Annotated in this window: 101 protein-coding genes and 3 tRNA genes (2 of these 104 running past the window's edge); 55 read left to right on the top strand and 49 right to left on the bottom strand. The window is 67.7% G+C overall.

Annotated elements, in window-relative coordinates; translation table 11 throughout:
• From ACM2ZB_RS07335 to grxD, 7 genes are all read right to left on the bottom strand, one after another.
• Positions 1-366, bottom strand: the 5' end (the start) of a protein-coding gene (locus ACM2ZB_RS07335; RefSeq protein WP_416058522.1) for a PilW family protein. 747 nt of this gene lie to the left of the window's left edge; only the first 366 of its 1113 coding nucleotides appear in the window; its start codon is at positions 364-366; its stop codon lies off the left edge, out of view.
• Positions 367-416: 50 nt separating this feature from the next.
• Entirely contained in the window at positions 417-893 is a 477-nt protein-coding gene (pilV, locus tag ACM2ZB_RS07340) for a type IV pilus modification protein PilV (protein ID WP_313438512.1), read from the bottom strand.
• Positions 890-1405 carry a GspH/FimT family pseudopilin gene (locus ACM2ZB_RS07345; RefSeq protein ID WP_416057992.1) on the bottom strand — a complete coding sequence of 172 codons (516 nt, stop codon included), beginning with the start codon at positions 1403-1405 and terminating at the stop codon, positions 890-892. The genes pilV and ACM2ZB_RS07345 overlap by 4 nt, the downstream gene beginning before the upstream one ends.
• A gap of 197 nt (positions 1406-1602) precedes the next feature.
• The gene (ppnN, locus tag ACM2ZB_RS07350) at positions 1603-2991 is read right to left on the bottom strand and encodes a nucleotide 5'-monophosphate nucleosidase PpnN (protein ID WP_416058523.1); all 1389 of its coding nucleotides are present in this window, start codon (positions 2989-2991) and stop codon (positions 1603-1605) included.
• 252 nt (positions 2992-3243) lie between these two features.
• The gene (locus ACM2ZB_RS07355) at positions 3244-6486 is read right to left on the bottom strand and encodes a carboxypeptidase regulatory-like domain-containing protein (RefSeq protein ID WP_313438517.1); all 3243 of its coding nucleotides are present in this window, start codon (positions 6484-6486) and stop codon (positions 3244-3246) included.
• Between the two features lie 229 nt (positions 6487-6715).
• A complete protein-coding gene (locus tag ACM2ZB_RS07360; protein WP_416057993.1) occupies positions 6716-7492 on the bottom strand; it encodes an SDR family NAD(P)-dependent oxidoreductase in 777 nt (258 codons plus the stop codon).
• On the bottom strand, positions 7489-7809 hold the full coding sequence (grxD, locus tag ACM2ZB_RS07365; protein WP_313438523.1) for a Grx4 family monothiol glutaredoxin: 321 nt from the start codon (positions 7807-7809) through the stop codon (positions 7489-7491). Before grxD ends, ACM2ZB_RS07360 begins: the two co-directional genes overlap by 4 nt.
• Positions 7810-7929: 120 nt before the next feature.
• Here grxD and ACM2ZB_RS07370 point away from each other — a divergent pair, with 120 nt between their 5' ends.
• The gene (locus ACM2ZB_RS07370; protein ID WP_416057994.1) at positions 7930-8508 is read left to right on the top strand and encodes a superoxide dismutase; all 579 of its coding nucleotides are present in this window, start codon (positions 7930-7932) and stop codon (positions 8506-8508) included.
• A gap of 34 nt (positions 8509-8542) precedes the next feature.
• On the opposite strand, the gene ACM2ZB_RS07375 is transcribed toward ACM2ZB_RS07370, so the two are convergent.
• Both ACM2ZB_RS07375 and purE read right to left on the bottom strand, forming a co-directional pair.
• A complete protein-coding gene (locus ACM2ZB_RS07375) occupies positions 8543-9691 on the bottom strand; it encodes a 5-(carboxyamino)imidazole ribonucleotide synthase (RefSeq protein ID WP_416057995.1) in 1149 nt (382 codons plus the stop codon).
• Entirely contained in the window at positions 9688-10191 is a 504-nt protein-coding gene (gene purE / locus ACM2ZB_RS07380) for a 5-(carboxyamino)imidazole ribonucleotide mutase (RefSeq protein ID WP_079221357.1), read from the bottom strand. The genes ACM2ZB_RS07375 and purE overlap by 4 nt, the downstream gene beginning before the upstream one ends.
• A gap of 58 nt (positions 10192-10249) precedes the next feature.
• On the opposite strand from purE, the gene ACM2ZB_RS07385 reads away from it, so the two are divergent.
• The 4 genes from ACM2ZB_RS07385 to ACM2ZB_RS07400 all read left to right on the top strand — a co-directional run bounded on the left by ACM2ZB_RS07385 (position 10250) and on the right by ACM2ZB_RS07400 (position 12944).
• The gene (locus ACM2ZB_RS07385; RefSeq protein WP_108746345.1) at positions 10250-10519 is read left to right on the top strand and encodes a Trm112 family protein; all 270 of its coding nucleotides are present in this window, start codon (positions 10250-10252) and stop codon (positions 10517-10519) included.
• Positions 10516-11367: a carboxylating nicotinate-nucleotide diphosphorylase gene (nadC, locus tag ACM2ZB_RS07390; protein WP_416057996.1), complete on the top strand. Its 852-nt coding sequence runs from the start codon at positions 10516-10518 to the stop codon at positions 11365-11367. The genes ACM2ZB_RS07385 and nadC overlap by 4 nt, the downstream gene beginning before the upstream one ends.
• Positions 11368-11548: 181 nt before the next feature.
• Entirely contained in the window at positions 11549-12526 is a 978-nt protein-coding gene (locus ACM2ZB_RS07395) for a DUF2272 domain-containing protein (RefSeq protein WP_416057997.1), read from the top strand.
• Between the two features lie 67 nt (positions 12527-12593).
• The gene (locus ACM2ZB_RS07400) at positions 12594-12944 is read left to right on the top strand and encodes a DUF3301 domain-containing protein (RefSeq protein ID WP_303638571.1); all 351 of its coding nucleotides are present in this window, start codon (positions 12594-12596) and stop codon (positions 12942-12944) included.
• 71 nt (positions 12945-13015) lie between these two features.
• On the opposite strand, the gene ACM2ZB_RS07405 is transcribed toward ACM2ZB_RS07400, so the two are convergent.
• The 7 genes from ACM2ZB_RS07405 to ACM2ZB_RS07435 all read right to left on the bottom strand — a co-directional run bounded on the left by ACM2ZB_RS07405 (position 13016) and on the right by ACM2ZB_RS07435 (position 19129).
• The gene (locus ACM2ZB_RS07405; protein WP_313438538.1) at positions 13016-13483 is read right to left on the bottom strand and encodes a ClpXP protease specificity-enhancing factor; all 468 of its coding nucleotides are present in this window, start codon (positions 13481-13483) and stop codon (positions 13016-13018) included.
• 85 nt (positions 13484-13568) lie between these two features.
• The gene (locus ACM2ZB_RS07410; protein WP_108759619.1) at positions 13569-14204 is read right to left on the bottom strand and encodes a glutathione S-transferase N-terminal domain-containing protein; all 636 of its coding nucleotides are present in this window, start codon (positions 14202-14204) and stop codon (positions 13569-13571) included.
• Between the two features lie 134 nt (positions 14205-14338).
• On the bottom strand, positions 14339-15088 hold the full coding sequence (locus ACM2ZB_RS07415; protein WP_416057998.1) for a cytochrome c1: 750 nt from the start codon (positions 15086-15088) through the stop codon (positions 14339-14341).
• Positions 15081-16340: a cytochrome bc complex cytochrome b subunit gene (locus tag ACM2ZB_RS07420; RefSeq protein WP_313438544.1), complete on the bottom strand. Its 1260-nt coding sequence runs from the start codon at positions 16338-16340 to the stop codon at positions 15081-15083. Before ACM2ZB_RS07420 ends, ACM2ZB_RS07415 begins: the two co-directional genes overlap by 8 nt.
• Positions 16340-16960, bottom strand: coding sequence for a ubiquinol-cytochrome c reductase iron-sulfur subunit (gene petA, locus ACM2ZB_RS07425; RefSeq protein ID WP_004151998.1), 621 nt, complete (start codon positions 16958-16960; stop codon positions 16340-16342). Before petA ends, ACM2ZB_RS07420 begins: the two co-directional genes overlap by 1 nt.
• Before the next feature lie 203 nt (positions 16961-17163).
• The gene (locus tag ACM2ZB_RS07430) at positions 17164-18114 is read right to left on the bottom strand and encodes a lytic transglycosylase domain-containing protein (RefSeq protein ID WP_416057999.1); all 951 of its coding nucleotides are present in this window, start codon (positions 18112-18114) and stop codon (positions 17164-17166) included.
• Positions 18115-18160: 46 nt separating this feature from the next.
• Positions 18161-19129: a helix-turn-helix transcriptional regulator gene (locus ACM2ZB_RS07435; RefSeq protein ID WP_416058000.1), complete on the bottom strand. Its 969-nt coding sequence runs from the start codon at positions 19127-19129 to the stop codon at positions 18161-18163.
• 82 nt (positions 19130-19211) lie between these two features.
• Between ACM2ZB_RS07435 and ACM2ZB_RS07440 the strand changes: the two genes are divergently transcribed.
• On the top strand, positions 19212-19832 hold the full coding sequence (locus ACM2ZB_RS07440) for a glutathione S-transferase family protein (protein ID WP_416058001.1): 621 nt from the start codon (positions 19212-19214) through the stop codon (positions 19830-19832).
• A gap of 399 nt (positions 19833-20231) precedes the next feature.
• A complete protein-coding gene (gene miaB, locus ACM2ZB_RS07445) occupies positions 20232-21650 on the top strand; it encodes a tRNA (N6-isopentenyl adenosine(37)-C2)-methylthiotransferase MiaB (protein WP_416058002.1) in 1419 nt (472 codons plus the stop codon).
• Positions 21651-21690: 40 nt separating this feature from the next.
• Here miaB and ACM2ZB_RS07450 read toward each other — a convergent pair whose 3' ends face one another.
• Genes ACM2ZB_RS07450 through ACM2ZB_RS07460 form a run of 3 tightly spaced genes read right to left on the bottom strand, consistent with a single transcriptional unit; the run spans position 21691 to position 24700 of the window.
• Complete coding sequence (locus ACM2ZB_RS07450) at positions 21691-22803, bottom strand: ABC transporter permease (RefSeq protein WP_416058003.1); 1113 nt, start codon at positions 22801-22803, stop codon at positions 21691-21693.
• Entirely contained in the window at positions 22800-23723 is a 924-nt protein-coding gene (locus ACM2ZB_RS07455; protein WP_416058004.1) for an ATP-binding cassette domain-containing protein, read from the bottom strand. The genes ACM2ZB_RS07450 and ACM2ZB_RS07455 overlap by 4 nt, the downstream gene beginning before the upstream one ends.
• A gap of 20 nt (positions 23724-23743) precedes the next feature.
• Positions 23744-24700 (bottom strand): HlyD family secretion protein, encoded by a 957-nt coding sequence (locus ACM2ZB_RS07460; RefSeq protein ID WP_416058005.1) that lies wholly within the window; start codon positions 24698-24700, stop codon positions 23744-23746.
• A gap of 365 nt (positions 24701-25065) precedes the next feature.
• Here ACM2ZB_RS07460 and ACM2ZB_RS07465 point away from each other — a divergent pair, with 365 nt between their 5' ends.
• The 9 genes from ACM2ZB_RS07465 (at position 25066) to ACM2ZB_RS07505 (ending at position 32648) form a co-directional block, all read left to right on the top strand.
• Positions 25066-26049 carry a PhoH family protein gene (locus tag ACM2ZB_RS07465; protein WP_313438566.1) on the top strand — a complete coding sequence of 328 codons (984 nt, stop codon included), beginning with the start codon at positions 25066-25068 and terminating at the stop codon, positions 26047-26049.
• Between the two features lie 45 nt (positions 26050-26094).
• Positions 26095-26973: a hypothetical protein gene (locus ACM2ZB_RS07470; RefSeq protein ID WP_416058006.1), complete on the top strand. Its 879-nt coding sequence runs from the start codon at positions 26095-26097 to the stop codon at positions 26971-26973.
• Positions 26974-27025: 52 nt separating this feature from the next.
• Positions 27026-27511: an rRNA maturation RNase YbeY gene (gene ybeY, locus ACM2ZB_RS07475; protein WP_416058007.1), complete on the top strand. Its 486-nt coding sequence runs from the start codon at positions 27026-27028 to the stop codon at positions 27509-27511.
• A 71-nt stretch (positions 27512-27582) separates the two neighbouring features.
• Entirely contained in the window at positions 27583-28167 is a 585-nt protein-coding gene (locus ACM2ZB_RS07480; protein WP_416058008.1) for a hypothetical protein, read from the top strand.
• A gap of 20 nt (positions 28168-28187) precedes the next feature.
• A complete protein-coding gene (locus tag ACM2ZB_RS07485; protein ID WP_416058009.1) occupies positions 28188-28799 on the top strand; it encodes a hypothetical protein in 612 nt (203 codons plus the stop codon).
• A 42-nt stretch (positions 28800-28841) separates the two neighbouring features.
• Complete coding sequence (locus tag ACM2ZB_RS07490; protein ID WP_313438584.1) at positions 28842-29417, top strand: hypothetical protein; 576 nt, start codon at positions 28842-28844, stop codon at positions 29415-29417.
• Between the two features lie 64 nt (positions 29418-29481).
• Entirely contained in the window at positions 29482-30363 is an 882-nt protein-coding gene (locus ACM2ZB_RS07495) for an HlyC/CorC family transporter (RefSeq protein WP_416058010.1), read from the top strand.
• A gap of 23 nt (positions 30364-30386) precedes the next feature.
• Positions 30387-31619: a DUF4105 domain-containing protein gene (locus ACM2ZB_RS07500; RefSeq protein ID WP_416058524.1), complete on the top strand. Its 1233-nt coding sequence runs from the start codon at positions 30387-30389 to the stop codon at positions 31617-31619.
• A gap of 6 nt (positions 31620-31625) precedes the next feature.
• Complete coding sequence (locus ACM2ZB_RS07505) at positions 31626-32648, top strand: magnesium and cobalt transport protein CorA (protein ID WP_416058011.1); 1023 nt, start codon at positions 31626-31628, stop codon at positions 32646-32648.
• Between the two features lie 159 nt (positions 32649-32807).
• Here ACM2ZB_RS07505 and ACM2ZB_RS07510 read toward each other — a convergent pair whose 3' ends face one another.
• From ACM2ZB_RS07510 to ACM2ZB_RS07555, 10 genes are all read right to left on the bottom strand, one after another.
• On the bottom strand, positions 32808-34172 hold the full coding sequence (locus ACM2ZB_RS07510; protein ID WP_416058012.1) for an NAD-dependent succinate-semialdehyde dehydrogenase: 1365 nt from the start codon (positions 34170-34172) through the stop codon (positions 32808-32810).
• Between the two features lie 87 nt (positions 34173-34259).
• The gene (locus tag ACM2ZB_RS07515) at positions 34260-35102 is read right to left on the bottom strand and encodes an ABC transporter permease subunit (protein WP_313438598.1); all 843 of its coding nucleotides are present in this window, start codon (positions 35100-35102) and stop codon (positions 34260-34262) included.
• Complete coding sequence (locus ACM2ZB_RS07520) at positions 35099-36031, bottom strand: ABC transporter permease subunit (protein ID WP_416058013.1); 933 nt, start codon at positions 36029-36031, stop codon at positions 35099-35101. The genes ACM2ZB_RS07515 and ACM2ZB_RS07520 overlap by 4 nt, the downstream gene beginning before the upstream one ends.
• Positions 36028-37164: an ABC transporter ATP-binding protein gene (locus ACM2ZB_RS07525; protein ID WP_416058014.1), complete on the bottom strand. Its 1137-nt coding sequence runs from the start codon at positions 37162-37164 to the stop codon at positions 36028-36030. The genes ACM2ZB_RS07520 and ACM2ZB_RS07525 overlap by 4 nt, the downstream gene beginning before the upstream one ends.
• 198 nt (positions 37165-37362) lie before the next feature.
• Entirely contained in the window at positions 37363-38823 is a 1461-nt protein-coding gene (locus ACM2ZB_RS07530) for an efflux transporter outer membrane subunit (protein WP_416058525.1), read from the bottom strand.
• A gap of 80 nt (positions 38824-38903) precedes the next feature.
• A complete protein-coding gene (locus tag ACM2ZB_RS07535) occupies positions 38904-40460 on the bottom strand; it encodes a DHA2 family efflux MFS transporter permease subunit (RefSeq protein ID WP_416058015.1) in 1557 nt (518 codons plus the stop codon).
• Entirely contained in the window at positions 40457-41626 is a 1170-nt protein-coding gene (locus ACM2ZB_RS07540; RefSeq protein WP_416058016.1) for an HlyD family secretion protein, read from the bottom strand. Before ACM2ZB_RS07540 ends, ACM2ZB_RS07535 begins: the two co-directional genes overlap by 4 nt.
• Before the next feature lie 334 nt (positions 41627-41960).
• Positions 41961-43070 carry a polyamine ABC transporter substrate-binding protein gene (locus ACM2ZB_RS07545; protein ID WP_313438609.1) on the bottom strand — a complete coding sequence of 370 codons (1110 nt, stop codon included), beginning with the start codon at positions 43068-43070 and terminating at the stop codon, positions 41961-41963.
• A gap of 93 nt (positions 43071-43163) precedes the next feature.
• Positions 43164-44561, bottom strand: coding sequence for a glutamine synthetase family protein (locus ACM2ZB_RS07550; RefSeq protein WP_313438612.1), 1398 nt, complete (start codon positions 44559-44561; stop codon positions 43164-43166).
• Complete coding sequence (locus tag ACM2ZB_RS07555; protein ID WP_416058017.1) at positions 44558-45319, bottom strand: gamma-glutamyl-gamma-aminobutyrate hydrolase family protein; 762 nt, start codon at positions 45317-45319, stop codon at positions 44558-44560. The genes ACM2ZB_RS07550 and ACM2ZB_RS07555 overlap by 4 nt, the downstream gene beginning before the upstream one ends.
• A gap of 161 nt (positions 45320-45480) precedes the next feature.
• On the opposite strand from ACM2ZB_RS07555, the gene ACM2ZB_RS07560 reads away from it, so the two are divergent.
• Positions 45481-46758: an NAD(P)/FAD-dependent oxidoreductase gene (locus ACM2ZB_RS07560; protein ID WP_416058018.1), complete on the top strand. Its 1278-nt coding sequence runs from the start codon at positions 45481-45483 to the stop codon at positions 46756-46758.
• A gap of 181 nt (positions 46759-46939) precedes the next feature.
• Entirely contained in the window at positions 46940-48544 is a 1605-nt protein-coding gene (locus ACM2ZB_RS07565; RefSeq protein WP_416058019.1) for an MASE1 domain-containing protein, read from the top strand.
• 97 nt (positions 48545-48641) lie between these two features.
• Here the strand turns inward: ACM2ZB_RS07565 and ACM2ZB_RS07570 are convergent, their stop codons facing one another.
• Positions 48642-49151 (bottom strand): hypothetical protein, encoded by a 510-nt coding sequence (locus ACM2ZB_RS07570; RefSeq protein ID WP_313438622.1) that lies wholly within the window; start codon positions 49149-49151, stop codon positions 48642-48644.
• A gap of 146 nt (positions 49152-49297) precedes the next feature.
• On the opposite strand from ACM2ZB_RS07570, the gene ACM2ZB_RS07575 reads away from it, so the two are divergent.
• The 3 genes from ACM2ZB_RS07575 (at position 49298) to ACM2ZB_RS07585 (ending at position 52839) form a co-directional block, all read left to right on the top strand.
• Positions 49298-50860 carry an MASE1 domain-containing protein gene (locus tag ACM2ZB_RS07575; protein ID WP_416058020.1) on the top strand — a complete coding sequence of 521 codons (1563 nt, stop codon included), beginning with the start codon at positions 49298-49300 and terminating at the stop codon, positions 50858-50860.
• 94 nt (positions 50861-50954) lie between these two features.
• On the top strand, positions 50955-52307 hold the full coding sequence (locus ACM2ZB_RS07580) for a diguanylate cyclase (protein ID WP_416058021.1): 1353 nt from the start codon (positions 50955-50957) through the stop codon (positions 52305-52307).
• Between the two features lie 70 nt (positions 52308-52377).
• Positions 52378-52839, top strand: a complete 462-nt coding sequence (locus ACM2ZB_RS07585) for a bacteriohemerythrin (protein ID WP_416058022.1) — start codon at positions 52378-52380, stop codon at positions 52837-52839.
• Here the strand turns inward: ACM2ZB_RS07585 and ACM2ZB_RS07590 are convergent.
• Positions 52820-54118: an MFS transporter gene (locus ACM2ZB_RS07590; RefSeq protein WP_416058023.1), complete on the bottom strand. Its 1299-nt coding sequence runs from the start codon at positions 54116-54118 to the stop codon at positions 52820-52822. The genes ACM2ZB_RS07585 and ACM2ZB_RS07590 overlap by 20 nt on opposite strands.
• Before the next feature lie 146 nt (positions 54119-54264).
• On the opposite strand from ACM2ZB_RS07590, the gene ACM2ZB_RS07595 reads away from it, so the two are divergent.
• A complete protein-coding gene (locus tag ACM2ZB_RS07595; RefSeq protein ID WP_416058024.1) occupies positions 54265-54912 on the top strand; it encodes a hypothetical protein in 648 nt (215 codons plus the stop codon).
• Positions 54913-55213: 301 nt separating this feature from the next.
• Here ACM2ZB_RS07595 and ACM2ZB_RS07600 read toward each other — a convergent pair whose 3' ends face one another.
• A complete protein-coding gene (locus ACM2ZB_RS07600; RefSeq protein WP_416058025.1) occupies positions 55214-56710 on the bottom strand; it encodes an aldehyde dehydrogenase in 1497 nt (498 codons plus the stop codon).
• Between the two features lie 138 nt (positions 56711-56848).
• Here ACM2ZB_RS07600 and ACM2ZB_RS07605 point away from each other — a divergent pair, with 138 nt between their 5' ends.
• From ACM2ZB_RS07605 to ACM2ZB_RS07640, 8 genes are all read left to right on the top strand, one after another.
• Positions 56849-58201 carry an aspartate aminotransferase family protein gene (locus ACM2ZB_RS07605; RefSeq protein WP_416058026.1) on the top strand — a complete coding sequence of 451 codons (1353 nt, stop codon included), beginning with the start codon at positions 56849-56851 and terminating at the stop codon, positions 58199-58201.
• Between the two features lie 64 nt (positions 58202-58265).
• On the top strand, positions 58266-59144 hold the full coding sequence (locus tag ACM2ZB_RS07610; protein ID WP_416058027.1) for a plasmid replication/partition related protein: 879 nt from the start codon (positions 58266-58268) through the stop codon (positions 59142-59144).
• Between the two features lie 110 nt (positions 59145-59254).
• Positions 59255-60541 carry a DUF445 domain-containing protein gene (locus ACM2ZB_RS07615; RefSeq protein WP_416058028.1) on the top strand — a complete coding sequence of 429 codons (1287 nt, stop codon included), beginning with the start codon at positions 59255-59257 and terminating at the stop codon, positions 60539-60541.
• Positions 60542-60885: 344 nt separating this feature from the next.
• Positions 60886-61287, top strand: coding sequence for a DUF4124 domain-containing protein (locus tag ACM2ZB_RS07620; protein ID WP_416058029.1), 402 nt, complete (start codon positions 60886-60888; stop codon positions 61285-61287).
• A 269-nt stretch (positions 61288-61556) separates the two neighbouring features.
• Entirely contained in the window at positions 61557-63758 is a 2202-nt protein-coding gene (locus ACM2ZB_RS07625) for a TonB-dependent siderophore receptor (RefSeq protein WP_416058030.1), read from the top strand.
• A gap of 107 nt (positions 63759-63865) precedes the next feature.
• A complete protein-coding gene (locus tag ACM2ZB_RS07630) occupies positions 63866-64186 on the top strand; it encodes a DUF3649 domain-containing protein (protein WP_416058031.1) in 321 nt (106 codons plus the stop codon).
• Positions 64183-65817, top strand: coding sequence for a PepSY-associated TM helix domain-containing protein (locus tag ACM2ZB_RS07635; protein ID WP_416058032.1), 1635 nt, complete (start codon positions 64183-64185; stop codon positions 65815-65817). The genes ACM2ZB_RS07630 and ACM2ZB_RS07635 overlap by 4 nt, the downstream gene beginning before the upstream one ends.
• Positions 65814-66143, top strand: coding sequence for a DUF3325 domain-containing protein (locus tag ACM2ZB_RS07640; RefSeq protein WP_313438662.1), 330 nt, complete (start codon positions 65814-65816; stop codon positions 66141-66143). The genes ACM2ZB_RS07635 and ACM2ZB_RS07640 overlap by 4 nt, the downstream gene beginning before the upstream one ends.
• A gap of 594 nt (positions 66144-66737) precedes the next feature.
• On the opposite strand, the gene rlmKL is transcribed toward ACM2ZB_RS07640, so the two are convergent.
• Entirely contained in the window at positions 66738-68876 is a 2139-nt protein-coding gene (rlmKL, locus tag ACM2ZB_RS07645; RefSeq protein ID WP_416058033.1) for a bifunctional 23S rRNA (guanine(2069)-N(7))-methyltransferase RlmK/23S rRNA (guanine(2445)-N(2))-methyltransferase RlmL, read from the bottom strand.
• Between the two features lie 145 nt (positions 68877-69021).
• A complete protein-coding gene (locus tag ACM2ZB_RS07650; protein WP_416058034.1) occupies positions 69022-69549 on the bottom strand; it encodes a hypothetical protein in 528 nt (175 codons plus the stop codon).
• 72 nt (positions 69550-69621) lie between these two features.
• On the opposite strand from ACM2ZB_RS07650, the gene ACM2ZB_RS07655 reads away from it, so the two are divergent.
• Positions 69622-70188 (top strand): N-acetylmuramoyl-L-alanine amidase, encoded by a 567-nt coding sequence (locus tag ACM2ZB_RS07655; RefSeq protein WP_416058035.1) that lies wholly within the window; start codon positions 69622-69624, stop codon positions 70186-70188.
• Between the two features lie 239 nt (positions 70189-70427).
• Here the strand turns inward: ACM2ZB_RS07655 and ACM2ZB_RS07660 are convergent, their stop codons facing one another.
• From ACM2ZB_RS07660 to ACM2ZB_RS07670, 3 genes are all read right to left on the bottom strand, one after another.
• Positions 70428-71330 (bottom strand): sulfurtransferase, encoded by a 903-nt coding sequence (locus tag ACM2ZB_RS07660; protein ID WP_416058036.1) that lies wholly within the window; start codon positions 71328-71330, stop codon positions 70428-70430.
• The gene (locus ACM2ZB_RS07665) at positions 71327-72130 is read right to left on the bottom strand and encodes a CoA pyrophosphatase (protein WP_416058037.1); all 804 of its coding nucleotides are present in this window, start codon (positions 72128-72130) and stop codon (positions 71327-71329) included. Before ACM2ZB_RS07665 ends, ACM2ZB_RS07660 begins: the two co-directional genes overlap by 4 nt.
• 159 nt (positions 72131-72289) lie before the next feature.
• Positions 72290-72991 carry an FKBP-type peptidyl-prolyl cis-trans isomerase N-terminal domain-containing protein gene (locus ACM2ZB_RS07670; RefSeq protein ID WP_108768346.1) on the bottom strand — a complete coding sequence of 234 codons (702 nt, stop codon included), beginning with the start codon at positions 72989-72991 and terminating at the stop codon, positions 72290-72292.
• A 193-nt stretch (positions 72992-73184) separates the two neighbouring features.
• On the opposite strand from ACM2ZB_RS07670, the gene ACM2ZB_RS07675 reads away from it, so the two are divergent.
• From ACM2ZB_RS07675 to rnt, 15 genes are all read left to right on the top strand, one after another.
• The gene (locus tag ACM2ZB_RS07675) at positions 73185-73952 is read left to right on the top strand and encodes an enoyl-CoA hydratase/isomerase family protein (protein ID WP_416058526.1); all 768 of its coding nucleotides are present in this window, start codon (positions 73185-73187) and stop codon (positions 73950-73952) included.
• Positions 73953-73956: 4 nt separating this feature from the next.
• Complete coding sequence (locus tag ACM2ZB_RS07680) at positions 73957-74310, top strand: hypothetical protein (RefSeq protein ID WP_416058038.1); 354 nt, start codon at positions 73957-73959, stop codon at positions 74308-74310.
• Positions 74310-74996 (top strand): endonuclease III, encoded by a 687-nt coding sequence (nth, locus tag ACM2ZB_RS07685; protein ID WP_416058039.1) that lies wholly within the window; start codon positions 74310-74312, stop codon positions 74994-74996. Before ACM2ZB_RS07680 ends, nth begins: the two co-directional genes overlap by 1 nt.
• Positions 74997-75246: 250 nt before the next feature.
• Positions 75247-76458 (top strand): OprO/OprP family phosphate-selective porin, encoded by a 1212-nt coding sequence (locus ACM2ZB_RS07690; protein WP_416058040.1) that lies wholly within the window; start codon positions 75247-75249, stop codon positions 76456-76458.
• A gap of 368 nt (positions 76459-76826) precedes the next feature.
• Entirely contained in the window at positions 76827-77846 is a 1020-nt protein-coding gene (gene pstS / locus ACM2ZB_RS07695; protein WP_313438692.1) for a phosphate ABC transporter substrate-binding protein PstS, read from the top strand.
• A gap of 433 nt (positions 77847-78279) precedes the next feature.
• Entirely contained in the window at positions 78280-79368 is a 1089-nt protein-coding gene (gene pstS, locus ACM2ZB_RS07700; protein WP_416058041.1) for a phosphate ABC transporter substrate-binding protein PstS, read from the top strand.
• A gap of 79 nt (positions 79369-79447) precedes the next feature.
• Positions 79448-80416, top strand: coding sequence for a phosphate ABC transporter permease subunit PstC (gene pstC / locus ACM2ZB_RS07705; protein WP_313438698.1), 969 nt, complete (start codon positions 79448-79450; stop codon positions 80414-80416).
• Positions 80416-81279: a phosphate ABC transporter permease PstA gene (gene pstA, locus ACM2ZB_RS07710; protein ID WP_416058042.1), complete on the top strand. Its 864-nt coding sequence runs from the start codon at positions 80416-80418 to the stop codon at positions 81277-81279. The genes pstC and pstA overlap by 1 nt, the downstream gene beginning before the upstream one ends.
• A 19-nt stretch (positions 81280-81298) precedes the next feature.
• Positions 81299-82129, top strand: coding sequence for a phosphate ABC transporter ATP-binding protein PstB (gene pstB, locus ACM2ZB_RS07715; protein ID WP_313438704.1), 831 nt, complete (start codon positions 81299-81301; stop codon positions 82127-82129).
• Positions 82130-82205: 76 nt separating this feature from the next.
• Entirely contained in the window at positions 82206-82913 is a 708-nt protein-coding gene (gene phoU / locus ACM2ZB_RS07720) for a phosphate signaling complex protein PhoU (protein WP_313438708.1), read from the top strand.
• A gap of 1025 nt (positions 82914-83938) precedes the next feature.
• Positions 83939-84292, top strand: a complete 354-nt coding sequence (locus ACM2ZB_RS07725; protein WP_416058043.1) for a hypothetical protein — start codon at positions 83939-83941, stop codon at positions 84290-84292.
• Complete coding sequence (locus ACM2ZB_RS07730) at positions 84279-85154, top strand: DUF692 domain-containing protein (protein ID WP_416058044.1); 876 nt, start codon at positions 84279-84281, stop codon at positions 85152-85154. Before ACM2ZB_RS07725 ends, ACM2ZB_RS07730 begins: the two co-directional genes overlap by 14 nt.
• Positions 85147-85902 (top strand): DUF2063 domain-containing protein, encoded by a 756-nt coding sequence (locus ACM2ZB_RS07735; protein ID WP_416058045.1) that lies wholly within the window; start codon positions 85147-85149, stop codon positions 85900-85902. The genes ACM2ZB_RS07730 and ACM2ZB_RS07735 overlap by 8 nt, the downstream gene beginning before the upstream one ends.
• Before the next feature lie 22 nt (positions 85903-85924).
• Positions 85925-86437: a DoxX family protein gene (locus ACM2ZB_RS07740; protein ID WP_416058046.1), complete on the top strand. Its 513-nt coding sequence runs from the start codon at positions 85925-85927 to the stop codon at positions 86435-86437.
• Between the two features lie 9 nt (positions 86438-86446).
• Positions 86447-87097, top strand: a complete 651-nt coding sequence (rnt, locus tag ACM2ZB_RS07745; protein ID WP_416058047.1) for a ribonuclease T — start codon at positions 86447-86449, stop codon at positions 87095-87097.
• Between the two features lie 121 nt (positions 87098-87218).
• On the opposite strand, the gene ACM2ZB_RS07750 is transcribed toward rnt, so the two are convergent.
• The 3 genes from ACM2ZB_RS07750 to ACM2ZB_RS07760 form a co-directional block, all read right to left on the bottom strand.
• Positions 87219-90242, bottom strand: coding sequence for a two-component regulator propeller domain-containing protein (locus ACM2ZB_RS07750; RefSeq protein ID WP_416058048.1), 3024 nt, complete (start codon positions 90240-90242; stop codon positions 87219-87221).
• Between the two features lie 270 nt (positions 90243-90512).
• Positions 90513-91910: an ATP-binding protein gene (locus ACM2ZB_RS07755; protein WP_313438725.1), complete on the bottom strand. Its 1398-nt coding sequence runs from the start codon at positions 91908-91910 to the stop codon at positions 90513-90515.
• A 6-nt stretch (positions 91911-91916) separates the two neighbouring features.
• A complete protein-coding gene (locus ACM2ZB_RS07760; RefSeq protein ID WP_416058049.1) occupies positions 91917-92645 on the bottom strand; it encodes a response regulator in 729 nt (242 codons plus the stop codon).
• 248 nt (positions 92646-92893) lie between these two features.
• Between ACM2ZB_RS07760 and ACM2ZB_RS07765 the strand changes: the two genes are divergently transcribed.
• Genes ACM2ZB_RS07765 through ACM2ZB_RS07775 form a run of 3 tightly spaced genes read left to right on the top strand, consistent with a single transcriptional unit; the run spans position 92894 to position 97481 of the window.
• Positions 92894-94090 carry an efflux RND transporter periplasmic adaptor subunit gene (locus ACM2ZB_RS07765; protein ID WP_416058527.1) on the top strand — a complete coding sequence of 399 codons (1197 nt, stop codon included), beginning with the start codon at positions 92894-92896 and terminating at the stop codon, positions 94088-94090.
• Positions 94087-96045, top strand: coding sequence for a MacB family efflux pump subunit (locus tag ACM2ZB_RS07770; protein WP_313438731.1), 1959 nt, complete (start codon positions 94087-94089; stop codon positions 96043-96045). The genes ACM2ZB_RS07765 and ACM2ZB_RS07770 overlap by 4 nt, the downstream gene beginning before the upstream one ends.
• Positions 96042-97481, top strand: a complete 1440-nt coding sequence (locus ACM2ZB_RS07775; RefSeq protein WP_416058050.1) for an efflux transporter outer membrane subunit — start codon at positions 96042-96044, stop codon at positions 97479-97481. The genes ACM2ZB_RS07770 and ACM2ZB_RS07775 overlap by 4 nt, the downstream gene beginning before the upstream one ends.
• Positions 97482-97699: 218 nt before the next feature.
• On the opposite strand, the gene rlmB is transcribed toward ACM2ZB_RS07775, so the two are convergent.
• From rlmB to rnr, 3 genes are all read right to left on the bottom strand, one after another.
• Complete coding sequence (gene rlmB, locus ACM2ZB_RS07780; protein WP_313438737.1) at positions 97700-98443, bottom strand: 23S rRNA (guanosine(2251)-2'-O)-methyltransferase RlmB; 744 nt, start codon at positions 98441-98443, stop codon at positions 97700-97702.
• 93 nt (positions 98444-98536) lie between these two features.
• A complete protein-coding gene (locus ACM2ZB_RS07785; RefSeq protein ID WP_313438739.1) occupies positions 98537-99019 on the bottom strand; it encodes a GFA family protein in 483 nt (160 codons plus the stop codon).
• 98 nt (positions 99020-99117) lie between these two features.
• Positions 99118-101583 (bottom strand): ribonuclease R, encoded by a 2466-nt coding sequence (gene rnr / locus ACM2ZB_RS07790; RefSeq protein ID WP_416058051.1) that lies wholly within the window; start codon positions 101581-101583, stop codon positions 99118-99120.
• 129 nt (positions 101584-101712) lie between these two features.
• On the opposite strand from rnr, the gene ACM2ZB_RS07795 reads away from it, so the two are divergent.
• Positions 101713-101797, top strand: a tRNA-Leu gene (locus ACM2ZB_RS07795).
• A 207-nt stretch (positions 101798-102004) separates the two neighbouring features.
• A tRNA-Leu gene (locus ACM2ZB_RS07800) sits at positions 102005-102091 on the top strand.
• A 126-nt stretch (positions 102092-102217) separates the two neighbouring features.
• Here ACM2ZB_RS07800 and ACM2ZB_RS07805 read toward each other — a convergent pair.
• A complete protein-coding gene (locus tag ACM2ZB_RS07805; RefSeq protein WP_416058052.1) occupies positions 102218-102964 on the bottom strand; it encodes a sulfite exporter TauE/SafE family protein in 747 nt (248 codons plus the stop codon).
• 96 nt (positions 102965-103060) lie between these two features.
• Between ACM2ZB_RS07805 and ACM2ZB_RS07810 the strand changes: the two genes are divergently transcribed.
• Positions 103061-103960 (top strand): LysR family transcriptional regulator, encoded by a 900-nt coding sequence (locus tag ACM2ZB_RS07810; protein ID WP_416058053.1) that lies wholly within the window; start codon positions 103061-103063, stop codon positions 103958-103960.
• A gap of 50 nt (positions 103961-104010) precedes the next feature.
• Positions 104011-104097, top strand: a tRNA-Leu gene (locus ACM2ZB_RS07815).
• A gap of 204 nt (positions 104098-104301) precedes the next feature.
• Here ACM2ZB_RS07815 and emrB read toward each other — a convergent pair.
• Genes emrB through ACM2ZB_RS07835 form a run of 4 tightly spaced genes read right to left on the bottom strand, consistent with a single transcriptional unit; the run spans position 104302 to position 109013 of the window.
• Positions 104302-105888 carry a multidrug efflux MFS transporter permease subunit EmrB gene (gene emrB, locus ACM2ZB_RS07820; protein ID WP_416058054.1) on the bottom strand — a complete coding sequence of 529 codons (1587 nt, stop codon included), beginning with the start codon at positions 105886-105888 and terminating at the stop codon, positions 104302-104304.
• A gap of 7 nt (positions 105889-105895) precedes the next feature.
• A complete protein-coding gene (gene emrA / locus ACM2ZB_RS07825) occupies positions 105896-107068 on the bottom strand; it encodes a multidrug efflux MFS transporter periplasmic adaptor subunit EmrA (RefSeq protein ID WP_416058055.1) in 1173 nt (390 codons plus the stop codon).
• An 11-nt stretch (positions 107069-107079) separates the two neighbouring features.
• Positions 107080-108573 (bottom strand): multidrug efflux transporter outer membrane subunit EmrC, encoded by a 1494-nt coding sequence (gene emrC, locus ACM2ZB_RS07830; RefSeq protein WP_416058056.1) that lies wholly within the window; start codon positions 108571-108573, stop codon positions 107080-107082.
• The gene (locus ACM2ZB_RS07835) at positions 108570-109013 is read right to left on the bottom strand and encodes a MarR family transcriptional regulator (protein ID WP_313438755.1); all 444 of its coding nucleotides are present in this window, start codon (positions 109011-109013) and stop codon (positions 108570-108572) included. The genes emrC and ACM2ZB_RS07835 overlap by 4 nt, the downstream gene beginning before the upstream one ends.
• A gap of 145 nt (positions 109014-109158) precedes the next feature.
• On the opposite strand from ACM2ZB_RS07835, the gene ACM2ZB_RS07840 reads away from it, so the two are divergent.
• Together ACM2ZB_RS07840 and parC are read left to right on the top strand one after the other, a co-directional pair.
• Positions 109159-110067 carry a helix-turn-helix domain-containing protein gene (locus tag ACM2ZB_RS07840; protein ID WP_416058057.1) on the top strand — a complete coding sequence of 303 codons (909 nt, stop codon included), beginning with the start codon at positions 109159-109161 and terminating at the stop codon, positions 110065-110067.
• A 59-nt stretch (positions 110068-110126) separates the two neighbouring features.
• Positions 110127-112370 carry a DNA topoisomerase IV subunit A gene (parC, locus tag ACM2ZB_RS07845; protein ID WP_416058058.1) on the top strand — a complete coding sequence of 748 codons (2244 nt, stop codon included), beginning with the start codon at positions 110127-110129 and terminating at the stop codon, positions 112368-112370.
• 324 nt (positions 112371-112694) lie between these two features.
• Here the strand turns inward: parC and bfr are convergent, their stop codons facing one another.
• Positions 112695-113140, bottom strand: the 3' portion of a protein-coding gene (bfr, locus tag ACM2ZB_RS07850; protein ID WP_416058059.1) for a bacterioferritin. The gene runs 43 nt beyond the window's last position; only the last 446 of its 489 coding nucleotides appear in the window; its start codon lies beyond the right edge, outside the window; the stop codon is at positions 112695-112697.

A 113140-nucleotide genomic window follows, 5' to 3' on the forward strand; every position in this document is an offset into this window, starting at 1 on the left:
GATCGAGGCAGGCAGCCCGGTCGGTGCCTCCCAGGTCCCGCCCAGGGTCAGGTTGGTGCCTGGGCCGGTGCTGGGCGCCTCATAGGCCTGGATGCTGACACTGAAATCCAGCGGGTGCCCGGAGCCGGTGGCCGCACCGGTATCGATGGTCGGATCGCCTTCGCCACGGACAAAATGGGCCTGGTCGTTCACGCAGCCGAAATGGCCGGCCATGCGGATATCGCGCTGCAGGAACTCCAGCGCGAAGCGCCCGTTCTCCTGCGCGCGCGCACTGCCTTCGGCCAGACGCGAGGCCGTGCGCGAGGCCATGAATACCTGCACGACGCCCAGCATCAGCATCACGCCGATGACCAGGGCCACCATCATTTCGATCAGCGACAGGCCGGCGGCCTGGCGGCGGGAAGAAAGACGCGCGCTCACAGCTGCGTTACCAGGGTGAAGGTGGTCTGCGCATTGGGACTCTGCGGGTCCCAGCGCTGGTCACCCCAGGTGATGCCCACGGTCACCCGCCCATTGGCGTTCTGCACGGTGGCGCTGGCGCCCTCGCCCAGCGCCTGCACCACTTGGCACTGCCAGCGGGTGATGTTGCTGGCCACGCCCTGGTCGGCACCCAGCACGCGGGTGCAGGAGCTGGACTTGATCGAATTGGCGGCGAACGAGGCGTTGCTGTACCAGCCCGCCTGGAAGCGGTTGCTGCGCATCTGGTCCAGCAGGTCGTAGGCCAGGTTGGTGGCCTGCGTGCGGTAATTGGAGCTCTGCACGAAGCGTACGTTCATGGTCTGCAGCAGGGCGAAGCCCAGCAGCCCGAAGGCCAGCACCAGCATGGCGATCAGCACTTCGAGCAGGCTGAAGCCGGTCTGCCGCTGCGGAAAGGAAGGAAGACGACGGCTCATTTGCAGGCGGCCTTGGTGGAGGTGATCTGGCCGGCCGCGTTCACGGTCAGCGTACGGCGCAGTGCGTCGGAACCGCACTTGACCGGCTGGATGACGATTTCCTGGGTGGCGGCCGCGCGGCGGCGCCCGCGGTTGTCGAAGGCCACCACTGCCGCCGGGCCGGTGGCGGCCACCGAATCCGGGGTGATGGCGACGAAGCGCAGCACGGCCTCGCCGGCGCCCATGTTGCCGTCACCGTTCACATCGGCCCAGGCCAACATGCCTGAGGACCAGGCGCCATCGCAGCTGGTACCGCTGGCACTGCCACAGACGCCGCCGCCGCGCTTGTTGCGCACCGCCTCGCTGCGGGCCAACGACAGCAGGCCGGTGACCTCGTTGCCGGCCATGGCGATCCGGTTGGAGCGGATCGTGCCCTGGAAATTTGGAAACGCAATGACAGCCAAGAGGGCGACCACCGCAATGGTGACCATCAACTCGACCAGCGTGAAGCCGTTGGACCGGCGCAGTGACATTGGACGCTCCCCAGCGTGTTGGTGGCCACGATGGCGCACCCGGCTGCCGCCGGCAAGCGGCGGCAGGATGAACGGTCAGAACGGGGCGACGGGCGTCAAAGGGTTGACACGCCCTGCCCGGCTGGCAAGCCAGGAAAGGGGTCGGAGCCCCGCTGGGGATCCGACCCTGGGGCGGCCGGTCAGGCCGCCCCGGCCGGTCAGGCCAGCACCTGGTAGCAGGGCTGGTATTCGCCGGAGATCTTCATCCGGCGCTGCTCGACGAAGGCGCGCAGCAGGGCATCCAGGGCCTGCATCATGTCGGCGTCGCCGTGGATCTGGAACGGCCCGAACTCTTCGATGCGGCGCATGCCGTCTTCCTTCACGTTGCCGGCGACGATGCCGGAGAACGCCCGGCGCAGGTCGGCCGCCAACGCGTGCGGCGCACGCCCGTGGTGCAGGTCCAGCGCGGCCATCGCCTTATGGGTCGGCACGAAGGGCTGCTGGTACTCCCACGGGATCTCGATGGACCAGTTGAAGAAGAACGAATCCTTCTGCGCCAGGCGATGCTCGCGCACCTGCTTGATGCCACTGGCCATCTTGCGGGCCACCGCCACCGGGTCACCGATGATGATCTCGTAGCGCTCGGCGGCGGCATCGCCCAGGGTCAGGCGGATGAAGCGGTCGATCTGCTCGAAGTACGGCGCGGCCACGGTCGGGCCGGTCAGGATCAGCGGGAACGGCAGGTCCTTGTTCTCCTCGCGCAGCAGGATGCCGAGCAGGTACAGGATCTCTTCGGCGGTACCGACGCCACCGGCGAACACGATGATGCCGTGGCCGATGCGGACGAAGGCCTCCAGGCGCTTCTCGATGTCCGGCATGATCACCAGGTGGTTGACGATCGGGTTCGGCGACTCGGCGGCGATGATGCCCGGCTCGGTCAGGCCGATGTAGCGGGTGACCGTCCTGCGCTGCTTGGCATGGGCAATGGTGGCGCCCTTCATCGGGCCCTTCATCGCGCCCGGGCCGCAGCCGGTGCAGATGTCCAGGCCACGCAGGCCCAGCTCGTAACCGACCTGCTTGGTGTACAGGTATTCGTCGCGGCCGATCGAGTGGCCGCCCCAGCAGACCACCAGGTTCGGGTCGCCCGGGTTGAGGATGCGCGCATTGCGCAGCAGGCCGAACACCGCGTTGGTGATGCCTTCGGAGGACTCCAGCTCGGCAGCGTAGGCCGGGCCCATTTCGATGGCCATGTAGGCCAGGTCGCGGACCACCGCGAACAGCAGCTCGGCCACGCCGCGGATGATCTCGCCATCGACGAAGGCCATCGCCGGGGCATTGACCAGGTCGATGCGCACGCCACGGTCCTGCTGCGCCACCTGGATGTCGAAATCGGGGTAGAGATCACGCGCGGCGCGCGGATCGTCCGAAGCACTGCCACTGGTCAGCACGGCCAGCGCGCAGCGGCGCAGCAGCTCGTGCATGCCACCACCGGACGCGTCACGCAGGCGCGCGACCTCGGCCCGCGACAGCACATCCAGACCACCGCGCGGGTAGATCCGCGCATCCTGCACCGGCAGCGCGCGGGCTGCTTTTTCGTTCGTCGTCATATCCAACTTTTCGCTTCCTTCAAGGTTTCCGACTGTACTGCCGCCCCCTTAAAAAGCAAAACGGCCGGGAAGCCCGACCGTTGGATGTGTGCCGCCCGCGTTCGCCATTCCGGGTCCGCTTCGGCGGCCGTTGCACCGCGCACGTGTCGGGATGCTACGCCCCTGCCCGCACACCTGCAAGGACTTTCGCCTGAACGGAAAACGGCCGGGTTTCCCCGGCCGTTTCCTTTTACCGCTTCAAGCGCTGAAGGATCAGAACTTGTACTTCAGGGTCAGCTGCATCGACCAGCGCGACACGCCGGTGTTGCCCTTGTCGTTGTTGTTTTCCTGGATCTGCGCGTTGTCCGTTGCACCGGTGAACGAGTACACGTACTTGCCGGTGGCCGGATCGATACCGCCGTAGTTGGCAACGCGGCGGGTCGAGTAGAAGCCGTAATCGTCGATCAGGCCCCACTTCTTGTTGATCAGGTTGCCGACATTCATGATGTCCAGCGCGATCTCACCCTTGTGGCTCTTCACGAAGCCCGGGAATTCCTGGCTGATGCGGACGTCGAAGGAGTTGATCCACTTGGCGCGGTGCTGGTTGGCCGGGACCACGCTGCCACGATAGGCATCCAGTTCCGGGTTCTTCGCCAGCCAGTCGAAGAAGCTCTTCTCCATGGCGGCATCCTGCACGAAGCGACCACCGATCACCTTGCCGAACAGCACGTCACCCGGGCCGCTCGGCACGTAGAACAGGTCGTTGGTGGCTGCACCGTCGCCGTTGGCATCGTTGTAGAAGATGTAGCTGTACGGACGGCCCGAGCGACCTTCGTAGAACAGGCCGACGCGGGTAGCGTTGTCACCGAAGAAGTTGTGCTTCCACTCCAGGGTGCCGGTGATGCGGTCCTTGATCGCGTAGCGAGAGTTGTAATCAACATTCTCGTTGGCGTTGAAGATCAGCGTGTTGTTCCAGTTCGAGGTGTTCTGCGAGCTGGACAGCGGGCTGACTTCCTTGGACTGGGTGTAGGTGTAACCCAGCGACCAGCCCCAGTTCTCGGTCAGCGGCTTGGCCAGCGAGAAGGTTGCCTGGCTGCCACGACCCTTGTCGGTGTTGCGCAGGACCAGCACATCGCCCATGTCGCTCGGACGGTTGGCGCGGTCAACCGCACTGCCCGTACCGGTGGTGATGCCCAGGTTCTGGCCATTGCTCATGCGGCCGTTGTTCGGGTTGCGACCAGCGGCGTTCCAGTAGATCGCACGACCATCCGGGCCGACCGTGGTCGGCGCGCCGACGTCCAGGCGGTCGAAGTAGATGCCGTCCTTGACCTTGGTCAGCAGCAGTTCGGCCGACGCCACGATGCCGTACCACGGCAGCTCATGGTCGAAGGCCAGGTTGGCCTTCCACACCGACGGCAGGCGGGTGCCCGGCGCGATGATGTCCACGTTCTGACGGGCCGAAGCCGGGCCACCGGCCGGGATGTACGGGTTGCTGCCGTCCGGGGTGAAGGCACCGGCCGGAATGCTGCGCTCGTCGTACTCGATGTAGTTCAGGCCGGTGTTCTGGTAGGCACCTGCCAGCCACACGTTCGGGGCAGCGCCGCCGAACAGGCCCACGCCGCCGCGCAGCTGGGTCGGACGCTCGCTGTCGAAGGTGTAGTTGAAGCCGACACGCGGCTGCACCAGGTTCTTGTCGACCAGCTTGGTGTTGTTGAAGCCGTACAGCTGCTCGATGCGCGGGTTGTACAGGCGCTGGGTGCTGAAGTCAGGCATGTCGACGCGGACGCCGAACATCAGGCTCAGGTTGTAGTTGATCGCCCAGGTATCCTGCACGAACACGCCGGTGTTCTTCAGGGTGAAGTCAGCCGGGATGTCCGCACGGGTGCCATCGGCACGCGGGGTACGCAGCTGGTAGCGCGAGGCGTTGCCGTTCAGGAAATCGTTGACGCTGTTGAACTCGTACACGCCGTTGAGGTTACGGCCGTAGAAGTTCATCAGGTCGTTCTTCGAGTAATCGAAGCCGAACTTGACGGTGTGGTCACCGACGTACCAGGTACCGGCACCAAAGGCGCTCAGTTCCTTCGACTCGACGATGTTGACGTGGGTGTTCTGCTCGGTACCCACGTACAGCGAATCATTGCCCGACTTGATGCGGATCTGCGGCATGTCGACCAGCGGAACGCGGTTGGCCGAGTAATCCTTATGCGAGACCTTGAATTCGGTCGAGAAGTTGTCCGACCAGTCGCTGAACAGTTCACCCATCCAGGTTTCGTACTGGGTCGGCTGCTGGTACCAGAAGTTGCTCAGCGAGATGGCGCTGCTGCTGACCTGCGGGAAGCGAACGACGTTCTGCTCCATCTTGTTGTAGCGCAGGGCCGCACGGTGGTTCTCGTTGATGTTCCAGTCCAGCTTGACCGCGTACTCTTCGATCTCGGTCTTGCTGTTCGGTGCCGACAGGCTGCCCGGGTCATAGCCCAGCTTGCCCAGATAGTTCTGGACATCGCTGATCTGCTGCTGGGTGATGGTGCCACGGCCGATCGGGGTGTCGCTCAGGCTGATGCCGGCGGCCGAACGCTCGTACTTTTCATAGTTGGTGAAGAAGAACAGCTTGTCCTTGACGATCGGGCCGCCGAAGGTCATGCCGTAGGTCTTCTCGTCCTCGAAGCCGTTGAAGTCCTGCTTGTCACCTTCCAGGCGCGAGCGGACCATGTCCTTGTCGCGGTAGGAACCGTAGACGGTGCCGTGGAATTCATTGGTACCCGACTTGGTCACGGCGTTGATCACCGCACCGGTACCGCCGGCGATGGTCGTGTCGTAGTTGGCCAGGTCGATGTTGATTTCCTGGATGGCGTCCATCGACACCGGCTGACGCTCGGTCGGCAGGTTGTTGGAGCCCAGGCCGAACGGATCGGAGGCGCTGATGCCGTCGATGCGGATGGCGTTGTAACGGGTGTTCTGGCCACCGGCCGAGATCGCGCCGTCAGCCTTGCTGACCTGCGAGATGCGCGGGTCCAGACGGACGTAGTCCTGGATGTTGCGGTTGGCCGACGGCAGGGCGTCCATCGTTTCGCGGGTAACGTTGCTGCCGGTACCCATCTTGGTGGCGCTGAAGATGTCCAGGCCGCCACCGGTGGCGACGACATTGACGGCGTCCAGATTGGTGGCAGCCACGTCGCCCGCCAGGTTGGCGTTGACGGTGTTGACCTGGTTCAGGTTCAGGTAGACACCTTCTTCAGTCTTGGTGCCTTCACCCGGCTTGTTGATGGTGATGGTGTACGGACCACCCACGCGCAGACCGCGCGCGTTGTAACGACCCGACGCATCGGTGGTGGCACGCGAAACGGTGCCCGACTCGGTGTGGGTGATGGTTACTTCAGCACCGGCGACAGGCTGGCCTGCAGCGGACACGACCTGGCCGCCGACACCGGCGGAGGTGCTCTGGGCGAAGGCGGGGGCGGCGGCGAGTGCAGCCACGAGACCAAGGGTAAGCTTGGACATCCGGAGTGGGTGGGTCATTTTTCGGTAGCCTCGATGCGAGTTGGCGATGGCGGAAAAAAAGCGCATCCAAGCAGCCTTGCGGGCGGCTGACTGGACATTTATCTGGGGTTCCCTACCGTGAACGGCAGCTGCCGCAACGGTTAACACTAGATTAACACGCTACGCCTTCAATGTGACGGTTGTGCGACAAACGGCACGGGATCGCAACGCGATCGTGACGGAACCTTCATTCCGCCTTATCGTCCGGTTAACCGGAGACAGTATTGTGACTGGCGTCAAGTACCTGGCCGCGCCAGGCGTCGCCGGACGCAGACAGCAGCGCAACGGCCGCAGCGGCGGCCCTTTCCGGGCCCTGGGCGGCCGGATCCTGGTCGACTGAATAGGCGCGGGCCCGCAAGGCGGTACGCAACGGACCCGGATACAGGCCGCTGACCCGCACCGGGCTGCGGCCCAGTTCATCGTGCAGGCTGGTGATCAAGCCACGCAGCCCGTGCTGTGCCACGCCATAGCCACCCCAGTACGCCTGCCCTACCCGCTCGGGTGCATCGACGGCGAACACCAGGGCCGCGTCCTCACGCTGGCGCAGCAGCGGCAGGCAGGCCTGGGCCAGCCAGGCCGGGGCCGTCAGGGTGATGTGCACGGCGCGGGCGAAACTGGCCGGGTCGGCCAGCTCGAAAGGGGTCAGGCCGGGGAAGTGCGCGGCACAGACCAGCAGCCCATCCAGCCGCCCCAGCTCGCGCTGCAGGGCCTGGGCCAGTTCGGCGTAGTCATCGGGGCCGGCGCCTTCCATGTCCAGCGGGTACAACAAGGGCTCCGGCCCGGCGGCCTGCACCTGTGCGTAGACCCGGTCCAGCCGGCGCGGCTTGCGCCCCAGCAGCACCACGGTGGCACCGGCGGATGCGGCGGCCACGGCAGCAGCGCTGCCCAGCCCACCACCGGCCCCGGCCACCAGGATCACCCGGTCCTGCAATGGACGGCCATCGAGCGCCGCGTCGGTCGCTGACGTCGATGGCCAGGCACTCATCCCTGGGTCGCCTCTTCGACGATGCGCTTGAGCTCGCCGGATTCGAACAGTTCCATGATGATGTCGCAGCCGCCGATCAACTCCCCGTTGATGAACAGCTGCGGGAAGGTCGGCAGATTGGAGAAGCGCGGCAGGTTGGCGCGGATTTCCGGCTCCTCCAGCACGTTGACCGTGCGCAGGGCAACGGCGCCGGCGGCCATCAACGCCTGCACGGCGCGGCTGGAAAAACCGCACGTCGGGTACTGCGGGGTGCCTTTCATGAACAGCACGAGCGGGTAACGATCCACCTCGGCCTGGATTTGCTGCATTACCGCCACACCTCACTCCTTGCTTCGCCGGACAAACCGACCGCAGTGGTCGGCTAGACTGCCCACGGTAGCCGCCATTGTAAGCCGATGGAACCGGCTGCCGCCGTCCTCCTGGCCACGAACCTGTCCATGCCCGTCGAATTGCCTGCCCTGCCCTACCTGCCCGGCTCCCTGCAGCCGCACCTGTCCGCGCAGACCGTGGAACTGCACCACGGCCACCACCACCGTGCCTACGTGGATGCGGTCAATGCCGCCATCGTCGGCACCGAGTGGGAAGAAGCGACACTGGAGGACATCGTCCGCCAGAGCCAGGGCAAGCTGTTCGACGCGGCCGCGCAGGCCTGGAACCATGGCTTCTACTGGCAGTGCCTGCGCCCGCGTGGCGGCGGCGAGCCGCAGGGGCGGCTGGGCGAGCTGATCAAGCGCCAGTTCGGCGATGTCCAGCGCCTGCGCGAGGAATTCAACCGCACTGCGCTGGCCCTGTTCGGCTCGGGCTGGGTCTGGCTGGTGCAGCACCCCGGCGGCCAGCTCGGCATCCAGGCCACCCGCAATGCCGGCACCCCGCTGACCGGCAACAGCACCCCGCTGCTGTGCTGCGACGTGTGGGAACACGCCTACTACACCGACTACCAGAACGAGCGCGCACGCTATCTGGACGCGTTCTGGCAGATGGTCAATTGGGAATTCGCCGAGAGCCAGCTGGGCTGAGGGCTTTGCCGGCCAGCGGCCGGCACTACCGGAATCAGCGGTTGCGCAACGCGTGCACGGCCGGCGCCACCTGGGCCTGGCGGTCCAGCTCCAGGCCGACCTGCTCCAGCGCATCGGCCAGCGCAATGGCATCATCGTCACGCAGGGTGGCGTGGCCGACCTTGCGGCCCTCGCGCGCCTGCTTGCCGTAGTCATGCCAGTGGCCGCTGGCCTGGCCCAGCACCGGTGCCGGGTCCGGCATCGCGCCCAGCCAGTTCAGCATGCAGGCATGGCCGAGCATGCGGGTGCTGCCCAGCGGCAGGCCCAGCACGGCGCGCAGGTGGTTCTCGAACTGCGACGTCTCGCTGCCTTCAATGGTCCAGTGGCCGGAGTTGTGCACGCGCGGCGCCATCTCATTGGCCAGCAGCTCGCCATCGCGGCAGAACAGCTCCAGCGCGAACACGCCCACATAGCCCAGGTGCTCGGCCACGCGGCGCGCGTAACCGATCGCCGCCTCCTGCTCGGCCGCCGACAGCACCGCCGGGGCCACGCTGGCCGACAGCACGCCATCGACATGCCAGTTGCCGGTGACCGGCCACGCCTGGAAGCTGCCATCGCGGCCGCGCACGGCAACCACGCTCACTTCACGCTGGAAGGCGACGAAACCCTCCAGGATCAGCCCGGTGCGCTCGACCTGGGCGCCCAGCGCCTCCCACGCCGCATCGATGTCGGCTTCGGTGCGCAGGCGGAACTGGCCCTTGCCGTCGTAGCCCAGCCGGCGGGTCTTGAGGATGCAGGGCAGGCCGAACTCGGTGGCTTTCGCAGCCAGTTCGTCGCGGCTGCGGATATCGGCGAAGGCCGGCAGCGGAATGCCCAGCTGCTGGAACAGCGTCTTCTCGCTCAACCGGTCCTGGGCCACGGCCAGCGCAGCCGGCGGCGGGTAGACCGGCACGCGGTCAGCCAGGAACTGCGCACTGTCGGCCGGCACATTCTCGAAATCGAAGGTGACCACATCGACCTTGGCCGCGAAGTCCGCCAGCGCCTGGCGGTCATCGAAGGCGCCGACCGTGAGCGGCGCCAACGGGCCGCTGCAGGCGTCGGCCGCCGGGTCGTACAGTTCGAAGCGCAGTCCCAGCGGCGCACCGGCCAGGACCATCATGCGGGCGAGCTGGCCGCCGCCGAGGATGCCGACAGTCTGGCTCATTGGCGCGGATCGTCGTGGGCCATCACGTCTTCGGTCTGGCGCGTACGGAACGCTTCCAGGGCCTGGCCGATGGCCGGCTGGTCGCTGGCCAGCATCGCCGCGGCGAACAGTGCCGCATTGGATGCACCGGCGTTGCCGATGGCGAAGGTGGCGACCGGAATGCCGGCCGGCATCTGCACGATCGACAGCAGCGAATCCATGCCGTTGAGGGCCTTGGACTGCACCGGCACGCCCAGCACCGGCACGGCGGTCTTGGCGGCGATCATGCCCGGCAGGTGCGCAGCCCCGCCGGCACCGGCGATGATCGCGCGCAGGCCGCGCGGGCCCGCTTCTTCCGCATAGCTGAACAACACGTCCGGGGTGCGGTGGGCGGACACCACCTTCACTTCGAACGGAACACCCAGGGCTTCAAGCTTCTGGGCGGCGTGCTGCATGGTTTCCCAGTCGGAGCGGGAACCCATGACGATGCCGACAAGCGGCGCGATCGGGTTGGGGGTCATTGGCCGTCACCTGCCTTAAAGACGTATTCTAGCCGTCTTCCACGCAAGACGAAGAACCATGGATCGCAAGCTGCTTGACCTGCTGGTGTCGCCGGACACCCGCCAGCCCCTGTCCCTGCTGGATGGCAAGGGCCTGGAAGCCCTCAACAAGGCCATTTCCGCCGGCTCGGTGAACAAGGCCGATGGCAACCCGCTGGCCCAGCCGCTGCGCGAGGCGCTGGTCACCCGCGACCGCAAGCAGGTGTTCCGCGTCGACGACGGCATTCCGGTGCTGCTGGCCGAAGAGGCCATCCCGACCGCGCAGATCGCCGACTTCCCGGCCGCATGACGACCCTGCCGGCGCCGGATGCGGCCCTCGTTGCGGCCGATGTCGCCCGCGCGTTGGCCGAGGACCTCGGCAGCGGCGACGTCACCGCCGCCCTGCTGCCTGACCAGGCCGACAGCGCCTACCTGCTGTGCAAGCAGGATGCGGTGATCGCCGGCCGCCCCTGGTTCGACGCCACCCACCGCGCGCTGGACCCGGAGGTGCGCATCGAATGGCGCGTGGCCGAGGGCGACCGCGTCGCCGCCGGCACCGTGCTGGCCCTGCTGCACGGCCGCAGCCGCAGCCTGGTCAGCGCCGAGCGCACCTCGCTGAACTTCCTGCAGACCCTGTCCGGCACCGCCACCACCACTGCCCGCTACGTGGCTGCGGTGGACGGTACCGGCACGCGTATCCTGGACACCCGCAAGACCCTGCCCGGCCTGCGCTTGGCGCAGAAGTACGCGGTGCGCTGCGGTGGGGGCGACAACCATCGCTTCGGCCTGTACGACACGGTGATGCTGAAGGAAAACCACATCCGTGCCGCCGGCTCGCTGCCGGCCGCCGTCGCCGCCGCGCGCCGGCAATGGCAGGACCTGCCGCTGGTGGTGGAAGTGGAGGACCTGGAGCAGCTGCAGCAGGCGCTGGATGCCGGCTGCGAACGGATCCTGCTGGACGACTTCAGCCCGCAGCTGCGCCGCGAAGCGGTGCGCATCACCGCCGGCCGCATTCCGCTGGAAGTGTCCGGCAGTGTCGGCCTGGAAGGACTGCGCGCGATCGCCGAGGACGGCGTGGACTGCATTTCCATCGGCGGCCTGACCAAGCACGTGCAGGCCATTGACCTGTCGCTGAAGCTGGGGCCGCCGCCGGGTTGAGGCCCGCAGGACCCTGTAGAACCGAGCCCACGCCCGGCTGCCTCTCGATCTGCAGCGCGACCCGCACGCGCTGCGCGCGATGAGCCGAGCATAGGCTCGGCTCTACGGGATCCGGCTCGCCTTCACGATTCGGCTACGCCTGCCTCTGCGACGCTGCGGCCATCCCCCACAGGAGCCGCGCATGCGCCGGATGCTCTTGCCTGCCTACCTGCTGCTGGCCGCCGCGCCGCTGTGCGCGGCCGCCGCCGAAGCCTGCGATGTGCCGCCTCGGTTCGGCCTGAGCCCGTTGGCCGTCTCCATCCGCAATGCCGCCTGCAACGAACACCGGCTGTGGTACCGCCCCTTCATCGACCGCGACGGCCGCGCGGCCAGCCTCAGCGTGACCGAAGCTGAAAGCGAGCACCTGGCCGACAACGGTCTGATCGCCTGGCAGCGCGTGGCCAGCTACTGGCGCGACAGCGGCACGCTCAATGCCATGGGCAGCATCCCCGGTGCCAGCAGCTGCCTGGCACCGTTGGGCACACGCTACACCGACAGCGACTGCCGCGCCTTCCTGGTCGACAACCCGTGGTCGGCCGCCTTCATTTCCTGGGTGATGACCCGCGCCGGCGTGCCCGGCTTCAACACCTCGCCGCGCCACATCGACTACATCCGCGCCGCCTACCAGGCCGGGCCGTCCGGCGTACCGTACCGGCTGGTGGACCCGGCCACGGCCAAGCCCGCGCCGGGCGACATGCTGTGCTTCCTGCGCGACCGCAGCAGCACGCTCAGCTACAGCGGCCTGGTGCAGGCACTGGGCAACGGCTCGGTGGGGCACTGGAAGTCGCACTGCGAAGTGGTGGTGGCCGCCAACCTGGGCGGCGACCAGACCCTGTATCTGGTGGGCGGCAACGTGATGAACACCGTGGCCATGCGTCTGCTGACGCTGGAGCGCACCGGCCTGATCAAGCTGCCGCCCGCGCGCGATCGCAACAACACCGGCATCGACCCCAGCTGCACGCCGGGGCGCGAAGACGAATGCAGCTTCAACCGGCAGGACTGGGCCGCGCTGCTGCAGCTGACCGCGACGGCGCCGCTGTCGGCACCCGCCCCGCCCGCTCAAGCCATCCCGCCACCGCCAGGCACACCGGCCGCGGTGGCAGTACCGGTCGAACGCTGAGCGCATGGCTTGATCCGCAGGGCGTTCGCCGCCATCTTTGCGGCATCACCTACTGACGCGCCACGCCATGCCCACTCTGTTGTTGCTGCTGATCGCCGGCGGCATCGTGTACTTCTTCTGGAACGCCGCGCGTTCGGCTGCCGAACGTGCAGTTGAACTGGGCCGCAACGCCTGCCGTGCGGCCGATGTGCAATGGCTGGACCAGGCGGTGCACGCCACCGGCCTGCGCCTGTCGCGCGGCGAGGATGGCCGGCTCGGCTTCGAGCGCACCTTCAAGTTCGAATATTCCTACGATGGCATCGACCGCCACGTGGGGCGCATGGTGCTGCGCGGCGACCAGCTGGTTTCCTTCACTGGCCCCGGCGCGGCGCGGATCAGCCAGATCCGCGCGGATGTGGACGACGCAGAGGACGTCTAGTCGCTAGCGCCGGGCCATGCCCGGGGAGCGCAGCGGCAGGAGCGCGCCGACCAACGGCCGGCACCTACCCGTTACTTGACTACGCGCAGCGTCGGGCGACCCTTCGGCGGCGGACTGGTCGGCGGACGGTCGTCCGGTGGCGTGTCGTCCGACGGCGCCTCGCCGTCGTGCAGCAGTTCATCGCTGGTCGGCGCCGGTTCGGTACCGGGAATGTCATCCGGCAGCGCCATGCCCTGCCCAGTCTCGCGCGCATACACGGCCAGCACGGCGCTGATCGGCACCTGCACCGGGTAGCTGGTGCCGGAGAAGCGCGCCGAGAAGCTCACCATCTCGTTGTCGATCATCAGCCGCACCACCGCCCGTTCGGCGATGTTGAGCACCACCCGGCCATCCTTCACCGCCGAAGGCGGTACCTGCACGCCGGGAACGCCGGCGTCGACCAGGATGTGCGGGGTCAGCTGGTTGTCGTTGATCCATTCCACCAGTGCCCGCAGCAGGTACGGGCGGTGGCTGGTCATGTGGAAGAAGTCGTCGGTCATGCGTGAAGTGTACGCGCACGACGCCCCCACGGGGGCGGATCGCCTGCACACCGGCAGGCATGCAGACGGGTGGCCCTGCCCCGATTCAGCCCGGCAGGTCGCGCAGCTTCTTTTCCTGGTCGGTCAGGCTGCGGACAAAACCCGGATGGCGGAAGATGCGGTTGCCGTAGTCCTCGATGGCCTTGCCATCCTTCGGCAGCGGCACATCCAGCGACTGCAGGCGCCAGATGATCGGGGCCATGGCGCAGTCGGCCAGGCTCATTTCCGGATTGAGGAAGAACTTGCTGGCCTTGAACAGCGGCAGCGAGGCGGTCAGCAGCTCTTTCAGACGCTTGCGGCCGGCTTCGGCCTGGGTCTTGTTGCCCAGCTGGATGGCCTGTACCTGCGGCACCCAGTCGTGTTCGATGCGCAGCATCGCCAAGCGGATGCGCGCACGGGACAACGGATCGACCGGCATCAGCGGCGGATGCGGGTAGCGCTCGTCCAGATATTCACTGACCACCGAAGCGGCGTACAGCACCAGCTCGCGTTCGACCAGGGTCGGCACCGAGTGATAGGGATTGAGGTCGATCAGATCTTCAGGCGGGTTCTGCGGGTCGACTGGAACGAAGTCATAGCTGACCCCTTTGGCCGCCAGGACCAGGCGGACCCGGTGACACAGCACATCATCGTTCGAGGAAAACAGCGTCAGTGTATTGCGCATGCGTACGCTCGCCGCCATCAAAGGCTCTCCTACGACAGGAGACCGCCTGCCGCATCGGCGCCGCCAGCACCGTGCTGGCGGTCGACTCCTCCCCGAGTGTGCAACCGACCATCACAAAAGCCAATAGGCCGAGCGGATGGCCGGGCACAGAATCAGTGAACGTCCTTCCAGTATTCCTTCTTCAACAGGTACAGCAGGAAGGTCAGCAAGGCCAGGAACAGGATCACCCAGACGCCCAGCTGCTGGCGCTTCAGCGCCGCCGGTTCACCTGCATATTCGAGGAAGTTGGTGATGTCACGCACCGCCTGGTCGTACTGCCCTGCATCGACGTTGCCCGGTGTTTCGATGCGCAGGCCGGTCACCGGCGGATCCATGCCCGGCGCTTCGGGTTTGCCGTGCACCGCGTGCTGCAGCCCCTGCATTTCCCACAGCGGGTTGGGCATGGAGGCGTTGGCGAACAGCGCGTTGTTCCAGCCCAGCGGGCGGCTGCTGTCCAGGTAGAACGACTTGAGGTAGGTGTAGACCCAGTCGCTGCCACGCACGCGCGCGATCAGGCTGAGGTCGGGCGGCATCTTGCCGAACCACTTCTCCGCGTTCTCCTTGGGCATCGCCACCGGGATCGGATCGCCGATGGCCGAGCCGGTGAAGTTGAGGTTGTTCATCACCTCTTCCTCGCTCAGCCCCAGGTCCTGCGCCATGCGCGAATAGCGCAGGTACTTCAGCGCGTGGCAGCCGGAACAGTAGTTCATGTACAGCTGCGCACCGCGCTGCAGCGACGCGCGGTCACCCAGGTCGTTGCCGGCCTGCAGCAGCTTGGTGCCGCCTTCAGCGGCGGAGGCCAGGAAACTGCCCAGCATCAGGGTGGCCGCCAGGGCCAACCGGGCCATCCAGCGCTCAGTCATGGGTGGTCACCCTTTCCGGTACCGGCCGGGTCCTGTCCAACCTTGTCCATAGCGGCATGGTGATGAAGAACGCGAAGTAGAGGAAGGTCAGCACCCGCCCGACGTAGGTCTCGTGCGCGTCGGTGCCGGGGCCCGAGCCGATCACGCCCAGCCAGACGAAGCACACCGCGAACACGCCCAGCAGCACCCGCGACAGCACGCCGCGGTAGCGGTAGGACTTGACCTTCGCGCGGTCCAGCCACGGCACCAGGAAGAGGATGGCGATGGCCGAGAACATCACCAGCACGCCGCCCAGCTTGTTGGGCACCACCCGCAACATCGCGTAGTACGGGGTGTAGTACCAGACCGGCTTGATGTGTTCCGGCGTGACCAGGCGGTTGGCCTCGGTGAAGTTGTCGTGTTCCAGGAACAGGCCACCGAAGGCCGGCGCGAAGAAGATGATGAAGGCGGCAATGATCAGGAGGAAGCCGGCACCGACACCGTCCTTGAGCGTGTAGTACGGATGGAACGGAATGCCATCGGCCGGCGCGTTCGGTGACCAGCGGTTGCCCTTGGGCCCCTTCTTGATCTCCACGCCATCGGGGTTGTTCGAACCCACTTCGTGCAGCGCGCCCAGGTGCAGCACCACCAGCAGCAGCAGCACCAGCGGCAGGGCGATGACGTGCAGGGCGAAGAAGCGGTTGAGCGTGGCGTCACTGGGCAGGTAGTCGCCCATGATCCATTCGGTCAGGCCATTGCCGATGACCGGTATCGCGCCGAACAGCGAGATGATGACCTTCGCACCCCAGAACGACATCTGGCCCCAGGGCAGCACGTAGCCCATGAAGGCTTCGGCCATCAGCACCAGGTAGATCAGCATGCCCAGGATCCACACCAGTTCGCGCGGCTTCTGGTAACTGCCGTACAGCAGGCCGCGGAACATGTGCAGGTAGACCACGATGAAGAACAGCGAGGCCCCGGTGGAATGCATGTAGCGGATCAGCCAGCCCCACTCCACATCACGCATGATGTATTCGATGGAACCGAACGCCTCGGCGGCGTTGGTCTTGTAGTGCATCGTCAGGAAGATGCCGGTGACGATCTGGTTGACCAGCACCAGCAGCGCCAGCGAACCGAAGTAGTACCAGATGTTGAAGTTCTTCGGCGCGTAGTACTCGCTGACATGCTTGCGGTACACCGGCATGAGGCCGGGCGCGCGGGCGTTGACCCAGTCGGCCACGCCGCTGGCGGTACGGGCGAGGATATTGGCCATCAGGCAGCCCCCTGCGGATCGACACCGATGATGATGGTGTTGTCGTCCTGGTAGTGGTGCGCGGGCACCTTCAGGTTGATGGGCGCCGGCACATCCTTGAAGACGCGGCCGGACATGTCGAAGCGCGACTTGTGGCAGGGGCAGAAATAGCCGCCCTTCCACTGCGGGTCATAGGGCTCGGGCCGGATCTCGGCCACCATTTCCGGTGAGCAGCCCAGGTGCGTGCACAGGCCGACCAGCACGGAGATATCCGGCTTGATCGAACGCAGCTCGGGGTTCTGCTTCAGCACGTAGTCCGGCTGCTGGTCCTTCTCGCCGGACTCGGGGTCCTTGAGACGGCCATCCAGCCCATGCAGCGCATCGAGGATGGCCTTGGACCGTTTGACGATCCAGATCGGCTGGCCACGCCATTCCACGATCAGGCGTTGGCCTTCCTGCAGGGCGCTGATGTCGGCCACCACCGGTGCGCCGGCAAGCTTGGCGCGGGCACTGGGGTTCCAGGATTTGATGAAAGGAACTGCGGTGAATCCGACGCCGACGGCGCCCACCACGGCTGTGGTGGCAGAAAGAAAACGCCGACGTCCGGTGTTGACTGGATCGTGTACCCCATCGTTGGCCATCCGGCACTCCGATATTGATTAGGTAGCTTTAAGGCTGCCAGCGGATCCGGTGGGGGCCAGAGCCGCATTGAATCATGGCCGAGTGTAGCGGAACCGTCGCGCGCCACACAACGCATTGCAACAACATTGAATTACGGGGTTGCCGGCCAGCGGCCGGTCGGTACCGGCTGCTTGCCGCTTCGCTCGCCAGGCATGGCCTGGCGCTACTGCTTGGTCAGCGCGGTGCGGTAGCGATCGGCCAGCTGGCCGACGCGGCGCACGTAGTACTGGGTTTCGCTGTAGGGCGGCACGCCACCATGGCGGTCGACCGCACCTTCGCCGGCGTTGTAGCCCGCCGCAGCCAGGGTCAGGTCGCCATTGAAGCGCTTCAACAACCACGCAAGGTACTGCACGCCGCCGCGGATGTTCTGGCTGGCGTCGTAGGAATCACTCACCCCGAAGCGGGCGGCGGTGGGCGGCATCAGCTGCATCAGGCCCTGCGCGCCGGCGCGGCTGAGCGCAGTCGGGTTGTAGGCCGATTCGGCATGGATGATCGCGCGCACGATCGCTTCTTCCACGCCGAACTCGCGCGCGGCCGAGGCGATCTCGGTCTGGAAGGAGGTGGTGTTGAGGCGCACGCTGCCGAAGTCCACGCGCGGGTTGACCCCGCAGGCGTAGCAGCGCTCCATGAAGCTGTAACGGATGGTGCGCACCGGGCCGAGGTTGGCCACCTGGGCGGGGCGCGCGCTGGTGTAGTGGCGCACGCCGTCCTGCATGTAGGAATAGACCTGGCCACTGACCATGCGACCGCCGCGCGGCGCGCTGGCGACCGGCATGCTGGCGACCGGCTTGGGGGCGGCGGTGGCAGCAACGGCCGGGCTGGCGGCACTGGCGGCCACCGCGACCGGGTTGCGTTCGGCGCTGGCCACGGCCGTTGGCACCGGATTGGCGCTGGCGGTCTGCACCGGCGCTGCCGGCGGGGTGGCGCGCGGTGCGACCGGGCGGCGGGTATCGCGGGTGTAGCTGATGGTGCTGCAGCGGGCCCCGGCCACACGCTTGCTGACATAGCTGGTGACGCCATCGGCGCCGACACACTTGTACAGGGTGCCGGCGCTGGCCGGCGCAGCGGTCAGCGCAGCGATGATGATCGCCGTTGTCCCCAGTCTCCCCTTCATGGCGGCGAGTGTCCCAGCTTCGCTACGGCTTGCCAAGCCGTGGGCCTCAGTCCGTGACCGGCGGCACAGCCAGCAGCTGCCCCAGGCCGGCCAGGCGCTGGGCCAGTTCGTCGCGCAGGCCGCCGGGCGTGGTCCAAAGCGCCACTGGCAGCCGGTCCAGGCTGAGGATCTGGGCCAGCATCATGCCGCAGCTTTCCGCGCCCATCCGCAGCAGGCAATGGTCGCTGCCGTCTGCTTCCAGCACGCCGCACCAGGGCGGAATGCGACCTTCCAGCTCGGCCAGGCTGCCCTGCAGGCGCAGGATGGCCTGCAGGGCGAACGGCGCCTGGCTGACCGCCTGGCGCACCATCACATCCGGTGGCGCGGGCGTGCGCCGGTGCAGGCCGGGCTCGGGCTGGGCCTGCACCGCGCCCATCCGGTCCACGCGCAGGGTCCGCCAGTCCTGGCGGACCAGGTCCCAGGCCAGCAGATACCAGCGCCGCCCGTAATTGACCAGGTGCTGGGCCTCGACCTGGCGCTGGGTCACCACGTCCTGTGCGCTGCGGTATTCAAAGGCCAGCCGTGCCGCCTGCCGGCAATGCTGGGCCAAGCGCCCCAGCAGGCGCGCGTCGGTGGCCGGCAGGTCGGACAGGGTGGCGGTGGCCGCATGCACTTCGCCGGCCTGCTGCCGGCGCCGCGCCGGCACCAGCGGATCCAACTTGGACAGCAGGCCGCGGGCGGTGTCGTCGATGCCGGAGACGGTGGCCGAGGCCGCCCGCAGGGCAATGGCCAGGGTGGTCGCCTCCTCTTCATCCAGCAGCATGGGCAGCACCGGCGCGCCGGCACCCAGCCGGTAGCCGCCGCCGACGCCCGCCGAGGCCTGGACCGGATAACCCAGCTCGCGCAGGCGCTCGATGTCGCGGCGGATGCTGCGCCGGTCCACCCCCATGCGTTCGGCCAGTTCGGCGCCGGACCAGTGCCGGCGGGCCTGCAGCAGGGCGATCAGGCGCAGCAGTCGATGGGCGGTATGGCGCATGAAGGATCGCGGACAGAAGTCGTCCGCGATTGTGCCCCAGGATGGCCTCCCACTACACCACCCCGTCGCAAGGAGCACTACCATGAATGCACGCCGGATCACCCTCTACCACGCCGCCCGTTCACGCTCGAGCGGGGCCGTCGCCCTGCTGGAGGCACTGGGCGCCGACTACCACCTGCACGTGCTGGACCTGAAGGCCGGTGCCAACCTGGCCCCGACCTACCTGGCGATCAACCCGATGGGCAAGGTGCCGGCGATCGTGCACGACGGCGCCCTGGTGACCGAGCAGGTGGCCATCTATCTGTACCTGGCCGACCTGTACCCGGAAGCCGGGCTGGCGCCGCCGATCGGCGATGCCCTGCGTGGCCCCTACCTGCGCTGGATGGCCTTCTACGGGGCCTGCTTCGAACCGGCGATGATCGACCGCGCGATGCACCGCGACCCGCCGCCGCACGCGTTCTCGCCCTACAACGACGCCGACACCGTGCTGCAGGTGATCGAGGCCCAGCTGGCGCAGGGGCCGTACCTGCTGGGTGACACCATGAGCGCCGCCGATGTGCTGTGGGGCAACGCGCTGCAGTGGACCACCGCATTCGGCCTGGTGAAGCCGGCGCCGGCCACGGCCGCGTTCATCGCTCGCATGGCGGAACTGACCGCGTTTGATCGCTCGCGGCAGATCGACGCGGAGCTGGTGGCGGCCTGACGGGGGGTAGACCCACGCCATGCGTGGATGCCCCGCCCCCCGCGCCTGCGGGATGGAATGCAGCCAGGCATGGCCTGGCTCTACTGGGACGGCGCGCCCGGGGTGCGGTAGATCCACGCCATGCGTGGATGCCCCGCCCCCCGCGCCTGCAGGATGGAATGCAGCCAAGCATGGCCTGGCTCTACTGGGACGGCGCGCCCGGGGTGCGGTAGATCCACGCCATGCGTGGATGCCCCGCCCGCCCCGCCTGCGGGACTGAATGCAGCCAGGCATGGCCTGGCTCTACTGGGACGGCGGGCGGCGTGGAACGTGGGTCGCGGCGCATCCGGCATTCCGGCGGGCGGTGCGGGATACGGGTAGAATTGCCGGCTTTCCCGCCACCCGAATGGATTAAGCGCCATGACCGGGACGCCAGACGTCTTTCCGCCCGCCGCACCGGGCGGTACCCCGCTCGTTGCCCTGCCCGCTGGTCCGCGCAAGCCCGACCAGGTCAAGGGCAAGCTGTACATCAAGACCCACGGTTGCCAGATGAACGAGTACGACTCGGCCAAGATGGCCGACGTGCTTGCCGCCAGCGATGGCCTGGAACTGACCGACAGCCCGGACGACGCCGACGTCATCCTGGTCAACACCTGCTCGATCCGCGAAAAGGCGCAGGAAAAGGTGTTCAGTCAGCTGGGCGTGTGGAAGGGCCTGAAGAACAAGGGGCGCGAGGTCATCATCGGCGTGGGCGGCTGCGTCGCGTCGCAGGAAGGCGAAGCGATCATCAAGCGAGCGCCCTTCGTGGACCTGGTGTTCGGCCCGCAGACCCTGCACCGCCTGCCGGAACTGATCCGCGCCCGCCGCGAGCAGAAGCGCCCGCAGGTGGACATCAGCTTTCCGGAGATCGAGAAGTTCGACCGCCTGCCGGAACCGCGCGCCGATGGCGCCTCGGCCTTCGTGTCGATCATGGAGGGCTGCTCCAAGTACTGCTCGTTCTGCGTGGTGCCCTACACCCGCGGCACCGAAGTCAGCCGCCCGTTCGAGGACGTGGTGGTGGAAGTGGCGCAGTTGGCCGCGCAGGGCGTGCGTGAGATCAACCTGCTCGGCCAGAACGTCAACGCCTACCGGGGCCCCTACGGCGACGGCGAGTTCGCCGACCTGGGCCTGTTGATCCGCACCATCGCCGAGATCGACGGCGTCGGCCGCATCCGCTTCACCACCTCGCACCCGCTGGAGTTCAGCGACTCGCTCATCGACGCGTTCCGCGACGTGCCGCAGCTGGCCAACTTCCTGCACCTGCCGGTGCAGGCGGGCAGCGACCGCGTGCTGTCGGCGATGAAGCGCGGCTACACCGCGCTGGAATTCAAATCGAAGATCCGCAAGCTGCGCGCGGTGCGCCCGGACATCTCGATCAGTTCGGACTTCATCGTCGGCTTCCCCGGCGAGACCGACGCCGATTTCGAGAAGACCATGAAGCTGATCGAGGACATCGGTTTCGACCAAAGTTTCTCCTTCATCTATTCGCGCCGCCCAGGTACCCCGGCGGCCGACCTGGAAGACACGATCAGCGATGCGGAAAAGCACGCTCGCCTGTCGCGCCTGCAGGAGCGCATCAACGCGCACGCCGCCAGCATTTCCGAAAAGATGGTCGGCACCGTGCAGACCGTGCTGGTGGACGGGCCGTCGCGCAAGAACCCGAACGAACTGACCGGCAAGACCGAGAACATGCGCTCGGTGAACTTCCCGGCACCCGCACGCCTGATCGGCCAGTTCGTGGACGTGGTGATCACCGAGGCGCTGACCAATTCGCTGCGCGCACGGGTGGTCTCCGCGTAAGCTGTGCCGGCCGGCGGCCGGCACGACCGGAACGCAGGCGTCAATCCAGGCGCTTGCGGAAGCGCAGGATGGCCAGGGTCATCATCACCACGATGAAGGCCAGCAGTGCCAGCGCATCGGGCCACAGTTCCCACAGCGAGGCACCGCGCAGCATGATGCCGCGCACGAGGCGCAGGAAGTGGGTCAGCGGCAGTACCTCGGCCAGCCACTGCACCAGCCGCGGCATGCCCGCGAACGGGAACATGAAGCCTGACAGCAGGATCGACGGCAGGAACAGGAACAGCGTCATCTGCATGGCTTGGAACTGCGAACGCGCGCGCGTGGAGATCAGCAGACCCAGCGCCAGGTTGGCCAGCACCAGCAGCACTGCGGCCAGGTATACATCCAGCAGGCTGCCGCGGATCGGCACCTGGAACATCCAGGTGCCCAGCATCAGCACCAGCGTGGTCTGCAGCAGGCCGATGGCCGCATAGGGCAGCACCTTGCCGACCATCAGTTCGCTGCGCGACACCGGTGTGGCGATCAGCAGTTCCATGTTGCCGCGCTCGCGTTCGCGCACCACCGCCACGGCGGTGAACATCACCAGGGTCATGGTCAGGATCACCCCGATCAGGCCGGGCACGATGTTGACGGCCGAACGCCGCTGCGGATTGTAGAAACTGACCACGCTGACCTGCCCGCCGGCGATGCTGCCCTCGCGCAGCGGCCGGGTATTGCGGGTGGGGCCCGTATCCAGCGGCACCTGTGCCAGCTGGATCGCCGCGCTCTGCACCACGGTATCGCTGCCGTCGACCAGCACCTGCACCGCCTCGCGTCCTTCGAAGCGCCGCCGTTCGAAGTCCGCCGGCAACACCACGCCCACACTGATTTCGCCCCGGCGCAGCGCCTGCATCAGCTGGTCCGGCGTATAGGCCTGCGCGCGCGGCGCGATCACGCCGGTGGCGACCATGTCCTGTACCAGCGCGCGCGAGGCGGCGCTGTTGGCCTGGTCGGCAATGCCCGCATCGAGATGGCGCAGGTTGAGGTTGATCGCGTAGCCGAACAGCAGCAGCTGCATCACCGGAATACCGACGATCATGGCCAGGGTGATGCGGTCGCGGCGCAGCTGCCGCAGTTCCTTGAGCATGATCGCCCACAGCCGGCGCAGGTTCATGCCGCCGGCTCCCGGCCACGGCCGCGGGTGGCGGCCACGAACACGTCTTCCAGGTTGGGCGCCACCGGCGCGATGCGTGCCTGCGGATCCGCTTCGGCCAGCGCGTGGGCCAGGGTGCCGTGGTCGCTGGCGCCTTCGTCGCACAACACGCGCAGCTGGGTGCCGATCTGCGCCACGCTCAGCACGCCCGGCAACCCGGCCAGCGCGCGGCTGGCCTGGCGCGGCTGCGCGGCGTCGACCTGCAGGGTGCGGCCCTGCAGCCGGCCGCAGAGTTCGGCCGGCGTGCCATCGGCCACCAGCGCGCCACGGTCCAGGATTGCCAGCCGATGGCAGCGCTCGGCCTCATCCATGTAGTGGGTGGATACCAGCACGGTGGTGCCGGCATCGGCCAGCTCGAACAGCGCTTCCCAGAAATCACGGCGCGATTCGGGATCGACGGCACTGGTGGGCTCATCCAGGAACAGCAGCTCCGGGCCGTGCACTACCGCGCCAGCCAAGGCCAGCCGTTGCTTCTGGCCACCGCTGAGCGTGCCGGCCAGCTGTGCCTGCCGGTCCTGCAGCCGGTACTGCTGCAGCAGCGATTCCACCCGCGGCCGCGCCTGCGCGCGCGGCAGGTCCTGGATGGCGGCGAGGAACTCCAGGTTCTCGCGCACCGACAGGTCTTCATACAAGGAAAAACGCTGGGTCATGTAACCGATGTGCCGGCGCAGCGCTTCGGCCTGTGCCGGCACCGCCAGGCCCAGCACTTCGATCTGCCCCGCACTGGGCTCCAGCAGGCCGCATAGCATGCGGATGGTGGTGGACTTGCCGGAGCCGTTCGGCCCGAGGAACCCATAGACCTGCCCGCGCGGCACGGTCAGGTCGACGTTGTCCACGGCCAGCAGATCGCCGAAGCGGCGGCTCAGGCCGCGCGCATGCACCGCAATGTCGCCATCGGTGTTCAGAAGCGCACCCGCACCGGCAGCCCGGCCGGCAGCGCCTGCATGTCGGCCGCCTCGTCCACTTCGATCTCGGCCAGGTAGCTCAGGCGCGCAACGTCGTCACCGGTCAGCGCGTAGTAAGGGGTGAAGGAAGGCTCGCTGCGGATCGAACGCACATGACCCTTCAGCACCCGGCTGTCGCCCTCCAGCTGGACCTGCGCGGCCTGGCCGACCTTCACCTGCAGGCGCAGCGGCTGCGGCAGATAAACCCGTGCATACGGGCGCGGGCCCACCAGCAGCACGACCAGCGGCGCGCCGATGGGCGCCTGGTCACCCTGCCGGTACGGCAGGGCATCGACCACGCCATCGCGTGGTGCACGCAGCTGCAGCTTGTCCACGTTCACCGCCTGCACGGCCTGCAGCGCCTGTGCCGCTCCAGCGGCGGCCTGGCCTTGGGCGATGTCCTGCGCGCGGCTGCCGTGCACCAGCTCCAGCCAGGCCTGTTCGGCCGCCCGTACGCTGGCCTCAGCATTGCCTGCTGCGGCACGCGCGCGGTCCAGGTCGGCTGCCGGGACCAGGCGCTGGCGGGCCAGCGGCTGCACCCGGCGGTAGTACGCACTGGCCTCTGCGGCCTGGGCGCGCAACGCCGCCAGCTGCGCCTGCGCCTGCGCGATCTGCTCCTGGCGCGGGCCGATCTCCAGTTCTTCCAGTTGCGCTTGGGCGCGGGCGCTGTCCGCCTGCGCCGCCGCCAGCTGCGCATCGCCACGCGCGGGATCCAGCTGCATCAGCCGCGTGCCGGCCTTCACCGGCTGGCCTTCGCGCACGTCGACCACGGCGATCACTTCGGCCGCCGGAGCCGGCACGGTGATCCGGTCCCATTCCAGCGTGCCCAGCGCTGCCGGTGGCGCCTGGCCACAGCCTGCCAGCAGACCGATGCCGGCCATTCCTGCCCCGCGTGCCCAGCTGCCGATGCCCATGCGTGCACCTCCTGCGTTGGCGCCACGGTGCCATGCGCCCGGTGGCCCCGCAATGATCCGGATCAGCGCTGGCGGTTTTTTCACCATGCCGGCGCAGGGCCACTGCCACAACGCTCCGCGATGCCTATCCACAGGTTCATCGCGATCCGGTCCACACCGCATGTGGAAAACCGGCCGCGATGTGGTGGAAATTTCACCGCCGCTTCACATCCCTTGCCGCGCAGGCCCCGCACGTACTTGTCCACAGCTTTCTTCGGCGCCGATCCACACCCGGTGTGGAGAACTGTCGCCCCGCCCGTCCGCGCGCTACCCTTGTCATCCCTGAGTCCATCGCGGTGGACGGCGACCCCGCCCCACCCCACGCAATGAAAAGCATCGAGCATCGAGACTTCACCCTGTCGCCCGAAGACAACGAGCGGCTGGCCAACCTGTCCGGCCCGTTCGACGGCCACCTGCGCCAGATCGAGCTGAAACTCGGCGTGGAAATCGCCAACCGCGGCTTCGTGTTCCGCATCAGCGGCCCGAACGAAGCCATCGTCGAGGCACAGAAGCTGATCGAAGCGCTGTATGCCGAAGCCGGCGAGACCACCTTCGACAACCACGCCATCCACCTGCGCCTGACCCAGGCCAATGTCGAGCAGGTCGCCGAACGGTCCTATGAAGCACAGGACGTGGCGATCAAGGTCAAGCGCGGTACGGTGCGCGGCCGCGGTGCCAACCAGGGCCGCTACCTGCACCAGATCGCGACCCACGACATCAACTTCGGCATTGGTCCGGCCGGCACCGGCAAGACCTTCCTGGCCGTGGCCAGTGCGGTGGAGGCATTGAACGAATCGCGCGTGCAGCGGTTGATCCTGGTGCGCCCGGCGGTGGAAGCCGGCGAGAAGCTGGGCTTCCTGCCCGGCGATCTGAGCCAGAAGGTCGACCCCTACCTGCGGCCGCTGTACGACGCCCTGTACGAAATGATGGGCGTGGAAAAAGTGGTCAAGCTGCTGGAAAAGAACGTCATCGAGATCGCGCCGCTGGCCTACATGCGCGGGCGCACCCTCAACGATGCGTTCGTGATCCTGGACGAAGCGCAGAACACCACCATCGAACAGATGAAGATGTTCCTGACCCGCCTGGGTTACGGCTCCACCGCGGTGGTCACCGGCGACCTGACCCAGACCGACCTGCCCAAGCACGTGAAGTCGGGCCTGCGCGATGCCATCGACGTGCTGCGCGATGTGGAAGGCGTGACGTTCACCTTCTTCGAAGCGCGCGACGTGGTGCGCCACCCGCTTGTGGCACGCATCGTCAATGCCTACGACCGCCGCGACCTGCACCAGCTCAAGCCGGGCGCCGAATAGCCGTACACTGCCGTCGCGATCCCGCACAGGAGGTGCCATGTTTCGTTGCTCCCTGATCATCGCGGCGGCACTGGCGGCGCTGCCACCGGCCGCATCGGCAGCCGAGCCCCCCCCCCTGCGCCGGCAGCCACGCCAGCGCCAGCGCGGCAGTTCATTGAATCCAGCGACATCGCCGCGCCGCGCCAGATCGGCCCGTGGCGGCTGGTCAATCGCAGCTACGACCCGGGCAACAAGCGGGCCGGGGCAGGATTCTCATACGCCCATCCGGACCACGAGGGATTGATTGCCAGCGTCTACGTCTACCCGGCGGGCCGGATGGACAACGACGCGGCGCTTGAGCGCGGGCTGGCCGACTTCCGCAGCGACCTGCAGGCAGCGGTCAGGGCCGGGGTCTATGCCGGCCTGCAGGAGCGCGGCCGCAGCACGTTCACGGTGCCGCAGACCGATGGCCATGCCAGCAGCGATCGCGACGACGCCGTACTCGCCGCGATGGCCGCGCGCGTGGACGGCAACACCCTGGCCGGGCGGAAGCTGCAGCTGCGGATGGACCTGACCTCCAACAACCGCAAGCCGGGCGAGCTGCCGGTACGTTCCAACGGCTATCTGTTCTACAAGCAGCTGTACTACTTCAAGGTACGCGTGTCCGGCGCGGAAGCGCTGATGGACGAGGCCGACTTCCAGATCCTGGCCGACGCCGCCGCGCGCGCGCTGGTGCCCGCCATCGACGTCGCCAGCGTGGGGGCCTGCGCCAACTTCAACATCGACATCGCCGAAGACCAGGATCCGGAAAAGATGGCGGCGGCGGCCAGCCAGCAGCTTGCCGTACAGATGCGCTACAACTGCCGCGAGGCCGCCAAGGCCCCGGCGGAGGGTACCGAAGTGGTGCGGATCGACTACGACGCGGGCGACTGGACGTCGCGGTAAGCCGCCACACGCGCGATACTGTCGCCTCTCAGATCTGAATGCCGGAATTGTCATGACCAAGGGCCCCGTCCGCCTCGATGTCGCCATCAGCTATGCCCTGCCCCGTGCCGGGCTGCCGGCGGCGGTGAGCTTCCGCAAATGGGTGGCCGTGGCCCTGAAGGGCCGCATCCGCGAGGCCGACCTGGCCATCCGTGTGGTCGATGCCAAGGAAGGGCAGTCGCTGAACCGCCACTACCGTGGCAAGGATTACGCGACCAACGTGCTCAGCTTCCCGGCCGAGGTGCCCGAAGGCCTGCCCAAGGGGGTGAAATTCCCGCTGCTGGGCGACCTGGTGATCTGCGCGCCGGTGGTGGCCCGCGAGGCCGATGAGCAGGGCAAGGCCTTGAACGCCCACTACGCGCACCTGACCGTGCATGGCGTGCTGCACCTGCTGGGCTGGGACCACGAGGACGACAAGGAAGCCGAGGCGATGGAACAGCTCGAGCGCGAGATCCTGGCTGAGCTCGGTATCGAAGATCCCTACGCCGGCGAGCGCTGAGCCGCGTACGGCGCTATCCTGCAGCTGCAACCTCCCCGGAGACACGGATGATGATGGGTGACATGGGGCCAATGCTGGCCAAAACGGCGATCTTCGCCCTGCTGCTGGTCGTGGCCGCCAACCTGCTGCACCGCCTCAGCGCCCGCCACCCTGATGGCCGGCATTGGCTGCTGCGCACGCTGGCCGTGGTGTCGCCGTCCAGCCTGCTGGCCGCCTTGGCGGTAGGCGTAGTCGGCCCGCACCTGCTGGAGGGCCCTGGGCCGGTGAGCACCAACGGCACCCTGTGGATGACTTCGATGGTGCTGGTCCTGATCGGCGCGTTCTCCGCGCCGGTATGCTGGCGCGTGGTCCTGCAGAAGCGCCTGGGCCGCGCCAGCAGCAGCCTGCCGTTCTTCCATGCAAGCCGTGCGCAGCTGTGGGCGCTGTTCGTACTTGCCGTGGTGTACGTGAGCGTCATCCCCCGTTCGGTCGCTGATGTGCCGGACTGGCTGCTGGAGTCGGGCCCCCTGCAGCTTGCATTCCGTGCGGTGCTGCAATTGGTGCACATGGCACTGCTCTCGGCGATGCTGACCCTGCCGGTGATGGCGCTGCGCGCCGTGGCCCGCCGTTCGCTGGAGCGCATGCGGACCCTGTTGCGCCGCACCTCGCAGGGCTGAGCCTGCCGCGAGAATCGCTGATGCCCCCGCTGCCCGGCCTGCTGCTCGCCACCCTGCTGCAGGCCACCGTGGTCTACGACCCGGACCTGGAACGCCCATCGCCGGTGCCGGCCAGCGATTCGGCCGCGGACGTCGCGGCCAAGGTGGCCGAGCTGAAGGCGTTCTTCGGCGGCGATGAAGCCCTGCTGCGGGAAGCTGTGGCGACCGCCCAGCAGGGCGATCTGATCGAACGCCTGCGGGCGCGCCATGGCGCGCGCCTGGCCGGGGTATGGGTCGACAACGACCCGGGCTGGCACATCATCGTGCGGCTGACCGGCACCACCCCGCAGGCCGACGAGCAGTATCCCGGGCCGCTGGGGCCACAGCATGTCCATTACCACACCGGAGCGCCGCTGACCGAAGCGGAGATGCGGCGCCGGCTGGCCACCCAGCGAAGCGGGCTGATCGAGCTGTTCCCGGACATGTTCGGCTTCGGCCTGGACGTGCGCACCGGCGAGATGAACCTGACCCTGAAGGACACACCGGCCCACCGCGCAACCGCGGCCGCCGCGATCGAGCACCTGCAGCTGAAGCTTGGGTTCCCGGTCAGGATCCAGTGGTTGTCCCAGGATTCGCGGCAGTTCCCGCCCTGAACCAAGCCGCCCCGTTCGCCGGATGCCGCGACCGCCGTTACCATGGTCCGGCGTCTTTCCACTGCGGACCCTCTGCCTGTGCTGCTGCGTACTGCCCTGCCCCTGCTGCTTGCCTCCACCGCCGGGGCCGCTCCGCTGGACCTGCCGGCCCTGATCGAATGCCGCCAGGGCGTAGCCGAACACGCCGCGCTGGCGCCGCTGCTGGCCGATCCGCTGAAGGCCGTGGCCCAGGGCCTGCAGCCGCTGCCGCAGGGCAACCCGTTCATGAGCGAGTACCGCCTGGCCACGCCGATCACCGTGTTCGGCCAGCCAACCGAACGGATTGCCATTGCCGGCGCCAGCGTGATGGCCGTGCTGGACCAGGCCGACCCTCGCCCGCTGGCCAAGCGGCTGGCGCTGGAGACCGGCTACGACCAGGACGGCAAGTTCATGGCCGGGCGTGAGCTCGTCAGCCGCGATGTGACCGACCCCGGTACCGGCGAGGCCCAGATCGAGTCGATCATCCTCAGCGTGTCCACCGTGGCCACCCACCCGGGCAAGACCCTGGCCGGCTGCACCTACAGCCTGGACCTGCCGGCCGAGGGGGAAGCCCCGGCCCCGACGCCAGACAGTCACTGACAGGCCCTCACATCCTGCTAGACTTGGGCCAACGCCCGGCTTGCCGGGTGCCCTTTTTCCAGAGATGTCTGAAGACGACAGTAGTAGCTCCCCGCAGGAGCCCAGCGAAAAGAAGCGCGGCTGGCTTGAACGCCTGACCTCCGCCTTCTCCGGCGAACCCCACACCCGCGACGAGCTGGTCGCCCTGCTGCACACCGCGCAGGAAGAGGGTCTGATCGCCGCCGATACCCTGAAGATGATGGAAGGCGCCATTTCGGTGGCCGAGCTGACCGTGGGCGACGTGATGATCTCACGCTCGCAGATGGTCTCGCTGCCGGTCGAGGCGCCCTTCCTGGACCTGATGAAACAGGTCGTCGAATCGGGCCACTCACGCTTCCCGGTGCACGGCGAGAACAAGGACGACATCCTTGGCATCCTGCTGGCCAAGGACCTGCTGCGCGGCGTGGTCGCCGACAACGGGCCGGCCAACGTGCGCGAGCTGCTGCGCCCGGCGGTGCTGATCCCGGAGGCGAAGAAGCTCAACGTGCTGTTGAAGGAATTCCGCCTGTCGCGCAACCACATGGCCATCGTGGTGGACGAGTACGGCGGTGTCGCCGGCCTGGTCACCATCGAGGACGTGCTGGAGCAGATCGTCGGCGACATCGACGACGAGCACGACGAGGCCGAGGATCAATCGGCGCAGATCGCGATCCAGGCCGACGGCCGCTACGTGGTCGATGCGCTGACCGCCATCGGCGACTTCAACGAGCGCTTCGGTGCCACTTTCTCCGACGAGGACTACGACACCATCGGCGGCCTGGTGACCGAAGCGGTCGGCCATCTGCCGGAAGTGGGCGACGAACTGGCACTGGACCGTTTCATGTTCCGCGTCGCCCGCGCCGATGCGCGCCGGGTGCAGGCCTTCCATGTGACGGTGCTGCCGCCGGACGCGCAGGACGACGCTTGAAGCGCTCGGGCCTGCGTCTGGCAATGCGCCTGACCGTGTGGCTGGCGCTGTGCGTGCTGTCCTCGGCCCTGCCGCTGGCCGCGTTCGCGCAGCCGGCGGCGGCGCCTGCATCCACCACCGACAGCACGCAGGCGCCTGCCCCGCGCATCGGCGTGGTGACCATGCAGCCGGGCACGGTGTTCTTCGAGCGCTTCGGCCACGACGCCATCGTCGTGCTCGATCCGGTAAGCGGCGAAGCGATCTCCTACAACTTCGGCTACTTCGATCCATCCGAAGATGATTTCATCAGCCGCTTCGCACGCGGCGACATGATGTATTACCTGGTGGCACTGCCGCTGCAGCAGGATCTGTCGTACTACGACGAGACCGGCCGCGGCGCCAGCGTGCAGTGGCTGGACCTGCGCCCGGACCAGGCCCGTGCCCTGGCCGCCGGCCTGGCCGAACGGGCCAAGCCGGAAAACGCGCGCTACCACTACGACTACTACACCGCCAACTGCGCCACGATGGTGCGCGACACCCTCGACCAGGCACTGGATGGCGGCCTGCATGCGCAGCTGTCCGGGCGCTCGCGCGGCAATACCTACCGCAGCGAATCGGTGCGCCTGGCCTCGCCGGCACCGTGGATGTGGCTGGGCTTCGACGTCGGCCTGGGGCCGTTCGCCGACCAGCCGCTGTCGCGCTGGCAGGAAGCCTTCGTGCCGATGCGCCTGGCCGATGCGCTGCGCCAGGTGCGCAACAGCGATGGCCGCCCGCTGGTGCAGAGCGAGCAGGAACTGCTGCCGCATCGCATCGCGGCCGAACCGAAGGAATTCGCCCGGCGCTGGTGGCCGTGGCTGCTGTGCGGCCTGGTGATCGCCGCCGGCGTGCTGGCGCTGCGCAACCGCCCGCGCCTGCTGGCCGGCCTGGCCCTGCCGCTGTGGCTGCTGTGCGCCCTGCTGGGCGGCGTGCTGGTGTTCCTGTGGGGCTTCAGCATCCACTACGCCGCCTGGGCCAACCGCAACCTGCTGCTGCTCTCGCCGCTGGCGGTGCTGCTGCTGCCGGGCGCCATCGCCCTGCTGCGCCGGCGCGTGCCGGGGCGCCTGTTCCGCATCGTGCTGTGGGTGCTGGCCGTGCAGTCGGTGGCGGCACTGGTGCTGCACTGGCTCAGCCTGCAGGCACAGTACAACGTGCAGTGGATCGTGCTGCTGCTGCCGGCCCACGTCGCCCTGGCCTGGGTGCTGGGGCGCCGTCCTCACTTGTCCGAAACACCCCGCTGACGCAGGATGGCGGGCATGTCATTGCCCGCCTCTGCTTCCGCACCCGCTTCCCACAACCCCGCCTGCGTCATCAACTGCGTCCATTACGATGACCAGGGCAAGCGCCACGACATCAGCCTGGATGCCATCAGCGATGTGATCGCCAGTGGCAATGGTTTTGTCTGGGTCGGCCTGTTCGACCCCAACGATGACGTGCTGCTGAAACTGCAGGACGAGTTCTGCCTGCACGACCTGGCCATCGAGGATGCGCGCAACGCGCACCAGCGGCCGAAGGCCGAGGCCTACGGCAATTCGCTGTTCGTGGTGATGACCACCGCGCAGATGGTCGACGAGCGCATCCAGTACGGCGAAACCCACGCTTTCCTCGGCCCGCGCTTCCTGGTGACCGTGCGCCATGGCGCATCGTTGTCCTACGCGCCGGTACGCGCGCGGGTGGAACGCGAGCCGCAGCTGCTGAAGATGGGCGCGTCGTACTGCCTGTACGCGGTGGCCGATTTCGTGGTGGACAACTACCTGCCGATCACCACCCGCTTCCGCGACACGCTGGACCTGCTGGAGAAGGACATCTTCGCCGAGACCTACAAGCGCAGCACGGTGACGCGCCTGTACGAGCTCAAGCGCGAACTGAACAAGATGCGCATGGCGGTGGCACCGCTGCAGGACGTGCTGGCGCAGCTGCGCCGCTACCAGGGCGACCTGATCCCCGACGAGGTGAAGCTGTACGTGCGCGACGTGCACGACCATGCCGCGCGCATCAGCGATGTAATCGACACCCTGCGCGAGATGCTGGGCACGGCGCTGAGCGTGAACCTGTCGCTGGTGACGCTGGCGCAGGGCGAGACGGTGAAACGGCTGGGTGCGTGGGCGGCGCTGCTGGCCGCGCCGACCCTGATCACCAGCTGGTATGGCATGAATTTCAGCCACATGCCCGAGCTCAACCAGCCGTGGTCCTACCCGTTGATGATCGTCGGCGTGGCCGCGGTGTGCGTAGGGCTGTACCGGTTGTTCAAGCGCGCGAAGTGGTTGTAGCGCGTTTTCTGTAGAGTCGAGCCATCCTCGACTGCTGTACTGCCAGAGCAGTCGAGCATGGCTCGACTCTACAATGGCGCAGAGCAGTCGAGCATGGGCTCGGCTCTACAACGGCGCAGAGCAGCCGAGCATGGGCTCGGCTCTACAGAAGCGGGTGCATCAGGCCACGTAGACGGTCTTGATGTTCATGAACTCATGAATGCCGTGATCGGCCAGCTCACGGCCGAAACCCGACTGCTTGCTGCCACCAAACGGCAGCCGCGCATCGCTCTTTACGATGGCGTTGACGAACGCCGCGCCGCATTCCATTCGCTGGGCGAAGCGCTCGCCGCGCACCGGGTCGCCGGTCCACACGCTGCCGCCCAGGCCGAAGCGGGTGTCGTTGGCCACGCGCAGGGCCTCGGCTTCGTCCTTGACCCGGATCACCGCGGCCACCGGCCCGAACAGTTCTTCGTCGTAAGCCGGCATGCCCGGCCCCACCTGGTCGAGCACGGTGGCCGGGTAACCGGCGTGGGTGCCGGCAATCGGTTCGCCGCCCACCCGCACGCGCGCGCCCTGGGCCACGCTGGCCTGCACCTGCTTGTGCAGCTCATCGCGCAGGTCGGCACGGGCCATCGGCGCCAGGGTGGTGGCCCGCTCATTCGGATCACCGTACTGGCGCTGGCCGGCGGCTTCGACAAAGCGCCGGGTGAACTCCTCGGCCACGGCCTCGACCACGATGAAGCGCTTGGCCGCGATGCAGGTCTGGCCGCTGTTGTCGAAGCGCGATTTCACCGCCGCAGCCACGGTCTTGTCCAGGTCGGCATCATCGAGCACCACGAAGGCGTCGCTGCCGCCCAGCTCCATCACCGATTTCTTCAGCTGGCTGCCGGCATTGGAGGCGATAGAACGCCCTGCCCGCTCGCTGCCGGTCAGCGTCACCGCCTTCACCCGCGCGTCGCGCAGCACTTCGGCGGCCTGGTCGTTGTCGATGTGCAGCACGTCGAACACGCCTTCCGGAAGGCCCGCGTCACGGCAGACCGCCAGGATCAGGTCAGCACACTGCGGTACGTTGCTGGCGTGCTTGAGCAGGGCCACGTTGCCCGCCATGAAGGCCGGGGCGAGAAAGCGGAATACCTGCCAGATGGGGAAATTCCACGGCATCACCGCGAACACGCAGCCGATCGGCTCGTAGCGCACGTAGCTGCGCTGGGCCTCGGTGTCGATCAGCTGTGGCTTGAGATAGTCGGCGGCGTGTTCGGCGTAGTACTCGCAGGCCACTGCGCACTTGTCGACCTCGGCCAGCGCCTCGGCCTTCAGCTTGCCCATCTCGGTGGTCATCGCCTGCTGCAGGTCATCGCGGCGTGCGCGCAACTGCGCAGCGATCTGCTTGAGCACGGCACCGCGATCCTGCAGCGAACGCTCGGCCCACTGCGGGAAGGCGTCGGCGGCGGCCTGCAGGCGCTGCTCGATATCGGCCGCGCCCATCAATTCGTGGCGGTAGGCCACCAGGCCAGTGGTCGGGTTCACGGTTTCGACGGTCATGGGGGATCTCCATCAGGCAGATCCCCATTGTGCGCCGGCCGCCGTGAGCCCGATGTTGCCGCAGGCAGGCCGGTGCGTGACGCCGCCTCAGCCGTTGTCCTGGCGGGCCAGCTGCAGGTCGCGTTGGCGCCGCTTCTCGGCACGGGCGTTGATGTACCAGCCGATCACCGCAGCGATCGACACGGCAGACACCAGCAGGGTGGCCAGCGCGTTGATCTTCGGGCTGATGCCCATGCGCACCGAGGCGAACACCTTCATCGGCAGCGTGGTCGAGCCCGGCGTGGCGACGAAGCTGGCCACCACCACGTCATCCAGCGACAGGGTGAAGGCCAGCAACCAGCCAGCCACCAGGGCCGGGGCGATGATCGGCAGGGTGATGCGGCCGAACACGGTCAGGCGGCTGGCGCCCAGGTCCATCGCCGCTTCTTCCAGCGACAGGTCCATTTCCTGCAGGCGCGAAGACACCACCACGGTGACGAAGCACAGGGTGAAGGTGACGTGGGCGATCCAGATGGTGGTCAGGCCGCGCGCCGGGAAGCCGGGAATGGCGCCCATCGAGGCCAGCAGGGCCATCAGCGAGAAGCCGAGGATCACATCGGGCATCACCAGCGGTGCAGTAACCAGCGCGCCGAATACCTGCTTGCCGCGGAAGCGCCGGAAGCGGGTCATCACCATCGCCGCCAGCGTGCCGAGCACGGTGGCGGTGCAGGCGGTCCAGAACGCCACCACCAGGCTGGTCCACATCGCCTCCATCAGCGCGCGGTCGGCGAACAGGTCGCTGTAGGCGCGGGTGGAGAACCCGGCCCAGACCATCGCCAGCCGCGAGCTGTTGAACGAGTAGAACATCAACAGCAGGATCGGCAGGTACAGGAAGGCGAAGCCGACCAGCAGCACGCCCAGGCCCAGGCCCTTTGCGGTACGCGGGCTCATGCCTGCTTCCCTTCCAGCAGGCGCTGCTGGGAACGGTTGAACAGCAGGATGGGCACCAGCAGCAACAGGATCATCGCCACCGCCATGGCCGAAGCACCCGGCCAGTTGCGGTTGTTGAAGAACTCATTCCACAGCTGGCGGCCGACCATCAGCGTTTCCGAGCCACCCAGCATTTCCGGAATCACGAATTCGCCCACCGCCGGGATCATCACCAGCATGCAGCCGGCGATGATGCCGGCCTTGGACAACGGCAGGGTAATGCGCAGGAAGGCCTGCCACGGCTTGGCACCGAGGTCGTAGGCCGCTTCCAGCAGGCGGTGGTCATGCTTGACCAGGTTGGCGTACAGCGGCAGCACCATGAAGGGCAGATAGCAGTAGACGATGCCGATGTAGGCCGCGGTGGGCGTGTCTATCAGCTGCAGCTTGGGCAGGCCCATGCTGGTCATCAGCGACTGCAGGCCGGTGAACTGCAGGAACTGGTCCAGCAGGCCGTTGCGGTCCAGGATCGCTTTCCAGGCATACACGCGGATCAGGAACGAGGTCCACGACGGCAGCACCACCAGCATCATCGCCACATTGCGCGCGGCGGGCGACAGGCGGGCGATGGCGTAGGCCATCGGGTAGCCGATCAGCAGGGTGAGGAACGTCGAGATCGCCGCGATCCTGATCGAGCTCAGGAACGCCTGGGCGTAGATCGAATCGCGGAACAGCGCCAGGTAGTTTTCCAGGTTCAGCTTCAGCGAGAAGGCACCGTCCACGTACTGCAGCAGCCAGGTATACGGCGGGGAGCCGACCCGGCTGTGCGAGAAGCTGATCATCAGCACGATCAGGAACGGCACCGCGAAGAACAGCAGCAGCCACAGGTAGGGAATGCCGATGACCGTGGCACGCGTGCCCGGCAGCCAGCGCTTCAGGCCTGCCGCGCTCATGAGGTCAGCACCACGCCGTCGTTGTCGCGCCAGTGCACCCACACTTCATCGCCCCAGGTCAGGCCATCGCTGGCCCAGCGCTGCGAATTGGCGAAGTTGGCCAGCACCTTGGCGCCGCTGGGCAGGCGCACGTGGTAGACCGAATGGCTGCCGAAATAGGCGATGTCCTCGATCACGCCCTGTGCCTTGTTGGTATGCCCTTCCGGTTCGTGCTTGCCGATCATCACCTTTTCCGGACGCAGCGCGAACGCGACCGGCTGCCCTTCGTAGCAGGTGATGCCGTGGGCGATGTAGACCGGCGCCGGGAACAGCGGCGAACGCACGGTCACGTACTCGGGCAGGTCCTCGTCGATCACCCCATCGAACAGGTTGACCGAGCCGATGAAGCCGGCCACGAAACGGTTGGCCGGCTGCTCGTAGACCTCGTCGGGCTTGCCGACCTGCTGGATCCAGCCGGCGTCCATCACCGCGATGCGGGTGGCCATGGTCATGGCCTCTTCCTGGTCGTGGGTGACCATCACGCAGGTCACGCCCGACGATTCGATGATGCTGACCAGTTCCAGCTGCATCTGCGAGCGCAGCTTCTTGTCCAGCGCGCCCATCGGTTCGTCCAGCAGCAGCAGCTTGGGCCCCTTGGCCAGCGACCGCGCCAGCGCCACGCGCTGCTGCTGGCCGCCGGAGAGCTGGTGCGGCTTGCGCTTGCCCAGGTGGGCCATCTGCACCAGGTCGAGCATCTCGCCCACGCGCTTGCCGATCACGTCCTTGGCCAGGCCGTCCTGCTTCAGGCCGAAGGCGATGTTCTGCTCGACCGTCATGTGCGGGAACAGGGCGTAGGACTGGAACATCATGTTGACCGGCCGCTGGTACGGCGGCAGCGCGTCCAGGCGCTGGCCATCGAGGGTGATGCTGCCCTTGGTGGGCGTCTCGAAGCCGCCCAGGCAGCGCAGCAGGGTCGATTTGCCGCTGCCCGAGCCGCCCAGCAGGGCGAATATCTCGCCCTTGCGCACGTCCAGGTTGACGTCGTCGACGGCGACGAAGCCATCGAATTCCTTGCGCAGGTCACGAATGGAGAGATAGCCGGGCGCACCGTTCGCATCGACGACGGCGGCTTCCGGCTGGGCTTCAACGGGCATGGGGGCTCCGGGAGCGGGCGGTGGACAGCGGTGGCCATTCTACCGGCCGGGGGGCTGGAAATGCGTGGCGACCAGCGGTCGGCACCTACCAGACCGGGGGGCCGCCGGGCATGGCCCGGCGCTGCCGGGGTGCGCGGCGACGTCAACGCGGCCGACGGGCGTCGATTGGTAGCGCCGGGCCATGCCCGGCGGAAAGCATCACCGTGCGGCGACCGGCGGGGCCTCCTGCCAGCCCAGGCCCAGGCTCTTCTGCAGGGCCACATAGCGCACCAGCAGCTGCAGACGCGCCTGGGCGGCGGCATCCTGGGCCTGCAGGCGCTGGCGCTGCACGTCCAGCAGGTCGATCTGCGAGGTGGCTCCGGCCTGCCGGCGCTGCTGCATCAGCGCCAGCGAGCGGTCCGTCGAGGCCTCGGCGCGCAGGCTGGCCTGCAGCTGCTGGCGGGCGGCACCGAACCGGGCCAGCGCCGTGTTGGCATCCTGCAGCGCAGCCAGCACCGTGCCCTCGTAGGCCGCCAGCCGCGCCTCGTTGCCCGCCCGGGCCTGCGCAACGCGCGCCTTGTTCACCCCGAAATCAAACAACGACCAGCGCAGGAACGGGGCGACGATGGTCGCTGCCGAATCCGGCCCGAGGTCTGAAATCGAGGTGGCACCGGCACCGATGCTGCCCAGCAGGGTCACCTGTGGAAAGTAGGCCGAGATCGCCTGGCCGATCTGCGCCGAGGAGGCCGCCAGCTCGCGCTCGGCCTTGCGCACATCCGGCCGGCGCTGGATCAGCGCGCCTGCATCATCTACCGGCACGCTGGCCGGCAGCGCCGGCAACGGCTGGTCGGCGGCCAACCGCGCGTCCAGCGCACCGGGCTCGCGGCCGACCATCAGCGCCAGCACGTCACGCGCCTCGTCCGCCTGTGCCTGCAGGGGCGGCAGAGCGGTCTGCTGCTGCTCACGCTGGGCCTGCGCGCGTTCGACCTGCAGGTCCGAATCGGCACCGCGCTCGCGGCGTTGTCGGGTCAGCTGAAGGCTGTCATCGGCGGCGCGCAGATTGACCTCGGCCAGGGCGATGCGTTCGCGGCTGCTGCGGTAGCCCAGGTAGACCTGCGCCAGCTCGGCCGCCAGCTGCACCTGCGCATCGGCCAGCGCCGCGGCATTGGCCTCGGCTTCGGCGGCCGCCTGCTCGGCCGCGCGACGGCGGCGGCCGAACAGGTCCAGTTCCCAGCTCGCATCAAAGCCGGCCACGTACAGCTCGGTGTCCAGGTCGATGTCCGCGAACTGCTGGCGGAGCTGCGCCGCCTCCTGCGGGCGGCCATTGGCCTCGGCCACCCCGGCGATGTTCTCGCCGAGGCCACGCACGCTGTTTTCCAGGGAATCAGGCGCGTTGACGTTCGCATAGCCCGCTGCCGCTCCCACGCTGGGCAGCTGTTCGGCGCGCCGCTGGCGCTGCAGCGCGCGCGAGGCCAGCAGCTTGGCCTGGGCGGCACGCAGGTTGGGGCTGTTGCGCAGCGCCTCGTCCACCAGCTGGTCCAGCAGCGGATCATTCAGCGCGCGCCACCACTGGCTGGGCGGCGTGGCCGGCTGCACGTCGGCCTGCGCGGCACGCGGCAGCCGTGCCTGCGCGGTGGCGCCGCTGGCCACCTCCGGCTTCACGTAATCCGGGCCCAGCATGCAGCCGGCCAGCAGCAGCGGCAGGGTGGCCGGCCACAGACGGTGCGGGCGAAGGGAGGTGGTGAGGGTCGTCAAAGTCATCAATGCATCGCCAATGGAACGCCCTTGGGCAGGGGCTTGAGCAGGAACACCAGCGGCAGGGTCGCCACCACGATCAGGCCGAAGATCCAGAACAGGTCGTTGTAGGCCATCACCATCGCCTGCATCTGCACCGTCTGCGCCAACACCGCCATCGCCTGCGTGGCATCACCGAGCTGCTGGCCATAGGCATGCAGCGCGTCCTGGGCGATGGCCGAATTTGCGGTGACGCTGCTGCCGATCGCATCGATGTGCAGGGTGGCGCGGCGTTCCTGGAAGGTGGAGATGATCGCCAGGCCGATCGAGCCGCCAAGGTTGCGCGCGGCGTTGAAGAGACCCGAGGCATCACTGGTGTATTCGCGCGGCACCGAGGTGATCGCCGCCTGGTTCAGCGCCATCATCGCCAGCGCCAGGCCGCAGCCCTGCAGCAGCTGGCCGATGACGAAATGCGGGCCGATGCTGTCCGGCGTCAGCCCCAGGTTGACGAAGCAGGCGGCGGCGAAGCACAGCATGCCGCCGAACACCATGATGCGCACATCCACCGTTTCCAGCATCTTCGGCATCAACGGCATCAGCAGGATGGTGGGCAGGCCTGCCAGCAGCAGCACGTAGCCGGCCTGCTCGGTGTTGTAGCCGGCGATGATCGCCAGGAACTGCGGAATCATGTACATGACCCCGAACAGGATCATGCCCACCGCCATCACCATCACGAACACCGCGCCGAAACTGCGCTGGAACAGGATGTTCAGGCGGATGACCGGCGCCTTGCTGGTGAACTGCGAAAGCGCGAGCAGGGCGAACCCCAGCAGCGAAACGAGGCTGAGCACCACGATCATCGTCGATTCGAACCAGCGCTCGCGCTGACCGTCTTCCAGCACCACCGTGAGCGCGGACAAGCCGGCAGTCATGCCGATGATGCCCAGCCAATCGGCACGCAGCAGCCCGCCCCAGTTCGATTTCTCATGCGGCAGGCCGAGCAGCAGCAGGGCAACCAGGCCCGCACAGATCGGCACGTTGATGAAGAACGCGTAGTGCCAGCTGACGTTCTCGGTCAGCCAGCCGCCCAGCAGCGGGCCGATCACCGGGCCGAGGATGACGGTCATGCCGAACAGCGCGGTGCCCAGCGGCTGCTGCTTCGGCGGCAGGCGTGTGCCGACGATGGTCAGCGCGGTGGGGATCAGCGCACCGCCGGCAAAGCCCTGCCCTACCCGGCCGGCGATCATCATCGGCAACGAATCGGCCAGGCCACACATCACCGAGAACGCGGTGAACAGCGTGGCGCAGATCAGCAGGAAGGTGCGCAGGCCCAGCGTGCGCACGAACCAGCCGGTCAACGGAATCATCACGATTTCCGAGACCAGGAAGGCGGTGGAGATCCAGGTGCCTTCGGTACCGCTGGCGCCGACCTCGCCCTGGATGGTGGGCAGCGCCGCATTGACGATGGAGATGTCCAACGTGGCCATGAACGAGCCGATGGTGCCGGCCGCCACGGCCAGCCACGCGCCGGCATCGGCCTTGCCTTCGGCGGCGGGCGCTGCGGGGGCGGTGGTGGCGTTCATCGCGCCGGTGTGGCCATCGCCTCGGCCTCGTCCCGGGTGCGCTCGCGAGCATCCTTGGCATTGCGCGTATCGACGGTCACTTCCACAGACATGCCCGGCACCAGCACCTTGCGCGCCTCGGCTCCGGCATCGACACGGATGCGTACCGGCACGCGCTGCACGACTTTGGTGAAGTTGCCGGTGGCGTTCTGCGGCGGCAGCAGCGCGAACTGCGAGCCGGTGCCGGGCGAGATGCTTTCCACGGTGCCATGCAGGGTGGTGTTCGGCAGCGCATCGACCTTGATTTCGGCCGGTTGCCCGGCGCGCATCAGGCCTACCTGGGTTTCCTTGAAGTTGGCGCTGAGGTACAGCGAGGCGACCGGCACGATGGTCATGGTGCGGGTACCGGCAGCGACGAACTGGCCGACCTGCACGGTCTTGTTGCCGACGCGGCCATCGATGCGCGCGCGCAGCTCGGTGTCCTCGAAGGCGACGCGGGCCTGCGCGGCATCGGCCTGGGCCTGCTTCAGGCCGGCCTGGGCCTGTTCCAGCTGTGCCTGGCTGGCCTCGATCTGGCTCTGCGCGCCCTGGATCTGTGCCTTGGCCGCGTCGTACTGGGCCTGGGCGCGTTCGACGTCGTGGCGCAGGCTTTCCACATGCTCGTGGGTGTCGGCGCCACTGGCGGCAAGTGGGGTGAAGCGGGCCAGCTCGGCCTTGCCGAAACGCAGCGAAGCGGTGGCGGCGGTGAGCTGGGTGCGTGCCTGCAGCAGGCTGGACTGCTGGCCCTGCACGCCGGCGGCGGCGGCAGCGATGTCGGCTTCGCGCACGGCAATGACCGCCTCGGCCTGGTCCAGGGTGGCGCGGTAGGTGCGCGGGTCGATGCGCAGCAGCGGTTCGCCGGCCTCGACCCATTGATTGTCCTGCACCAGCACTTCGGTGACGTAGCCGTTGATGCGCGGGGCGACGGCCACGGCGTCGGCCTGCAGGTAGGCGTTGTTGGTGTCCTGCAGGTAGCGGCCGACCAGCAGGTGGTAAATGAGCCAGGCGACCAGGGCGATGACCACGCCGGCACCGATGATAGCCAGGGTCCAGCGGACCTTGGGGTTCTTCAGCGGCGAAGGCTTGTCCTCGTGGGTGGAGGGGGCTTCGTCGGTGGGGGCGTCGGTGCGCGGGGGGTGGTCGGTCATTGTCTCGTCGTGGCGGTGGTCGGTGCCATACGGGACGGTAGGGGAAGGGGTGAGGAGGTGAGGTGAAAGCGTTTGTCGCGTGAGCCAGGTGTTCGTTTGTTGCAGCGGGTGGGGCCGAGGGCTGAGGCAGGACACGCCGTAAACCCGTCCATGGGGGCTCGTAGGCGCCATCCATGGCGCCTGCGGTCCTGCCTCAGCCCTCGGCCCCACCCGCTGCCCCACCGTTCCGTGCTCACGGACAGGAGGTCAACGGCAGAGCAGAAGCAAAAAAAAACGGAGGCCGTTGGCCTCCGTTTTTCTGCCTGGTGGAGGCCGACCGTTGGTCGGCCCTCACTTACTTGCCGGTCTTCACCTCGGTCCACAGCCGGGTGTAGAGCTTGTCTGTCTCCGGCGTGTTGATCGAATAGGTGAACATCTTCTCGGCCACATCGGCCGGCGGGTAGATGGTCGGATCGGTACGGATCGCTTCGTCCACCAGCGGGGTCGCGGTCGGCACCGGGTTGGCGTAGTGGATGAAGTTGGTGTTGGCCGCGGCGACCTTCGGTTCCAGCAGGTAGTTGATGAATTTGTAGGCCGCTTCCGGGTGCTTGGCGTCCTTCGGGATGGCCAGCATGTCGAACCACTGCGGCGCACCTTCCTTCGGGATGGAATAGGCCACGTGCACGCCGTTGCTGGCTTCCTCGGCGCGGTCGCGGGCCTGGATGATGTCACCCGACCAGCCCACCACCAGGCAGGTACCGCCGTTGGCCAGCGAACCCACGTACTGCGAGGAGTGGAAGTTCTGCACGTACGGGCGGATCGACTTCAGCAGGTCGGCGGCCTTCTGCAGTTCGGCCGGGTCGCCGCTGTGCGGGTCCAGGCCCAGGTAGTGCAGCGCGATCGGGATCATGTCCGCCGGCGTGTCCAGGATGGTCACGCCGCAGTCCTTCATCTTGCTGATGTTTTCCGGCTTGAACACCAGGTCCCAGCTGCTGGCGATATCGGCGCTGCCGCCGAAGCGCTCCTTCAGCATGTCCACGTTGTAGCCGATGCCGGTGGTGCCGATCATGTACGGCACGCCGTACTTGTTGTCCGGATCCTGGGTGGCGATGCGCTTCATCACCGACGGGTCCAGGTTGGCCAGGTTCGGAATCCTGCTCTTGTCCAGCGGCAGGAACACGCCGGCCTGGATCTGGCGGCCGAAGAAGTTCAGGGTCGGCACCACCACGTCGTAGCCGCTGTTGCCGGCCAGCAGCTTGGTCTCGACCATCTCGTCGCTGTCGAACACATCGTAGGTCACCTTGATCCCGCTCTCCTTCTCGAAGGTGGGGATGGTGTCCTCGGCGATGTAGTCGCTGTAGTTGTAGACGTTCAGGACCTGGCTGTCCTGCGCGCCACCGTTGCCACCGCCACAGGCGGCGAGCATGGCGGAGGCCAGGCCGAGCGTGAGGATACGCAGCTTCATCGGGTGCTCCAGAATGCGGAAAGGGGGAGGCCGGCCGGGCCGGCGACGGGTGCCAGCCTACCCCCCGACGGCTCATTCATCAATTGCGGGCCTTCACACGTTCAACAGCAGGAACTCGCGCTCCCAGGAGCTGATGACGCGGAAGAAGGTCTCGTATTCCTTGCGCTTGACCGAGATGTAGGCCCGGCAGAAGCGCTCGCCCAGCAGGGCCTGCAGCTCGCTGCACTGTTCCAGCCCGTCCAGCGCCTCGCCCAGCGAACGCGGCAGGTTGTAGCCCAGCTCCTTGGCACTGCCGGTCACCGGCGCGTCCGGGGCCAGCCGCTCGCGGATGCCGAGCAGGCCGCAGGCCAGGGTCGCGGCCATCGCCAGGTAGGGGTTGGCGTCGGACCCGGCGAAGCGGCTTTCCACCCGCATGTTTTCCGGTGTATCCAGCGGCACGCGCAGGCCGCAGGTGCGGTTGTCGTAGCCCCAGTGCACGTTGCTGGGCGAGACCTCGCCGAACACCAGGCGGCGGTAGGAATTCACGTTCGGCGCGAAGAAGGCCATCGCCTGCGGCACGTACTTCTGCAGGCCGCCCAGGTAGTGGCCGAACACCGGGCTGAACTCGCCCTCGCCATGGGTCTCGCCGGTGAACACGTTGCTGCCATCGCTCACCCGCACCAGGCTCTGGTGGATGTGCATGGCGCTGCCGGGCTCGTTTTCCATCGGCTTGGCCAGGAAGGTGGCATACACGCCGTGGCGCATCGCCGCCTCGCGCATGGTGCGCTTGAACAGGAACACCTGGTCGGCCAGGTCCATCGCATCGGCGTGGGTGAAGTTGACTTCCAGCTGCGCGGCGCCGGATTCGTGGATGAGCGTATCCACGTCCAGCTTCATCGCATCGGCGTAGTCATACATCAGGTCCAGGATCGGGTCGAATTCGTTGACCGCATCGATCGAATAGGACTGCCGCGCCGTTTCCGGGCGACCCGAACGGCCGGCCGGCGGCAGCAGCGGGAAATCCGGATCGGTGTTCTTCTGCACCAGGAAGAATTCCAGCTCCGGGGCCACCACCGGACGCAGGCCCAGTTCGGCATAGGCGGCCAGCACGCGGCGCAGCACGTTGCGCGGGGCCAGTTCGTGCGGTTCGCCGGTCTTGGTGTAGCAATCGTGGATGACCTGCGCGGTGGCGTCGGCCGCCCACGGCACCATGCGCACCGTATCCGGGTCGGGCCGCAGCATCATGTCCGAGTCCGACGGCGAGGTCAGGTCGTAGTAATCGTCGGGGAACTCACCGGTGACCGTGGTGGCGAAGATGCCTTCGGGCAGGCGCGTGCCGTAGTCGTGCGAGAACTTGTCGGCGGGAATGATCTTGCCGCGCGCGTTGCCGGTGATGTCCGGCACCAGGCATTCAACTTCGGTGATGCGCCGCTCCTTCAGCCAGCGCAGCAGGCTGCTTTCCTGCGGTACGGGGGGCGTGGCCGTCTTGCGCGGGCGCGTTCGGGAACTCATCGGGAATCCAGTCGGTTCTGTTGGTGCTGCCGGCAAGCTTGGCCGAACGCACGGAAAATAGCGTGATAGAACGGCGTATCGATGACACGCCACTCCGGGTGCCACTGTACGCCCAGCACGAAACGGTGGTCGCGGCTGCGGGCCGCTTCGACCAGGCCGTCGTCGGCCTGCGCTTCCAGCTGCAGGCCGGGAGCCAGCCGGGCGATGCCCTGCCCGTGCACGGAATTGACCTCGGCACGGTCGCTGCCCTGCCACTGCGCCAACCAGCCCCCGGTGGCCAGGCGCACCGCATGTGCCGGCCCGTACTGCACCTCCACAGGCGCCTGCGGATCCTCGCGGTGGTCGGCCAGGCCCGGCACCGCGTGCACCTGCGGGTGCAGGCTGCCCCCCAGGGCGACATTCAGTTCCTGGAAGCCGCGACAGATGGCCAGCACCGGAAGATCGCGCGCCAGCGCCGTGTGCAGCAACGCGAAGGCGTTGGCATCGCGCGCCGGATCATGCAGATTGCCCGGCCAGCTGCGGCCGCCCTGGTAGTGCTGCGGTTCGATGTTGCTTACCGCACCGGTCAGCAGCAGGCCATCCAGGCCCTGCAGCCAGTCGTCGGCCGGCAGTGGTGGCTGCAGGCTGGGCAGGACCAGCGGGGTGACATCGGCCGCATCGACCAGCGCGCGCACGTACTTTTCGCCGGCCACCGCGAAACGGTGGTGGCCGAGCACGGTGCTGTCGGTGGGCAGGCCCACCCAGGGCAGGCGGCGCATGGGGAAACTCCTTGGCGTGTGGACACGTTACCCGGCGGTGCGCGCAGGCGGCAAGTCGTCGCCGTCACACCCGCGCTGTCATCCATCGGCGAAACTATGCCGGTGAACAGCGATCGTCCTCCCCCGCTCCGCCCCGTTGCCCTGTGCCCGCGAGGCCCGCAGTGAGCACGGATTTCCCGCCCAGCTGGTACGCCGACAGCCTGCCCGAACCACCGGCGCTGGCGCCGCTGCGTGGCGATGTGCAGGCGGATGTGGCCGTACTCGGCGCCGGCTATACCGGCCTGACTGCGGCCCTGGAACTGGCCCTGCGCGGGTACAGGGTGGTGCTACTGGAAGCCCAGCGCATCGGCTGGGGCGCCTCCGGCCGCAACGGTGGCCAGGCATTGGTTGGCTACGGCTGCGAAGTGGACGTGCTGGAACGCCAGCTGGGGCGTGACGATGCGCGGCACCTGTTCAACTGGTCGCGCGAAGCGGTACAGGCGATGCGCCAGCGCATCGACCGCCACGGCATCGACTGCCATTGGGTGGAGGGTCACGCCAGCGTCGCCATCCGCGAGCGCCACGAGCGCGATCTGCGGGCCGGCTGCGAGCATCTGCAGCGGCACTACGACTACCCCATGCAATGGTGGGACCGCGATGCCCTGCACGCGCAGCTGGACAGCCCGCGCTACCGCGCCGCCATGTTCGACCCGCTCAGTGCCCATCTGCACCCGCTGGCCTACGCACGTGGCCTGGCCGATGCCGCGCGCGCGGTCGGCGTGACCATCCACGAACATTCGCCGGTGACCGCCGTGCAGCGCGGCCCCCGGCCGGCCCTGCACACGGCCCAGGGCAGCGTGAGTGCGGCCCATCTGGTGGTGGCCGGCAATGCGTGGCTGCAGGGCCTGCTGCCCGGGCTGGAGCGGCGGATCATGCCGGTGGGCACCTATATCGGTGCCAGCCAGCCGCTCGGCGCCGAGCGTGCCCGTGGCTTGATACGCAACGACATGGCGGTGGCCGATACGGCCTGGGCACTGGACTACTTCCGCCTCAGCCATGACCACCGCCTGCTGTTCGGCGGCCGCGCCAGCTATTCCTCGCTGCCGCCGCCCGGGCTGCGCGGGGTGATGCAGCGGCGCATGCACCAGGTGTTCCCGCAACTGGCCGACGTGGCGCTGGACCAGGTCTGGGGCGGCTACGTGGATATCACCCGGAACCGCGCCCCGCACTGGGGCCGGCTGGACAGCAACCTGTATTTCGCCCAGGGCTTTTCCGGCCATGGCGTGGCGGCCGCGGGCCTGGCCGGTGAAGTGATCGCTGCCGCGATCGATGGCCAGAGCGCACGCCTGGATGTGTTCCAGCGCCTGCGGCATGCGCCCTTCCCGGGGGGGCGGCTGCTGCGCACGCCACTGCTGGTGGCCGCGATGTCCTGGTACAAACTGCGCGATGCACTGTGGTGATGGGTGCGGCAGGGCCGGAAACTGTGAAACGCGTCGCCTGCAGATATTCCTGTGATGGTTTTCCCACTTTCCCATGCAGACACTGCGGCGATTGCATAATCAAACGCATGCCGATACCGTCCAGATAAACCGCGTCCCGCGGACGAATGGATGCTGACAGGGAAGGTATTGTGAAGGGGATGTGCGATTGAACTGGTGGAATGAAGGTCTGCAGCTGAAGTTGCGCATCCATCCGGCAGGACTCGCGCTGGCCGCGCTGTACGCCCTTGCCTGCTGGGCCACCCGGCAGGTATCCCTTGACCAGTTCTATCTGCCGGCCGGCGTGCGTGTGGCAGCGGTACTGCTGTGCCCGCCGCGGTTCTGGCCTTATCTGCTGCTGGGCGAATATGCCTATTTCGCGCAGATGCGCCTGCCGATGATCGAACGGTACGGATTGACCTGGGTCATCCTTGCATCCTTGTTCCAGATGCCCATCGTCATGATGATCGTGCACCTTCACCGCCGGATGATTTCCGCGGCGAAGAATGCCTGGCTGATTTCTGTTGCGACCTCGGCGGCGGTGCTGATAACGCTGCTGAACCTGCTGCTGGCGCAGTCGCTGTGGCCGACGCCGCCGGAATTCCCGTTGATGACCGGTATCGTCCGCCTGGTCGTGGGTGATTTCATCGGCATTCTGACACTGGCACCGCTTGCCCTGCTCTGGGCGCGCCGGAAGGCAGAGCCGATGCCCGGAAAATGGGCGTTCGCACAGATTCTCGGTGCACTGGCACTGATGGTGGTATTCGGTGTGTCCGCCGCGCAGCTGCCGCCGGAAGCAGCCACGGGCAAATTCTCCCTTCAGCTGCTGATGGCACTGCCCGCGATTCTTCTCACCTGCGTGCACGGGTGGAAAGGTGCAGCCGTCGGCGTGCCCACCCTGAACATGATCATCGGCCTGACGACCCCAAGCGCGCACTTGGGATCCTTCGACCCCGGATCGTTCTTCACCCAGCAGATCATGGCGCTTACCGGCGCCGCGCTGCTCGTGCTGGGCTCGCGCATCACGCACTACTACCACCGCTCCAGGCTGCGCGAAGTGGGTGAACGGAATGCCATCCGGCTTGCCCGCAGCTCCCATGTGGCCAGCGAGCTGGATCTGCGCGAACGTGCGCTGCACTTGAGGAAGCTGGGCGATGGCATCGACCACTCGCTCAACGAAGTGATCAACTGGCTGATGGCGCAGGGCCACCAGGCAATCGCGGAAAGCCTGATCCACATGGCGTCGGTGCATTCACGGAAATTCCGCGAACAGACCAGCATGGTCTACCCCGCGGCGGTTGAACATCTCGGGCTGTATGTCGCGCTACGGGCCGGCGGCGTACGCGAAGCCTGGGAAAAGACCGCGCGCATCGCCTGTCCTTCCCTGCTGGGCGACCCGTGCCAGCTCAGCGTCGGCCTGCAGCTGGCAGCCTATCGAACCCTGATCGACGCGGTGACGCTGCTGCTGCAGAGCGAACGTGGCCAGATCCATGTTCGGGCGCGTTGCGGAAAAGTCGGCTCGCACCGCGGAATCGTGATGACGGTTGCGCTGCTGGATCCGCAGCAGCAGCTGTCATCGGCAACACGGAATGCGGCAACCGAGCGGCTGGCTGGACGGGCACTGGCCTACGGCGGCTCACTGAAATGCAGGCACAACCGCATCAGGCTGTCCATGCGGGAGACCGGCAGCGTCGCATCGCTGGACGCGCTTTCGCCCAGAGCCACGGACAACCTCTCCGGCTTCGAGGCGGGCACCACACACGCCTGAGCCCCTGTGCGACGGCCGGAGCGGCAATAAAAAATGCGCAAGCCGCGGTGCGGCTTGCGCATCAGATCCCGTACAACGGGTTGCGTTCAACCTGGCCTCAGGGCGCCTCGATCGACCAGATGTCGCCGCCGGTGCCGCGGTAGCGGACCAGTACCACGTCCTGCGCCCGATAGACTTCAGAACGGACGGCATCGGCCGGAACGGCGATCCGCTGGCCCGGAAGCGACACGCGCGCGGCGGTCCTGCCGGCCGGCAATGCGAAATAGGCCCCACCCGCGTTGCCGACGATCAACTGCACCTGGCCGGTCAGATCGTTCACCTGCAGATAGATGACACCATCGCGCTGGAAACCATAAACCTGCCAGTTCGGATCTGCGCTGAGATCGGCTGCGACCGGACTGGTCTCACCCAGACCAGCTGTGGACACCGCAGCCTGGGCCAATGGCTTGCCATGATAATCACCCGGCCCGCCCGCGAATGCCGGACCTGCCACGAGTACCGCTGCACCGGTTGCAACACCAATAATGGATAACTGCACAATGACCTCCTGGTCGGGGTGAGAGTCAACAACCTCGCAGCGATAGTAGCGCCTTCCCGACAGCAGCACGTGATACGCCGGTGTTCCGGACGATTTAGTCCTGCACACAGGTTCGGCGTCACCGCATGCCACATTCGATTGCACCCATTCCGGTCTGTCGCTAGTGTCCATCCGACGGCCATCCATCAATGGCCTGGAGCAGCGGAGGCTCGTGTTTGGACCGATTCAAGCAGGCCATTGAACTCAGCATCCGGATCCGCCCTGCCGGGCTGGCGTTGGCAGCGCTCTATGCGCTCGGCTGCCTGATCTCGCGCCAGTTCTCGCTGGACCAGTTCTTCCTGCCGGCGGGCATCCGCGTGGCAGCGCTGCTGATCGTGCCCACCCGCCTGTGGCCCTATCTGCTGCTGGGCGAGTACCTGTACTTCGCGACGCTGCGCATCCCCATGATCGGTGCCTATGGCCTGGGCTGGGTCATCCTGGCCTCGACGCTGCTGATGCCGATGGCGATGCTGGTGGTCTACCTGCATCGATTGAAAATGCCGTCCGAGGCCGCCACCGGTCTCTGGCTGCTGTCCCTCTCCGTCTGCACGGCGCTGCTGGTTTCGGGTCTCAACCTGGGCCTTTCGTTTGCCCTGTGGTCGAACCCGCCGCCGAGCAACCTGCTGGATGCGGTGGACAGGACCCTCTTTGGTCACTTCGCCGCCATCATCACCCTGGTGCCCTTGGCGTTCCTGTGGGACCGGCGCCACGCCGGACCCGGCTGGAACCCGCGTTCTGCCGCGCCCACGGCTGCAGCACTCCTGCTGATGCTGATGCTGGGGCTCGGCATGCAGCTGACCGGCGGCAGCGCCCATACCACCCGCACACATCTGGTGCTGCTGGCAGCCCTGCCCGCCATCGCCCTCACCTTCATGCATGGCTGGCGCGGTGCCGCCATCGCGATCCCGCTGCTGAACCTGCCGCTGCACGCCGCCACGCCCAGTACCGGCCTGCCCTCGTCCTTCGACCTGGGCACCTTTGCCACCCAGCAGAACATGGCGGTGATGAGTGTCGCCCTGCTCGCACTGGGCTCCAGCATCAGCTACCACCACCAGCGCGCCCGCTCGCGCGGCCTGGCAGAGCAAACCACGTTGCGCCTGGCACGCAGTTCGCATCAGACCAGCGAACGGGAACTGCGCGAGCGGGCCATCCACCTCAGGCACCTCGGCGAGGGCATGGACAGCTCGCTCAGCGAAATGGTCAACTGGCTGAAGTCGCAGGGCCACCATGCGGTCGCACACAGCCTGCAGCATGCCTCGTCCGTGCATTCGCGGCTGTTCCGCGAGCAGGCCAGCCTGGTCTATCCCACCGGACTGGAACAGGTCGGGCTCTATGTCGCCTTGCAGGGCGGCGGCGCGTACGGGGTCTGGAGCAATACCCATCGGGTCGATCAACCGCGCCTGACCGGTAACCCCTGCACACTGAACGTGGACCTGCAGCTGGCGATCTACCGCACCCTGATCGAGGCGGTGTCGCTGCTGCTGGAACTGGAAGGCGGCCAGATCTGCGTGAGGGCGCGCTGCGGCGCCACCGGCAGCCGCCGTGGCATCGTCGCGGTCGTCGCCCTGCTGGACCGCGGCTGTGCGTTGTCCACGCATACGCGCCAACAGGCCATCGAGCGCCTGGGCGGACGGATGCAGGCGTTCGGCGGCGCAGTCCACTGCCGCGGCAACCGGCTGCGCCTGGTGCTGCACGAATCCAATGCCGGCATCCCGCCGCGGGCAGCAGCGCCGGCCTGACCCACCCGCAGCATGCCGGTCACGCTTCACGGCTAAAGTTACCGACGAAACAGCCGCTATCGGTGCCAAGACCTCCCACGTGAGCCACCGCACCATGCCCGTCCTGCCTCAGGTCGTAGTAGATGGCGACCTGGCCGATCCTCTGCCGCAGCGGATCCTGCTGGTGGAAAATTCCCGTGCGTTCACCGGCATGCTGCGCGAGGCAATCGAGCAGCGGCTGGAGCTGCCCGTCGTGGTCGCCTCCACCCTGGCCGAGGCCGGGCGCCTGCTGAGTGATGAAGGCGGCTGGTTCCTGGTGCTGACCGGCCTGGTGCTGGCCGACGGCGACCGCGATGCGGTGGTGGAGTTCTTCCTCAAGCGCGACCTGCCCACCGTGGTGGTCAGCAGCGTCTACGATGAAGACCTGCGCAAGCGTGTGCTGCAGCAGCAGATCATCGATTACGTGCTGAAGAACACCCCCGGCAGCATCGACTACCTGGTGTGGCTGGTACAGCGGCTGGAGCGCAACCGGCGCATCGCCGCGCTGGTGGTGGATGATTCCCCATCGGCGCGCGGCTATGCCGCCGCGCTGCTGCGCATGTATGGCCACGAGGTGTTCGAGGCGGCCGACGGCAACGAAGGGCTGGCCGCGATCGAAGCACACCCGGCCATCCGCCTGGCGGTGGTGGACCAGGAAATGCCGGGCATGCAGGGCGTGGAGTTCACCCGCCGCCTGCGCACCCTGCGCTCGCGCGACAAGGTGGCGGTGATCGGCATTTCCGGCAACACCGATGCCTCGCTGATTCCACGCTTCCTGAAGAACGGGGCCAACGACTTCCTGCGCAAGCCATTCTCGCGCGAGGAATTCTTCTGCCGCGTGTCGCAGAACGTGGACCAGCTGGAACTGATCGGCACCCTGCAGGACCTGGCCACCCGCGATTTCCTCACTGGCCTGCCCAACCGCCGCTGCTTCCTGGAACAGAGCCAGCGCCAGCTGCCGCAGCTGCAGCTGCATGGGCAGTGCGTGGCGGTGGCGATGATCGACATCGACCACTTCAAGCACATCAATGACACCCATGGCCACGAGGCCGGTGACGATGCGCTGCGCGCGGTGGCCCGTGCAGTGGGCGACCACGCACGCAGCCAGGACCTGATCGCGCGCTTCGGCGGCGAGGAGTTCTGCCTGCTGGTACCGGACATGGAACAGGACGAAGCGCTGCTCTACTTCGAGCAGCTGCGCCAGCGCATCGCCGCGCTGGAAGTGGACATCGGCACCGCCATCCTGCGCATGACCGTCAGCATCGGCCTGTGCTGCCTGCACCCGCAGCGCGATGCGCTGCACCGGCTGATTTCCGAGGCCGACCGCCAGCTCTACCTGGCCAAGGCCGCCGGTCGCAACCGGGTCAGCTGCACCACCATGGACAGCCCCGTGCGGCCACGCGAAGCGGCCATGGCCGCCGCGCTTTGATCCAGATCAACGCCGCCTGAGCGCGGCGGACCTACAGTCGGCCCCGACATAGGCATGAAGGGACGCCGGGATGGCACTACTGGTCTGGCAGGACGATCTGAACATCGGCATCGATGTGATCGACCAGCAACATCGACGCATCGTGGACATGCTCAACCACCTGCACGTGGCCCAGGCCGGGCTGCAGACCGCCTTGGTGGCCGAGGTGATCGACGAAGTGGTGGACTACACCATGTCCCACTTTGCCTTCGAAGAAGAACTGATGGAGGAAGCCGGCTATCCGTTCTGCGCCGCGCACAAGCGCGTGCATGAGATCTTCATCAAGCGCGTGGCCGAGTACCGCCTGCGCTTCCAGGCCGGCGAGGACATCACCGACGAACTGCGCACGATGCTCTCGCGCTGGCTGTTCAACCACATCCGTGGCGATGACCAGGCCTACGCCGCGCAGGTCAAGGCGCACCTGAACCAGTTCGCCCGCGAACACCAGAGCGGTGGCTGGCTGGGCCGCACGCTCAAGCGCTTCTTCGGCTGAGCTGCGCGCGCCGCTGCAGGGCCAACAGCGCACACAGGGTGGCCACTGCGGTCAGGCACAGGTAGTAGCCCACCGCGACCAGGCCGAAGCGCTCGGCCAGCCAGGTGGCCAGGTACGGCGCGGGCGCCGCGCCCAGGATGCCGGCCAGGTTGAACGACAGCGACGCGCCGGTATAGCGCACTTCCACCGGATAGATCTCGGCCAGGAAGGTACCGCACGGGCCGTAGGTCAAGCCCATCAGGAACAGGCCCAGGCACAGGAAGGTCAACACCAGCCACGGGCTGTTCGGCTGGAACAGCGGTGCGAACAGCACGCCGAAGCCGAGGATCAGCAGGCTGGCGAACACCATCGTGCGGCGCGTGCCCCAGCGGTCGCCATAACGCGCCGACAGCGGGATGCCCGCCGCGAAGAACAGCATCGCGCCCATCTGCATCAGCAGGAACTGCTCGCGGCTGTAGCCCAGCACCGACGTGCCGTGGCCCAGGCTGAACACCGTCATCAGGTAGAACAGCACGAAGGTGGCGAACGCCCCCAGCGTGCCCAGCAGCATCGGCACCGGGTGGTCGCGCAGCACGGTCCACATCGGCAGGCGCACCGGCGCCTTGCGCTCCAGCGCCTTCTGGAAATCGGGTGTCTCGTGGATGTTCAAGCGCACCCACAGGCCCAGCCCCACCAGCAGCGCGCTGGCCACGAACGGAATGCGCCAGCCCCATTGCAGGAAGTCCTGCTGGCCCAGGCAGCGGCCCAGCAGCAGGAAGATGCCGGCAGACATCAGGAAGCCCAGCGGCGCACCCAACTGCGGGAACATGCCATACCAGGCGCGCTTGCCCGGGGGCGCGTTCTCGGTGGCCAGCAGCACCGCCCCACCCCATTCGCCGCCCAGCCCCAGGCCCTGGCCGAAGCGGCACAGCGCCAGCAGTGCCGGCGCCCACAGGCCGATCTGGGCATGCGTGGGCAGCAGGCCGATGGCCACCGTGGACAGGCCCATGGTCAGCAGCGCCGCCACCAGCGTGGCCTTGCGGCCGATGCGGTCGCCGAAGTGGCCGAACACCGCCGACCCCACCGGGCGCGCGATGAAGGCCACCGCGAAGGTCGCCAGTGATTGCAGCAGGGCCGCCTTGTCGCTGCTTTCCGGGAAGAACAGGTGCGGGAACACCAGCACCGCCGCCGTGGCGTAGATGTAGAAATCGAAGAATTCGATGGTCGTGCCGATCAGGCTCGCCAGCAGGACACGGCGGGGAGAATTCACGGGTGGTGCGGCAGCAGTGATCGTCGACATCGGCAGTGCGTGGAAGGTGGACCGCCCGATTCTGCCACGCGTGGACGGCCGCACGGGGCGATGGTTTCAGCCGACACCGATGCCAACGGAATTTTTCCGGGCGCCCGTTACGCTGCGCCACCGGTTCCTGCATGGATGCTTCGCCGATGGCCCCTGCGGTTGCGTTGCGCTGGTCCGATTCCCCGCTGCCGCAGCGCGCGACAGCGTGGCTGCTGGTGCTGCTGCTGCATGCAGTGCTGGGGTGGTGGCTGTGGCAGGCGGGCCGTCTGGCGCCCGTGGGCAGCGAGGCGGCGCGCATCACCCTGCGCTGGCTGCCCGCTGCACCTGCGCCGGAGCCGCAGGCCATCGTGGCCCCTGCCCTGCCACCGGCAGCGCAGATCCAGGCACAGCCCATCGGCCGCCCTGTGGTGGCTACGCCGCCGTTGAGCGTGACGGAGGCCGAAAACGACAATCAGACGACGCCGGCGCCGCTTGTGCTGGGTCTGCCGGCCGGCAGCATCGAGGGTGGCGACGGCATCACCGCAGCGGGCATCGCGCCGAAGCTGATCGGGCGCCGCGACGTGCATCCGGCGTTCGCACCGCGGCGCAACTACTTCCGCATCCGCCGGCAGATGACCCCCGAACAGATCGTGCACGGCGTGGCGCAGCTGCTGGGACTGTGGCCGCCGGGGTACATCGTCGATCCCTGCGAGCTGGGCAAGCAGGACATGGGCTACTTCCAGGGCGCAGTGGAGGAAATGGACCGTGAAGCGCTGCGACAGGCAGTGCAGGTGGTGAGTGCACGTTGCCGGTAGCGTCGAGCCTGCGGGACTTTGCTCCCTGTAGAGTCGAGCCATGCTCGACTTCCGCTTCTGTAGCGTCGAGCCATGCTCGACTTCCGCTTCTGTAGAGTCGAGCCATGCTCGACTGCTTTTCGCGAAGAGCAGCCGAGCATGGCTCGGCTCTACAGAAGAGCGAAGAGCTGCCGGGCATGGCTCGGCTCTACAGAAGAGCGAAGAGCTGCCGCGCATGGCTCGGCTCTACAGAAGAGCGAAGAGCAGCCGAGCATGGCTCGGCTCTACAGAAGAGCGAAGAGCAGCCGAGCATGGCTCGTCTCTACAACTGGATCCACGTCGCCTTCAGCTCGCTGTACTTGTCGAACGCGTGCAGCGATTTGTCACGACCGTTGCCCGACTGCTTGTAGCCTCCGAACGGTGCGGTCATGTCGCCGCCATCCCAGCCATTGACCCATACACTGCCCGCGCGCAGCTGCCGCGCCACGCGATGGGCGCGACCCAGGTCGCGGGTCCATAGCCCCGCCGCCAGCCCATAACGGCTGTCGTTGGCCAGGCGCACGGCCTCGGCTTCATCATCGAACCCCAGCACCGCCAGCACCGGCCCGAAGACTTCCTCGCGCGCCAGCGCCTGCTCCGGCCGCACCTGGTCGAACACCGTCGGCTGCACGTAGCAGCCACCGGCTTCCACCTGCGCACGTTGTCCACCCAGCAGCAGCCGCGCGCCGTCAGCTTCGGCGCGGGCGATATCACCCAGCACCTTGTCCACGTGTGCCGCGTCGACCAGCGCGCCCATCGGCGCATCAGCATCCAGCGGGTGGCGTGGCTGCATGTGCCGCCCATGGGCGATCACCTGGTGCACGAAGTCATCGCGGATCGAACGCTGCACCAGCAGCCGCGAGCCTGCCGTGCAGACTTCGCCCTGGTTGAAGAAGATGCCCTGCGCCACGCCCTTGGCAGCGGCATCCAGATCCGGTGCGTCGGCAAACACCAGATGCGGACTCTTGCCGCCACACTCCAGCCAGACCCGCTTGAGGTTGGAGCGACCGGCATACTGCAGCAGCTTCGCGCCGGTGGCGGTGGAACCGGTGAACGCCAGCACATCCACGTCCATGTGCAACGCCAGCGGCTCGCCTACCTGCACGCCCTGCCCCGGCAGTACGTTCAACACACCGTCCGGCAGGCCCGCCTCGGCCGCCAGCGCAGCCAGGCGCAGCGCAGTCAACGGCGAGCGCTCCGATGGCTTGAGCACCACCGAATTGCCCATCGCCAGTGCCGGCGCGATCTTCCAGCAGGCCATCAGCAGCGGGAAATTCCACGGCACGATGGCCGCCACCACACCCGCCGGCTCACGGCTGACCAGGCCCAGCTCGTGCGGACCGGTCGGCGCCACCTCGCCGTACAGCTTGTCCACCGCTTCGGCCGTCCAGGCCAGGCAGCGCACCACGCCAGGCAAGTCGACGCGCCGGGCATCGCGCACCGGCTTGCCCATGTCCAGGGTTTCCAGCAAGGCCAGTTCGTCGGCATGTTTTTCCACCAGCGCGGCCAACGCCAGCAGCACGCGCTTGCGATGGGCCGGGCTGGCCTGCGACCAGTGCCCGGCATCGAAGGCGCGCCGCGCGGCCTGCACCGCACGGTCCACGTCCTGCGCATCGCAGTCGGCCACCCGGCCCAGCACACGCCCGTCGATGGGGCTGATGCAGTCGAAGCGCGCGCCGCTGGCGGCGTCCACGTAGCGGCCATCGATGAAGGCCTGGCCGGGAAGGGCCAGCTGGCCTGCCAGCGCCTGCCAGTGGGTGCGGTCGGGAGAATCAGCCATGTCCGGCTCCATGCAACGGTGGACCCGGTTATACCGCCATGGCTGTGATGCGACCGTCCTGCGCCGGGCACAGCCGACGCTACCGCCGCGATGACACGGCTGCGCTACAGTCCATGCAACGGACCCGACGGAGGCGGCATGAAGAACCCCGCGATCGACCCGCATGAGCTGGCTACCCAGCGCCCCGACTCACTGGAGGCGTACTGGATGCCGTTCACCGCCAACCGCCAGTACAAGGGCGCCCCGCGCATGCTGGTGCGCGCCGACGGCATGCACTACGAAGATGTGGACGGGCGCAGCATCCTCGACGGCACCGCCGGCCTGTGGTGCTGCAACGCCGGCCATGCGCGGCCGCGCATCGTCCAGGCCATCGCCGAACAGGCGGCCACCCTGGACTATTCACCGGCCTTCCAGATGGGCTCGCCGCCGGCCTTCGCGCTGGCGCAGCGGCTGGCCGCGCTGGCACCGGCCGGCCTGAACCATGTGTTCTTCACCAGCTCCGGTTCCGAAGCGGTCGATACGGCGATGAAGATCGTGCTGGCCTACCACCGCCTGCGTGGCGAGGGCCAACGCACCCGCTTCATCAGCCGCGAGAAGGCCTATCACGGCGTGGGCTTCGGCGGCATGGCGCTGGGCGGGCTGCCCAACAACCGCCGGCAGTTCGGCCTGCAACTGGGCGGCGTGGACTACCTGCGCCACACCCTGGACCTGGAGCGCAACGCGTTCAGCAAAGGCCTGCCCCGGCAGGGCGCCGAGCGGGCCGACGACCTGGAACGCCTGATCGCCCTGCACGATGCCTCGACGATCGCCGCGGTGTTCGTCGAGCCGGTGGCCGGCTCGGCCGGCGTGATCCTGCCCGCCCCCGGCTACCTGCAGCGGCTGCGCGAGATCTGCGACCAGCACGGCATCCTGCTGGTGTTCGACGAAGTCATCACCGGCTTTGGCCGGGTCGGCATGCCGTTCGCCGCGCAGCGTTTCGGGGTCACCCCGGATCTGTTGACCTTCGCCAAGGGCGTCAGCAACGGCGCGGTGCCGCTGGGCGGGGTGCTGGTAGGCGATGCGGTGCATGCCAGCTTCATGCAGGGCCCGGCGCAGGCCATTGAACTGTTCCATGGCTATACCTATTCGGGCCACCCGCTGGCGTGTGCGGCCGCCCTGGCCACGCTGGACGTCCATGCCGAGGAGCGCCTGTTCGAGCGCGCCATCGAGCTGGGCGAGTACTGGCAGGAACGCCTGCATGCCCTGCAGGGGCTGCCCAACGTGATCGACATCCGCAATTTCGGCCTGGTCGGTGCGGTCGAGCTGGCGCCGCGCCGCGATGCCGCCGGCGCCCGCGGCTACGAGGTCTACCGGCGCTGCTTCCACGATGGGCGCCTGCTGGTGCGCTGCACCGGCGACATCATCGCCCTGTCGCCGCCGCTGATCGTGGACAAGGCCCAGATCGACCAGATCACCGGCACCCTGGGCGAGATGATCCGGGCCACCGCCTGAGCCCGGACCGGCGGCGGCGAGCAGGTACAATGGGCGGTTCCGCTCCCTGCTCGCTGCCGTGCCCATGGACATCGTCGTCAAAGAAGAACTCAAGGCCTACATCGACCCGCTCACCGCGGACGAACATGACGCGCTGGAGCGCAGCATCCTGGCCGAAGGCTGCCGCGATGCGCTGGTGCTGTGGGGTGACGTGCTGGTCGATGGCCACAACCGCTTCGGCATCTGCCAGAAGCACGGCCTGCCGTTCAACACCGTGCAGAACACCCGCTTCCAGAGCATGGAAGACGTGCACCTGTGGATGATCGAACAGCACCTGGGCCGCCGCAGCGTGTCCGATTTCCAGCGTGGCGTGCTGGCCCTGCGCAAGCGCGACATCCTGTCCGCCCGCAAGCAGGTCGAACAGGCCCAGCTGCAGCGCGAGAGCGATGGCACCGCCGAGGCCGTCGAGGACACGGGCGAGGACAGCCCGCCGTGGGAACCGGCACCGAAGATCAGCCGCGCCGAACTGGCGCGCGAAGCCAAGCTGAGCACCAGCCAGGTGGGCATGATCGAACGCATCCACGCCCAGGCGGCAGCCGAAGTGGTGGAAGCGGTGAAGGCCGGGGTGATCTCGATCAGCGCCGCTGCGGCCGTGGCCGACCTGCCCGAAGACGAGCAGCGTGCCGCCGCCGCCGGTGGCAAGGACGAGCTGAAGCAGGCCGCCAAGCGCGTGCGTGATTCCAAGCGCAAGCCGCGCGCACCGAAGGCCGAATCGGCCGAGATGGACTTCGAGGAGCCCAGCGAGGACGAGGTCGCCAGCCGCGATGCCGAAGTGCTGTCCGCGCTGGAACAGCTGGGTGAGGATGCACCGGCCCTGCGTCGCCGCGTGGTCGCCCTGACCCGCGAGAACGACACCCTGCGCGCGCAGCTGGCCGCGCTGCGCAAGCAGCTCGAAGCGCTGTAAGCGCGCCGTTCCTGTAGAGCCGACGCTCGGCTGCCGTGCACAGCAAAGGCAGCCGAGCGTGGGCTCGGCTCTACAGATCAGCGTCACCGTGCTGCGGGTAGACTCCCCCCATGACGTCTCCCCTCGATCCGCGCCGCGCGCAGCTGCGGCGCCTGAAAGCCCTGGCCCTGGGCCTGCTGCTGTTGATGCTGGCCGGTTTCGCGGTCAGCCACTGGCAGGGCGAGCGCGGTGGCTGGGCCTGGGTGTCGGCCTTCTGCGAAGCGGCTGCGGTGGGTGCCTTGGCGGACTGGTTCGCCGTGGTCGCCCTGTTCCGGCGGCCGATGGGCCTGCCCATTCCACATACCGCGATCATCCCGCGCAGCAAGGAACGCATCGGCGACAGCCTGGCCCTGTTCGTGCGCGACCAGTTCCTGGAACCCGGCGTGCTGCTGGCCAAGCTGCAGGTGTTCGACCCGGCCAGCCGCCTCGGCAGCTGGCTGGCCGACCCGGCGCGTTCGCGCATGCTGGCCGACATGGCCCGCGGCTGGGCACTGCAGGCCCTGGATTTCTTCGATGAAAGCGCAGTGCGCCGGCAGCTGCATGGCTTCGTGGTGCAGCAGCTGCGGCAGTGGAACGCAGCAGCCACCGCCGGCGAACTGCTGGCGCTGCTGACCGCCGATGGCCGCCACCAGCGCGTGCTGGACGAAGGCCTGCAGCGGCTGGGCCGCTGGCTGGAGCAGCCGGAAGTGAAGGAGCGTGCCTCGCAGCTTATCGTGCGCTACATCCAGCGCGAGTGGCCCACGCTGTCGAGCACGGTGAACTGGGTCAAGCCGATCGATGAGATCGGTGACAGCCTGGCCGAACGGCTGGCGCGGGCGGTGCTGGAGGAACTGCAGCAGGTGCTGGCCGAGCCGCAGCATCCGCTGCGGCAGGACTACGAGACCTGGCTGCAGAACTACGTGCAGCGCCTGCGCGAGGATCCGGCATTGGCCGAGCGCATCGAGCAGCTGAAGCAGGAAATGATCGACCACCCGGCCCTGCAGGAGTACGTGCAGGGGCTGTGGGCACGCATTCATGCCAGCCTGCGCGCGGACCTGCAGCGTGAGGATTCGGCGCTGGTCGGCCATCTGCAGCGCAGCCTGGCATCACTGGGCGATGCCCTGCAGGCCGATGCGGGCCTGCGTGATGCGCTGAACCAGCATCTGCTGGAAGGTGCGCAGCGGTTGACCGGGCGGTTGCGCGAGGGCGTGACCACGCATATCGCGCAGACAGTGAAGGGCTGGGACGAGCGGCACCTGGTGGAGCAGCTGGAACTGAGCGTGGGGCGTGATCTGCAGTTCATCCGCTTCAACGGCACGCTGGTGGGTGGGTTGATCGGGGTGGCGCTGCATGCGGCGACGGTGGTGTTCAGATTCTGAGGGCTGCCTGGCAGGGCTGCGCCCTGCACCCGCAGAAGCAACGTCAACGTCAAAAGCCTGCATTCCGTGGGATGGCGGGGCGGTGCGGGTGGTCAGGACACGCCGTAAACCCGTCCATGGGGGCTCGATGGCGCCATCCATGGCGCCAACGGTCCTGCCCACCCACACCGCTCCGCCTCTGACAGATTCCGGCGATCTGTCGGAACGGCACGGGGTCGGATCCCGTTGCTGTGCAACGGGCTCTGACCCCATGTCTGGCGTAAGGCGGTGGTGTGTTGCGCGACCGGGGTCACACTCCTTATGCTCCCGCGCCATGCGGGCCAGGGTGGCCCGCGGGGGGATCCATGCGAAGGATGTGGGTGGTGCTGCCGCTGCTGCTGGCGGCCGGTGATGCGTGCGCGCAGCGTGTCTACAAGTGCAACGATGGCGGTCGTGCGGTCTACCAGGCCCTGCCTTGCCCGGCCGGGCAGGATACCGGCGTGACGCGGCCGATCGTGCGTGATCCCAAGCTGAGCTGGCAGGAATCCGAGCGGATCGACCGGGAACTGCGCGATGCGCGGCGGCAGCTGCAGGCCAATGCCGGGCGCGGTGGCGTGCGGGGGTCGGGAACCGTGATCGAGGCGGCCAGCAACGCCGAGGCGTGCGACAAGGCGCGCACCCGCCGCGAAATGGCCGAATGGTTCGGTACGCGCACGCCGCAACGGCAACTCAACGACGACGTTACCCGCGCCTGCGCATCGCGCTGAGGACCGGGCCGAGCCGTGGGTCATTGCATGGCTTGATTAACGAAATGCGAATGCCTATCATTTACTGATCGGTTGTACGCTTAGCCAAGCGGGGCACGGAAGCATCTGCCCGCCCCTTCGCCCGTGTACGCCCTCCCGACCAGCGCGCCGCCCCTTGCACGGGAGGCGCTTCGTCGATGGGAAGCAGTGCTGGGCGACCTGCGCGGAGCGCGGGACGGCCATGGTCGCGTTTTCCATCACCTGTTTTCGTCCTGCATGGAATCGCACTGATGGCTTCGCCGTTCGCTCCCCCTCGTCCCACCCTGCTGGCCCTGGCCCTGACTGCCCTGATGACCGCCCCGCTGGCCCACGCCGATGCACCGTCCGCCAGTGATGCGCGCACGCTGGACACGGTGAAGGTGACCGCCGATGGCGAAATCAAGAACGGCTACACGGTGAAGAACACCCGCAGCGCGACCAAGCTGGACCTGTCGCTGCGCGAGACCCCGCAGTCGGTCACCGTCATCACCCGCCAGCGCCTGGATGACCTGGGCCTGTTCTCGCTGTCCGATGTGATGGGCCAGGTGACCGGCGTCAGCGTGTCGGTCACCGACAGCGAGCGCATCAACTACGTCTCACGTGGCTACACCATCGAGAACTTCCAGATCGACGGCATGCTCAACACGTTCGGTGGCTCGATCAAGACCAACACCGACAACGTGATCTACGAGCGCATCGAGGTGATCCGCGGCGCCACCGGCCTGACCACCGGCGCGGGCGATCCGTCCGGCACCATCAGCATGGTGCGCAAGCGCCCGACCGACACCTTCCAGGCCGGCGCCAACATCACCCTGGGCCGCTGGGGCAACCAGCGCCTGGAAGCCGATCTGGGCGGCCCGATCGCCTGGGACGGGCGCATCCGTGCGCGCGTGGTCGCCGCCAAGCAGCAGAGCGATTCGTTCCGTGATGTCTACAAACTCGACAAGGACGTGTTCTACGGCATCGTCCAGGCCGACCTGACCGACAGCACCCTGTTCGAACTGGGCTACGAGTACCAGTCGCCGCGCACCACCGGTGTGACCTGGGGCGTGGTGCCGTACTGGGGCGCCGATGGCAACCCGGCCAACCTGCCGCGTTCGACCAACCTGTCGGCGTCGTGGAGCAGCTGGCCGATGGTGGAAAAGACCACCTTCGCCCGCCTGGAACAGCAGCTGGGCAACGGCTGGTCGGTGAAGGGCAACGTCACCCACGCCGTGCGTGATACCGATGGCAGCGTCTGGTACGGCGCGGCCGGCTACCCGCGCGCCGACGGCACCGGCGTCACTGCTTACATCTCGCACTTCAACGAACACAGCACCATGGACGTGTTCGACGTGAACATCGGTGGTCCGTTCAAGCTGTTCGGCCGCGAACACGAACTGGTGTTCGGCCTGGGCCAGTCGGTGCGCGGAGGCGAATCGGAGGCCACCTCCTTCGACAGCAGCGCGCCCGGTTACACCCAGGTGCCGGACTGGCACCACTGGACCGGCAACGTGCCGGTGCTGCCGGTCACCCGCTACGGTCGCCTGGCCTCGGAAAACGAGCTGCGCCAGCGCGCCGCCTACGTGGCCGCGCGCCTGCGCCTGGCCGACCCGCTGCTGGCCGTGGTCGGCGCCCGCTACGGCAGCTGGGAAACGCGCCAGTGGGCCTACGGTTACGATGCCAACGGCAACCGCAATCGCACCACCCGCACCGGCTACAAGCCCGATGACACCCTGACCCCGTACGCCGGCCTGGTCTACGACTTCAACGACATGTTCAGCGGCTATGTCAGCTACACCGACATCTTCAAGCCGCAGAACTACCGCGACCGCAACGGCAACTACCTGGAGCCGGTGGTCGGCGACATGTACGAAGCCGGCCTCAAGGCGGAATTCTTCGGCGGCCTGCTCAATGCCTCGGCCGCCGTGTTCGAAGGCAAGCAGGACAACGTGGCCGAGATCGATGATTCGGTGCCGCTGAACTCGCTGCCCGATGGTGGCCAGGCCTACCGCTCCACCGGCAAGGGCAACAAGGTGAAGGGCTGGGAACTGGAAACCCAGGGCAGCATCGGCGAACAGTGGAACGTGTCGGCCGGCTTCGCCCATACCAGGATCCGCAACGCCGCCGGCGTGCTGCAGCGGACCACCACCCCGCAGGACACCTTCCGCCTCAACACCAGCTGGCGCCCCGGCGGCATTGATGGCCGCTTCTGGCTGGGCGGCGGCGTGACCTGGCAGAGCCGCATCTGGAACACCAGCACCAAGGCCAATGGCAGCAAGGCCAACATCAACCAGGATGCGTTCTACCTGCTGAACCTGGGCGGCGGCTACCGCTTCAACGAGAACTTCAGCGCGCAGGTGAACATCAACAACCTGCTGGACAAGAAGTACTACAACAACGTCGGTTTCTACAACGGCGTGTACTGGGGCGAACCGCGCAACGTCACCATGACGCTGCGCTGGAAGCTCTGACCGTGATGGATGGCGCCGGTTCTGCGACCGGCGCCCGGCCAGGGATGGCCAACCCCGGCGTGCTTCGGCGCGCCGGCCTTACTTCCAACGCAACCTGCAGGACCGCCGTGGACCGCTCGCCCGAACTTGCCAGCTCCCGCCTCAGCAGCTTCTTCGCCAGCGAACGCTGGGGAGTGCTGTCCCGTTCCCTGGCTGCGATCTTCGGTGGCTACGCGCTGGCCTCGATGACCAGCGTGTTCTGCGCCGTTGCGCTGCCCGCCGCGCGCGGCCAGGCCGTGCTGACCGGCATGCTGCTGGCCATCGTGGTCGCCGCCTGCGCCGCACTGTGGGCCTTCGCCACCCGCAGCGCGCTGCGCGCCTGGGTCGGCATCCTTGCCCCCACCCTGCTGCTGGCCGCGGCATCGCGCCTGCTGGGGGCCTGGGCATGAAGAACGGATTCCGCCAGTCGATGGCTTGGCTGCACACCTGGACCGGCCTGCTGGTCGGCTGGCTGCTGCTGCTGATCTTCATGGCCGGCACCGCCAGCTACTACCGCGAAGAGATCAGCCGCTGGATGCGCCCGGAGCTGCCCAGCGCCAAGGTCAGCACCGACGTGGCCGCGCAGCGCGCCATCGATTACCTGCAGGCCAACGCCGGCAATGCCGAGATGTGGTACGTGACCCTGCCGCAGCCGCGCAACCCGGCCATGACCACCTTCTGGCGCGTGCCGGCCGACCAGGCCGATCCGTCCAAGGGACGTCGCGGTGCCTTCGGTGATGCCACCCTGGACCCGAACACCGGCAACGAACTGAAAGCGCGCGATACCCGTGGCGGTGATTTCTTCTACCGCCTGCACTTCGACCTGCACTACATCCCGGTGTACTGGGCGCGCTACCTGGTGGGCTTCTGCGCGATGTTCATGCTGGTGGCCATCATCACCGGCGTCATCACCCACAAGAAAATCTTCAAGGACTTCTTCACCTTCCGCAAGGACAAGGGCCTGCGGTCGTGGCTGGATTTCCACAACGTCAGCGCAGTGATGGCCCTGCCCTACCACGCGATGATCACCTACACCGGCATCGTCACCCTGATGATCATGTACCTGCCGTGGGGCGTGAAGGTGGCCTACCCGCAGGACGAGGACAAATTCTTCGCCGAAGCCTTCGGCGGCATGCCCGAGGTGAGCGCACCGGCCGCAGGCCGCGCCACGCCGCTGCCGATCGCGCAGCTGCTGGACAGTGCACGGGCGCAGTGGAACGGCATTGAAGTGGCCGGCTTCACCGTCTCCAATCCCGGCGCAGGCAATGCGGTGATCGACATCCGCCAGCGCGATGGCAAGCGCCTGTCCACCGACACCCCGGCGCTGCGCTATGACATGGTCAGCGGTGCATTGCTGGAAGCGAGCCCGCCCTCCGGCGGCGCCACCGCCACCCGGGGTGTGATGTACGGGCTGCACCTGGCCCGCTTCGCCGACTGGGGGCTGCGGGCATTGTTCTTCCTGTCCGGCCTGACCGGCTGCCTGATGGTGGCCAGCGGCGTGGTGCTGTGGGCAGTGAAGGAACGGCCCAAGCATGCCAAGAGCGGCCGTATCGGCTTCGGCCTGCGCCTGGTGGATGCACTGAACATCGGCGCGGTGGCCGGCCTGCCGATTGCCTTCGCTGCGTACTTCTGGGGCAACCGCCTGCTGCCGCTGGACATGGCCGAACGCTCCGATGCCGAGGCCAACGTGTTCTTCTACGCGTGGGCGGCCGCTCTGCTGGCCGCCTTCCTCTGGCCGAAGCGGATGATGTGGGCCTGGCAGCTGTACCTGGGCGCGGCCGCGTTCGCGCTGGTACCGGTGGTCAATGCATTCACCACCCACGCACACCTGGGCGTGACCCTGCGCACTGGCGATTGGGTGCTGGCCGGTTTCGATCTGTCGATGCTGGCCTTCGGCGCCATGCTGGCCTTGTGCGGCTGGCGCATGCAGCGCTGGACACCACCGCTGAGCGCGGCTGAAAAGAAGAAGCGGGCGGCGGCAGCCGCAGCCGCCAAGGCACCGGTTGCGAACGCGGCGGCCGAAGCGGAAGCCAGCGCATGATGTTGCTGGCCCTGACGCTGTCGTTCTCTGCGTTCACCGCGCTGTCGCTGGCGATGGAAAAGCACCAGCAGGATCTGCATGGCAAGGCCGCCGCCGCGCCGGCGCGGCGCACGCAGTGGCGCGTGCTGGGCTGGGCGTTGCTGACGGTCGCGTTCGCGTTGTGCGTGGTCGACCACGGCTGGGCGATGGGCCCGGTGCTGTGGCTGGGCGCGCTGACCCTGGCCGGCGTGCCGCTGGCCTTCGGCCTGTACCCGTATCGCCCCGCGTGGATCGCGCCCCTGGCGATCGTGCTGCCCGTGGCCGGACTGGTGGTGGCGCTGCTGTAATCCGCCAGCCGGGATCGGATCCCTTGCGCATGGCGCAAGGGCTCTGACCCCATCCAGGCACCGCGCATCCACGCATGGCGTGGATCTACTACGGGCATGGCCGGCCGGGGTCGGATCCCTTGCGCATGGCGCAAGGGCTCTGACCCCATCCAGGCACCGCGCATCCACGCATGGCGTGGATCTACTACGGGCATGGCCGGCCGGGGTCGGATCCCTTGCGCATGGCGCAAGGGCGCTGACCCCATCCAGGCACCGCGCATCCACGCATGGCGTGGACCTACTACGGGCATGGCCGGCCGGGGTCGGATCCCTTGCGCATGGCGCAAGGGCGCTGACCCCATCCAGGCACCGCGCATCCACGCATGGCGTGGATCTACTACGGGCATGGCCTGCCGGGGTCGGATCCCTTGCGCATGGCGCAAGGGCGCTGACCCCATCCTGGCACCGCGCATCCACGCATGGCGTGGATCTACTACGGGCATGGCCTGCCGGGGTCGGATCCCTTGCGCATGGCGCAAGGGCGCTGACCCCATCCAGGCACCGCGCATCCACGCATGACGTGGAGCTACGCCGGGCATGGCCCGGCGCTACCGGTCAACCCAGGCGCTTCAACTCCCACGCGCGGTGGATGCGCGCGTTGCGCTCGAAGTCCGGACCAATCGTGCGCGCGGTGATTTCGCGGCACTGGGCGAACTCGGCGATGGCGTTCTCTTCCAGCTTGAAGCGGCGGAAGTTGTTGGAGAAATACAGCACGCCGCCCGGCGCCAGGCGTGCGATCGCCGCACGCAACAGCTTCAACTGCTCGCGCTGCACGTCGAAGTCATCGGCACGGGCCGAGTTCGAGAACGTCGGCGGATCGCAGAAGATCACGTCGTACTGGCCGCGGTCGCCTTCCAGCCAGGCCATCGCATCGGCCTGCACCAGCAGGTGCTGGTTGCCGCCCTGGCCGTTCAGCGCCAGGTTGTCGTAGCACCACTGCAGGTAGGTGGCCGACAGATCGACGCTGGTGGTGCTGGCCGCACCGGCCACCGCCGCCTGCACGCTGGCCACGCCCGTGTAGCAGAACAGGTTGAGGAAGCGCTTGCCACGCACCTGCTCGGCCATCATCCGGCGCAGCGGGCGATGGTCCAGGAACAGGCCGGTATCGAGGTAGTCGAACAGGTTCACCTGCAGCAGCGCGTTGTTCTCGCGCACCACGATGAACTCGTCGCGCTGCTCGAAGCGGCCGTACTTGCTGCCGCCCTTGCCGCGCTCGCGCGACTTCATCGACACCTGCTCCGGCGGCACACCGAACACTTCGCGCGCGGCGGCCAGCAGTTCATTGCGGCGGCGGCGCACATCGTTTTCCGGAATCGCGGCCGGGGCGGCGTATTCCTGCACGTGCAGGAAGGTGCGGTGCTGGCCACCGTCCTCTTCGTAGACGTCGATGGCGGCTGCATATTCCGGCAGGTCAGCATCGTAGGCACGGAAGCAGGTGATGTCCTCGCGCGCGCGCCAGCTCTTGAACTTCTTCAGGTTCTTGCGCAGGCGGTTGGCCACCATCTGCGCACCTTCGCTCAGCTCGCGCGGCTGCGCCGGGTCGCGGCCGGGCACGGCGATCGGGTCGCAGACGATCAGCGCGCATTCCAGCGCACCGTTGAACATCTGGTACTTCTTGCCGGCGCGCAGGCCAGTGGCGAAAGCGAGTTCGTCATTGCCGCACAGCAGGCTGGCGCGCCACTGCGGCACCGCCTTCTGCAGCGCATTGCCCAGCGCGCGGTACAGTGCCGGATCGGCGGCCAGGCGCTCGTCGTAGGGCGGGTTGCAGACCACGGCACCGATTTCCTGCTCCGGCGCGGCCAGATCGGCCACGTCGGCGCGGGTGAAGCGGATGGCGTGGGCCACGCCCGCCACTTCGGCATTCTCGCGCGCGGCCTGGATGGCCACCGGATCGATGTCGCTGCCGTGGATGACCGGCTTCAGCGCGGCCAGGCCCGCGGCCTCACGCTCACGCGCTTCGTTCTGGATGGTCTTCCAGGCGGCCTTGTCGAAGCCCAGCCAGCGGCTCGGCGGCAGGCTGCCATGGCGCATCAGGCCAGGGGCAACATCGGCGGCCATCAGCGCGCCCTCGATCAGCAGCGTGCCGCTGCCGCACATCGGGTCCAGCAGGCCACCACCGGCGGCGTGCAGGCGCGGCCACTGCGCGCGCAGCAGCAGCGCGGCGGCCAGGTTTTCCTTCAGCGGCGCCTCATGGGCGGCACCGCGCCAGCCACGGCGGTGCAGCGGCCCCCCCCCCAGGTCGATCGACAGCGAGGCACGGCCCTTGCGCAGCGACAGGTTCACGCGCACGTCGGGCAGGTCGGTGTTGACCGAGGGGCGTTCCAGGCCTTCATCGCGCATGCGGTCGACGATGGCGTCCTTGATCCGCTGCGCCGCGAAGCGCGCGTGGGTGATCTTGTCGCCGGACACGTGCGCGTCCACCGCCAGGGTCATTTCCGGCTTGATGTGCTCGTGCCACGGCAGCGCGCGCACGCCGTCGTACAGGGCCTGCTCGTCCGGGCACTCGAATTCGTCGATCGGCCACAGCACGCGGCTGGCCAGGCGCGACCACATGACGATCCGCAGCGCCTGCTCCAGTTCGCCTTCGGCATTCACGCCGGCAATGGTGGCAGTGGCCTTGCCAAGGCCCAGGGCCGACAGTTCATCGGCAAGCAGGTATTCCAGGCCCTTGGCGCAGGAGACGAAGAATTTCACGGGATCGGTTCGCAGGTGGTCGGGCGCGGCACAGGGGCCGGGCCAGTCGGAAAGGAGGGCCGTAGGCACGGCCGGCAGGCCCGCGCCGGGGGCGGCGGGGCTGCCATTGTAGTCAAAGCGGGCGGGCGCGCTGTGCGCCCGGGCTTCACAGCTGGCGCAACAGGCGCTCGAAGGCCTGCGCGGAGGCCTCCACGTGGCGTTCCAGGCGATGGCCGTCGTCCACCAGCAGCAGCTGGGCCGAGCGTGCCTGCGCCCAGGCGATCACCCCGGCGGCGGGGACCACCTCGTCATGCCAGGCCTGGACGACGCTGATCGGCACGGCGGCCGCGTCCAGCGCCGGCATCGGGCCCATGGTGGTGGGCGGCACCATCAGGAACAGGCCGGCCACCGGTACCTGCAGCGAGGCGACAGCAGAAATGTAGGCGCCGAGGCTGGACCCGGCCAGCACCACCGGGCCCTGTGCGGCCGCCGCCGCGGCACGTTCCATCAGCCGCTGCAGGCGGGTGCGCACGTCGCCAACACGGCTGACCTCGCTCATCGCGTCCAGATCGGTGTAGTCCGGGCGCTCGTGGGTCCAGCCCAGGCGCTCGGCAACCTCGGCCAGTGCGGTGACCTTGGTGGCCTCCGGGCCGCTCTCGAAGCCGTGGGACAGGATGCAGTGGCCGCGGCTCATGCATGCGCTCCCAGGGAGCGGTTCAACGTCGTTCGGGAAGGCAGGTTCATCCCGCAATGCTAGCATCGCCGCATGCCCACCCCGCTCCTGCCCGGCCTGCAGCTGCAGCCCCTGCCCTACCACGACCTTCTGCCGCTGCGTGACCCGGCCACGCTGGCGCTGGTGGTGATTCACTGCACCGAGCTGCCCGATCTGGCGATGGCGCGCGAGTACGGAGAGCGCGTGCTGTACGACAGTGGTGCCGGCAACAGCGGGCACTTCTACATCGACCGCGATGGGCGCGTGGTGCAGTACGTGGCGCCGGAGCGCATCGCCCACCACGTGCGCGGCATGAACGCCGACAGCGTGGGCATCGAGCTGGTCAATACCGGTCGCTACCCGCACTGGTTCGACAGCCGCCACCAGGCGATGGACGAGCCGTATACGGAGGCGCAGCTGGTGGCGCTGGAAGGGCTGCTGCAGGCGCTGGTGGCGCGGTATCCGTCGCTGCGGGGGATTGCCGGGCACGACCAGCTGGATCTGGAGCAGGTGCCGGCCAGTGATGATCCGGCGCTGAGGGTGGCGCGGAAGCGGGATCCGGGGCCGTTGTTTCCGTGGGCGCGGGTGCTGGAGCGGGTGCCGTTGCAGCGGTTGGGTTGAATGGTGGCAGGGCTGCGCCCTGCACCTGCAGAATCAACGTCAACGTCAGAAGCTGGTTTGCTGCGGGTTGGCGGGGTGGGTCCCGTTGCTGCGCAACGGGCTCTGACCCCAATCCGGGATTCGATATCTGGTGGATTTCATCCACGCGTGGCGTGGATCTACTGGCCGCGACAGGCGTCGAGCTTGCTCGACAGTAGAGCCACGCCATGCGTGGATGTGCATCCGACCCCGGCGCGCCGTCAGGCGCCGGTGGCGACCGGGCGGGTGCTGTCGCTGACCCAGCCGCTCCAGGAATCGGCATAGATGCGGGCGCCGGTCAGGCCGGCGCTTTCCATGGCCAGCAGCAGGTGGCAGGCGGTCACGCCCGAACCGCACATCAGCACCACGCGCTGGGGATCCTGGTTGCCGATCACGCTCTGCAGTTCGGCGCGCAGCTCCTGCGGGTCGCGCAGGCGGCCTTCCAGTACGTTCAGGGCAAACGGCCGGTTGACCGCGCCGGGCACGTGGCCGGCGACGGGATCCAGTGGCTCCACTTCGCCACGGAAACGCTCGCCGGCGCGGGCGTCCACCAGCCAGCCGGGGGCGTGCTTCAGGCGTGCGGCGATTTCATCGGCCGTAGCGACCTGGGTGGTGTCGAAGCGGCCCGGATAGGCGGGCTGTGCAGGCACCTCGCTGTGGCCGGTGGCCAGCGGCTGGCCTGCGGCCTGCCAGGCGGCGATGCCGCCGTCCAGCACCGCCACCCGGGTGTGCCCGATCAGCCGCAGCAGCCACCACAGGCGGGCGGCGGCCATGCTGCCGTCGCTGCCGTCGTAGACCACCACCTGGGTGTCGGGGGTGATGCCCCACTGCCCCAACCGGGCGGCGAAGGCGTCGCTGGCCGGCAGCGGATGGCGGCCGTGGCCAGTGCGGGCCAGATCGGACAGGTCACGATTGAGGTCGGCATGCACCGCGCCGGGGATATGCCCGGCGGCGTACTGGCCTGCCCCGGCCTGCGGGTCGGCCAGCGTGGCGCGCGCATCGACCACGCGCACGGCGGTGCTTGCGGTGGCACGGGCGTCCACCACGCGCACGCCATCCCCCAGCGCAGCGGCCAGGGTGGCGACTTCGACCAGGGTGGTCCACGGCGGATCGATCGGCTTCATTGCACTTGCTCCAGGCGGCGGCGCAGGTTGTAGAGGATGGCAGCGGTCGCGCCCCAGATGCGCTGGCCAGGCCAGCCGTATTCCAGGACATGGCGGATGCGGCCGCGATGGTTGATCTCGACCTGGTGCAGGTTGTCGGCGGCCATCAGGTAATCCAGCGGCACTTCGAATACTTCCGCCACTTCGCTGGGCTGCGGTACCGGCACGAAATCAGGATCGATCACCGCCACGACTGGGGTCACCCGGTAGCCGGTGATGGTCACGAACGGATCGAGATACCCCAGGGCCTGCACCTGGCCCGGTGCCAGCGCGATTTCTTCCTGGCTCTCACGCAGGGCGGCGGCGAGGGCGTCGCGGTCGTCCGTTTCGGTACGGCCGCCGGGAAAACCGACCTGGCCACCGTGGGTGCGCAGGGTTTCGGTGCGCCGGGTCAGGATGACCTGGGCGCCGCTGGCGCGCGGCACGATGCCAGCCAGCACGGCCGCTTCCACCGGCGGACCAGGGGGCAGCAGATCGCTCAGTTCACTGCGGTTCCAGCCGTCACCCATCGGCGGTTCGGACAGCGGGTGCAGCGCGCGCAGCAGGCGTTCGTGTTCGGCCAGCGATCCACGCAGCGACTGCTGCAGCTGTTCGCGCAGGGGCAGCACGCGGTGCAGGATGTGGCTGCGTTCGGCGTCGCTCATCGACGACCACCGGGCGATTTCGTCAATATGTCGCCCGCACCCGGCGCACAGCCGGCTGTGATCCAGCTTGCACACTCCAATGCAGGGGCTTGCGACAACACGCGCCGGTTCTTCCATAGTTTGCACCCCTGCAACAGTAACGCGAATGGCTGCTGTTGGGGACGGTTGCGACACTGCGCGCGATCACCGTGCAGCGCACCGCGCAACGGCCACCGCACAGCGGAAACAGAAACGCGCCGGTGGAGGCCACCGGCGCGTTGTTTGCACTGCTTCGATTTACTTGACGCTGACCAGCTTGACTTCGAACTGCACCGCCACGTTCGGCGGGAAGCCGGTGCGCGGGTCGGCACCATAGGCCTGATCCGGCGGGAGGGTGATTTCCCACTTCGAGCCCGCCGGCATCTGCAGCAGGGTCTCGCGCATGGCCTTCATTTCGACTTCGCTGACCTTGATCGACGGAATCTGCTGGGCCGGACGGGCTTCGGTCGGACGCTGGCCGAACGGGTACGGGCCGGCCACTTCCAGCTGCACGGTGTTGGCCTGGGTCGGCTTGGCACCCTTGCCGGCTTCGATCACACGGTACTGAACGCCGCTCGGCAGGGTCTGCACGCCCGCCTTGGCCTTGTTGGCCGCAACGAACTGGTCGCTCTTGGTCTTGTTTTCGGCAGCAGCCTTTTCGTACTCGGCCTTGGCGGCCTGGGCACGGCCCTGCTCACGCTTCTGGAACGCTTCAACGGCCGGCTTCAGCTGCTCGGCGGTAATGGCCGGCTGCTTCTTGGCGTAGGCGTCCTGCAGGCCCTTCACCACCGAGTTGATGTCCAGCTGCTCACCACGACCGGTCAGCTCCGCCAGGTTGTTGCCGTAGTCGTAACCGAAGTAATAGCTCAGCTTGCCCTTTTCGGACGCGACGTCCTGGGCGAGGGCATTGCCCGTCAGGGCCAGGGCCGCGACGGCGACCGCGATAGAACGCAACTTCATCAAACAGTTCTCCAGGGGTGGTAACTCAGGGACGTTCTGCGCCGCCCTGAGGCGACGGGTTAGGATAACGGCCACAACGTGTAACCGCTACTGACCTCGCAGGCTATGACCTGTCTGCGTTTCAAGAGTTCAATATCACTTTTTTTTAACGTTCCAGGAGTTTTCCGTGGCCTCAGCCCCCGCCGACCACCCCGTGGCCGTGACCGATGACGGCGCCATCCGCACCGTTACCGTGCAGCGCCCGGAAAAGCTCAACGCCCTCAACGGCGCCACCCTGCAGGCCCTGGCCGAGGCCTTCAGCGCCGCTGCGGCAGACCCGGACGTGCGTGTGGTGGTGCTGACCGGGGCCGGCCCCAAGGCCTTCGTGGCGGGCGCCGACATCGCCGAGATGAACACCCTCAGCGCAGTTCAGGGACGTGATTTCTCCCTGCTGGGGCAGGCCCTGATGCGCCAGATCGAGCGCATGCCCAAGCCGGTCGTGGCCCGCGTGAACGGCTTCGCGCTGGGTGGCGGCTTGGAACTGGCCATGGCCTGCCACCTGCGCATTGCGGCCGATACCGCCAAAGTCGGCCAACCGGAGATCAACCTGGGGCTGATCCCGGGCTTCGGCGGCAGCCAGCGCCTGCTGCGCCTGTGCGGCCGCGCGGCCACGCTGGAACTGTGCCTGCTGGGCGCGCCGATCGACGCCGCCCGCGCCCTGGAGCTGGGCATCGTCAATCAGGTGGTACCTGCGGACCAGCTGGATGACCGTGTGCAGGACGTGGCCCGGCAGCTGGCGCGTTCGGCGCCACTGGCCCTGCGCGGCCTGCTCGATGCCGTGCACGTGGGCGGCGAATGCAGCCTGGAGGCCGGCCTGGAGTACGAAAGCGCGCAGTTCGGCCTGCTGTTCGCCACCGAAGACATGCGCGAAGGCACCAGTGCCTTCCTGCAGCGCCGCCCGCCGGCCTTCCAGAACCGCTGACGCCATGGCATCCCGACCCAACCCCGTGCAGCTGTTTGCCCGGGTCCAGGCAGATGATCTCGATGGCGCCCTGCAGTCCGGCCTGATGGACTACATCGCGCGCGATGCTGATGCGCAGCTGCTGCCCGGCCACCCGGATCTACCGCAATGCCTGCAGCAGGCACAGCAGCACCTGCAGCGCGCCTGGGCTGCGCGCGAGCGCTACCGCTCGCGTGCCGTGCGCCTGGCCCGCCGCGAAGCCGAACGTGATGCACGTCGCACGCCGGCACCGGCAACCGACGCCAAACCCGCCCTGCCCGCTGCGGCCGCCGCGATCCTCGCCCGGGCCAAGGCCCGCGCCGCAGGCAAGGAGCAGTAATGGCCACTGCGAAGAAAACCCCGCGCGCACCGGCGCGTCGTGGCAGCGTGATGCCGCGCGCGGATGTGGTGGAGATGTTCACCCGCCTGCGCGAACTCAATCCGCACCCGAAGACCGAACTGGAATACAGCTCGCCGTTCGAACTGCTGGTGGCCGTCGCGCTGTCGGCGCAGGCCACCGATGTGGGCGTCAACAAGGCCACGCGCCGTCTGTTCCCGGTAGCCAACACGCCGGCGAAGATCCTCGCGCTGGGTGAGGACGGCCTGAAGAAATACATCGCCACCATCGGCCTGTTCAATGCGAAGGCGAAGAACGTGATCGCCACCTGCGCGATCCTGCTGGAGAAATACGGCGGCGAAGTGCCACGCGACCGCGAAGCACTGGAAGCGCTGCCAGGGGTTGGCCGCAAGACCGCCAACGTCGTGCTCAACACCGCCTTCGGCGAACCGGTGATGGCCGTGGACACGCACATCTTCCGCGTTTCCAACCGCACCGGGCTGGCGCCGGGCAAGAACGTGCGCGAGGTGGAAGACCGCCTGGTCAAGGCCATTCCAGCCGAGTTCCTGTTGGATGCACACCACTGGCTGATCCTGCATGGCCGTTACGTGTGCAAGGCGCGCAAGCCGGATTGCCCCGGCTGCGTGATTGCCGACCTGTGTCGGTTCAAGGAAAAAACCGCCGCGTAGGCGTGTGTACCCTGGGTCGGATCCCTTTCGCAGAAAGGGCTCCGACCCACCGCCGGAAAGCATGCACGCATGGCGTGGATCGATTGCAATCCGTGCGCAACGGCAGCGTCACATGCAAGCGTTTTCATCAGCAGCCCCTGACGCGACGGGGCCTGCGGCGGATGTCGGCCGCGCGTGAACTGTCACATTTACGCAATCTTTACCTTTTAGCCTGCGCGCATCTTCCCACCTGCCTGCAAGGCTCCTCTCCATGAAACTGCATCACCAACTCCTGACGGTGGCCGTGGCTGCCGCGCTGTATGTGCCGGCCGCTCACGCTGAAGTCGCCATCGATGTGATCGGCGGTTCGGAAATCACCTTCGAAGGCCTGGTCCAGGCCGACGGCAACTGGTTCGACAATGATGTCGTGGACCTCAACGGCGGTGACGCCGGCAATGGCAAGGACAGCGAATTCGAACTGCGCCGCGCAGAGCTGGTGCTGAAGGGCAAGGGCCCGGGCAACGTGGAATGGGTGGTCGGCTATGACGCCAAGGCCGACAAGTTCCTCGACACCAACGTGAAGTACAAGCTGCTGGGCAACGCCAACCACTTCATCCAGGCCGGCCAGTTCAAGCAGCCCAACAGCCTGGAAGAGCTGTCCAGCACCAAGAACAACGACTTCATCTCCAAGGCTGCTGTCACCAACACCTATGCGGTTGCCCGTCGCCTCGGCGGCGCCTACAGCTACGGCCAGGACAACTGGTCGGTCACCGCCAGCGCCTTCGGCCGCGAACTGACCCGCAACCTGGCCCACGGCAGCGGCTACGGCGCCCGCGGCACCTTCGCCCCGATCAACGAGAAGGGCCAGGTCCTGCACTTCGGCCTGAGCTACGTCGACTACGACGCCGACGCTGACACCCTGCGCGTGCGTGCCCGCCCGAACGCCGACCTGGCCACCGCGCGCCTGGTCGACAGCGGCAACATGACCGACACCGACCGCGTCAGCACCCTCGGTGCCGAAGCCATGTACTTCCAGGGTCCGTTCAAGGCCCAGGCCGAGTACTACACCAGCAAGGCCAAGCGCTACGACCACGACAACTACACCAGCGACGGCTACTACATCAGCGGCGTGTGGAACGTCACCGGCGAAACCTGGAGCTACAAGGGTGGCACCCCGGGTACCGGCCTGCCGAACAACCCGGCCGGCGGCCAGTGGCAGCTGGGCGTGCGTTACGACCACATGGACCTGAACGACGGCAACCTGTCGGCCAACCCGGTCGCCGGTCGCCCGCCGATCGTCGATGGCGTGCTGGGCGGCAAGATGGACATCTGGACCGTCGGCGCCAACTGGTACTGGCGTTCGAACTTCAAGTTCATGGTCAACTACGTGATGGTGGACAGCAAGAAGTACAGCTCTGCTGCCCGCGGCTTCGTCAATGACGATCCGAACATCCTGGAAGCCCGCGCGCAGTTCTTCTGGTAAGACCGGAAGCACGCGTTGCAACGAAGGCACGGCTCCGGCCGTGCCTTCGTCGTTGTGGGCCCGGGCGCGGCCGGTAACGACCGGCTGCCGTTCGTGCGCGAAGGTGCGCAGCAGCGCACGATGCGGCCGGCTGACGACGGCCAGGAGACCGCAGCGCGGCTGCCCGCACGCCGCTGGACGCTGTCCGCCCGTGCCGGCCGATACGCCGTTCCCAAGGCGCTGCAAGGCTTCCGAGGGGGCTTCGGGGATGACCATGACGCCTGTCACAGTTGCGTCATATGACAGACGCGGGCGTGTCACGTAACCGTTATGGAATGTGCACCGAAACGTCGGGCAGCCGCCCTTCGACCACCCCAGGAGTCTCTCCCGTGATCCACGCCTTCAAGTCGCGCGCCGCTGTCGCCATTCTGGCTGCATCGTCCGTGTTCGCCGCCAACGCCGCCGATGTAACCGGCGCGGGCGCTTCGTTCATCTTCCCCGTCATGTCCAAGTGGTCGGCGGACTACAGCACCGCAACCGGCAAGAAGGTCAACTACCAGTCGATCGGCTCCGGCGGCGGTATCGCCCAGATCAAGGCCGCGACCGTGGACTTCGGTTCTTCCGATGCCCCGCTGAAGCCGGAAGAGCTGGCGGCTGCAGGCCTGGCCCAGTTCCCGTCGGTGATCGGCGGCGTGGTGCCGGTCATCAACGTTGCCGGCGTCGCCCCGGGCGCGCTGAAGCTGGACGGCCCGACCCTGGCCAACATCTTCCTGGGCAAGATCAAGACCTGGAACGATCCGGCCATCGTCGCCCTGAACAGCGGCCTGACCCTGCCGAACGCCAAGATCACCATCGTCCACCGTTCGGACGGTTCGGGCACCACCTTCAACTTCGTCAACTACCTGTCCAAGGTCAGCCCGGAGTGGAAGTCCTCGGTCGGTGAAGGTACCTCGGTCCAGTGGCCGGCCGGCATCGGCGGCAAGGGCAACGAAGGCGTTGCTGCCTACGTGAAGCAGATCAAGGGCGGCATCGGCTACGTCGAACTGTCCTACGCCCTGCAGAACAAGATGTCCTACGCGGCCATGAAGAATGCCGCCGGCAAGATCGTGCAGCCGTCGGACGCCTCGTTCTCGGCTGCGGCCGCCAGCGCTGACTGGGCCAATGCCAAGGACTTCTACCTGGTCATGACCAACGCTCCGGGCGCCGAAGCGTGGCCGATCACCGCCACCAACTTCATCCTGGTGCGCAAGCAGCCGAAGAACGTGGGCGGCGCCAAGGCGACCCAGGAGTTCTTCCGCTGGATCTACAAGAACGGCGATGCACAGGCCAAGCAGCTGGACTACGTGCCGCTGCCGGACACCCTGGTCAAGCAGATCGAGACCTACTGGTCGCAAAACCTGAAGTACTGAGCAAGGCGTTCCCCCGCAGGAACGGGGGTCGGCGGGTCCTCTCTCCCCCGCCGACCCCACCGGGCGCTGGACCTTCATGGTCTGGCGCCTTTCTTTTTGGGGGGCGCGGGCCTGCCCGTGACGTTGTAGAGCCGAGCCCATGCTCGGCTCTACAACGGCGAAGGGCAGCCGAGCATCGGCTCGGCTCTACAAGGGCAGGAGCAGTCGAGCATGGCTCGACTCTACAAAGGCGAAAGGCGCCCGGCCGCCGCGCGCATTCCGGGGTCCCGACGGCCCCTGGCGGCCCCGCCGGCGAGCGCCCGGACCCCGTGAAACCCTTGTCAGAACGTGATGTCCGACACCTCTGTCATGGACGTCATACGGCTGTAACAAAAACATCATTTCATAGCCGCATCCGCCGACGACGTCGGCTCTTCCCCGCTATGGAGTGAACATGAAACTGCACTCGGCCGGCCTCGCCGCCCTTTCCCTGGCCATCGCCCTGGGCCTGTCGGCCTGCGGTGGCGACAAGCAGGCCGCGCAGCAGCCGGCTGCCGACGCCGCTGCCGCCCCGGCCGCTGCCGGTGCCAAGGTGACCGCCGAAGTTTCCGGCGCCGGCGCATCCTTCATCTTCCCGCTGGTGTCCAAGTGGTCGGCTGACTACAACACCGCCACCGGCGCCAAGATCAACTACCAGTCGATCGGTTCGGGTGGCGGCATCGCCCAGATCAAGGCCGGCACCGTCGATTTCGGTTCCTCGGACAAGCCGCTGAGCAGCGACGAGCTGGCCCAGGCCGGCCTGGCCCAGTTCCCGTCCGCCATCGGCGGCGTGGTGCCGGTGGTCAACATCGAAGGCCTGGAAGCGGGCAAGCTGCGCCTGACCGGCGCCCTGCTGGCCGACATCTTCCTGGGCAAGGTGAAGACCTGGAACGACCCGGCCATCGCCGCGGCCAACCCGGGCGTGACCCTGCCGGACGGCAAGATCACCATCGTCCACCGTTCGGACGGTTCGGGCACCACCTTCAACTTCTCCAACTACCTGTCCAAGGTCAGCCCGGAGTGGAAGACCAAGGTCGGCGAAGGCACCTCGGTGCAGTGGCCGGACGGCGTCGGTGGCAAGGGCAACGAAGGCGTTGCTTCCTACGTGAAGCAGATCAAGGGCTCCATCGGCTACGTCGAGCTGGCCTACGCCCTGCAGAACGCCATGCCGTACACCGCCCTGCAGAACGCCGCAGGCACCTGGGTGCAGCCGAACGCTGAAACCTTCGCCGCCGCTGCCGCCAGCGCCGACTGGGCCAGCGCCAAGGACTTCAACCTGGTCATCACCAACGCCCCGGGCGAGCAGGCGTGGCCGATCACCGCCACCAACTTCATGCTGATGCAGAAGAAGCCGAAGGACGCCAAGCGCAACCAGGACACCTTGGCCTTCTTCAAGTGGGCCTTCGAGAACGGCCAGGCCCAGGCCAACGAGCTGCACTACGTGCCGCTGCCGGCCGAACTGACCAAGCAGATCGAGGCCTACTGGGGCACCGAGCTGAAGTGATGGACCCGACGGTGCCCGCCCCGCGCGGGCACCGTCCCTTGCACGTCGTGCCGCCCCCTTTCCTGGCCCAGCCGTCCCCATGAATGCCATCGCCCAGCCTGTAGCCGCCCCGTCCACGCGCGATGCGCGTGATGCCCGCAACGACAAACTATTCCGATGGGTGCTGGTCGGCACCGTCATCTTCGTCCTGATCGCCCTGGCCTGCGCCGCGCTGTCCATGCTGTGGGGCGGCCGCCATGCCCTGCAGATGCAGGGCCTGAGCTTCTTCTTCTCCTCCGACTGGAATCCGGTCGAAAACAAGTTCGGCGCCCTCGCGCCGATCTACGGCACCCTGGTCACCGCGCTGATCGCGATGGTCATCGCCGTGCCGGTCAGCTTCGGTATCGCCTTCTTCCTGACCGAAGTCGCGCCGCGCTGGCTGCGGGGTCCGGTCGGTACCGCCATCGAACTGCTTGCGGGCATTCCCTCGATCATCTACGGCATGTGGGGCCTGTTCGTGCTGGTGCCGGTGATGACCGAGTACGTCACCCCGTTCCTCAACGAAACCCTGGGCGAATGGCCGATCATCGGCCCGATGTTCCAGGGCCCGCCGCTGGGCATCGGCATGCTCACCGCCGGTTTTGTGCTGGCGATCATGGTCATCCCGTTCATTTCCTCGGTGATGCGCGAAGTGTTCCTGACCGTGCCGACCCGCTTGAAGGAATCGGCCTATGCGCTGGGTTCCACCAAGTGGGAAGTGAGCTGGGACATCGTGCTGCCCTACACCCGCTCGGCCGTCATCGGCGGCGTGTTCCTCGGCCTGGGCCGTGCCTTGGGCGAAACGATGGCCGTGGCCTTCGTGATCGGCAACAGCGTGCGCCTGTCGCCGTCGCTGCTGGAACCGGGCACCACCATCGCCGCGCTGATCGCCAACGATTTCGGCGAGGCCACTGAAACCTATCGTTCGGCGCTGCTGCTGCTCGGCTTCGTCCTGTTCATCGTCACCTTCATCGTGCTGGCCATCGCCCGCCTGATGCTGATGCGCCTGTCCCGCAAGGAGGGCAACTGATGTCCACCACCGCTGACTCCCTGTACCTGCGCCGCCGCATCGGCAACGTCGTCGCCATCGCGATGTCCTGCGCCACCGCTCTGTTCGGGCTGTTCTTCCTGGGCTGGATCCTGTTCACCCTGGCCGCCAAGGGCCTGGCCGGCATCAACCTGGATCTGTTCACCAAGATGACCCCGCCGCCGATGCAGGAAGGCGGCCTGGCCAACGCCTTCTTCGGCAGCGCGGTGATGTGTGCGCTGGCGATCGGCATCGGCACCCCGCTGGGCGTGCTGGCCGGCACCTGGCTGGCCGAGTACGGCAATGCCCGCAAGGCCGGCACCGTGGTCCGCTTCGTCAACGACATCCTGCTGTCGGCACCGTCCATCGTGCTGGGCCTGTTCGTCTACACCCTGTACGTGATGCAGACCGGCGGCAGCTTCTCCGCCTTCGCAGGTGCGCTGTCGCTGGCCTTCATCGTGCTGCCGGTGGTGGTGCGCACCACCGATGAAATGCTGCGCCTGGTGCCCTCGCAGATGCGCGAAGCCGCCCTGTCGCTGGGCATCCCGCAGTGGAAGGTTATCGTCCAGGTGCTGTACCGCAGCGCCTCGGCCGGCATCATCACCGGCATCCTGCTGGCCCTGGCCCGCATTTCCGGTGAAACCGCACCGCTGCTGTTCACCGCCTTCGGCAACCAGTACTGGAACAGCAACGTGTTTCAGCCGATGGCCTCGGTGCCGGTGGTGATGAACCAGTTCGCCGGCAGCCCGTATGAATCCTGGCAGGTGCTGGCCTGGGCCGGCGCGCTGGTGCTGACCGTGTTCGTGCTGCTGGTCAGCCTCTCTGCGCGCGGCATCCTGCTGCGCAACCGTATCTCCCATGACTGACCTTTCCGTGGATAACGCCATGAACGACCTCTCCAACGCCGTGCCCATGCAGCGCATCGCGGTGCCGGCCTCGCACGAGAACCTGCACGCGCCGTCGCCGGTCAAGCTGGCCGCGCGTGGTCTGGACTTCTACTACGACAAGTTCCACGCCCTCAAGGGCATCAACCTGGAGATTCCGGAAAAGCGCGTGACCGCGCTGATCGGCCCCTCCGGTTGCGGCAAGTCGACCCTGCTGCGCATCTTCAACCGCATCTACGCGCTGTACCCGAAGCTGGAAGCGCGTGGCGAAGTGCTGCTGGACGGCGAGAACATCCTCTCGCCCAAGTACCCGATGAACCGCCTGCGCAGCAAGGTCGGCATGGTGTTCCAGAAGCCGGTGCCGTTCCCGATGACCATCTTCGAGAACGTGGCCTATGGCATCCGCCACCACGAGAAGCTGAGCAAGGCCGACATGGCCGACCGCGTCGAGCAGGCCCTGCGCCAGGGCGCGCTGTGGGACGAAGTGAAGGACAAGCTGGGGCAGAGCGCCCTGGGCCTGTCCGGTGGCCAGCAGCAGCGTCTGTGCATCGCCCGTGCCGTGGCCCTGCGCCCGTCGGTGCTGCTGCTGGACGAGCCGACCTCGGCGCTGGACCCGATCTCCACCAGCCGCATCGAACAGCTGGTGGAGGAGCTCAAGCACGAGTACACCATCGTCATCGTCACCCACAACATGCAGCAGGCCGCGCGCGTGTCCGATTACACCGCCTTCATGTACCTGGGCGACCTGATCGAGCACGACCGCACCGAAGTGATCTTCTCGCAGCCGTCCAAGCAGCAGACCGAGGATTACATCACCGGTCGTTTCGGTTGAAGCGGCAGTCGGGCGTGGCTCGACTCTACAGACAACGTCAGTCGAGCATGGCTCGACTCTACAGAGCGGAACAACCATGAATCTTCCCAACGACCACATCGTCAAGAGCTACGACGAAGAACAGCAGCGGCTGGTGGCCGAGATCGTGCGCATGGGCGAGATGGCTGTCGCCCAGCTGGAGGCGTCGATGGACGTCATCGAGAAGCGCGACGAGAACGCCGCCCATCGCATCATCGCCAACGATGAAGCGATCGACACGCTGGAACAGCAGATCAGCCACGACGTGATGCGTCTGGCCCTGCGCGGCCCGATGGCCCGCGACCTGCGCGAGATCCTGGCCGGCCTGCGCATTCCGGCCGACATCGAACGCATTGGCGACTACGCCGCCAACGTGGCCAAGCGCTCCATCGCACTGGGCAAGGTACCGCCGCTGCCGCAGATCCAGGGCCTGCGTGCCCTGGGCCGCCTGGCCGCGCAGCAGGTGCGCCGCGCCATCGCCGCCTACCGCGACAACGATGCCGAGGCCGCCATCGCCCTGCGCCAGGACGACGCCCGCCTGGACGCGCAGTACACCGCGCTGTTCCGCGAGCTGCTGACCTACATGATGGAAGACCCGCGCAACATCACCCCGTGCACCCACCTGCTGTTCATGGCCAAGAACCTGGAACGCGTGGGCGACCACGCCACCAACATCGCCGAGAACGTGTGGTTCCTGGTGCACGGTGAGCAGCCGCTGCCGCCGCGCGAGAAGCGCGACGAGACGTCCAGCGCCGACCACGTCTGATACTGCGCTGCAACAGCGGAAACGCGTCCAGGGCCCCTGTCGGCATGACAGGGGCCTTTTTTTTTTCCGCGCGATCCGGGCGTTCATCCACGCATGGCGTGGATCTACTGGATGCCGTGCTCCTGGTCCCTACCGCCCGCAGCAAACCTCACGGAAATCCGGGTTGCCGGCCAGCAGTAGATCCACGCCATGCGTGGATGCCGTGCGCCGCCCCCCTTCCCGCCCGCGGCCAACCTCACGGAAATTTGAGTTGCCGGCCAGCCGTAGATCCACGCCATGCGTGGATGCCGTGCGCCGCCCCCTTCCCGCCCGCGGCCAACCTCACGGAAATTTGAGTTACCGGCCAGCAGTAGATCCACGCCATGCGTGGATGCCGTACGCCGCCCCCTTCCAGCCCGCGGCCAACCTCACGGAAATTTGAGTTGCCGGCCAGCCGTAGATCCACGCCATGCGTGGATGCCGTGCGCCGCCCCCTTCCCGCCCGCGGCCAACCTCACGGAAATTTGAGTTACCGGCCAGCAGTAGATCCACGCCATGCGTGGATGCCGTACGCCGCCCCCCTTCCCGCCCGCGGCCAACCTCACGGAAATTTGAGTTGCCGGCCAGCCGTAGATCCACGCCATGCGTGGATGCCGTGCGCCGCCCCCTTCCCGCCCGCGGCCAACCTCACGGAAATTCGGGTTACCGGCCAGCCGTAGATCCACGCCATGCGTGGATGCCGTGCGCCGCCCCCTTCCCGCCCGCGGCCAACCTCACGGAAATTTGAGTTACCGGCCAGCAGTAGATCCACGCCATGCGTGGATGCCGTGCGCTGCCCCCCCTTCCCGCCCGCGGCAGACCTCACGGAAATTTGAGCTGCCGGCCAGCAGTGGATCCACGCCATGCGTGGATGCCGTGCGCCGCCCCCCTTCCCGCCTGCGGCAAAGCTCACGAAAATTTGAGGTTTCGGCGAGGATTCCTTGAGTACGATCACTGCACCATCGTTTCACCCCGGGCGCCTGCCCACCACCCAAGGAGTACGACCGATGAGCAGTTCCAACAAGACCCTGTCCCTGCTGACCGCCACCGCCCTGGCTGCAGGCCTGGGCGTGACTGCCAGTGCTTCGGCCCTGAGCATGACCGATCTTGCCCAGGGTTACCTGGTGGCGGGCCAGGCTGCCAAGGCCAGCGATGCGAAGGCAACCGAGGCCAAGCATGCTGACGCCAAGCACGCCGAGGGCAAGTGCGGCGCCGATGGCAAGACTGCAGAAGGCAAGTGCGGCGCCGACAAGGGCAAGGCCAAGAGCGGTACGGCTGCCGATGCCAAGGCCAAGACCGGTGGCGACAAGAAGTCGGCCGAAGGCAAGTGTGGCGAAGGCAAGTGCGGTGCCAAGCACTGACGCACGCGCCAGCATGGCCCACCCGCGGTCGCCGCTGCCTGCGGCGGCCGCCGGGCTGGGCCTGCGCCGGGCGCTGCTGGCGGACCTGCGCGATGCACCCGCCGGCGATTTCGACTTCCTCGAATGCGCGCCGGAAAACTGGATCGGCGTGGGCGGCCCGGCCGGCGACGCGCTGGCTGAACTTTCGTCGCGGCACCGGCTGAGCTGCCATGGCCTGTCGTTGTCGCTGGGCGGCAGCGCCCCCCTGGACCTGCAGCTGCTGCAGCAGGTGGGGCACTTCCTCGAGCAGCACCAGGTGCACCTGTACAGCGAACACCTGAGCTACTGCAGCGACGAGGGCCAGTTGTACGACCTGCTGCCGATTCCCTTCACCGACGAGGCCGTGCGCCATACCGCGGCGCGCATCGCCCAGGTGCAGGACATCCTGGGCCGCCGCATCGCAGTGGAGAACGTGTCCTACTACCTGGCCCCGCAGCCGGCGATGGATGAACTGGCCTTCACCAACGCGGTGCTGGCCGAGGCCGACTGCGACCTGCTGCTGGACGTCAACAATGTGTACGTCAACGCCTGCAACCACGGCTACGATGCCGATGCCTTCATCGCCGGCCTGCCGGCCCGGCGCATCGCCTGCCTGCACGTGGCCGGGCATCTGGACGAGGCCCCGGACCTGAAGATCGACACCCATGGCAGCGCAGTGATCGACCCGGTCTGGGCGCTGCTGGAGCGCAGCTACGCACGCTTCGGCCCCCGCCCCACCCTGCTCGAACGCGATTTCAATTTCCCGCCCTATGCCGAACTGCAGGGCGAACTGCGCACCATCCGCCGCCTGCAGGCCGCCCATGCCGGTGCCGCCCATGGCTGACGCGCCCGGGCGCCTGCGCGCGCAGCAACAGGCCTTCACCGCGCACCTGCGTGATCCGGAAAGGGTTCCGGCACCGCAGGATCTGGATCCGCGGCGGGTGGCGGTGTACCGGCGGCTGCTGTTCAACAACCTGCTGGGCCTGCTGGCGACCGGCTTCCCGGTCTGCGTGCGCCTGCTGGGCGAACCGGCCTGGAGCGCGCTGGTACGGCACTACTTCGCCAGCCACCCGGCGCGCACGCCGCTGTTCACCGAAGTGGCCGCCGAGTTCGTGCAGTGGCTGCAGGCGCAGCCCACGCTGCCGCACCCGGCGTTGGCCGAACTGGCCCATTACGAGTGGGTGGAAACCGCGCTGTACCAGCATGCGGCCGAACCGCTGCCCGCAGCGACCGGCATCGACCCCCTGCAGGTTCCGCTGCAGCGCTCGCCGCTGGCCTGGCCGCTGCTGTACCGCTGGCCGGTGCACCGGCTGGGCGCCGAGGACGCACCCGATCAGCCGCCCGAGGAGGCCACCGGCCTGCTGGTCCGCCGCGATGCCGACGGCGTGGTGCGCTTTGCCCACCTCAGCCCGCTGGCCGTGCACCTGCTGACCCTGATCGGCGAAGCGCCCGGCGCAACCGGCCAGCAGCAGCTGCGGCAGCTGGCCGCCCTGCATCACCTCGACGCCGATGGCCTGGCAGCACCAGGCACCCAACTGCTGCAGCAGTTCCTGCAGGCCGGTGTGATCGGCCCCCTGCCCCCCGCGGCCTGACCGCCGCAAGGAGACTCCCCTGATGAACACCCCCGCCCTGGCCGCCGTGCGCGGCCAGCTGGACCGCTGCGGCCCGTGGTTGGCGCCGCAGGGCCTGCGCCTGCTGCTGGCCTGGGAATACTTCGAATCCGGCCGCGAAAAGCTGCACGGGCAGAACTGGTTCGCCGAACTGCAGGGTGCGTTCCCGTTTCCCTTCGACCAGCTGCCGGCCAGCGTGAACTGGCAGTTGGCCACCTGGTTCGAGCTTGCCGGCGCGCTCTGCCTGCTGCTGGGCCTGGGCACGCGCCTGGCCGCCGCCAGCCTGCTGGTGCTGACCGTGGTGGCCACCTACGCGGTGCACTGGCCGATGCACTGGACGTCACTGGGCGAGCTGGCGATGGGCTATGCGATCAGCGACCAGGGCTTCGGCAACTTCAAGCTGCCGGTGCTGTTCATGGCCATGCTGCTGCCGCTGCTGTTCAGCGGTGCCGGGCGCCTGAGCCTGGACGCGTGGATCGCACGGCGGGCCGGCGGGCGCTCAGGGTCGCTCTGCTAGAATCCGCGCATGAATGACCCCACTCCCGCAGCTGACGCCGCCTCCGTTTCCGCAGTACCCCAGGCGCAGCGCGCGATGTCGCAACGCTTCCGTGGCTTCCTGCCGGTGGTGGTGGACGTGGAAACCGGCGGTTTCGACAGCCAGCGCAACGCGCTGCTGGAAATCGCCGCCGTGCCGATCGAGATGGACGAGAACGGCCTGCTCTACCCCGGCCAGACCGCCAGCGCACACGTGGTGCCGGCCGAGGGCCTGGAAATCGACCCGAAGTCGCTGGAAGTGACCGGCATCATCCTCGACCACCCGTTCCGGCTGGCCAAGGAAGAGAAGGCCGCGCTGGACCACGTCTTCACTCCGGTCCGCGCAGCGATGAAGAAGTACGGCTGCCAGCGCGCGATCCTGGTCGGGCATAACGCCCATTTCGACCTGGGCTTCGTCAACGCGGCGGTGGCCCGCACCGGCCACAAGCGCAATCCCTTCCACCCCTTCAGCGTGTTCGACACGGTCACCCTGGCCGGTATCGCCTACGGGCAGACGGTGCTGGCCCGCGCGGCCAATGCCGCAGGGCTGGGCTGGGATGCGAACGAGGCGCACAGCGCGGTGTACGACACCGAGCAGACGGCGCGGTTGTTCTGCACGATTGCCAACGCCTGGCCGCGATAAGCAGCCAACGGCGCAACCGCATCCACGCATGGCGTGGATCTACTACGGCAACCGTAGATCCACGCCATGCGTGGATGGCGCAGTCGTTGCCCAGTAGATCCACGCCATGCGTGGATGGGCATCAACCGATGCTGGTGCGGTCGCGGCCGTCGCTCTTGGCGCGGTACAGCGCGCGGTCGGCGCGCTGGTACAGCAGCGCGGGGGTGCGGTCGTCGGCAGCCAGTTCCACCAGGCCTGCGCTGAAGGTCACGCGCAGGCCCTTCACCCCGGCCCAGTCCGGATGGTCATGGAACAGCCCACGCAGGCGCGCGCAGACCTGGGCCGCTTCTTCCAGGCGGGTGTCGTTGAGCAGCAGTGCGAATTCCTCGCCGCCGGTACGCGCCGGCAGGTCCGAGTCGCGGCAGGCGGCGGCGATCACTTCGGCCACTTCCTTCAGCACCACATCGCCAATGCTGTGACTGTAGGTGTCGTTCACTTCCTTGAAGTGATCGATGTCCAGCACCACCAGGCTCAGCGGGTGGCCGCTGCGCTGCGAGCGGGCAAAGTCGCGGGCCAGGGTTTCGTCGAAGCCGCGGCGGTTGGCCAGGCCGGTCAACGCGTCCTCGCGGGCCTGGCGCTCGAAGGCTTCGGCCTGCCGTGCCAGGCGTTCGGCCAGCTCGGTCTTTTCCTGGTTCAGCGCCTGCAGGTGCACGGTCTGCGCCTGCAGGTCGAAGGTGGCTTCGTCCACGCGCCGCGCCAGGCGCAGGTTGCTGGCCTTGTACTGCTGCAGCAGGAAGCGGTACAGCGCCACCAGGCCGGCCAGCAGCAGCAGGCCGATCAGCGCCTGCACGCTGTGCCGCTGCCACCAGAACGGTTCGACGGTGAAGCTCCACACCGCCTCCTGCTGGCCCCAGGTACCCCCAGGGTGCGAGGCGGCCACGTGCAGGGTGTAATCACCCGGCGGCAGGCCGACGAATTCCACGCTGCGCTGCGCGCCACGTTCGACCCACCCGGCATCCAGGCCGTCCAGCCGCGTGCGGTAACGGATGCGGTCGGACATCAGGTAGCTCAGGCCGACGAAGCTCACCGCCAGCCGGCGCCCGCCGGGAATCGTGTTGCGGTCGGGCCCTTCCCAATGCACCGGCGCGCCATCCACCTGCACGTTCTCGATCGCGGCGGGCGGCGCGGGGCGTTCGCGGAAGCGCTGCAGCCGCTGCGGGTCCACGGTGCTCAGGCCACCGGCAGTCACCACCCAGAACGTGCCGTCCTGGCGCAGGATGGCCGAGGGCCCCGAGCTGCCGTTGGCCTGCGCGTTGGCCATGCCGTCGATCTCGTTGTAGCGCTCCACCGTGACCCGCGGCGCACGCCCATCGGCCACGGCGTTCAGGGTGGCCATGTCGGTGCGCAGCACGCCGCGGTTGCTGCTGATCCAGACGTTGCCCAGGCGGTCGGGCACCAGCTGGAACACCGCATCGACCGGCATGCCCTGCTCCAGGCCGACCCGCGACAGGTGGTTCCTGTGCCAGCGGTACAGGCCGCGGTCGCTGCTGATCCACATCGCATCGGCCAGCTGGTGGAAGCCGAACACGCTGCGCCCGCCGCCCATCGGTGCCAGGTCGATGGCCTGCACATGGTCACCGCGCAGCACGCGGATGCCCTCGATGGTGCCGATCCACAGATTGCCCTGGTGGTCGTGTTCCAGCGCGGTGATCAGGCCACCGGGCATGCCTGGTACGCTGGACACGTGCACGCGGTCGCCATCGATGCGGACCACGCCCTTCTGCGTGCCGGCCCAGACCACGCCGGATGGATCGACGCTGATCGCGCGGATGTTGCCACCGGGCATGCCGTCGGCGGGCCCGTAGTTGTGGCGCAGGCTGCCATCCGGCCGCAGGCGGTAGACGCCATCGCCGAAGGTGCCCACCCACAGATCGCCGTCCGGCCCCTGGGCCAGGCTCAGCACCGACGGTGGCTTGCCGCCGCGGTTGTGCAGCGGCACCGGGCGGAAGCGGCCATCGGCGGTCTGCTGGTCCAGGCCGCTGGCGCTGCCGACCCAGAGCTTGCGGTCGCGGTCCTCGAACACGGTGCGCACATAGTCGCCACTGAGGCCGTCGCGTTCGGTGTAGCTGCTGAACAGGGTTTCGCGCAGGCGATACAGACCGCCGTTGGCGCCCACCCAGATGCTGCCCTCGGCATCCTCGCGCAGGCTGACCACGCGGCCGCCGGGCAGGTTCAGGCCGGCCGGCAGGCGCTCCAGCCCGTGGCTGGAGATGCGCAGCAGGCCCTGGTTCTCGGTGCCCAGCCACAGATCGCCGTGGCGGTCCTGCAGCATGGCGGTCATGTGCAGCTGCCCCGGCAGGCGGTGGACCAGCACCAGTCGGTCATCCTCGACCCGGTACAGGCGTTCGCCGGCCACGATCCACAGTGCACCATCAGGTGCGCGATAAGGCCAGGTCAGGCCCTTGTCCACGCCCCAGGCGGCCGGCGCGCGCTTGAGCTCGCCATCGTTGTCGCGCAGCACCAGACCGTCGAGCGTGCCGATCCAGACCCGGTCCTGCGCATCGACCACCAGCTTGGTGAAGCTCATCGCCAGCGGCAGGTCCGGCGGCGGTGGCTGGTAGACCACGCCCGATTCCGGGGTCAGGTAACCGATGCCCTTGCCTTCGTACAGCAGCCAGAGGCGGCCCTGGCTGTCCATCTGCATGGCCTGGATCAGCACTTCCGGCGTATCGGCGCCGTGCTCCCAGACCCGCCACTGGCCATCGGTGCCGCGGTAGCTGACGTTGCCACGGGAATCGCTGATCCACAGCCCGCCCTGGCGGTCGACCAGCAGCGCGCCGATGCCGTTGTCGCGCAGCCCCGGGCGGGTGCTGCGGTCGAACACGGTGAAATCCAGGCCGTTGTAGCGCACCAGGCCTTCCCAGGTGGCGAACCACAGGTGGCCTTCCGGGGTCTGGGCGATATCACGCAGGGAGTTGTGCGGCAGGCCGTTGCGCGAGGTCCAGACATCGATGGCGTAATCGCGCAGCGGCGGCGCCATGCTCTGCGCGGCCAGCGGCGCGGCCAGGGCCAGCAGCAGCCACAGCAGGCCCAGCCGCAGCAGGCGACTGAAGCGTATTCCCGGGTGGCGCCCCGCCAGGCGCCTGCCAGCCCCCTGCCCGCCCATTACTGCAACGGCAGCGGCCAGGTGCGGTTGCCGCGCACGGCAACAGGCAGGAACAGGAACAGCCGGGCCGCGCGGGGCGGCGCGCCGGCAGGAACGGGCTGGATCATCGGGCGGACGCTGGGGAGATGGGCGAATGATAGGCCAAACACCCCTCCCGGCGTCACCGCGGCGTGAAAGCGTGGTTCCGGGGGTGGGGTCAGAGCCCTTACGCCTGCGGCGGAAGGGATCTGACCCGGGGTAGGGCTCCGAACCCACAACTGGCCCGTGCAATCAACGCGCGGCTGCGGGGGATCCTTCCGGCCACTGCACCACGGCTTCCAGGCCGCCCTCGGGCCGGTTGCGCAGCCACAGCCGCGCACCATCCTTCTCGGCCAGCGCGCGGGCGATGGTCAGGCCCAGGCCGGCACCGCCGGTTTCGCGCGAACGCGAGGTTTCCACCCGCACGAAGGGATCGAACACCGCCTCCAGCTGGTCATCGGCCAGGCCCGGGCCATCGTCGGATACCACCACGGTAATGCCGCCGCCACTGCGGTCCACCCGCACCCGCACGCGCTCGGCGTACATCACTGCGTTGTCCACCAGGTTGGAGAACAGGCGGTGCATGGCCAGCGGGCGCAGCATCAGCACCGCACCGCTGCCCCCTTCAAAGGCGACATCGGCACCGCCCTCGGCGGTGTCTTCCACGATGCTCTCCAGCAGCGAATCCAGGTCCAGCGCGGCGCGCTGCTCGGCACTTTCGGCACTGCGGGCCAGTTCCAGCCCTTCCCGCACCAGTGCCTGCATCGCGGCCAGATCGCCGATCAGGCGTTCGCGCAGCATCTCATCGGTCACGTTTTCCAGGCGCAGCCGCAGCCGGGTCAGCGGCGTCTGCAGGTCATGGGTGATCGCCGCCAGCATCTGCGTGCGTTCGGCCAGGTGACGCTGCAGGCGCTGCTGCATGGCATTGAAGGCTTCGGCGGCACGCTGCACTTCGCGTGGGCCGGTCAGCGGCAGCGGATCGCGCTGCAGGTCGTCGCCCAGTTCCTCGGCGGCCGAAGCCAGTTCCTGCAGCGGCGCGCTGGCCATGCGCGAAACGATATAGGCCAGCACGGCGATGGCCAGCACCAGCAGGGTCAGGAACAGCGGGTCGACGGCCAGGATGCCGTTGTGGGCCACCGCGGGGGAATCCAGCGCCAGCTTCAGCAGCGTGCCGTCGTTGAGGACCACGTCCACTGCCCGGCACTTGGGCGGAATGAAGGCCGGATCGCGCTCGCGCGGCGGCCGCCGATGGCCCGGCGGCGGGGGCGGCAGCAGGTCCTGCAGCTTGGGAATGCAGGAGCGGAACGAGGCGAAATGCACGTGCGCACGGGCCACCGGCCCCGGCCGGTCCTCCAGCACTTCCATCAGCGCGGTATCCACCCGGCCCAGGCGTGCGCCCGGCTGCAGCGCGCGTACGCTCGGCCCGCCGATCTCCAGCAGGCGCTCGCGCAGTTCCGGGTTGCCGTCCAGCAGATTGACGTAGCCCTGCAGGCGGTCGGCAATGCGGTTCAGGTTCTGCCGCTCGAAATCCTGCTGGCGTTTGGACGAGGCCAGCATGGTCGCGCCGATCGCGGCCACCGCCATGCCCAGCAGCAGGATCACGAACAGCCGCCCCACCATCGAGGACAGGAAGTGGCGCAGGCGCTTCATCGCGGTTTATTCCAGGTTGACGGCCGAGGCCAGCACGTAGCCTTCATTGCGCACGGTCTTGATCAGGCCATCGGGGCCGCCATCGTCGGCCAGCTTGTTGCGCAGGCGGCTGACCTGCAGGTCGATCGCGCGATCCTGTGCCTCGTAGTTGCGGCCGCGGCTGAGGGCGACCAGCTGCTCACGCGACAGCACCTTGTTGGCATGGGCGATGAACACCCGCAGCAGGCGGAATTCGGCGCCGGACAGCACCACTACGCGCCCATCCGGGTCCACCAGGTGGCGGTGTTCCAGATCGAAGATCCAGCGCGAGAAGCGCGCGCGGCGCACGGCCAGCGGTTCCAGGTTGGCCGGCAGGGCCTCGGTCCGGCGCAGCACGTTGCGGATGCGCGCCAGCAGTTCGCGGGGTTCGAAGGGCTTGGCCAGGTAATCGTCGGCGCCCATTTCCAGGCCCAGCACGCGGTCGATCGGCTCGGCGCGCGCGGTGAGCATGATCACCGGCGTGTTCGAGCGCGCACGCAGGTCGCGGCACAGGGTCAGGCCGTCTTCGCGCGGCAGGTTGAGGTCCAGCACGATCAGGTCCACGTGTTCGCGTTCCAGCAGCTGGCGCATGCTGACGCCATCGGCAGCCGTGCTGACCAGGTAGCCCGCGCGACCCAGCTGTTCGGCCAGCAGGGTGCGGATGTCGTTGTCGTCGTCGACGACCAGCAGTCGATGCATCGGGGTTTCGGTCTCCATGTCGCGATTTTCCCGTGTCGGGAGCTGAACCGCATCCTGGCCAATGCGTACCACTGTATCGGCGGCGGGGGTCGATACCTGCAGTTACGCGCTTTGGCTGCCAGTGTTACACATAGACACACCCCGAGGATTGAGCGCGGCTGTGCCCGATCTTCACAATGCCTGCCATTGCCGCTGCGGCGGCCCTGACCGAGTGAAGCCACCACGTGATCTCCCGCCTGTTGCCCGCGACCCGCCGGGGCCGCCTGATGCTGATCGTCCTGCTTGCCGTGATTGCCGCCGCCACCGCCTGGTGGATGCTGCGCAAACCCGCTGCCCCGCCCCTGGCCACCACCCCGGTCAGCCGCGGCGACATCGAACAGACCGTGGAAGCCACTGGCGTGATCGATGCCTACAAGCTGGTCAGCGTCGGTGCGCAGGCCTCCGGCCAGATCAAGTCGCTGAAGGTGCAGCTGGGCGATACGGTGAAGGAAGGCGACCTGATCGCCGAGATCGACGCCACCACCCAGCAGAACCAGGTGCTCAACGCCCAGGCGTCGCTGGACCAGGTCACCGCCCAGCGTGCCGTGCAGCAGGCCACCCTGCGCCAGGCCGAACTGGAATTCGCGCGGCAGAAGCAGATGCTGGCCGCTGAAGCCACCTCGCGCCAGGAATACGATGCCGCCGAGGCCTCGCTGAAGACCGCCCGCGCCCAGCTGCAGTCCTACGAGGCGCAGATCAAGGGCCGCGAAACCGAGCTGGGCACCGCCCGCGCCAACCTGGCCTATACCCGCATCACCGCGCCGATGGACGGCACCGTGGTGGCGGTGGTGGCCGAGGAAGGCCGCACGGTGAACGCCAACCAGACCGCTCCGACCATCGTCATGCTGGCGCGGCTGGACGTGGTGACCGTCAATGCCGAGGTTTCCGAGGCCGACGTGGTGAAGATCAAGGCCGGCATGCCGGTGTACTTCACCACCCTGGGCGACCCGGACCGCAAGTACCACGCCACGCTGCGCCAGATCAATCCGGCGCCGTCGTCCATCGCCAATGAGAGTTCGTCCAGCTCCAGCAGTTCGTCCAGTTCCAGCTCCAGCAGCGCGGTGTACTACAACGCCCTGTTCGACGTGGAAAACCCCGATGGCACCCTGCGCATCGACATGACCGCGCAGGTGTCGGTGCTGCTCAAGCAGGCCAGCAACGTACTGCTGGTGCCGGCGGTGGCACTGGGCCCGAAGACCCGCGGCGACGAACGCGTGGTACGCGTGGTCGATGGCAACGGCCAGCCGCAGCCGCGCAAGGTGAAGGTCGGCATCAACAACGGCGCCTCGGCCGAGATCCTGTCCGGCCTGAAGGAAGGCGAGCGCGTGGTGGTTGGCGAAGGCGGCGCGGCGGCGGCCGGCGGTGCCGGCGGCAACCGCGGTGGCATGCAGATGCGCGTCGGCGGCATGGGCCCGCGCCGATGAGCACGAAGGCGCCCCTGCTGCGCCTGCGTGACCTGCGCCGCGAATTTCCCGCCGGCGAAGATGTCATCGCCGTGCTGCGCGACGTCAACCTGGATATCCATGCCGGCGAAATGGTCGCCATCGTCGGCCAGTCCGGCTCGGGCAAGTCCACCCTGATGAACATCCTGGGCTGTCTGGACCGCCCCACCCGCGGCAGCTACCAGGTGGCCGGCCGCGAGACCGGGAAGATGGAACCGGACGAGCTGGCCGAACTGCGCCGCGAGCACTTCGGTTTCATTTTCCAGCGCTACCATCTGCTGGGCGACCTGGATGCGCGCGGCAACGTGGAAGTACCGGCGGTGTATGCCGGCAGCCCCGGCCCGGTGCGCAACGCACGCGCCGAACAGCTGCTGCAGCGGCTGGGCCTGAGCGATCGCATGCATCACAAGCCCGGCCAGCTGTCCGGCGGCCAGCAACAGCGCGTGTCCATCGCACGCGCCCTGATGAACGGCGGCGAGGTGATCCTGGCCGACGAGCCCACCGGCGCGCTGGACACGAAATCGGGCGAGGAAGTGATGGCCATCCTCGGCGAGCTGCATGCCGAAGGCCACACCATCATCATCGTCACCCACGACATGAGCGTGGCCGAGCACGCCCAGCGCATCATCGAGATCCGCGACGGCGAGATCATCGCCGACCGCACCAACCCGAAGGCGCCCAGCTACCGCGCACAACGCGATGCCGGTACCGGCGTGGCCCACGGCAGCAGCTGGCGGGCCGCCCGCGACCGCTTCACCGAAGCCTTCCGGATGGCCCTGCTGGCGATGAACGCCCATCGCCTGCGCACCTTCCTGACCATGCTCGGCATCATCATCGGCATCGCCTCGGTGGTGTCGGTGGTGGCGCTGGGCAATGGTTCGCAGCAGCAGATCCTGCAGAACATCAGCGCGCTGGGTACCAACACCATCGATGTCTATTCCGGCCGCGGCTTCGGCGACATGCGCTCGGCACGCGTGCAGACGCTCAAGGCCAGCGATGCCGACGCGCTGTCGCGGCAGAGCTACGTGGACAGCGCCACGCCCAGCGTGTCGACCTCGGTCACTGCCCGCTACCGCAACCAGTCAGCCACCGCGCAGGTCAGCGGCGTGGGCGAGCAATACTTCCGGGTCAAGGGCATCGGCCTGCTGATGGGCAGCTTCTTCGATACTGACAGCGTCAGGCGCCTGGGCCAGGTCGCGGTGATCGACGAGAACACCCGCACCCAGTTCTTCCCCGACAGCGACCCGATCGGCCAGGTGATCCTGCTGGGCAACGTGCCGGTGCGCGTGGTCGGCGTGGCCAAGAAGCAGAGTTTCGGCTTCGGCGGCAGCACCAGCCTGGGCGTATTCGTGCCGTACACCACGGTGATGTCGCGCATGCTGGGGCAGAGCCACGTGTCGAGCATCACCGTGCGCGTGAACGACGACACGCCGATGGATGCGGCACAGGAAGCGGTCACCCGCCTGCTGACCATGCGCCACGGCAGCGAGGATTTCTTCCTGGCCAACAGTGCCGAAATCCGCGAAACGATCCAGCAGACCACCCGCACCATGACGCTGCTGATCGGTGCGATCGCCGCCATTGCCCTGCTGGTGGGCGGCATCGGCGTGATGAACATCATGCTGGTGTCGGTGACCGAGCGTACCCGCGAGATCGGCGTGCGCATGGCGGTGGGCGCGCGGCAGAGTGACATCCGCCAGCAGTTCCTGATCGAAGCGGTGCTGGTGTGCCTGATCGGTGGCCTGCTCGGCATCGGCCTGGCGCTGCTGCTGGGCGTGCTGATCGGCCGCCTCACCAGCGACTTCCAGGTGCTGTTCTCGACGGCCTCGATCGTGGCGGCGTTCGCCTGCTCGACCCTGATCGGTGTGGCCTTTGGATTCCTGCCGGCACGCAATGCCGCCCAGCTCGACCCGGTGGAGGCCCTGGCCCGCGAATGAAGATGATGACCCGACTGCCCTTCCCTGCCCCCGCGCGCCTGCTGCTTGCCGGCGCCGTGCTGATCGCCCTGTCCGGCTGCGCCTCGATCGGCCGCTACCCCACCGAAGACCCAAGCGTGGCGGCCACCTATGGCCGCGGCGATGCCAGCCTCAACGCACCCGCCGATGCCCCCCGCAGCAGCCTGGGCACACCGGGCCACGACGTGCGCCAGGACAGCTGGTGGACCGGCTTCGGCGATGAGCGCCTGGACCGTCTGGTCGCCCAAGCCCTGGCCGCCAACAGCGACCTGGGCGCGGCCGGACTGGCCGTGCAGCGCGCCCGCCTGCAGGCCGGCCTGGCCAACAATGCGCTGTGGCCACAACCCTCGTCGTCCGGCGTCAACGCCAGCGGCAGCCGTCCCACCGACCAGGCCGCCGACTGGACCCGCAGCTATTCCACCGGCGTCTCACTGGGCTGGGAAGTCGATCTGTGGGGCCGCCTGCGCACCCAGCGCGACATTGCCCGCTGGGAGGCCCAGGCCACCGAGGAAGACCGCCAGAACACCGCCCTGCTGGTGATCGGCGATACGATCAGCCAGTACTGGACGCTGGCCTACCTCAACCAGTCCATCGCCACCGGACAGGCCAACCTGGAGCGGCTGCAGCGCACCTACGAACTGGTGCAGGCGCGTTTCGACGCCGGTGCGGTATCGCGCCTGGAAGTGCGCCAGGCACTGCAGAACCTGCAGTCGCAGCGCTCGGCGCAGAGCGCGCTGGAACAGCAGCGGGTGGAGGTGCGCAACGCCCTGACCGTGCTGCTGGATGGCACGCCTTGGCCGCAGCAGGACGAACCGCAGGATCTGCTGGGCGCACGCAGCCCGGAGATCGCCGAAGGCCTGCCGGCTGACCTGCTGGGACGCCGGCCCGACCTGCGCGCATCGGAACTGCGCCTGCGCAACAGCCTGAAGACCATCAAAGTGACCGCCACCCAGTACTACCCGGCGCTGAGCCTGACCGGCAGCCTGGGGTCCAGCGCGACCTCGCTGGGTGATGTGCTGCGCAATCCGGTGGCCTCGCTGGGCGCGGGGCTGTCGCTGCCCTTCCTCAACCTGCAGCGCGCGCAGCTGGATACCGACATCGCCGGTACCGCGTACCAGATCGCCGCGACCAACTTCCGCAAGACGCTGTACACCGCGCTTTCGGAAGTGGACAACGCGCTGTCCGCACGCGAGCAGCTGGCCCGCCAGGTGGCGGCCTCGCAGGCATCGTATGACGAGGCCGTGGAAGTGGAGCGCGCGCAGGAAGTGCGCTACCGCGTGGGCGCCACCGATCTGCGTACCTGGCTGGAAGCACAGCAGACCCGTCGCGATGCCGAGCTGTCACTGGCGCGCGTGCGGCAGAGCCAGCTGAACAATGACGTGACCCTGTTCAAGGCACTGGGTGGCAGCGCGGGGTGAGTCGATGCGGGGCTGCGCCCCGCACCCGCCGAAGCAGCGTCAACAACGGGGCATTCCGTTGAATGGCGTCATGCACCGCTTTGGTAGGTGTCGACCTGGGTCGACACGCTGCTCCTGTAGAGCCGAGCCCATGCTCGGCTGCTTTCTGATCGGGAATAGGCGGCCGCGCTGCGCGCGACAGCCGAGCGTGGGCTCGGTTCTACAAAACCGCCGGCCGATCAACCGCGCTGGCGCACGGCCTCGAACAGGCTGACGCCGGCGGCGACAGAGACGTTCAGGCTCTCGATCTCGCCCGGCATCGGGATCTTGACCAGGCCGTCGCAGTTTTCACGGGTCAGGCGGCGCAGGCCGTCGGCTTCGCCGCCCAGCACCAGCGCGATGTTGCCCTTCAGGTCCAGCTGGTACAGCGACGCGGTGGCTTCACCGGCCAGGCCGTAGATCCACACGCCCTGCTTCTGCAGGTCCTTCAGGCAGCGCGAAAGGTTGGTCACCGCCACCACCGGGATCAGGTCGGCGGCGCCGGCCGAGGTCTTGCGCACGGTCGCATTGACCGTGGCCGACTTGTCCTTGGGAATGATCACCGCGGTGGCACCGGCGGCGGCGGCCGAACGCAGGCAGGCGCCCAGGTTGTGCGGGTCCTGCACCTCGTCCAGCACCAGCAGCAGGGCCTTGCCCTCGGCGGCGGTGACCAGGCCTTCCAGCTCGTTTTCGCTGTAGGTACGGGCCGCGGCGTAGCGCGCGGCCACACCCTGGTGGCGCACCGAACCGCCCACGCCGTCCAGCGCCTGGGCGTTGACCTTGCGCACGTCGATGCCCTTGCGGCGGGCGTTTTCCTCGATCTCGACCAGGCGCGGGTTCTTTGCACCGGCCTCGACCAGCACTTCGCGGACGTTCTCGGCGTCGTTCTCGATGGAGGAGGCGACGGCGTTGACGCCGACGATCCACTGGCTGTTCTTGCTCATGCGGGCGGGACCGGAAAGGGGGTGGCTATGGTAGAGCATCGGCGGCGGCGGCGCTTCAAGGCAGCCGAGCATGGGCTCGGCTCTACACAGACCTCAACGGGTGCGCGGCGGCCAGTGCGGGGTGTCGTGGTCGGGGTGCTGGTGGGACACGATCGTGGCCAGGAACTCCAGCGCGGCCACGTCTTCCTCGGTCCGACGGGCCGGCAGCGCGGACAGGCCATCCACGAACGGCAGCTTGCGCTCTGCGCCGTATTGGATGGTCGGCGGCAGCCGCTCCGGCGTGTCGAAGGCACCTGCGGCCACGGCCATGCCGTCGGGGGCTTCGTACGTCAGCGGCGTGCCGCAGTCGCCGCAGAAGCCGCGGCGGACCACGTTGGACGACTGGAAATAGCGTGGCTGGCCGCGGGTCCAGCTGAACTGGGCGCCGCGCACCGACACCAGCGGCGCGTAGTAACCACCGAAGGCCTTCTGGCACATCCGGCAGTGGCAGATCGAGCTGTCGGTGAGGGCACCGCGCGCCTGGAAGCGGATGGCGCCGCACTGGCAGCCGCCGCTGTATTCGGGTTGGCCTTGCATGCGATCTCTCCTTGGTAGTGCCGGCCGCTGGCCGGCAACACGTCGGGACCGGGGCGCCATGGAGGCCGGCCAGCGGCCGGCACGACCAGGTGCGTCGATCAGTACTGCTTCTTGGTGCGCTTGGCCGGCTTGCCACGTTCGGGCAGCGGCGGCAGGCCGTCGCCTTCGTCTTCGCCCTTGTGTTCGACCAGGCGGAAGTCGATCTTGCGCTCTTCCATGCTGGCTTTCAGCACCAGGATGCGCACGCGGTCGCCCAGCCGGTAGCTGCTGCCGCGGCGTTCGCCGGTCAGCGTCTTGCGGGTGGCGTCGAACTTGTAATAGTCCTGCGGCAACTGGGTCACGTGGACCAGGCCTTGCACCTTGGAATCATCCAGTTCCACGAACAGGCCGAAGCTGGTGACGCCGCTGATCACGCCGTCGAACTGGCCACCCACGTGCTTTTCCATCCACGCGGCACGGTAGCGCTCGTCCACCTCGCGCTCGGCCTCGTCGGCACGGCGCTCACGCTCGGAACACTGCAGCGCCAGCGCCGCCATCTCACGGGCGTTGTAGGTGAACTTGTCCAGCGGCTTGCCGGACAGTGCGTGCTTGATCGCACGGTGCACCAGCAGGTCGGGATAGCGACGGATCGGCGAGGTGAAGTGCGCGTACGCCTCCAGCGCCAGACCGAAGTGGCCGTGGTTGTCCGGGCTGTAGATGGCCAGACTCTGGCTGCGCAGCAGCACCGACTCCAGCAGCGTGGCGTCGGGGCGATCGCGGATCTTCTTCAGCAGCTTGGTGTAGTCGCCCGGGCGCACCTTCGACCACGGCGGCAGGCTCAGCTTGAACTCCTTGAGGAATTCCAGCAGGTCGGCGAACTTGGTCTCCGGCGGCTTCTCGTGGATGCGGTACGGCGCCGGCACGTGGCGCGACAGCAGGTACCTGGCCGCCTCCACGTTGGCCGCGATCATGCATTCCTCGATCAGCTTGTGCGCGTCGTTGCGCACCAGCATGCCGGCCTGGGTCACTTCGCCGCGGTTGTCCAGCACGAAGCGCACTTCGCTGCTTTCAAACTCGATGGCACCGCGCTTGGCACGCGCCTTCGACAGCACCTTGTAGAGCTGATGCAGGCGCTGCACCTGCGGCAGCAGCGGGCCCATCCAGGCTTTGATATCAGCGTCGTCCTCGCCCACCGCCTGCCACACCTGGGTGTAGGTCAGGCGCGCATGCGAGTTCATCACCGCTTCGTAGAAGCGCGAATGGGTGACCACGCCTTCGCGGTCGATCTGCATGTCACAGACGAAGCACATGCGGTCGACCTTGGGCATCAGCGAGCAGATGCCGTTGGACAGGGTCTCCGGCAGCATCGGCACCACGAAGCCCGGGAAGTACACCGACGTGGCGCGCTTCTGCGCTTCCTCGTCCAGCGGCGTGCCGGGGCGCACGTAGTTGGAGACATCGGCAATGGCCACCACCAGACGGAAGCCATCGGCATTCGGTTCGCAGTAGACCGCGTCATCGAAGTCCTTGGCATCTTCACCGTCGATGGTCACCAGCGGCGTGCTGCGCAGGTCGACGCGCTCACCGATCATCGCCGGCTCGACCACCATCGGTACCGAGGCGGCTTCGTCCAGTACCTCCTGCGGGAATTCGAACGGCAGTTCGTGGCCGTGGATGGCGGTCTCCACCACCAGCGAGGCGGTCAGCTTGTCGCCGAGGACGGCAATGATGCGGCCGATCGGCGGGCGGCGGCTGTCCGGCGCCTGGGTCAGTTCGCAGACCACCAGCTGGCCATCGCGCGCGCCACCGGTCTGGTCCGGCGGCACCTGTACGTTGCGCTGGATGCGCTTGTCGTCGGGCACCACGTAATTGATGCCCATTTCGACGCTGAAGCGACCGATCAGGCGGGTCATGCCACGCTCGAGCACGCGGGCGATGCTGCCTTCACGGCGGCCGCGGTGGTCGATGCCGGTCACGCGGGCCAGCACCTTGTCGCCGTGCATGACCTTGCGCATTTCATACGGCGGCAGGAACAGATCGTCGCCGCCCTCCACCGGGCGCAGGAAGCCGAACCCTTCCGGGTTGGCGATCACCACGCCGGTAACGAGATTCAAGGTCTGGATCGGGGCGAAGCCGCCACGGCGGTTCTGCACCAGCTGGCCATCACGCACCATGGCACCGAGCCGGCGCGACAGTGCCTCGGCACGGTCGTCGGCGGTCAGGCCCAGCCGCGCGCCCAGTTCCTCGGCGGTCTGCGGCCCTTCGCAGCGCTCCAGCAGGGCCAGGATGGCCTCGCGGCTGGCGATCGGCTGTTCGTACTTCTCTGCTTCACGGGCGGCATAGGGATCGTCGATCACCTTGCCGGTGGGCGGCAGCTTGCTGCCCGGGGCCGGGCCCGGTGCGGCGGCATCGGCGCTGCGGCCCTTGCGGCCACGCGGCGGTGCACCGCCTTCATTCAATTCGGGGAACCAGCCCGGCAACGGCTTGCCCGGCTTGGTGGTGCGGGCTGCGCCCGCCTTGGCGCCCTTGCTCGGGGCCTGGCTGCGGGACTTGCTCCCGCCCTTGCTTGGTTTTTTGGTAGTCATCGCCCTACATGGTAGCCGTTGCAGGCGTGCAGAGCGGGTCAGCGATCACCGTTGAAGGGGCTGCGTGAAATATTTGTTGGAAGTCGTTGACAGCCTGCGGATTCATCTTCACAATTGCGCCTCTGGAACGCCCAGGTGGCGGAATTGGTAGACGCACTAGTTTCAGGTACTAGCGGGTAAAACCGTGGAGGTTCGAGTCCTCTCCTGGGCACCAACGAAAAAACTCCTCGCTTCGGCGGGGATTTTTTTTGCCTGTAATCCAGCAGCGGGGTCGGATCCCTTTCCAACGGAAAGGGCTCTGACCCCCCAAGCGAGTGGGATGGGGTCAGAGCCCGTTTCGCACGCGAAACGGGATCCGACCCCGGATCCAGAAAAGGTGTTGACACCCCGGTAACAACACCCCATAATCTCGCTCCTCGACGCCCAGGTGGCGGAATTGGTAGACGCACTAGCTTCAGGTGCTAGCGGGGGCAACTTCGTGGAGGTTCGAGTCCTCTCCTGGGCACCATGTCGAGAAAGAAAACAACCCGCGCAAGCGGGTTTTTTCTTGCCTGCGATTCAAGCTTTTGTAGAGTCGAGCCATGCTCGACTGATCCTCAAAGCAGTCGAGCATGGCTCGAGTCTACAAACACCGTCAGAACAACGGACGCAGCACCAGCTCAAGCCCGAGCAGCAGCAGGAAGCCCAGGAAACACGCACGGAACACCCGTGCACTGATGCGCTGGCGGATCAGCTGCCCCAGCCACATCCCAAGCAACGCCGGCAGCACCGCCAGCGCGCTCAGCCCCAGTTGCTGCACGCCGAACGCACCGTTGAGCACCAGCCCGGTGGTCAGCGAAATGGTCGACACGGTGAACGCCAGGCCCAGCGCCTGCACCAGCTCCTCGCGCTGCATGCCCAGTGATTGCAGGTACGGCACGGCCGGCATCACGAACACGCCGGTGGCACCGGTCACCACGCCCGACACCGCACCGACCAATGGCCCCAGCCAGCGTTCGCGCCGCTGCGGCACGCGGAACACCGGCGCCACCAGCGCGTACAACGCATACACCACCAGCGCCACGCCCAGGGCCACCCGCGACCAGGTACGATCCACCCGCACCAGCAGCGCGGCCGAACCCAGCGTCACCACCACCACCGCCAGCATCATCGGCCACAGCCGCCGCACGGTAGGGCCCAGCGAGGGGCCGGACAGCAGTTGCCACGCATTGGTGACGAAGGTGGGAATGAACAGCATCGAGGCCGCCGCCACCGGCGACAGCGCACCGCCGAGCAGGCCCATCGCCACCGTCGGCAGGCCCATGCCGGTCACGCCCTTGACCACGCCGGCCAGCACGAACACCACCACCAGCAACCCGTAGAAGTACATCGTCTCGTTCATGCCGCCATTGGAGCCGGCGCCGCACGGGCGCACAATGCGGTCTTGCCACCAGAGCCTTCGGACCAGCCGAAGGCAGGCCCCGTGCGGAGCACCGACATGCGGATGGACATCGCCGACCTGCGCCTGTTTCTTGCCGTGGCCGATGCCGGCAGCATCACCGCCGGCGCAGCCCAGGCCAATCTCGCATTGGCCTCGGCCAGCGAACGCCTGCGCGCGATCGAAGCAGACGCGGGCACCGCACTGCTCAACCGGCACCCGCGCGGCGTCAGCCTGACCGAAGCCGGTGCCGCCCTCGCCCACCATGCGCGGCTGATCCTGCAGCAACAGGCGCAGCTGCGTGGCGAGATGGAGGCCTTCGCCCACGGCGCGCGCGGCACCCTGCATCTGTATGCCAACACCGCCGCGCTGACCAACTACCTGCCCTCGCGACTGGCGCCTTGGCTGGCGCAGCGCCCGCGCCTGCGCGTGGAGCTGCACGAACGCACCAGCACCGACGTGGTACGTGCACTCACCGCTGGGCAGGCCGAAGCGGGCATCATCAGCGATGCCGTTCCGGCCGACGGCCTGCACCGGCACGTGGTGGCCGAGGACCCGCTGGTGATGCTGCTGCCGGCCGGCCATCGCTTCGCCACCCGCCGCTCGCTCGACTACGTCGACGTACTGGGCGAAACCTTCGTGGCCCTGGCCGACGGCAACGCGCTGCAGACCTACGTGGAAGAACTGGCGGGCGAAGCGGGCCGCCGGCTGGAGGTGCGCATCCGCATGAAAACCTTCGAAGGCCTATGCACGATGGTCGGTCACGGTATCGGCGTTGGCATCGTGCCGCGCACGATCGCGCAGCGGCATCGGCGCGCCACGCACACGGTGGCCGTCGCGCTGGCTGACGCATGGGCACAGCGCCGGCTGTGTGCCTGTTTCGCGGATTGGACGCGGCTGTCACCGGCAATGCGCAGCCTGCTGCAGCACCTGGGCGTGCAGCCACAGAAAAAAGCGTGAAATGTTGTTGACACATCCTCGGTCGTTCCCCATAATTCGTCTCCTGAGTCGCCCAGGTGGCGGAATTGGTAGACGCACTAGCTTCAGGTGCTAGCGGGGGCAACTTCGTGGAGGTTCGAGTCCTCTCCTGGGCACCATGACTCAGCAAATGATCAAACCCGCGCAAGCGGGTTTTTTCATGTCCGGCGTTCGGGAACTGCACGAATGCGAGGGGCCCATCCACGCATGGCGTGGATCTACTGGGTGATCAAACCGGCAGTAGATCCACGCCATGCGTGGATGCGCCACAAACAAAAACCCCGCCTTCCGGCGGGGTTTTGCTTTTCATCCACAACGATCAATCAATGCCCGCCGGCAGACGCCGCGCCCGCACCGGCACCGAACGGTGGCTTGGCCAGCCACAGGAACGCGATGATCGCCAGGAACACCCAGCCCAGCAGGAAGAAGATGTCGTTGAAGCCCATCTGCGATGCCTGGTGGTTGATCATGTTGTTGAGCACGGCGGCACCATGCTGCAGGTCACCCTGCCCCATCGCGGCCACCTGGTCCTGCATGCCCGGCTGGTAGGCCGAGATGTGTTCGGTCAGGTCCGCATGGTGCACCTGGGTGCGGCGTGCCCACAGCCAGGTGGTCAGCGATGCCGCGAAGCTGCCGCCCAGCGTACGCAGGAACGTGGCCAGGCCCGAACCGGCAGCGATCTCGCGACCGTCCAGGTCCGACAGCAGGATCTGCAGCACCGGCATGAAGAACAGCGCCACGCCAATACCCATGATCAGCTGCACGCCGGCAACGTGCGCGTAGTCCACCTGCAGGTTGAAGTCCGAGCGCATGAAGCTGGTGAAGGACAGGAACACGAAGGCGAACGAAGCAATCATGCGCATGTCGAAGCGCGAGGCGTACTTGCCCACGAACGGCGTCATGATCACCGGCAGGATGCCGATGGGCGCGGTCGCCAGGCCCGCCCAGATGGCGGTGTAGCCCATGTCACGCTGCAGCCACTGCGGGATCAGCAGCGACACACTGAAGAACGCCGCGTAGGCCACCACCATCGCCAGCGTACCGGCGCGGAAGTTGCGGTGCCGGAACAGCTTCAGGTCGACGATGGGATCCTTGTCGGTCAGCTCCCAGATCAGGAACACGGCCAGGGCCACCACCGCCACGCAGGCCAGCACCACGATCTTGGTCGAGGAGAACCAGTCTTCGTCGTTGCCCAGGTCGAGCACCAGCTGCAGCGCACCCACGCCAATGACCAGCGTGGCCAGACCGACGTAGTCCATCTTCGGCTTCTCGATGTGCTCCGGGCGGCCCTTCAGCTGGTTGCCCACCACCAGGGCGGCAAACACGCCCAGCGGCACATTGATCAGGAAGATCCATTCCCAGCTGTAGTTGTCGGTGATCCAGCCACCCAGGATCGGCCCGCAGATGGGCGCGACCACGGTGATCATCGCCAGCAGCGCCAACGCCTGCCCGCGTTTCTCACGTGGGTAGATCGACACCAGCAGCGACTGGGTGATCGGGTACATCGGGCCGGCCACGAAACCCTGCAGCGCGCGCGACAGCACCAGCATGCCCATGCTCTGCGCCAGCCCGCACAGCAGCGAGGTGATGACGAAGGCCAGGGTGGCCCAGATGAACAGCTTGCGTTCGCCGAAGCGGCGGCTGAGCCAGCCGGTCAGCGGCAGCGCGATGGCCGTGCTGACCGCGAACGAGGTGATGACCCAGGTCGCCTGCTGCGAACTGGCGCCGAGGTTGCCGGCGATGGTGGGCAGCGAGACGTTGGCGATGGTGGTGTCGAGCACCTGCATGAACGAGGCCATCGCCAGGCCGACGGTGCACAGGGCCACGCTGGGCGGCAGGAACCCGGAGGCCGCACCCGGCGCCGCCGGTGCGCCCGGGGTGCCGGGCGCAGCTGGAGCTTGTGCGGACATGGCGACCTCAGCCCGCCTTCGCCGGCAGGTTGCCTTCGATGATCGTGTGGATCACCTCGTCGGCATCATGCAGCTGCTTGGCATACACGTCGGTGTCGAACACCGTGCCCTTGGCGGCGGCGGCCGGCAGCACTTCGCCCTTCTGGTCGCGCAGGCTCACTTCGGCCTTCATCGACAGACCGATGCGCAGCGGGTGTTCGGCCAACTGCTTGGCATCGATGGCGATGCGCACCGGCACGCGCTGCACGATCTTGATCCAGTTGCCGCTGGCGTTCTGCGCCGGCAGCAGCGAGAACGCCGAACCGGTACCCAGGCCCAGGCTCTGGATGCGGCCCTTGTACTTCACGTCGCCGGCGTACAGGTCCGACTTCAGCTCCACTTCCTGGCCCAGGCGCATGTGGCGCAGCTGGGTTTCCTTGAAGTTGGCTTCCACCCACATCTGCTCGGTCGGCACCACGGCCATCAGGGCATTGCCCGGCTGCACGCGCTGGCCGACCTGTACCGAACGGCGGGCAACATAGCCGGTGACCGGCGCGACGATGCCGGCGCGGGCGTTGTTGAGGAAGGCCTGGCGCAGCTGTGCGGCAGCGGCCAGCACGTCCGGCTGGGTGGCGATCACGGTGTCGTCCACCAGCGCGCGGTTGCGTTCGACGGTCTCGCGCGAACCGGCCACCGCGGCCTCGGCTGCGGCCAGCTCATCGCGGGCATGGGCCAGTTCTTCGTTGGAAATGGCGCCGGTGGCGGCCAGGTCCTTGCGCCGGGCGAAGTCTTCGCGCACGCGCTTCAGGCTCACCTGGCGGGCGTTCAGGTCAGCCTGCGCGCCTTCCACACTGCGGTACAGACCGCGGGTCTGGCGCACGGTCTTGGCCAGGTTGGCTTCGGCCTGCTGCAGGGCGACGGAGGTGTCGGCCGGGTCCAGCTGCACCAGCAGCTGGCCACGCTCGACGCGCATGCCGTCATCGACATTGATGGCGACCACCGTGCCAGCCACCAGCGGGGTGATCTGCACCTGGTTGCCCTGCACGTAGGCATCGTCGGTTTCTTCGAACCAACGGCCGAACATGAAGTACCACAGCGCCAGTGCGGCAAGCAGCAGCACGACGATGACGAACAGGCCGCGCAGCAGCTTGCCGCGGCGGTTGGGAGCGGCCGGGGCCGCGGTGTCTTGGGTCTGGCTCATGGCGTGGGTCTTCAGGAATGCGAGGAATCGGAATGGGAGGCGATCGGTGCGGCGTCGGCGTCACTGGGCTGGAAACCACCACCCAATGCCTTGCTCAGGCGCACCGAGGTCTGCACCTGCTGCGACTGCAGGCCGGCCAGCTGCTGCTGCGTCTGCAGCAGGGTGGACTGCGCACTGAGCACGTCCAGGTAGCTGCCGATGCCGGCGCGGTAGCGCTGCTGGGCCAGGTCGAAGGCCGCGCGGGCGGTGTCCACTGCCTGCTGCTGCGCCTGCGCCTGCTGGGCCAGCGACCGCACCGCGTTGACCTGGTCGGCCACGTCGCGCAGCGCGTCCAGCACGGACTGGTTGTAGTTGGCCACCGCCAGGTCGTACTGCGCGTCGGTGTTGTCCAGGTTGGCGCGCAGCTTGCCGCCTTCGAAGATCGGCAGGCTCAGCGCCGGGCCGATGTAGGCGAAGGTGGAGCTGCTCTTCAGCAGGTCGCCCACGTTCGGGGCGACCACGCCGGCCAGCGCGGTCAGGTTGAAGCTCGGATAGAACTTGGTCTTGGCGACCTTGATCTGCTTTTCGGCCGCTTCCACGCGCCAGCGCGCGGCGACGATGTCCGGGCGACGGCCCAGCAGTTCACTGGGCAGCACGCCCGGCAGCTGCAGGGCCAGCGGGTTCAGCGGCTGCGGGCGCTGGATCGACAGGCCACGGTCCGGGCCCTTGCCGACCAGCGCGGCCAGCGCGGTGCGGGCGGCATCGATGCGCTGCTGCGCGGCCAGCAGCTGCTGCTGCGCGGCCGGCACGCGGGCTTCGGCCTGGCGCACCTGCAGGTCACTGTCGATGCCGGCGCGGCGGCGCTGGCGGGTCAGTTCCAGCGACTTCTGCGAACGCGCCAGCTCTTCCTCGGCCACATCGTTGAGCTGCCAGGCGTAGGCCAGTTCGGTGTAGGCCTGGGCAATGCCGGTGGACAGGTTCAGGCGTGCGGCCTGGGCGTCCACGGTGGCGGCATGGGCGCCGTCCACGGCCGCTTCCCAGGCGGCGCGCTTGCCGCCCCACAGGTCGATGCCGTAGCTGAAATCGAAGGCAACCTGGCTGCTGCCGGCGTAATGGCCGCCCATCTCGTCACCGAGCATCGATTCGGGCAGGCGCAGGCCGGTGTAGCCGCCGGAGACCGACAGGCTGGGCAGGCGGTCGGCACGCGCGGTGCCGACCTGCGACTGCGCCTGGCGCAGGCGTGCATCGGCTGCGTCCAGGCTGGGGTGGCCAGCCAGGCCTTCGCTGATGAGGGCGTCGAGCTGGGGATCGCCCAGCGCCTTCCACCAGTCCTGCGCCGGGAAGCCGGTGGCGCTCAGGTCGCTGTCGGCCAGGGTGCGTTCGCTGTGCAGGCTGTCCACGTCCAGGACGTGCCCCTGCGGATTGAGGCCGCGGCTGCTGGCGCAGGCGGCCAGGGCCAGGGCCAGCGCTGAAACCAGCAGCGCGCGCCCGGGCCGGCGGAGAGTGGAATGCGGGATCGGGTTCATGGGGTCGTCAGGGAATCGCGGATTCGGGTCAGGAGGGACAGCGTCAGCGTGCGTTCTTCGGCGGACAGGTCGCGCAGGGCGAAATCCATCACCGCGTCGCCGCGCTTCTGCAGCCGCGCCCACAGGGCACGGCCTTCATCGGTCAATACGATCTGCAGCGCACGCCGGTCCTGGCTGTGCGGCTCGCGGCGCACACATCCCAGGGCTTCCAGCTTGTCCAGCAGGCGGGTCACCGCGCTGGGCACCTGGTCGATGGCCTGGGCCAGTTCGTTGGCGGTGCACGGGGCCATGCGGGCCAGCAGCTTCAGGCCGATGTAATGGGTGAAGCCGATGCCCAGGTCCTCTTCGGCCATGGACGCATCGAGCTGGCGGACCAGGCCGTCGCGCACCTGGCGCAACAGCAGGCCGAAGCTGGGGGGGTTGGAGGACGGACAGATCATGGGGGAGCATTTTCTTCCAAAAAAAATATTTCTCAATGGAAATATTCGATCTGGCATCGAATGCTGTGTTGCAGCAACGGGCTCGATCAGTGAAGGCGCCTACCTTAATGGCGCCCCGAACTGGCCCGGTAGTACAATCCAGCCAATGAATGTCACATTCCAGCCACCGCCCCGCAGCGTAACCGCCGGTGAACCGGGGCCGCCTACCCTGCTGCGCGAGGTCGCCCTGGACTGGTTCGAGCGCAACGATGGCCCGCCGGTCATCGGTTTCCGCTTCGACAGCCCGCAGGGCCTGGCCCGTGAAGTGGACTGGCACCACCACGCCCGCGCCCAGCTGATCTATGTGGAACGGGGGCTGCTGACCACCCGTACCTCGCACGGCACCTGGTCGCTGGCCCCCGGTTCGGCCGGCTGGATGCCGCCACTGGAACCGCATACGGTCAGCCTGGACGGCCCCATGCGCGGCTGGGGCATGGCCCTGGCCGCACTGGTCTGCGCCGATCTGCCGTCCGATCCCTGCGTGCTGGGCCTGTCCAGGCTGGCCCAGGCCGTGGCCGAACGCATCTGCGAGTGGCCGCTGGACTACACCCTCAGCGCCGACCGCGAGCACATCATCAGTGTCATGGGTGACGAGATCCGCACTGCCCCGCGCCAGCGCATGCACCTGCCGATGCCGCGCGACCGGCGCCTGCTGAAGATCGCCTCGCAGCTGCTGGCCGAGCCCGCCGACGAGCGCAGCCTGGCCGAATGGGCGCACTGGGCCGGGTTGTCGCCGCGCAGCCTGACCCGCCACTTCCGCGACGAGACCACCCTCAGCTTCGCCCAGTGGCGGCAGCAGGCCCGCCTGGCCGAGGCCCTGCGCCAGCTCAGCGAGGGCCGCAGCGTGGCCGATATCGCCCACGCGCTGGGCTTCAGCAGCGCCAGCGCCTTCGTCACCGTGTTCCGCCGCCACTTCGGCCTGCCGCCCGGGCGCTACCTGGCCCGGGTCGGCCATGGCCTGGAACCGGGGCTGGACCCCGCACGTGGCTTGGCATCCCCCGCCGCATCCGGATAATCAGTGCATTGAGAGCGCCGACCGCCGTCTTCGCCTCCCGACATAGGTAACAACGCCGCATGACCGAACTTGCCCGCCCCGTATTCCACGGTTTCGAACAACTGCCGCTGCGCGAGTACGCCGAACGCGCCTACCTCGACTACTCGATGTACGTGGTGCTGGACCGTGCCCTGCCCTTCATCGGCGACGGCCTGAAGCCGGTGCAGCGCCGCATCATCTATTCGATGAGCGAGCTGGGCCTGAATGCCGCGTCCAAGCCGAAGAAGTCCGCGCGCACCGTCGGCGACGTCATCGGTAAATACCACCCGCATGGCGACAGCGCGTGCTACGAGGCGCTGGTGCTGATGGCCCAGCCGTTCTCCTACCGCTACCCGCTGATCGAGGGCCAGGGCAACTTCGGCTCCAGTGACGACCCGAAGTCGTTCGCGGCCATGCGCTACACCGAATCCAAACTGACCCCGATCGCCGAAGTCCTGCTGGGCGAGCTGGGCCAGGGCACCACCGATTGGGCACCGAACTTCGACGGCACCCTGCAGGAACCGACCTGGATGCCGGCGCGCCTGCCGCATCTGCTGCTGAACGGCACCACCGGCATCGCCGTGGGCATGGCCACCGACGTGCCGCCGCACAACCTCAACGAGATCGTCAGCGCACTGCTGCACCTGCTGGACGACCCCGATGCCAGCGTGCGCGACCTGTGCGAGCACGTGCAGGGCCCGGACTACCCGTCCAGCGCCGAGATCATCACCCCGGCCAACGACCTGCGGAACATGTACGAGACCGGCAACGGCAGCGTGCGTGCGCGTGCGACCTTCACCAAGGAAGCGCACAACGTGGTGGTCACCGCGCTGCCGTTCCAGGTGTCGCCGTCGAAGGTGATCGAGCAGATCGCCGCGCAGATGCGCGCCAAAAAGCTGCCGTGGCTGGAAGACGTGCGCGATGAATCCGACCACGCCAACCCGGTGCGCGTGGTGCTGGTGCCGCGCTCCAACCGCGTCGACGCCGACCAGCTGATGGGCCATCTGTTCGCCACCACGGACCTGGAGCGCAGCTACCGCGTCAACCTCAACGTGATCGGGCTGGATGGCCGCCCGCAGGTGAAGAACCTGAAGATGCTGCTCAGCGAATGGCTGGCCTTCCGCAGCAGCACCGTCACCCGCCGCCTGCAGCACCGCCTGCAGAAGGTCGAGCGCCGCCTGCACCTGTTGGAAGGCCTGCTGGTGGCCTTCCTCAACCTGGACGAGGTGATCCACATCATCCGTACCGAGGACGAACCGAAGGCGGCGCTGATCGCGCGCTTCGGCCTGTCCGAAGACCAGGCCGAGTACATCCTGGAAACCAAGCTGAAGCAGCTGGCCCGCCTGGAAGAGATGAAGATCCGCGGCGAGCAGGATGAGCTGGCCAAGGAGCGCGAGAAGATCCTCGGTATCCTGGACAGCAAGGCCAAGCTGAAGAAGCTGATCCGCGACGAGCTGCAGGCCGATGCCAGGAAGTTCGGCGATGCACGCCGTTCGCCGCTGGTGCAGCGCCAGGCCGCGCAGGCCATCGACGAAACCGAGCTGGTGCCGAGCGAACCGATGACCGTGGTGATGTCCGAGAAGGGCTGGATCCGCGCGGCCAAGGGCCACGACATCGACGCGTCCACCCTGTCCTACCGCGATGGTGATGCCCTGCAGGGTTCGGTGCGCGCGCGCAGCACCCAGCAGGTCGCCTTCCTGGACAGCGAGGGCCGCGCCTACTCCACGCCGGTGCATACCCTGCCCTCGGCACGTGGCAACGGTGAACCGCTTACCGGCCGCTTCTCGCCGGCAGCGGGTACCAGCTTCGTCACCCTGGCCAGTGCCGAACCGGATGCGCGCTTCGTGCTGGCCTCCAGCCACGGCTACGGCTTCGTCACCCGCTTCGAGAACCTGATCGGCCGCAACAAGGCCGGCAAGGCGATGCTGAACCTGTCGTCCGGTTCGTCGGTGCTGACCCCGTCGGCCGTGGCCAACGTGGCCACCGACCGCATCGTGGCGGTGACCAGCTCGGGCAACCTGCTGGCGATCGCCGCCAACGACCTGCCGGAACTGGACAAGGGCAAGGGCAACAAGATCATCGAGATCCCCAAGGCCAAGCTGGCCACCGAACGGGTCGTGGCGATCGTGGCCATCAGCCCCGGCCAGACCCTGCAGGTGCGCAGCGGCCAGCGCACCATGGGCCTGAAGTTCAACGAGCTCGACGCCTACCTCGGCGCCCGCGCCACCCGCGGCCACCTGCTGCCGCGCGGCTGGCAGAAGGTGGAAGGGTTGTCGGTGGAATGACCGGTAGTGCCGGCCGCTGGCCGGCAACTGTTGTATGCCTCTGGGATTCCACGTTGCCGGCCAGCGGCCGGCACTACCGGAGATCAGGGACGTCAGACACGAAAAAGCCGGGGCATTCCCCGGCTTTTTCGTTTGTCGGCTGGCGGGCGGTGGAGCGGCTGGCTGGCGAAGGCTGGCGCGCGGTGCTCCGGTGCTGGCGGGCGACAGAACTTTTGTAGCGTCGAGCCATGCTCGACTCGGATCCAACAGCAGCCGAGCATGGCTCGGCTCTACATGAAGCGAGGCAGCCGAGCATGGCTCGGCTCTACAGAGAGCGGTGCCGGCTCAGTGCACCGGGGCGCCGTTGCCGTCAATCTTGCTCAGCTGGTACAGCTCCAGGCCGATGCGCTTGATCAGGCCCAGCTGCTGTTCCAGCCACCAGGCGTGGTCTTCCTCGGTGTCCTTCAACTGCGCCAGCAGCATGTCGCGGCTCACGTAGTCGCCCTTCTCCTCGCACAGCTTCATGCCGGCGGCGAGATTGTTCCGAACCGCGTATTCAGTGTCCAGATCCTTCTTCAGCATCTCTTCCACGGTCTTGCCCGGCTCGGTCACATGCGGGCGCATGTCCGGGTCGCCGCCCAGGAACAGGATCCGGCGCAGCAGCGCATCGGCGTGCTGGGTTTCCTCTTCCATCTCGTGGTTCAGGCGTTCGTACAGCGCGAACAGGCCCTGGTCCTCGTAGCGGCGGGAGTGGATGAAGTACTGGTCGCGGGCGGCGAGCTCGCCGCGCA

This window comes from Stenotrophomonas maltophilia (assembly GCF_047782825.1).
Taxonomy (GTDB): domain Bacteria; phylum Pseudomonadota; class Gammaproteobacteria; order Xanthomonadales; family Xanthomonadaceae; genus Stenotrophomonas.

Excerpts from the sequence above, each read along its gene's own strand:
- ACM2ZB_RS07755 (WP_313438725.1), bottom strand. The coding sequence starts at position 91,910 with ATGAAGCGCCTGCGCCACTTCCTGTCCTCGATGGTGGGGCGGCTGTTC.
- ACM2ZB_RS07385 (WP_108746345.1), top strand. The coding sequence starts at position 10,250 with ATGGATCGCAAGCTGCTTGACCTGCTGGTGTCGCCGGACACCCGCCAG.
- ACM2ZB_RS07650 (WP_416058034.1), bottom strand. The coding sequence starts at position 69,549 with ATGAGCCGCGGCCACTGCATCCTGTCCCACGGCTTCGAGAGCGGCCCG.
- ACM2ZB_RS07665 (WP_416058037.1), bottom strand. The coding sequence starts at position 72,130 with ATGGAAGAACCGGCGCGTGTTGTCGCAAGCCCCTGCATTGGAGTGTGC.
- ACM2ZB_RS07415 (WP_416057998.1), bottom strand. The coding sequence starts at position 15,088 with ATGACTGAGCGCTGGATGGCCCGGTTGGCCCTGGCGGCCACCCTGATG.
- ACM2ZB_RS07430 (WP_416057999.1), bottom strand. The coding sequence starts at position 18,114 with ATGAAGGGGAGACTGGGGACAACGGCGATCATCATCGCTGCGCTGACC.
- ACM2ZB_RS07770 (WP_313438731.1), top strand. The coding sequence starts at position 94,087 with ATGAGCACGAAGGCGCCCCTGCTGCGCCTGCGTGACCTGCGCCGCGAA.
- ACM2ZB_RS07785 (WP_313438739.1), bottom strand. The coding sequence starts at position 99,019 with ATGCAAGGCCAACCCGAATACAGCGGCGGCTGCCAGTGCGGCGCCATC.
- ACM2ZB_RS07510 (WP_416058012.1), bottom strand. The coding sequence starts at position 34,172 with ATGACCGTCGAAACCGTGAACCCGACCACTGGCCTGGTGGCCTACCGC.
- ACM2ZB_RS07405 (WP_313438538.1), bottom strand. The coding sequence starts at position 13,483 with ATGACCGACGACTTCTTCCACATGACCAGCCACCGCCCGTACCTGCTG.
- ACM2ZB_RS07465 (WP_313438566.1), top strand. The coding sequence starts at position 25,066 with ATGAAAAGCATCGAGCATCGAGACTTCACCCTGTCGCCCGAAGACAAC.
- ACM2ZB_RS07395 (WP_416057997.1), top strand. The coding sequence starts at position 11,549 with ATGCGCCGGATGCTCTTGCCTGCCTACCTGCTGCTGGCCGCCGCGCCG.
- ACM2ZB_RS07450 (WP_416058003.1), bottom strand. The coding sequence starts at position 22,803 with ATGAACCTGCGCCGGCTGTGGGCGATCATGCTCAAGGAACTGCGGCAG.
- ACM2ZB_RS07555 (WP_416058017.1), bottom strand. The coding sequence starts at position 45,319 with ATGCGCCGCCTGCCCTGGGTGGGCCTGCCCACCGACAGCACCGTGCTC.
- ACM2ZB_RS07600 (WP_416058025.1), bottom strand. The coding sequence starts at position 56,710 with ATGGCTGATTCTCCCGACCGCACCCACTGGCAGGCGCTGGCAGGCCAG.
- ACM2ZB_RS07810 (WP_416058053.1), top strand. The coding sequence starts at position 103,061 with ATGCGGATGGACATCGCCGACCTGCGCCTGTTTCTTGCCGTGGCCGAT.
- ACM2ZB_RS07725 (WP_416058043.1), top strand. The coding sequence starts at position 83,939 with ATGAGCAGTTCCAACAAGACCCTGTCCCTGCTGACCGCCACCGCCCTG.
- ACM2ZB_RS07480 (WP_416058008.1), top strand. The coding sequence starts at position 27,583 with ATGCTGGCCAAAACGGCGATCTTCGCCCTGCTGCTGGTCGTGGCCGCC.
- ACM2ZB_RS07765 (WP_416058527.1), top strand. The coding sequence starts at position 92,894 with ATGCTGATCGTCCTGCTTGCCGTGATTGCCGCCGCCACCGCCTGGTGG.
- nth (WP_416058039.1), top strand. The coding sequence starts at position 74,310 with ATGGCCACTGCGAAGAAAACCCCGCGCGCACCGGCGCGTCGTGGCAGC.
- miaB (WP_416058002.1), top strand. The coding sequence starts at position 20,232 with ATGACCGGGACGCCAGACGTCTTTCCGCCCGCCGCACCGGGCGGTACC.
- ACM2ZB_RS07500 (WP_416058524.1), top strand. The coding sequence starts at position 30,387 with ATGCGCCTGACCGTGTGGCTGGCGCTGTGCGTGCTGTCCTCGGCCCTG.
- ACM2ZB_RS07740 (WP_416058046.1), top strand. The coding sequence starts at position 85,925 with ATGAACACCCCCGCCCTGGCCGCCGTGCGCGGCCAGCTGGACCGCTGC.
- pstS (WP_416058041.1), top strand. The coding sequence starts at position 78,280 with ATGAAACTGCACTCGGCCGGCCTCGCCGCCCTTTCCCTGGCCATCGCC.
- ybeY (WP_416058007.1), top strand. The coding sequence starts at position 27,026 with ATGACCAAGGGCCCCGTCCGCCTCGATGTCGCCATCAGCTATGCCCTG.
- ACM2ZB_RS07640 (WP_313438662.1), top strand. The coding sequence starts at position 65,814 with ATGATGTTGCTGGCCCTGACGCTGTCGTTCTCTGCGTTCACCGCGCTG.
- nadC (WP_416057996.1), top strand. The coding sequence starts at position 10,516 with ATGACGACCCTGCCGGCGCCGGATGCGGCCCTCGTTGCGGCCGATGTC.
- ACM2ZB_RS07750 (WP_416058048.1), bottom strand. The coding sequence starts at position 90,242 with ATGGGCGGGCAGGGGGCTGGCAGGCGCCTGGCGGGGCGCCACCCGGGA.
- ACM2ZB_RS07735 (WP_416058045.1), top strand. The coding sequence starts at position 85,147 with ATGGCTGACGCGCCCGGGCGCCTGCGCGCGCAGCAACAGGCCTTCACC.
- ACM2ZB_RS07410 (WP_108759619.1), bottom strand. The coding sequence starts at position 14,204 with ATGGCGGCGAGCGTACGCATGCGCAATACACTGACGCTGTTTTCCTCG.
- ACM2ZB_RS07595 (WP_416058024.1), top strand. The coding sequence starts at position 54,265 with ATGGCCCCTGCGGTTGCGTTGCGCTGGTCCGATTCCCCGCTGCCGCAG.
- petA (WP_004151998.1), bottom strand. The coding sequence starts at position 16,960 with ATGGCCAACGATGGGGTACACGATCCAGTCAACACCGGACGTCGGCGT.
- rnr (WP_416058051.1), bottom strand. The coding sequence starts at position 101,583 with ATGACTACCAAAAAACCAAGCAAGGGCGGGAGCAAGTCCCGCAGCCAG.
- ACM2ZB_RS07370 (WP_416057994.1), top strand. The coding sequence starts at position 7,930 with ATGCCCGTCGAATTGCCTGCCCTGCCCTACCTGCCCGGCTCCCTGCAG.
- ACM2ZB_RS07530 (WP_416058525.1), bottom strand. The coding sequence starts at position 38,823 with ATGCTGGGCCCGGATTACGTGAAGCCGGAGGTGGCCAGCGGCGCCACC.
- ACM2ZB_RS07525 (WP_416058014.1), bottom strand. The coding sequence starts at position 37,164 with ATGCCCGTTGAAGCCCAGCCGGAAGCCGCCGTCGTCGATGCGAACGGT.
- ACM2ZB_RS07360 (WP_416057993.1), bottom strand. The coding sequence starts at position 7,492 with ATGAGTGCCTGGCCATCGACGTCAGCGACCGACGCGGCGCTCGATGGC.
- emrC (WP_416058056.1), bottom strand. The coding sequence starts at position 108,573 with ATGAACCCGATCCCGCATTCCACTCTCCGCCGGCCCGGGCGCGCGCTG.
- pstA (WP_416058042.1), top strand. The coding sequence starts at position 80,416 with ATGTCCACCACCGCTGACTCCCTGTACCTGCGCCGCCGCATCGGCAAC.
- purE (WP_079221357.1), bottom strand. The coding sequence starts at position 10,191 with ATGACCCCCAACCCGATCGCGCCGCTTGTCGGCATCGTCATGGGTTCC.
- rnt (WP_416058047.1), top strand. The coding sequence starts at position 86,447 with ATGAATGACCCCACTCCCGCAGCTGACGCCGCCTCCGTTTCCGCAGTA.
- pilV (WP_313438512.1), bottom strand. The coding sequence starts at position 893 with ATGAGCCGTCGTCTTCCTTCCTTTCCGCAGCGGCAGACCGGCTTCAGC.
- ACM2ZB_RS07535 (WP_416058015.1), bottom strand. The coding sequence starts at position 40,460 with ATGAACGCCACCACCGCCCCCGCAGCGCCCGCCGCCGAAGGCAAGGCC.
- ACM2ZB_RS07460 (WP_416058005.1), bottom strand. The coding sequence starts at position 24,700 with ATGGGCATCGGCAGCTGGGCACGCGGGGCAGGAATGGCCGGCATCGGT.
- ACM2ZB_RS07545 (WP_313438609.1), bottom strand. The coding sequence starts at position 43,070 with ATGAAGCTGCGTATCCTCACGCTCGGCCTGGCCTCCGCCATGCTCGCC.
- ACM2ZB_RS07440 (WP_416058001.1), top strand. The coding sequence starts at position 19,212 with ATGAATGCACGCCGGATCACCCTCTACCACGCCGCCCGTTCACGCTCG.
- ACM2ZB_RS07835 (WP_313438755.1), bottom strand. The coding sequence starts at position 109,013 with ATGATCTGTCCGTCCTCCAACCCCCCCAGCTTCGGCCTGCTGTTGCGC.
- ACM2ZB_RS07680 (WP_416058038.1), top strand. The coding sequence starts at position 73,957 with ATGGCATCCCGACCCAACCCCGTGCAGCTGTTTGCCCGGGTCCAGGCA.
- ACM2ZB_RS07435 (WP_416058000.1), bottom strand. The coding sequence starts at position 19,129 with ATGCGCCATACCGCCCATCGACTGCTGCGCCTGATCGCCCTGCTGCAG.
- ACM2ZB_RS07615 (WP_416058028.1), top strand. The coding sequence starts at position 59,255 with ATGACGTCTCCCCTCGATCCGCGCCGCGCGCAGCTGCGGCGCCTGAAA.
- ACM2ZB_RS07620 (WP_416058029.1), top strand. The coding sequence starts at position 60,886 with ATGCGAAGGATGTGGGTGGTGCTGCCGCTGCTGCTGGCGGCCGGTGAT.
- ACM2ZB_RS07505 (WP_416058011.1), top strand. The coding sequence starts at position 31,626 with ATGGCGGGCATGTCATTGCCCGCCTCTGCTTCCGCACCCGCTTCCCAC.
- phoU (WP_313438708.1), top strand. The coding sequence starts at position 82,206 with ATGAATCTTCCCAACGACCACATCGTCAAGAGCTACGACGAAGAACAG.
- ACM2ZB_RS07515 (WP_313438598.1), bottom strand. The coding sequence starts at position 35,102 with ATGAGCCCGCGTACCGCAAAGGGCCTGGGCCTGGGCGTGCTGCTGGTC.
- ACM2ZB_RS07550 (WP_313438612.1), bottom strand. The coding sequence starts at position 44,561 with ATGAGTTCCCGAACGCGCCCGCGCAAGACGGCCACGCCCCCCGTACCG.
- ACM2ZB_RS07775 (WP_416058050.1), top strand. The coding sequence starts at position 96,042 with ATGAAGATGATGACCCGACTGCCCTTCCCTGCCCCCGCGCGCCTGCTG.
- ACM2ZB_RS07355 (WP_313438517.1), bottom strand. The coding sequence starts at position 6,486 with ATGACCCACCCACTCCGGATGTCCAAGCTTACCCTTGGTCTCGTGGCT.
- ACM2ZB_RS07805 (WP_416058052.1), bottom strand. The coding sequence starts at position 102,964 with ATGAACGAGACGATGTACTTCTACGGGTTGCTGGTGGTGGTGTTCGTG.
- ACM2ZB_RS07520 (WP_416058013.1), bottom strand. The coding sequence starts at position 36,031 with ATGAGCGCGGCAGGCCTGAAGCGCTGGCTGCCGGGCACGCGTGCCACG.
- ACM2ZB_RS07690 (WP_416058040.1), top strand. The coding sequence starts at position 75,247 with ATGAAACTGCATCACCAACTCCTGACGGTGGCCGTGGCTGCCGCGCTG.
- ACM2ZB_RS07660 (WP_416058036.1), bottom strand. The coding sequence starts at position 71,330 with ATGAAGCCGATCGATCCGCCGTGGACCACCCTGGTCGAAGTCGCCACC.
- ACM2ZB_RS07490 (WP_313438584.1), top strand. The coding sequence starts at position 28,842 with ATGGTCCGGCGTCTTTCCACTGCGGACCCTCTGCCTGTGCTGCTGCGT.
- ACM2ZB_RS07495 (WP_416058010.1), top strand. The coding sequence starts at position 29,482 with ATGTCTGAAGACGACAGTAGTAGCTCCCCGCAGGAGCCCAGCGAAAAG.
- ACM2ZB_RS07625 (WP_416058030.1), top strand. The coding sequence starts at position 61,557 with ATGGCTTCGCCGTTCGCTCCCCCTCGTCCCACCCTGCTGGCCCTGGCC.
- ACM2ZB_RS07670 (WP_108768346.1), bottom strand. The coding sequence starts at position 72,991 with ATGAAGTTGCGTTCTATCGCGGTCGCCGTCGCGGCCCTGGCCCTGACG.
- ACM2ZB_RS07655 (WP_416058035.1), top strand. The coding sequence starts at position 69,622 with ATGCCCACCCCGCTCCTGCCCGGCCTGCAGCTGCAGCCCCTGCCCTAC.
- emrB (WP_416058054.1), bottom strand. The coding sequence starts at position 105,888 with ATGTCCGCACAAGCTCCAGCTGCGCCCGGCACCCCGGGCGCACCGGCG.
- pstB (WP_313438704.1), top strand. The coding sequence starts at position 81,299 with ATGAACGACCTCTCCAACGCCGTGCCCATGCAGCGCATCGCGGTGCCG.
- ACM2ZB_RS07540 (WP_416058016.1), bottom strand. The coding sequence starts at position 41,626 with ATGACCGACCACCCCCCGCGCACCGACGCCCCCACCGACGAAGCCCCC.
- pstC (WP_313438698.1), top strand. The coding sequence starts at position 79,448 with ATGAATGCCATCGCCCAGCCTGTAGCCGCCCCGTCCACGCGCGATGCG.
- ACM2ZB_RS07610 (WP_416058027.1), top strand. The coding sequence starts at position 58,266 with ATGGACATCGTCGTCAAAGAAGAACTCAAGGCCTACATCGACCCGCTC.
- ACM2ZB_RS07420 (WP_313438544.1), bottom strand. The coding sequence starts at position 16,340 with ATGGCCAATATCCTCGCCCGTACCGCCAGCGGCGTGGCCGACTGGGTC.
- ACM2ZB_RS07585 (WP_416058022.1), top strand. The coding sequence starts at position 52,378 with ATGGCACTACTGGTCTGGCAGGACGATCTGAACATCGGCATCGATGTG.
- emrA (WP_416058055.1), bottom strand. The coding sequence starts at position 107,068 with ATGAGCCAGACCCAAGACACCGCGGCCCCGGCCGCTCCCAACCGCCGC.
- parC (WP_416058058.1), top strand. The coding sequence starts at position 110,127 with ATGACCGAACTTGCCCGCCCCGTATTCCACGGTTTCGAACAACTGCCG.
- ACM2ZB_RS07760 (WP_416058049.1), bottom strand. The coding sequence starts at position 92,645 with ATGGAGACCGAAACCCCGATGCATCGACTGCTGGTCGTCGACGACGAC.
- ACM2ZB_RS07400 (WP_303638571.1), top strand. The coding sequence starts at position 12,594 with ATGCCCACTCTGTTGTTGCTGCTGATCGCCGGCGGCATCGTGTACTTC.
- ppnN (WP_416058523.1), bottom strand. The coding sequence starts at position 2,991 with ATGACGACGAACGAAAAAGCAGCCCGCGCGCTGCCGGTGCAGGATGCG.
- rlmB (WP_313438737.1), bottom strand. The coding sequence starts at position 98,443 with ATGAGCAAGAACAGCCAGTGGATCGTCGGCGTCAACGCCGTCGCCTCC.
- ACM2ZB_RS07635 (WP_416058032.1), top strand. The coding sequence starts at position 64,183 with ATGAAGAACGGATTCCGCCAGTCGATGGCTTGGCTGCACACCTGGACC.
- ACM2ZB_RS07840 (WP_416058057.1), top strand. The coding sequence starts at position 109,159 with ATGAATGTCACATTCCAGCCACCGCCCCGCAGCGTAACCGCCGGTGAA.
- ACM2ZB_RS07375 (WP_416057995.1), bottom strand. The coding sequence starts at position 9,691 with ATGAGCCAGACTGTCGGCATCCTCGGCGGCGGCCAGCTCGCCCGCATG.
- ACM2ZB_RS07590 (WP_416058023.1), bottom strand. The coding sequence starts at position 54,118 with ATGTCGACGATCACTGCTGCCGCACCACCCGTGAATTCTCCCCGCCGT.
- ACM2ZB_RS07580 (WP_416058021.1), top strand. The coding sequence starts at position 50,955 with ATGCCCGTCCTGCCTCAGGTCGTAGTAGATGGCGACCTGGCCGATCCT.
- ACM2ZB_RS07345 (WP_416057992.1), bottom strand. The coding sequence starts at position 1,405 with ATGTCACTGCGCCGGTCCAACGGCTTCACGCTGGTCGAGTTGATGGTC.
- ACM2ZB_RS07605 (WP_416058026.1), top strand. The coding sequence starts at position 56,849 with ATGAAGAACCCCGCGATCGACCCGCATGAGCTGGCTACCCAGCGCCCC.
- ACM2ZB_RS07485 (WP_416058009.1), top strand. The coding sequence starts at position 28,188 with ATGCCCCCGCTGCCCGGCCTGCTGCTCGCCACCCTGCTGCAGGCCACC.